This is a genomic window from Paramesorhizobium endophyticum, from assembly GCF_014640615.1.
Taxonomy (GTDB): Bacteria; Pseudomonadota; Alphaproteobacteria; order Rhizobiales; family Rhizobiaceae; genus Paramesorhizobium; species Paramesorhizobium endophyticum.
On the sequence record NZ_BMHH01000009.1, the window covers coordinates 57,672 to 168,400 of the forward strand.

The following is a 110,729-nucleotide window of genomic DNA, read 5'->3' on the forward strand; positions in this document are numbered from 1 at the left end:
CGAAGGATGAGGGTGAAGGGCGTCGGCGCTCAGTAGCCCTCATGGTGAGGTGCGAATGGAGCGCAGCGGAATTCGCCTCGAACCACGAGGGCGCTTGGCGCTGATTCCATCAAAACATGAACGGCTCTAAAGCGTGTTGCATTTTATCGCATTCATGGAACACGCTTTAAGTTTTTGTTTTTGCGCATGTCTTTACCCCAAAACCGGTTCCCACTTTTGGGAGACATGCTTTAATGCCATTCACGAACGTTTGCGATTGGCGGGATTCTCCCCTTGTGGGAGAAGATAGGTACGCGAAGCGTGGTCGGATGAGGGGGTCCCTCAAGTCCTCGTATCCGTCAACTCATCCGTAATCTCGCCGGCTTCCTTCTGCGCGTCACGCAGCATGGGATAGACGGCCAAGGCGCGTTCGTAGGCGCGCAGGGCGAGTTCCTTGCGGCCTGTCTCCCTGAGGATCGAGCCCATGCCCATCAGCGCCGCGAAATGGCGCGGCTCCAGCCGTAGGGCGCGGTCGATGTCGCGCATGGCGCTGGTATAATCATTCATCAGGAAGAAGAGCGTGGCGCGGCGGTTCCAGCCCTCGGCATAGTCGGGCTTGAGCGTGACGATCTCGTTCAGAAAATCGATCGCGACGGGATATTTCTTCTCGGCGATGGCGTCGCTCGCCCATCCCATCATCAGATCGATGGTGGCGCTGCCGGACTGGTTCCACAGCCCGTAAATCTCACTCGCAATGCGCTTCGCCTTGGCTTCGTCGCGCTCCTTGCGCAATTCGCCGAACAGCCGGTCGAGCCTGGCGCTGCGCTTCTGCGCTTCGGTCGCTCCTGCAGGGTTGGCAGCAGCGGCAGGCTCAGGAGGCGCAGCCGCATTCGCCGCCGAGACGGACGCGGCGGGGAAGAAGATGAGAGCTAAAATGGCAAAAACGTTCCGCATACGCATGAGGTTACTCATGCGCAGCGAAACGTCAAATGCGAATTTCAGGATAAGGCCTTCCGTGAAGCGGAATAGCCTCATCATCGCGTGATCAGCCCTGACGTGCCTTGTAGCGCGGGGCGGTCTTGTTGATGATGTAGATGCGGCCCTTGCGGCGAACCATGCGGTTGTCGCGATGACGGCCCTTGAGCGCTTTGAGCGAGTTCTTGATCTTCATGTCAGTCACCGGTCTGGTTGGCCCGTCGCCGGGCATCAATGAAGGCGCGTTGGGCGCGCCCAGATGAGGTTGGGGCGAAATAGCCAAGGATTGTGGCTGATGTCAACTCCCACCGTGGCAAAAGATCGGCCCAACCGATTCTATTTTTTGGCATATTTAATGCCGCATGGTCTTAACCGAAAAGTCTCCAACTTTTCGGGACCATGCTTTATGCGCGTGACATGCCCCATCTTGCGGCCCGGGCGGGCTTCCGCCTTGCCGTAGAGGTTGAGCACGGCCTGCGGCTCTCCAAGAATATCAGGCACGCGCGCCACATCGTCGCCGATGAGATTCTCCATCACGCAATCGCTATGCCTGATAGTGTCGCCCAGCGGTAGGTCAGCGATGGCGCGGATATGCTGCTCGAACTGAGAAATGGCGCAGGCGGCTTCCGTCCAATGGCCGGAATTGTGAACGCGCGGCGCGAACTCATTGGCAAGCAGCGTGCCGTCCTTCAGGACGAAGAACTCAAGGCCCATGACGCCGACATAATCGAGCGCGTGCATGAGCTTTTCCGCCGCCTCGCGCGCCCTCGCCGCCGTTGTGGGCGTAATGCTGGCCGGCACTGTTGAGGTGGCGAGAATGCCGCTGGCATGGACGTTCTCGGCGATATCATAGGTGCGGGAATTGCCGGCGCGGTCGCGGGCGGCGATGACCGAGACTTCGCGCTCGAACGGCACGAAACCTTCCAGAATAGCGGGCGCATGGCCGATAGCGTCGAGGGCGGCGTCCAGATCGTCGCTGCCGTCGCCCCTGAGCCGCACCTGGCCCTTGCCGTCATAGCCGAGGCGCCGCGTCTTCAGGATGGCGGGGCCGCCGATGGCGAAGAGGCCGGCGGCAAGGCTTTGCGTGTCGCTGACCAGATGCCAGGGGGCGGTTTCGATGCCGGAATCGTTGAGGAAGGCCTTTTCGCGGAAACGGTCCTGCGAAACCTCGAGCGCGATGGGGGGCGGGAAGACGAGCTTCTCCGCCGCGAGCCTCTGTGCTGCCTCGACGGGGACGTTCTCGAACTCATAGGTGATGACGTCGCAGGCTTCCGCCAGTTCCGCCAGCGCCGCCTTATCATCATAAGCCGCGACGATCTGCCGGTTCGCGACCTGCGCGGCGGGGCAATCGGCTTGCGGCTCCAGAATGACGGTGTGGAAGCCGAGGCGCGCCGCCGCTTGCGCCAGCATCCGGCCGAGCTGGCCGCCGCCGATAATGCCGATGGTCGATCCGGGCTTCAACATGGTCACGCCTCGTCCTTCGGGCGTTCGGCCACGTCGGCGCTCTGTTTCTCGCGCCAGGCGTCGAGCCGCTTGGCGAGCGCTTCATCGGAAAGCGCCAGCACGGCGGCGGCGAGAAGCGCGGCGTTGACCGCGCCGGACCGGCCGATGGCGAGCGTGCCGACGGGAATGCCGGCGGGCATCTGGACGATGGAGAGAAGCGAATCCTGCCCGGATAGTGCTTTTGACTCCACCGGGACGCCCAAAACGGGCAGGGGCGTCATCGAAGCGGCCATGCCCGGCAGATGCGCCGCGCCGCCGGCCCCGGCGATGATCACCTTGAAGCCTTCCGCCTTCGCGCCCTTGGCGAAGGCGACGAGGCGGTCCGGCGTGCGATGGGCGGAAACGATGCGGGCGTCGTAGGAGATATCAAGCGCGGCGAGCGTCTCGGCGGCGTGGCGCATTGTCGGCCAATCGGACTGGCTGCCCATGATGATCGCCACATCGGCCCGTGTCTCAGCCATCGCCACTTTCCTTTTGTCGTTGGATGAAAGGCACTTAACCGAAAAGCCCCGGTCTCGCAAGGCGAGGGCTGGGTGGAGCGGGTTTTGTTTGATGGAATTGGCGCCGAGCGCCCTCGCGGTTCGAGGCGAATTCCGCTGCGCTCCATTCGCACCTCACCATGAGGGCTACTGGAGCGCCGACACCCCTTCACCCTCATCCTGAGGTGCGACCCGTAGCTTGCGAAGGGGAGCCTCGAAGGGCGAGGGTGAAGGGGATCGCCATGGCACCTGCTTTCCATCAAACGGTAAGCTGCTCTGATGTCACCCCTACTAGGCAATTCTGATGTCACCCCTACTAGGCAATAATGTCCGGAATGATCTGGTCTTCCAGTTCCTGAAGCTTGTCCTTGATGGCGAGCTTCTTCTTCTTCATGCGCTGGATGCGAAGCTGGTCGCAGCCCACGGCGATCATCGCATTGATGGCGGCGTCGAAATCCGCATGCTCCTGCTTCAGACGTGCCACGGCCAGTCTGATATCTGCCTGTTCCTGGTCGGACATCCGGTTTGTCCCGTTCTGATTATCTATTTTTCAGGATATCTAGCCCCGGCGCAGCCCATATCACATTTCGCCAGAATAGAAAATGCTACTAATCCGAAATCGACTTCCTCGCAAAGTCGTGGCAGACTGTCATCGCTCTGTCACGAAGTCTTCAGGCAGGGGCAGTTTCCGGTTCCCGTTTAGTTGAGGGGAGAAGTTCGGAAACGGCGGAAAATTGCCTGATTAGCTTCTGAGCATGCATTGGTGCGGCGGCCTTCCAAAGGCTGCTTCATGACCCGGTCGAGCTTATCCGGCCGGTTCAGTGAGTCCTCTTGACGACAACCAACCCAAAGGAGATCCAATCATGGCCATTGAGACCCATCTTGCAACGCTGGAGAAAAAGCATGGCGCCCTGGACAGGGAGATCGCCGAGGCGATGGCCTGCCCGGCGATGGACGATCTCCATATCGCCGATCTCAAGCGCAGGAAACTGCTGCTCAAGGACCAGATTGAAAAGCTCAGGGTGCGGGCGACGCGCCACTGAGAGATAACTAACCAGGGGTTTATACGCCGGCGGGACAGCGCCCCCCTCTGCCCTGCCGGGCATCTCCCCCGCAAGGGGGGAGATTGGCCTACATCAAGGGCGGCGCTTATTCTGCTATGTCTGCGATTGGCGAAAGCGGAAATGATAGCTTAATCTCCCCCCTCGCGGGGGGAGATGCCCGGCAGGGCAGAGGGGCGCGCTGTCCCGCTGACATTTCAATGTGAACTATCTCACCCCTGCTCCCCCTCCGCACGCGGGATGAGCTTCAGCCCTTCCGGCGTGGCGGCGCGTTCGGGGAGGCTCTGGAAGTTTTCCTTCTCCTCACGCGAAGGGGCCGCGCGCTGTCGCGAGCGGACGATGGCGTAGGCGGTGATTGAAATATGCGCCAGCGCGGTGACGGCGAAGAGCGCCGCGGGCCAGAGATATTCCATCGCGAAGGCGGCGACGAGCGGCCCGATCATGGTGCCGAAGCCATAGAGCAGCAGCAGGCCGCCTGAAATCTTTACATAATTCTCCGATGCCGCGAAGTCGTTGGCGTGAGCCACCGCCACCGGATAAAGCGCATAGGCGAGGCCGCCATAGATGGCGGTGAGGATCAGGATCGTTATGGTATTGGTGGGTGCGATCAGGAAGATGGCGACGCCGATCAGCGACGATGCGCCCGCCACGCCCGCCAGCACAAAGCGCCGGTCCATCATGTCGGAGAGGCGACCGACCGGGATCTGCGAGAGCGCGCCCGCAAGGATGGTGAAGCTTACCATCAGCGCGATCATGGTGGTGTCGATGCCGGAATCGGCTCCATAGACCGCGCCGAGCGTGCCCCAGGCGCCATTGGCAATGCCGATGAGAATGCACCCGACCGAGGCGACGGGCGAGTTGCGGTAGAGCGCCTTCAGATCGAGTTGCACTTCGCTCAGGGGTTTGGGGCTGATGGCGGTGGAGATGGCGGTGGGGATGAGCGCGAGGCAGAACAGGATGCCCGCCATCATGAAAAGGCCGTCTCCCCGGATATTGCCGCCGGCCACCATCATCTGGCCGCTCATGACGGCGCCGTAGTTCACCATCATGTAGAGGCCGAAGATGCGACCGCGGGTTTCGTTGGTGGCGCGTTCGTTGAGCCAGCTTTCGATGACCATGAACGCCCCCGCCATGGCGAAGCCGGTGAAGACACGCAGCCCGATCCAGATGACGGAATCGACGAAAAGCCCGGACATGAGCGCGATGATGGCGGCGGATGAGGCGAAGAAACCGAAGGCGCGGACATGGCCCACCCGGCGCACCAGCCTTGGCGCCAGCAGACAGCCGGTGATGAACCCGCCCGCCCAGGCGGTGCCGAGAAGGCCCAGCGAACTGATGGCAAAGCCTTCTGCCCCGCCGCGCAGGGGGAGCAAAAGGCCGTGAAGCCCGGAGCCGGCTAAAAGAAACGCGGTGCCGCACAGCAGCGCGAAAACCTGGATGAATGAATTGAACAAAATGCTCCCCCGAATCCTTTTTTATTGAGGGAAGGGAACCCCCATGGCCGAATAATGGCGGAAGATGAAAATGGTTGCGCGGGGCATTGGCGCGCACCCTCCTTCCCCCTTGTGGGGAAGGTGGCCCGAAGGGCCGGATGGGGGTGGTGACGTGCGCGCTTCTGTTTTCAGCAAAGGCACATCCGTCACCACCCCCATCCGCCCGCTAACGCGGGCACCTTCCCCGCAAGGGGGAAGGAGGGCGCTTGGCGAGTAACCCTACCGAAACAACGCCTCCGCCGCCGCCTTGCTCGCTCCCTTCCGGTCGCGGTCGGCTTCCAGCCGCTCGATCTCGGCGCGCAGGGCGGCGATGCGTTCCTCCAGTTCCGCCACCGACAACAGGGAGAGATCCTGCCCGATCTCGTGAATGGTCTTTCTCACCGGCAGTTCGTCATCGAAAAGCGCCATGTCGTTCTCCTCTCGCTTTCCTGCGCCCGGCCCATTGCCAAACATGGGTGAAACAATACATTTCAAGCGGGTTTAAATGCAAATCATTCGAAAAGGAGCGCCTTATGGCTCTCAAACCAGCTTCCCAGATGATCGCAATCGGAATTGCCGAGCCCGGCGGGGCGCATGTGCTGAAACCGATGAAACGCGCGGTGCCGAAGCCGGGGCCGGGCGAGATCCTGGTGCGGGTGCGGGCGGCGGGCGTCAACCGTCCCGATATATTGCAGCGGCAGGGGCATTATGCGCCTCCATCGGGTGCGTCCGACATTCCGGGGCTGGAAATCGCGGGCGAGGTGGCCGAGACGGGCGAGGAGGTCAAGCGCTTCAAGGTGGGAGACCAGGTGCTGGCGCTGCTTGCCGGCGGCGGCTATGCGGAGTTCGCTGTGGTGGACGAAAGCAATGCCCTGCCGCTGCCTTCCGGCTTCGGCTATGTGGAATCGGCGGCCATCGCGGAAACCTTTTTTACCGTCTGGCATAATGTCTTCGAGCGCGGTGGCCTCAAGGCGGGGGAAACCTTGCTGGTGCATGGCGGCTCGTCGGGCATCGGCACGGCGGCGATCCAGCTTGCCAGCGCCTTCGGCTCCTATGTCATCGCGACGGCGGGATCGACGGACAAATGCGAGGCGTGCCTGAAGATCGGGGCCGACCGGGCGATCAATTACCGCGAGGAGGATTTCGTCAAGATTGTCGCGGAGGCGACGAACGGCAAGGGCGCGGATGTCATTCTAGACATGGTGGGCGGCGATTACGTCACCCGCAATTACGACGCAGCGGCAATGGACGGACGCATCGTTCAGATCGCCTTTCTCGAGGGGGCGAAGGCGACGGTCGATCTAACCAAGCTGATGACCAAGCGCCTGACCCATACCGGCTCGACGCTACGCCCGCGTTCGGTCGAGTTCAAGGCCGGGATCGCTCGGGAACTGGAAGCCAAGGTCTGGCCGCTGCTGGAGGAACGCCGCGTCGCGCCTGTCATGGACATGATTTTCCCGCTGCGGGACGCCTGGCGCGCGCATGAGCGCATGGAGGATGGGCGGCACATCGGCAAGATCGTGCTGGATGTGGCGTAGGGTGGGCCTTGTTTGTGACAGGTGGCACCAGACACACCCCCCTCTGTCCTCCTGAGCTTGTCGAAGGGCGACATCTCCCCCACAAGGGGGGAGATCGGCTGTCATAATCGCTTTCGCTAATCGCCGACGTTGACGATTATGCGCCGTCATCGATGAAGGCCAATCTCCCCCCTTGTGGGGGAGATGTCGCCCTTCGACAAGCTCAGGAGGGCAGAGGGGGGTGTGCCTGGCGCTTCCCTCAATCCGGAAATTGTATCGAAACAAAAGGCCGCGCTCACCTGAGCGCGGCCTTTCCGCTTGGGAGGAGCGGAGTGTTACTTCTGGACCTTGCCGATTGTCCAGAACAGCGTCTCACCAGCCGAATCGTCCACGCCGTCATTGTCGGTCACGGCGTAGCCATTGCCGTCCTTGTCGATGGCGAAGCCTTCCAGCTTGTCCATGACGTAGCCATTGGCCTTTTTGAGGTCGGGCAGGAAGTCGCGCACCAGCGTCTTTTCCACCACCGGCAGCTCGCCGCCGATCTTGGCGGGCTTGAGGCTGTCGAGGGAGACGCGGTAGAGCTTTTTCAGCGCGGCCTTGTCGCCGATGAGATTGTCGCGCTCGACGATGTAGAGCTCACCGTCATGGGCGGTGATTTCGGAGAGGCCCACCCAGCCGGACTCGGTCTTGTCGAGCGGGTAGCGCACCGCGGCCCATTCCTTGGCTTTGGGCTTATAGGCGAGGAGCTTGACGGTACCCTTCGGATCGTCAGCCCATTCGCGCTGCACGGCCATCCAGAGCGTGGTGTCGTCGCCTTCGCCCACGCGGGTGATGCCTTCGAGGCCGAAGCGGGTCTGACCAGCTAGGATTCCCTCGGGCAGCGAGATTTCCTGCTTGATTTCGCCCTTGCCGTTCACCTGGAAGATCGCATGGGGCACGAGCTTCTTGGCGTCGCCCTCATTGGCGAGCCAGAAGCCGCCATCGCCATCGGTGGTGATGCCTTCAAGATCGAGCTTCTGCGCCGGATGGCCGCCACGGGTGACGACAAGCGCCTTGGTGATCTCAGCCGGCTGTTTGGTCGCGTCGATGGTGAAGATCGTCGGCGAGGACGAATAGAAGGAGTCGGAGACGGCATAGAGCTTGCCCGGCACTTTTTCATCCGCGACGAGGCCGGAAAGCGCGCCCCAGCCGAGCGGCGAGCCGTCCTCCTTATTGGTCGAGACGATGGTCGGATAAGCGGGTTTGCCTTCGCCGAGCTTGTAGATCATCACATGCGAGCGCGCGCCGCCATCTTCCACGAGATCGTTTTCATTGGCGGTGACGAGCAGGTCGCGACCGGGGATGGCGACGAGGCCTTCCGGACCGATGCCGGAGGGCAGCAGCTGGAGGAATTCCGGCTCGCCGCCCGTGTCCTTGTAAACGCCGACGACCGAGCCGCGCTCCGAGGCGACGAAGATGTATTTGGTGCCATTGAAGGTGGCGACTTCGACGCCTTCCGGCTCGATACCCTTCTTACCGGAACGCTTTTCCGGATAATGGCCGATCGCCGCGATCTTGTGTTCCAGTGACGGGCCGGATTCATAAAGCACCTTGCCGTCGCGATTGAAGATGGTGAAGCCGCGCGAGCCGCCCTTGTAGTCGCCCTCATTGGCGGTGACGAGGCGGTTGTCGTCGAGCCATTTCACGGCGTCCGGCTCGCGCAGCGCGCCCTTGATGGAACCGGTGAAGGAGAGCGTGCCGTCGGACTTCACGTCGACGCCGTCGAGATCGACGCTGCCGGCGGAGAAATGCGAAACCACCTTGCCGCTCGCCGCATCGACGATAGCGATGTGGTTGTTCTCCTGCAGGGTCACGGCGACTTCGTTCTTGCTGTTGAAGGCGACGAATTCCGGCTCCGGATCTTCCGGCGCGACTTCGGAAAGGCCTGTCAGGGCAACGGTCTTCATCCCTGCGCAATCAGGCGCGCCGTCCTTGAGCGGCACGATTTTCAGATCGCCGCCTGGAAGCTGCGGCAGCTCGCCGTCGTTCAGATCCTCGTCGCGCTCATTCTCGATTGCGATGGCGAGGAAGGCCTTGTCGGGCGACACGGCGACCGAATCGGGCTGGCCCCCGAGATCGCAGCTTGCCTCGACCTTGCGGCTGGCGATGTCGATGACGTCGAGACGGCCGGAGGGCTTCGTCTTGCTTTCCGAAGTGTTGACGCCAGCGAGCACCTTGCCCTCAACCACGGTTACGGATGTCGGCTCGCCTTCCATCTTGACGAGGCCGCCCGCCTTGGGCGCCGCCGGGTCGGTGATATCGACAAAGCCGACCGCGCCATAGGGGCTGTCGGAATAGACCAGCGTCTTGCCATCCGGCGAGGCAGCGATGATCTCGGACGAGGTCTCCGCCTTCTTGTCGGCGTCGGCGGGCAGGTTCTTCGCGACGGGGAAGGTGGCGATGCGGTTGAAGACCGGCTCGGCCAGCGCCGGGAAGGCGGCGGAAGCGCCAAGCGCGGTCAAAATGGCAAGGTGGATGGAACGGCGTTGCATGAGTGAGGCTCCCTCTGATTTCCGCCCACTCCTCATGCAGCTTCATTTCAATGGGATGACAGTTTAATGACAGTTTGATGAAACTGGAAACGTGGGCGCAATTGCCCCTCACCCTTACCCTCTCCCCGTAAAGGACGGGGGGAGGGGGACAATGCACGTTTCCGCCTTTTCTTCTGCCAGGTGCAGGGGGAGAAGGAGGAGGCGACGACGCTCGACGCCCCCCTCTCCCCGTAATTCACGGGGAGAGGGTAAGGGTGAGGGGCTATCCACCCGTATGCAAGATGCTCTTCCAACTTTCTTGCCCCATGGAAAAAACGTCGCTATATAAGCAATGATTTCCCGGAAATTTGTGGTTTACCCCACGGCCCGCGCCCCCGGAGCGGACGAACGAGAGGACTATATCTAATGGCCACCCAGCTTCTTATGCCGAAGGCGACGGCCGTCTGGCTTGTCGATAATACCGCACTGTCCTTCGACCAGATCGCCAATTTCTGCAAGCTGCATCCGCTCGAAGTCAAGGCGATCGCCGATGGCGAAGCCGCGCAGGGAATCAAGGGCCTCGACCCCGTCATCACCGGCCAGCTGACGCGTGAGGAAATCGCGCGCGCCGAGAAAGATCCCAATCACAAGCTGAAGCTTTCCGAGCCAAAGGTGCGCGTGCCGGAAGCCAAGCGCAAGGGCCCGCGCTATACGCCGCTATCGAAGCGCCAGGACCGCCCGAACGCCATTCTCTGGCTGGTGCGCAACCATCCGGAACTGAAAGACGCGCAGATTTCGCGCCTCATCGGCACGACGAAATCCACCATCGAGCAGATCCGCAACCGCACGCACTGGAACTCCGCCAGCCTGCAGCCGATGGACCCGGTGACGCTGGGCCTCTGCTCGCAGATCGACCTCGACCTCGAAGTCGAACGCGCCTCGAAGAACCGCCCGGCGGTGGTCGATACCGGCGACACGCTGCTTCCGGCCTCGGCGACGGAGAATTTCGACTATCGCGACGAATTCTCGCCTCGCGAAGAGGAAGAGCTCGACGCCGACAAGGTGTTCGCGAAGCTGTCCTCGCTCAAGGGCTCGCGCAGCGAGGATGAGGACGAGGAGTAGTGGCTCGGCTCCCTCCCTCCCCCTTGCGGGGAAGGTGCCCGCGTTAGCGGGCGGATGGGGGTGGTGACGCTTGCGCTTTTCCTGGAGACAATGGCGCAAACGTCACCACCCCCACCCGACCCTTCGGGCCTCCCTCCCCGCAAGGGGGAGGGAGGGGATCAATACTGATCCCGATACGCATTAAACTCCCGCATTTCCATCTGCCGGTAAAAATCCGCCAGCGTCTTTCCCCGTTCGGGGCGGAAGCGGCGGCCGGAGTCGGCGGCGAGCGAGATGCGGTCGGTGCGGAAGGTTCGAAACGCGGTGCGCAATTCGCACCAGCCGATGACCGTCCAGACCTTTCCCCAGAACCAGAGCCCGAGCGGGCGGATGTCGCGGCCGCTCTCGCGTCCCTCGAGGTCGCGGTACTGGATCGTCAGCACATTGCCGCCATCGACAGCTCGCTCGACGAGGTCGATGATGCGGCGCTCATGCTCGCTCAAGTAAGCGGCGGGAGCGTGGATCTGGGTGTTGGCGATACGTGAGCGGTCTTCCTTCGGCAGCACGGATTCGATCTTGATAAGCGCCTCTTCCGCGCCGCGTGCCATGGATGCGCCGCCCCAGGCGCGGACCAGCCGCGCGCCCACCACAAGGGCGACGATCTCGTCACGTGTGAACATCAGCGGCGGCAGGTCGAAACCTTCGCGCAGGATGTATCCGACGCCAGCCTCGCCATCGATGGGAACGCCTGTCGATTGCAAATCGGCAATGTCGCGATAGATAGTGCGCTCGGAGACTTCCAGCCGCTCGGCCAGTTGCCGCGCGGTCACCAGCCTGCCGCCCCGCAGGCGCTGCACGATCTGGAACAGACGGTCGGCACGCCGCATGGGTTATACCCGCCCATATTCGCGGGACAGCATCCCGGTAAGGTCTTCGGTCTTCGCGGTCTCATCAGGATAGAGCGCTTCGAGGAAGGCGGAGGCGAAGGTTCCGGGCGCCGTACCGGGAGCGGTGACGACACGGCCATGGCTGACGGCATGAGGCACGTCGTGATAGTGCTCCGCGCCTTTATAAGCGCCGATCTTGCCTTCAATCCAGCCGGTCCCATTGCTGGCGTGGGGTGTCGCTGAAAACAGGTCGGCGTGGGCGAGCGGAAGGGTGCCGGCGCAGATGCCGCCGATGACCCCGCCGCGGGCGCGGACCGAAAGGAGCAAGCGCGCAATGTCAGGAGGGGTGTCGCCGAACCAGCCCTCCGAGCCGATGATTGCGACGGCGTCGAGATCGGTATTCTCCTCAGCCGAAACGCCCCGTTCCGTCGTCAGCTTCAGCCCGCCGATCGACGTCACCGGCATCGCCTCGGGCGAAAGCGCAATGATGCGCGCGGCGAAAATCTCCACGGCGGAACCGGAGAGAAAGCCGAATTCCCAATCGGCGTAACCTTCGATGAAAACGAGGCCAATCGTCTTGTTTTCCGTCATTTCCGCGCTTTCCTATTGGTTTTCCGGCCTATTCTACCGCTTTTGCCTGCGCTGCGACAGCTGCCAGTTGCCCGGCTGCCATTCCTCGCAACTGCCCGTCCAGCCGATGTCCCTCTGGACATAGCCCGGCAGATTGTCGATCAGGCGGCGGGTACGCGCGCGGTCACGCCGCTCCTTCATCTTGCGCTGGAAGTGCAGGATTGCACTCATGATGGGGGGTATGACGATGCCCATGTCTCTTCTCCTCGATCTCTGATGAAGGCATCATCGCATACCCCTCCTGACAGCTGTCTGTCAGGAGAAAAGGCGGTTAAATGAAAAAGCCCGGATCGGGCGATCCGGGCTTTTCTTTTAAGCGGCACATGATTTGGCGGAGTCGCTAGGCACCCCCCCTCTGTCCTGCCGGACATCTCCCCCGCAAGGAGGGAGATTAAGCTTCCATCGGCGCTGGCATCAATCACCAGCGTTGCAAGATGAGCGAGGCGAGCCGTATCGGCCGATCTCCCCCCTCGCGGGGGAGATGCCCGGCAGGGCAGAGGGGGGCGCTGTCCCGCCGACGCTTTCCGGATTCACTTCCCTTACGCTGCCTTCTCCAGCTCCGGCTGCCAGCCGCCGGTGGCGGCGAGGGAATTCATCCGGGCGCGGTGGGTGAAGGCGCGCTGGCCGGCGGCGACGTTCTCCGGCTTGCCGCCCCACGCCTTCAACGCCGCCGCCTGCAGGGCGCGGCCATAGGAGAAGGTGAGCTTCCATGGCATGTCGAAGGCGGCGTTCATGGCAGAGAGGTGGGCGGTCGCTTCCTCGTCAGTCTGGCCACCGGAAAGGAAGGCGATGCCCGGCACGGCGGCGGGAACGGTGGATTTAAAGCAGCGCACGGTCTTTTCAGCCACTTCCTCGACCGAAGCCTTGCGGGCATTCTGGCCATCGATAATCATGTTCGGCTTCAGGATCATGCCTTCCAGCACGACGCGTGCGTCATAAAGCTCGGTGAAGACCGTCTTCAGCACCCATTCGGTGACCTCGTAGCAGCGGTCGATGGAATGGTCACCCGGCTTGCCATCCATCAGCACTTCGGGCTCCACCATCGGTACGATGCCGGCTTCCTGGCAGAGTGCGGCATAGCGGGCGAGGGCCTGCGCGTTCTGCTTGACAGCGCCCCAGGTCGGCAGGCCATCGGAGATGGAGATCACGCTGCGCCATTTGGCGAAGCGCGCGCCGAGGGCATAATATTCGGCGAGACGCTCGCGCAAGCCGTCGAGACCTTCGGTGATGGTTTCGCCCGGGAAGCCCGCCAACGGCTTTGCGCCCGCGTCCACCTTGATGCCGGGGATGCTGCCCGCCTGCTTGATGAGTTCGGGGAGCGGCGTGCCGTCGACTGCGTTCTGGCGGATCGTCTCGTCATAGAGAATCACGCCGGAGATGTAATTCTTCATCGCATCCTGGGAACGGAACAGCATTTCGCGATAGTCGCGGCGGCTCACTTCCGTGGAGGCGAGGCCTATCGAATCGAACCGCTTCCTGATGGTGGCCGAGCTTTCATCGGCGGCAAGAATACCCTTGCCGTCGGCGACCATGGCAATAGCGATATCCTGAAGACGTTCGGTCATAGATCGGAGCTCCACTCGTTAGGTTAGGCTGAAAATGGCCATAACAAAAGAGTGGGGCAAGCGAAACGTAACGGCAAGTTATTGAAACGATTGAATTTATTTCAAACGATTTAGGCTGATCACTTTTTTCGACGCAGGGTTAAAGAGCCGAGAAATATGAAATGTCGGCGGGACAGCGCCCCCCTCTGTCCCGCCAGCGGTCAAATCAAAATATCCAAGCGAAAAACTTAGTCCCGCCGCAGCACATCCACACCCGGAAGCGGCATGCCTTCCATCCATTCGAGGAAAGCGCCGCCGGCCGTGGAGACATAGCTGAAATCGTCGGCCACGCCCGCATGGTTCAGCGCCGCGACGGTATCGCCGCCGCCGGCAACGGAGACGAGCTTGCCCTCCTTCGTGCGGGCGGCAACGTGGCGGGCGGCGGCGACGGTGGCCTTGTCGAAGGGCCGCAGTTCGAAGGCGCCGAGCGGGCCGTTCCAGACCAGCGTCGCCGCATCGTCGATCGCGCCCTGGACGCGCTCGATGGATTGGGGGCCGACATCGAGAATCATTCCATCAGCGGGAATCGCATCGATGCCGAAGGCATGGTTGGGCGCGTCGGCCTGGAAATGCCAGGCGACGATGGCATCGACGGGCAGGATGATCGCGCATTTGGCGGCTTCCGCCTTGGCCATGATCTGGCGGGCGGTGTCGGCAAGATCATGCTCGCACAGCGATTTCCCAACTCCGATGCCTTGCGCGGCGAGGAACGTATTGGCCATGCCACCGCCGATGACGAGCGCATCGACCTTTTCGACGAGATTGTTGAGGAGATCGATCTTGGAGGAAACCTTCGCGCCGCCGACAATCGCCACCACCGGGCGGCTGGGCTTGCCGAGGCCCTTTTCCAGCGCTTCCAGCTCCGCCTGCATGGTGCGTCCGGCATAGGCGGGAAGCACATGGGCGAGGCCTTCCGTCGAGGCATGGGCGCGGTGGGCCGCCGAGAAGGCGTCGTTGACATAGATATCGCCATTGGCGGCCAGCGCCTTGACGAATTCGGGGTCGTTCTTCTCCTCGCCCTTGTGGAAGCGGGTGTTTTCGAGGAGCAGAATATCACCGTCCTTCATGGCGCTGACGGCAGTGGCGGCCTTCTCGCTGATGCAATCCTCGGCGAAGCGCACGGGCTTGTGAAGTTTCCCTTCCAGCGCCTTCACCACCTGCCGCAGCGAGAATTCCGCCGATGGCTCGCCCTTGGGACGGCCGAAATGGGCAAGCAGGATGACCTTGGCGCCCTTGTCGGAGAGCTCCGTGATCGTGCGCGCGACGCGCTCGATGCGGGTGGCGTCCGTCACTTCGCCATTGGCTACGGGAACATTCAGGTCGACGCGGAGAAGAACGCGCTTGGAGGCGAGATCGGCATCATCAAGGGTACGGAAGGTCATCGGTTTTTCTCCGGTTAGCATGTCATATTGGGGCGGAGAGGCTGGCGCTCTACGATACCCCCCTCTGCCCGGCAGGGCAGAGGGGGGTATTTCGCGTTCCCATCAGAACGCAAGCCTCTCAAACAGGCCGGGATAATCCAAAACGAGGCCATCCTCATCGACGGGCAGGTCGGCGGTGAAGTTGCGGTCTTCGGCTTCGTAGCGGTAGAGCCGGCCCTGCTCCAAGCAGGTGTAGTGCTGCCCGTCGCGGAATGGTTCGAAACTGTCGAACGGCACGTAGAGCATGGTGAGCTTTGCTGTGCCCGCCTGCGGGGTCAGGCTCAGGCGTCTTATCGGCAATGTGTTGGTGAAGGGCGTGCCCGAGAGGTCGATGTCGATGCAGCCGTCGAATTGCGGCTGTGCCTCGCCTGCCGGGGTGCGCCAATGGCCTGCGCCATCGGACATGAGGGCGAGATGCTGGCCGGCCATCGACTCGATGGTGAAGGCGCGGACGGCCCAGTTTGGATCGCAATAGATGCGGTAGCGGACGCCGTAGGGGAGACCGCCCCGGTTGCCGATCACCACGCTGTCGGCGTGGATGCCGCCGCCCTGCGGCGTCAGCACGAGGTGTTCAAGGCCCTCCCCCTCGGTGGAACGCCAGCGCACCGTTTTCGGGGGGAGGGCTCTGAACATGGCTTAGATCACCTTGGAAAGCGCCACTGCCGTATCGGCCATGCGGTTGGAGAAGCCCCACTCATTGTCGTACCAGGTGAGGATGCGCACGAAATTGCCTTCCATGACCTTGGTCTGGTCGATCGCGAAGATCGAGGAGTGCGGGTCGTGGTTGAAATCGCGCGACACCAGCTGCTCCTCGGTGTAGGCCAGCACGCCCTTGAGCGGGCCGTTGGTGGCGGCGGCCTTGATGGCGTCGTTGATTTCCTCGACCGTGGTGTTCCGCTTGGCGACGAATTTGAAGTCCACGACCGAGACGTTCGGGGTCGGCACGCGCACCGAAGTGCCGTCGAGCTTGCCCTTGAGGTGCGGCAGCACGAGGCCCACGGCCTTGGCGGCGCCGGTAGACGTCGGGATCATCGACAGCGCCGCGGCGCGGGCACGGTAGAGATCCTTGTGCATCTGGTCGAGCGAGGGCTGGTCGTTGGTGTAGGAGTGGATCGTGGTCATGAAGCCGTGGTCGATGCCGACAGCGTCATCCAGAACCTTGACGACAGGCACGAGGCAGTTGGTCGTGCAGGAGGCGTTGGAGATGACCAGATGATCCTTGGTCAGCTTGTCGTCATTGACGCCGTAGACGACCGTCAGGTCGGCGCCGTCAGCCGGGGCGGAGACGATGACGCGCTTGGCGCCGGCTTCCAGATGCGCCGCCGCCTTGTCGCGGGTGGTGAAGATGCCGGTGCATTCCAGCGCGATATCGACGCCCAATTCCCTATGCGGCAGCTCAGCCGGGTTCTTGATCGCCGTCACCTTGATCGGCTTGTAGCCCTCGACGACGATGGAATCGCCCTCGACCGTGACCTTGGCCGGGAAGCGGCCATGGACCGAATCATAGCGCAGCAGGTGAGCGTTGGTCTCCACGGGGCCAAGATCGTTGATCGCGACCACCTCGATGTCGGTGCGGCCGGATTCCACGATGGCTCGAAGGATATTGCGCCCGATGCGGCCAAACCCGTTGATTGCGACGCGAACTGCCATTTCCATTCTCTCCTACTTGAGCGTAGATACTTGATTTGATGTTGAAGGTCAGGCTTTCAGCTTCGTTTCGGCAGCCTCGACGACAGCTTCCGCCGTGATGCCGAAATGCTTGTAGAGGTCCTCGATGGGGCCGCTGGCGCCAAAGCCCTTCATGCCGATGAAGACGCCGTTTTCGCCGATGAAGCGTTCCCAGCCGAGCGAAATCGCCGCCTCGACGGCAATCCTGACCGGGGCATTGCCGAGGGTCGCCTGCTGATACGCCTCAGGCTGCCGGTCGAACAGCTCGAAGCAGGGGACGGAGACGACGCGCGTCGGAATGCCCTTTTCCTCGAGCTTGGCGCGGGCGTTGAGCGCGATTTCCACTTCCGAGCCGGTGGCGAAGATGGTCACCTTGGCCTCGCCGCTGGCCTTCGCCAGTTCATAGGCGCCACGGGCGGATAGGTTCTCCTCGGTGTGCTCGGTGCGGACCGTCGGCAGGTTCTGGCGGGTGAGGGCGAGCGTCGAAGGGGTCTTCGTCGATTTCAGCGCGATTTCCCAGCATTCGGCGGTTTCCACCACGTCGGCGGGGCGGAACACCATATTGTTGGGGATGGCGCGCAACGCGGCCAGTTGCTCGACCGGCTGGTGCGTCGGGCCGTCCTCGCCGAGGCCGATGGAATCATGCGTCATCACATAGACGACGCGGATGCCCATCAGCGAGGAGAGGCGCATGGCCGGGCGGCAATAATCCGAGAAAGTCAGGAACGTGCCGCCATAAGGAATGATGCCGCCATGCAGCGTCAGGCCGTTCATGGCCGCGGCCATGCCATGCTCGCGGATGCCGTAATGGACATAGCGCCCGCTATAATCACCCGGCACGATCGGCTTGGTCTGGCTGGTCCTGGTGTTGTTGGAGCCGGTCAGATCGGCGGAGCCGCCGATGGTCTCGGGGACAACGCCATTGATGACCTCAAGCGCCATCTCGGACGCCTTGCGGGTCGCGACCTTGGGCTTCTCGGCGGAGAGCTTCTTCTTGTATTCGGCAATCGCCTGCTCGAAGTCTTTCGGTAGGTCGCCGCGCATGCGGCGCTCGAATTCGGCGCGGGTCTCGGCATCGGCGGCAGCCAGACGCTTCTCCCACGCTTCGCGCTCAGTCGCACCGGCGCTGCCGGCGGCGCGCCAGGCTTCGATGACATCGGCAGGAACGGTGAAGGCTTCCGACGACCAGCCGAGCGCCTTGCGCGTGGCGGCGATTTCCTCCGCGCCGAGCGGCGAGCCATGGACCTTGTTGGTGCCGGCCTTGTTGGGCGCGCCGAAGCCGATGGTCGTTTTGCAGGCGATCAGGGTCGGCTTGTCGGAGGCGCGGGCCGTTTCGATGGCCTGGGCAATGGCTTCCTGATCATGACCGTCGACGCGCAGCGTGTTCCAGCCCGAGGCGGCGAAGCGCGCGCACTGGTCGGTGTTGTCGGACTGCGAGACCGGGCCGTCGATGGTAATGTTGTTGTCGTCCCAGAAGACGATGAGCTTGTTGAGCTTCAGATGCCCGGCAAGCGTGAGGGCTTCCTGGCTGATGCCTTCCATCAGGCAGCCGTCGCCCGCCAGCGCATAGGTGTAGTGATCGACGAGATCGTCGCCGAAATGCGCATTCAGGATGCGCTCGCCGAGCGCCATTCCGACAGCATTGGCGAAGCCCTGTCCGAGTGGGCCGGTGGTCGTCTCGATCCCGCTGGCATGGCCATATTCCGGATGACCGGCGGTCTTCGATCCCAACTGGCGGAAATTCTTGATGTCATCGATGCTCATGTCCTCATAGCCGGTGAGGTAGAGGAGCGAATAGAGCAGCATCGAGCCATGGCCGGCCGACAGGACGAAACGGTCGCGGTCGGGCCAGTGCGGGTTCTTGGAATCAAACTTCAGAAACCGGGTGTAGAGCACCGTGGCGATATCGGCCGCGCCCATCGGCAGGCCGGGATGGCCGGAATTGGCCTTCTCCACCGCATCCATCGATAGGAAGCGGATTGCGTTTGCCATCTGGTTTTGATTTTCGGAATTCGTCATGGGTCTGGCCTCGTTTGATAAGGCTTGGGGGCGCCGGTTTCGGCAATATGGGAAAGCACGCGACACATAGCAGGTAGGGAGGTGGAGTCAACAAAACCATGCCCTCAAGGTTCCCTTTTGCGGGCGGCTTCGCGGCGCATCCGGGCGGGCCTGTACGTTGCCAGCAAAAAGTCATAATGAAGCCATAAGCAGTGTATGACTTTTTCATGGCGGCCATGATTTGTTGCGCATAATCAAAGCACGCACTAATATTTGTAAAGAGCCGTTTTCAAGCAATAGGTTTGCGCTGAAAATTGAGATAAAGGGTTAGGGGATAAAAGCAGGCATGGCAGCGGAAACGACCCTCAGGCAAGTTATGGACAGGCTGGACAGGGCGCTGGGCGCGCTGGAGGAGGCCGTCGATCTCCGGCTCGAGAAAGAGGTCGATTATGCGGAGGCGGAGGAGGAAGTGCAGCGCATGAATACCGACCGCAGCCGTCTTGCGCAGGAGCTCGATATTTCCGAGGGTCGCGCCGAGCGGCTGGAAGCGGCAAACCGCGAAGTGTCGCGGCGTCTTGTCACAGCGATGGAGACGATCCGCGCCGTGCTGGATCGATAGGGCAGGCCTTGGAAAAGTGGGAACTGATTTCGCGCGGGCTTGCGAAGTGGAAAGGTTAAAGGGGATTGGATGGCGACGGTCACGGTGACGATCGATGGCAAGGCCTACCGCATGGCCTGCGACGAAGGGCAGGAGGCGCACCTCACCGGCCTTGCCGAGCGTTTTGATCGCTACGTCACGCATCTGAAATCCTCCTTCGGCGAAATTGGCGACCAGCGCGTGACCGTGATGGCCGGCATCATGGTGATGGACGAGCTCACCGAATTGCAGAAGCGCCTGAAAGGGCTGGAGAGCGAAGCCGAAACACTGCGCCGCTCGCGCGACGAGGCGCTGAACCGCGCCGACAACAATGAAGCCGTGCTGGCCGGCGCGCTTTCCGATGTTGCGAGCCGCATCGAGGCGCTGGCAGCGAGACTCGCGCCGAAGCCGGGAGGCATTGGCTAGCTACGCTGCTACGCCGGCAAAAAAGAAGCCGACATCTTCTTCATTTCGAATGAATGCACTGGCGTGCCGGAACACGCCATCCTATATTGGGCATCGGCGTACTGCGCTTCGCGACAGGAGTAACTTATTCCCCGGGGCCTTATTGATCTCAAGGGAGCTGTCCCTGGAAAGGCCCGTGGGCTTTTTCATACGGCGCCCACCTACTATGTAGGTTCCCGGGATCAATCTCTCCATCGGTTGTCGTGGTCGCCACTTACCCCAGCCATCGTCATTCTCGGGCTTGTCCCGAGAATCTGCAACGTAACGTTCAAGCGGGACGGTAGTCGCCTTTCGTCTTCTTATGGTAGATTCTCGGGACAAGCCCGAGAATGACGGCATGGGGGGAGCGTGGACAACAAAGAACAGAAAGCCCAACTCCGGCGTGAGGCGCTGGCGCGGCGCGATGCGCTCGATGCCGGTTATCGCGAGAGAGCGTCGTGCATGGCGGCGGGGCATGACACGGGAATTCCATTCACACCCGGCGCTGTTATTTCCGGCTTCTGGCCGATCCGCTCCGAGATCGATCCGCGGCCGCTGCTGTCCGTGCTTCACGAACGTGGCGCGCGGCTTTGCCTGCCCGTGGTGCTGGACCGGGAAACCATCGTCTTTCGCGAATATGTGCCGGGTGCGCCGATGATCGAGACGGGATTCGGTACGCGGGGACCCGGCCTGGACGCGGCGCTTATCGATCCCGACATCATGCTCGTGCCGCTCGCCGCCTTTGACGCGCATGGCGGGCGCATCGGCTATGGCGCGGGGCATTATGACCGGGCAATTGCGCGGATGGCGGAACGGAACATTGTTCCGGTTCTGATCGGCCTTGCCTTCGATGCGCAGGAGGTGGCGCAGGTGCCGCAGGAGCCGCATGATATCAAGCTTTCACAGATCCTCACCGAGAGCGGCTTGCGCGCGGTCGGCTCCGCCTGATAAAGGCAGGCAATGAGGTTTCTTTTTCTTGGCGATATGGTGGGCCGGTCGGGGCGCACGGCAGTGTTTGAAAAGCTGCCGGGGCTGATCAACGATTTGAAGCTCGATTTCGTGGTGGTGAATGGCGAAAACGCCGCGGGCGGGTTCGGCATTACCGAGGAGATTTTTCGCCATACGCTTGAGGCCGGCGCGGATGTGGTGACCACCGGCAACCATGTCTGGGACCAGCGCGAGGCGCTGGAATTCGCCAGGCGCGAGGAGCGCTTTCTGCGCCCCGCCAATTTCCCCAAGGGCACCGCAGGCAAGGGCTCGGGCGTCTATCTCGCCCGCAATGGCGCGCGGGTGCTCGTCTCAAACATCATGGGCCGGGTGTTCATGCACCCTGATCTCGACGATCCGTTCCAGGCGGCGGAGGACATTCTTGCGGCCTGTCCGCTGGGCGAGCAGGCCGATGCGGTCATCTTCGATTTCCACGCCGAGGCGACCAGCGAGAAGCAGTGCTTCGGGCATTTCCTCGATGGCCGCGCGAGCCTTGTCGTCGGCACGCATACCCATGTGCCGACCGCCGACTGGCAGATATTGAATGGCGGCACGGCCTATATGTCCGATGCCGGCATGTGCGGCGATTACGATTCCTCGCTCGGCATGGACAAGGAGGAGCCGCTCAACCGCTTCCTTTCCAAGGTGCCGAAGGGACGTTTCGAGGCGGCGAGCGGTCCGGCGACCATCTCCGGCGTTTGCGTGGAGATATCCGACCGCACCGGGCTTGCCGAAAAGATCGCGCCCTTGCGCATCGGGCCGCGCTTGCAGGAAGCGATGCCGGATTTCTGGAACTGATCCTGCTGGAGTCCCTTCACCCCCGTGGTTCGAGGCTCCCCTTCGACAGGCTCAGGGTCGCACCTCACCATGAGGGTGAAGGGTGCCGGCGCTTCATGATCCGGTATCTGGAAGGCGGAGCGTCTCCTTAGCCCCTCATCCTGAGGTGCTCGCGAAGCGAGCCTCGAAGGGCGAGGGGCGCCTGGCGATGATCCATTGACGGCGGACCGTACGATCCCTACTTAACCGCGGACTGAAGCGTTTTCGTGGGGACGAGCATGGATATGATTGCCGAGCATTTGTCGTTTCTTTCGGAGCCTGCGGGGTGGGCAGCGCTCGCCACGCTGGTGGTCATGGAAGTCGTGCTTGGCATCGACAACCTCATCTTCATCTCGATCCTCACCAACAAGCTGCCACCTGAGCAGCAATCCCGCGCCCGGCGGCTCGGCATCGGCGCGGCGCTCATCCTGCGGCTGGCGCTGCTCTTCACCATCTCCATCATCGTGCAACTGACCCAGCCGGTTTTCGAGCTGTTCGGTCATGGCTTCTCCTGGCGCGACCTGATCCTGATCGCGGGCGGCTTGTTCCTGGTCTGGAAGGCGACGAAGGAAATCCATCATTCGGTCGATCCGGAAGACCATAAGGAGACCATGGTCGGCGGTGCGGTGAAACTCACGCTCGGCGCGGCGATAAGCCAGATCCTGCTTCTCGACCTTGTCTTCTCCATCGATTCGATCATCACGGCCGTCGGCATGACCGATGAAATCGCCATCATGGTGATTGCGGTGATTGCCGCCGTGACCGTCATGCTGGTTGCCGCCGACCCGCTGTCGCGCTTCCTTGCCGACAATCCGACCATCGTCATGCTGGCGCTGGGCTTCCTCCTGATGATCGGCATGACGCTGATCGCAGACGGCTTCGGCTTCCACGTGCCGAAGGGCTATATCTACGCCGCGATGGGCTTCTCGGCGCTGGTCGAGGGGCTCAACATGCTGGCGCGGCGGAAGAGGAAGGCAGGGAAGTGATATCTTTATAGCCGCATGATCTTATCCAGAAAGTCTGCAACTTTCTGGGATCATGCGGGCGCGACCCGCACCCCGGCATAGCCGCCTTCCGCCACGCTTGAGCAAAGCGCGAACCATTCGCAATCCCGGCAGGCCTCACGGGTCTGCCCGGTGGCGAAAGCGCCGCGCATCGTGGCGAGCATGGGGGCGTCGAGCCTGATATGGCTGCCGGGCGCGAGGGATTGGCCCAGAAGCGCCGACACCGCCTGGAGCGCCTTAGCATCACGCGCGGTGACGCTTTCGTTGAAGCAATGGCAGCCGTTTGTACCGAGCAGCGGGGCGCAGACATCGTCCGGCCCCGCCACCAGTAAAATATCCTCTCCGCTGGCCAGCCGCCCCGCTATTTCATCGTAATTGGCGGTGAAAGCGGGGCTGTAGCCTTTGCCGACATAGGTCAGCATGCAGAGAAGATGATGCGCGCGAAGCTTGACCGTCACTGACGAACAGACGCCTTGAGGATCGCCGCGCCCAGCGCCGACTTGATGAGCGCGCCGATGAGGAAGGGCGTAACACCTACAGCGATGGCCTGGTCAAAGCCGATGAGCGTGGAGAGCCATGCCGCGCCGATACCAAGGCAGAGCGCATTGGCGATGAGGAAAGAGGCGAAGGCGAGCAGCACGTTGCGCCCGTTCCAGCCGCGCTCGGCGAGCCAGCCGATGGCAGCCGCAATGATCGGGAACGAGGCGAGATAGCCTGATGTCGGGTGGCCGACGAAATAGGGCAGGCCGCCCGCGCCGCCGGCGAGGACCGGCAGGCCCATGGCCGCTTCCGCCAGCCATGCCAGAACCGTGAGCGTGCCCAGCCGCCAGCCATAGAGCGCGCCGATCAGCGGCACGATCAGCGTCTGCAGCGTGATCGGAACGGGGAGCATCGGCACCTCGATCTGCGAGGTGGCGGCGAGAACGAGCGTACCGGCCAGTACGGCGATGATCTTCGTGGCCGTGGAACGGCTGTCGAGCCGCAAGGGGCTGAAAGCGGGCCGGATTGCCGGGGAGGTCGTATCACGCATGGAAAGTCTCCTTATTGCGAATAATCGACAGACCTCTATACGATCCGCCGGGGGCGATGAAGGCCAAAGTTCGTGTGGTCCGGGTCTCTGGACGCGGGCGGCCATTTTTTCTATAAGGCCGGGATTCTTTTGTTTAGCCGCATTTATGCTAAGCTGGGTGTCCAATCCGGCTGCGAAATGCACGAAATAACGCAGGGGTGCCATGGCTGGCCATTCACAGTTTAAAAACATCATGCACCGCAAGGGCCGGCAGGATGCCGTGCGGTCGAAAATCTTTTCCAAGCTTTCGCGCGAGATCACGGTTGCCGCCAAGCAGGGGCTGCCCGATCCGGCGATGAACCCGCGCCTGCGTCTGGCGATCCAGAACGCCAAGGCGGAATCCATGCCGAAGGACAATATCGAGCGCGCCATCAAGAAGGCCTCGGGCAATGACGGCGAGAACTATGACGAAGTGCGCTATGAGGGTCGCGGCCCCGGCGGCGTGTCTGTCATCGTCGAGGCGCTGACGGACAATCGCAACCGCACCGCCTCCAATGTGCGCGCCGCCTTCACCAAGGCCGGCGGGTCGCTGGGTGAAACCGGCTCGGTCTCCTTCATGTTCGACCGCGTGGGCGAGATCGTCTACAAGCCGGGAGTGGCCGACGCCGACAAGGTGATGGAAGCGGCCATCGAAGCCGGGGCCGACGATGTGCAGTCGGACGAAAACGGTCATGTCGTCACCTGCGCCTTCGAGAATATCGGTGAAGTGTCGAAGTCGCTGGAAGCGGCGCTGGGCGAGGCGGAGTCGATCAAGACGATCTGGAAGCCGCAGACCCATACCGAACTCGACGAGGAAAAGGCCCGCTCGCTGCTGAAGCTGCTTAACGTGCTTGAAGACGATGACGACGTGCAGAACGTCTACACCAATTTCGAAGTCAGCGACGAAGTGATGGAAAAGCTGAGCGCCTGATTTTTCAAACATACATGATTGTATGAAAAACTCCCGGGTGGACGGCCCAGGAGTTTTTTGTTGGGTTGAACAGTTCGTTTTCAGAGCTGTTTATGTTTTGATGGAATCGCGTGAATTCTGGTTGGGAACCTTGTTGTCATGAAGATGGAGAGGAATGGATCCCAGTGACAAGCACTGGGATGACGGGTTGCTTTGCTGTTGGCAATCAAATCTTCAACCTCTCCGCTCGGCAGAGACATATCCAGTAGTGCGGGAAACATCTTCACCCCGTCATCCCAGTGCTTGTCACTGGGATCCATTCCTCTCCGGTGGTGTGCCGCGACGATAAGAAATGAGCCAGCCGTTTCCGATCTATACCTCTAATCAAGCGTTCGCCCTCTCCACCAGCATATCGAAAAGCCTTTCCACCGCGCCAGCATCGGCGGTGTCCACAATTGTCATGCTATGTTTCTCCGCCGATGCCCGCATCTCGCTATTATCGCGGACGGATCGCTCGGTGAATTTGTCGATCAGTACCCGTTGGTACGCATTAGCCTCCACATATCTGGCCTCGCGGCGAATCCGCTCGCGCAGGAAATCCTCATCGGCCCACAAGCACACTGCAATCCCACCCAACGCGGCGATGTATTCCGGGCGCAGCGCCGAGCCTTCCATGATGAAAGGCCTCCTGGCCCGCGTCTTGGCTTCGATCTTCTGCCGGATCAACGGCCACATATTTTCGTGATGCACCCGCAGGAACCAGTAGATGGTTTCAGGCGACAGGCTTGCGTAATATTCGGCAACGGCGGGAGGAATATCCGGCCATGGGCGACCGGGATGGCGGGCGAGTTTGTCCGTGGAGATGAGGTTCCAGCTCAGCCTATCGGCCAGCCGGGCCGCCAGCGTCGTTTTGCCGACATGCGAGCTTCCGGTGATGAATATGGCCGGCACGGATTGCTGCAATGGCTCGTCATGATGACGCGCGAGATCGAGCCCGGCGTGGCGCAGAGGCGAGTTCATCAGAAACTGTACCATCGTTGCATTTTTTGCGGTCTTCTTCCCCTGTCTTTCTGCTGGCATGACGAAAGGCCTCTCCTCATCGTGTCTATGATGACACTACCCCTGCTGCCTGTTCCAGGGCCATGGACACTTCCACCCAACAAAAAACCCCGCCGAAGCGGGGTTTCGATCTTCACGCCTGCAACCCGGCTTAGATGCCGAGATTGCCGAAGCGGTTCTTGAAGCGGGAGACGCGGCCGCCGCGGTCGACGAGGCTCCCCGTGCCGCCCGTCCAAGCCGGATGGGTGGTCGGGTCGATGTCGAGGTTCATCGTGTCGCCTTCCTTGCCCCAGGTCGAGCGGGTCAGGTACTCGGTGCCATCGGTCATCACGACCTTGATGGTGTGGTAATCGGGATGGATATTGGCTTTCATCGTTCACATTCCTGAAGAATACTGGCGAGAACCATGCTTCGATGATATCGAAATCGCGGCACTTCCGCCCACTGGCAAACTTGATGCCGCAGACTTGAGTATCCACGGCTTCCAAAAGGGTTGGCGAGCCTATACATCAGCCCGACGGCAATAACAATCCCAAACATCAGGAAACAATGGCCGATACATTTTCCCAGAAGCCGGAGCGGACCGAGGACAAGCCAGCCGAGCGGGACCCGCGCAAGGTGGCGCCGCTCAAACGGCTCGCGCCCTATCTCGCCCGCTACAAGGCTACGGTCGCCGGGGCGCTCGTGGCGCTCGTGCTTGCCGCTGCGGCGACGCTTGTGCTGCCCATCGCGGTGCGGCGCATGGTTGACCATGGCTTCACCGCCGCCAACAGCCATTTCATCAACGATTACTTCGGCATGCTGGTGGCGCTGGCGGCGGTTCTCGCGGTGGCGTCCGCCGCGCGCTATTATTTCGTCATCACGCTTGGCGAGCGGGTGGTGGCGGCGCTGCGCCGCGACGTGTTTTCCCACGTGGCGACCCTGTCGCCCGATTTCTTCGACCGCACCCTGTCGGGAGAGATCGTCTCGCGGCTTGCCGCCGACACGACGCAGATCAAGTCCGCCGTGGGCGCGACGGCTTCGATGGCGCTGCGCAACCTGATCCTTGGGCTCGGCGCGGTGGCGATGATGGTCGTCACCAGCCCGAAGCTTTCGGCGCTGGTCATCGCCGCCATTCCGTTCATCGTGCTGCCGCTCATCGCCTTCGGACGCTCGGTGCGGCGGCGGTCCCGCGCGGCGCAGGACATGCTGGCGCAGGCCACGGCCTATGCGGGCGAGCAGATCTCCGCCGTGCGCACGCTGCAGGCCTTCACCAACGAGGCGCTGGTGACGAAGCAATTTTCCAATGCTGTGGACAATGCGTTCGTGGCGGCGCGCGCGTCGATCCTGGCGCGCTCGTTCCTGACGGCGGTAGCCATCTTCATGGTGTTTTCCAGCGTCGTGGCGGTGTTGTGGTTCGGCTCGCGCGACGTGCTTTCGGGCGTGATGACGCCGGGCACGCTCGGGCAATTCCTGCTTTATGCGGTGCTGGCTGCGAGCGCTCTCGGGGCATTGTCGGAAGTGTGGGGCGACCTGGCGCAGGCGGCGGGGGCGACGGAACGGCTGACGGAGCTTCTTGCCGAGCAGCCGGCGATTGCCGCGCCCGCCCATCCGGTGGCGCTGTCCAGGCCGGCGCAGGGCGCGCTCGCCTTCGATCATGTGCGCTTCGCCTATCCGGGGCGGCCCGATGCGCCGTCCCTAAACGACATCAGCTTTGCCGTGAAGCCCGGCGAGACCATCGCCATCGTCGGGCCATCAGGCGCGGGCAAGAGCACGCTGTTCTCGCTGATCCTGCGCTTCTATGATCCGCAATCGGGCCTGATAAGGATGGATGGTGTGGATCTGCGCGATGCGGACCCGCTCGATTTGCGCGGGCGCATTGCCATGGTGCCGCAGGATGTGGCGATCTTCGCCGCGTCGATACGCGAGAATATCGCCTTCGGCAGGCCCGGTGCCGACGACGCGGAAATCGAGGCGGCGGCGAAGGCGGCGCTGGCGCATGATTTCATCCTGGCGCTGGAGAATGGCTATGACACGCAAGTGGGCGAGCGCGGCGTGACGCTTTCGGGCGGCCAGCGCCAACGCATCGCCATCGCCCGCGCCATATTGCGCGATGCGCCGGTGCTGCTGCTCGACGAGGCGACCTCCGCGCTCGATGCCTCCAGCGAGATGCTGGTGCAAAAGGCGCTGGAGCATCTGATGGAGGGGCGCACGACCCTCATCATCGCGCACCGGCTTGCCACCGTGCTCAAGGCCGACCGCATCCTTGTCCTCGATGAGGGACGGATCGTCGAGGAAGGCACGCATGCCAGTCTCGTCGGGCAAGACGGTATCTATGCCCGGCTTGCCCGGTTGCAGTTCGAGGCGGGCGCGGATGCGTTCCGCGCGGCGGAATAAGCGCCGCCGGAGAACATTATCCGCCTTGCGTCCTGATCCTGCCCGTCTATCCTGAGAATGTTGCCTTATTCTTGGGAGGAGAAGACCATGGCATTTTCAACAATGACCCGCCGTGCGCTTGTCGCGCTCGGCGCAGGCGTGCTGGCTTCCTTGGCGCTCGGCGCGCCGGCAAGTGCGCAGCAATTTCCCACAAGGCCCGTCACGCTCGTCGTGCCGTTCTCGGCCGGCGGCTCGACGGATGTGGTTGCGCGTATCATCGCGGAGAAAATGGCGGATGGGCTCGGCCAGCAGGTGGTCGTCGAAAATGTCGGCGGCGCGGGCGGCAGCCTTGGCGCGGACCGCGTGGCGCGGGCGGAACCGGACGGCTATACGATCCTGATGGGAACGGTTGCCACCCATGCGCTGAACCCGCTCATCTTCAAGACCAAGCCCTATGATGCGGAGAAGGATTTCGCGCCGGTCTCGCTGCTGGTCCTCGTGCCGAATGTTCTGGTGGTGAACCCGAAGCTGCCGGTAAAGGATGTGAAGGAGCTACTGGCGCTGCTGAAGGCCGACCCCGAGGGCTACGCCTATGCCTCGTCAGGCAATGGCACGCCGCTGCATCTCTCAGGCGAATTGTTCAAGAGCATGGCCGGCGTTGGCATGCAGCATGTGCCCTACAAGGGGGCCGGCCCGGCGCTCAACGACGTGATCGGCAACCAGGTGCCCATCATGTTCGACAATCTGCCGTCTTCGTCCGGGCATATCAAGGCCGGTACGCTGCGCGCGCTGGCGGTGACCACGAAGGAACGCGCCGCGTCGTTCCCGGATGTGCCGACGGTCGCCGAATCCGGGATTCCCGGTTATGAGACCTACACCTGGAATGCGCTGTTCGCGCCAGCGGGCACGCCGCCTGAGGCCGTCGCCAAATTGAATGAAGCCGCGAACAAGGCGCTGAAAGATCCGGCTGTTATCGCGCGGATGAAAGATTTCAGCGCGACGGTTGTGGGCTCGACGCCGGAGGAACTGGGCAAGCATGTGACGGCGGAACTGGCGAAGTGGAAGCCGGTGGTGGAGAACGCGAAGATACAGATGGATTGAGGGGCGTTAGAAATTGATCGGATATGTCGGCGGGACAGAAGGGGCGCTGTCCAGCCAGCATTTCCCATCCGGGATTCAGCGCCAAGCGTCCTCGTGGTTCGAGGCGAATTCCGCGGCGCTTCATTCGCACCTCACCATGAGGGCTATTGAAGCGCCGCGCTTCTCAATCTTATTCTGAGGCGCCCACGCTCCCTCACCTTAATCCTGAAGCGCCGGGGCGTCCCTTCACCCTCATCCTGAGGTGCTCGCGAAGCGAGCCTCGAAGGGCGAGGGTGAAGGGATTCCATGGTGCTGTTTGTGTCAAAGCGTGAAGCGCTTGAAGGCTACCCCTACGCCTTCGCCGCCGCCCGGCCCGCTATCCGCCCGGAAAATATGCACCCGCCCAGAAACGTCCCCTCCAGCGCGTTGTATCCATGATACCCGCCGCCGCCGAAGCCCGCCGCTTCCCCCACCGCGTAAAGGCCCGGAACGGGCACACCGGAACCATCAAGCACTTGCGCTTGCAGATTGGTGTGAAGACCGCCAAGCGTCTTGCGGGTCAGGATATGGAGGCGGACGGCGATGAGGGGCCCCGCTTCGGGGTCGAGGATGCGGTGCGGTTTAGCCGTTCGCACCAGGCGGTCGCCGAGATAGTTGCGTGCGCCGCGAATGGCGGTCACTTGCGCGTCCTTGGAATATTTGTTGGCGATTTCGCGGTCACGCGCCTCGATCTGAGTGCGCAGATGCTCGAGATCGATGCGCTTTTCGCCTGACAGCCGGTTCATGCCCTCGACCAGTTCGGGCAAGGTTCTGGCGACGATGAAATCCTCACCGTGGCTCTTGAACGCCTCCACCGGCGGCGGCGCGCCCTTGCCGAGGCGGCTTTTCAACAGCAGCTTCCAGTCCTTGCCGGTCAGGTCGGGGTTCTGCTCGGAGCCTGACAGCGCGAATTCCTTCTCGATGATTTTCTGCGTCAGCACGAACCAGGAATAATCATGGCCGGTCGAGAGAATGTGCTTCAGTGTGGCGAGCGTGTCGAAGCCCGGCAGGCAGGGGGAGGGGAGGCGATTGCCCTTCGCGTCGAACCAGAGCGAGGATGGGCCGGGCAGAATGCGGATGCCGTGATTGGGCCAGATCGGCGACCAGTTCTTCAGCCCCTCCGTATAATGCCACATGCGGTCGGTGTTGATGGTCGCGCCGCCCGCCTCGACGGCGATGCCGATCATCCGGCCATCGACATGATCAGGGACGCCGGCGACCATATGCGCAGGCGGCTCGCCCAGCCGGTCGCGCGGCCAGTTCTTGCGCACCAGATCGAAATTGCCGCCAATGCCGCCCGAGGCGACGATGACCGCGCCGGCGGAGAATTCGAACGATCCGGTGATGTCGCGGTTCGATTTTTCGCCGCGTTTGGTGGTCGAGGGCGCGAGGATTTCACCCGACACGCCGGTGACAGCGCCGTTCGTCATGAGAATATGGCTGACGCGGTGACGGCATTTGATGGCGATGCGGCCCTTGTTTATCGCCTCGCGCACCCGACGCTCGAACGGATCGACCACGCCGGGGCCGGTGCCCCAGGTAATGTGAAAGCGCGGCACGGAATTGCCATGGCCGGTGGCAAGGCTGCCGCCGCGCTCGGCCCAGCCGACTACTGGGAACCAGCGCAGCCCGAGCGAATGGAGCCATGCGCGCTTTTCGCCTGCTGCAAATTGCAGGTAGGCTTCGGCCCATTGTTTCGGCCAGTGATCCTCGGGACGATCGAATCCGGCTGAGCCGAACCAGTCCTGCCGCGCAAGGTCGAAACTGTCCTTGATGCCCATGCGCCGCTGCTCGGGCGTATCGATCATGAACAGCCCGCCCAGCGACCAGAATGCCTGCCCGCCGATGGAGTTCTCGCCTTCCTGCTCGACGATGATCACCCGCTTGCCGGCGTCCGCCAACTCCGCCGCGGCAACAAGCCCGGCCAATCCCGCGCCTACGACGATGACGTCTGCGTTGGTTGTCATTTTCCCCTCCCGTTACGTCGTGAAGGGGGCTTTAAGCGTTGGCTCCAAGACACCCCCCTCTGGCCTCCCGGCCATCTCCCCCACAAGGGGGGAGATTAGCTGGGACTGCTGGTTTCGCCAATCGCCAAGATTGCAGAATGATGCACCGTCATCAATGACAGCCAATCTCCCCCCTTGTGGGGGAGATGGCCGGCAGGCCAGAGGGGGGTGTCTGGCGCGGTGCCATCAAAATTCGCCTCACCGCTCAGTCAGCTTCAACTCGATGCGGCGGTTGCGGCTTCTCGCTTCAGGCGTATCTGCAGGGTCGAGCGGCTGGTATTCGCCGAAGCCGGCGGCGACGAGGCGGTTGGCGGGGACGCCGTTGGCGATGAGAAACTTGACCACGGAGACGGCGCGCGCGGAGGAGAGTTCCCAATTATCGCGGAAGCGGCCGGTGCCGGCGAGGGGAACATTGTCTGTGTGGCCGTCGACGCGCAGCACCCAGTTGATGTCGTCAGGGATTTCCTTGTTGAGCTGGATCAGCGCCGTCGCGAGCTTCTTCATTTCCTCCTGTCCGGCGGGGCTGATATCGGCCGAGCCGCTGGGGAAGAGCACTTCCGACTGGAAGACGAAGCGGTCGCCGACGATGCGGATGTTCTCGCGGTCGGAGAGGATTTCGCGCAGGCGTCCGAAGAAATCGGAGCGATAGCGGTTGAGTTCCTGGACGCGCTGGGCGAGGGCGACGTTGAGCCGCTTGCCGAGATCGGCGATCTTGGCGTTCGACTCCTTGTCGCGCGCCTCGGAGGCATTGAGCGCTTCCTCGAGCGCGGCGATCTGGCGGCGCAACGCGCCGATCTGCTGGTTGAGCAATTCCACCTGCGACAGCGCGCGGGCGCTCACTTCCTTCTCGGCTGCGAGGTTGGTCGAGAGTTCGCCGATGCGGGCATCCGCCGCCGCGCCAGCGCCGGCCCCGGCGCTCAGAAGCGACTGCAGGCGGGAGCGCTCGCTTTCGGCGGCGCTGAGCGAGGCCTGCAAATCGGCGATGTTATCCTGCAGATCCTGCTTGCTGCTGCGCTCCAGCGAGAGAAGCTGCGTCAACTCGTTGATCTGGCTGTTGAGGCGGTTCAGCACCTCGTCCTTGTCCGTTACCTCCCGGGAGAGCAGGAACTGCGCAAGCACGAAAACCGAGAGCAGGAACATGATGGCGAGAAGCAGCGTCGACAGGGCATCGACGAAACCCGGCCAGTAATCGACATGGCGCTGCTGGCGGCGTCCCCGGGCGAGCGCCATGTCACTTCCCCTCGCGCTGGGCGATGGTGGCGCTGAGCTTTTCGAGCGTGGCGCGCATTGCCTTCTGCTCCCCGGCCTGGGCTTCCACCCAGTCGCGCATCATCTGCTGCTCACTGCGCATGTTCTTGACCAGGCCCTGAATACCTTCCGCCAGATTGGCGAGCGCAGCGGTGGTGCGCTGGGCAGGTGCCCCGGCGGTCTGCATGGATTGCAGGCGCTCGGCGAGGACGCGCAATTCCTCGGTCGTTCCGGAAGCGCCTTCCTGGCCGATGATGTCGGAGCCGAGGTCTGTCACCGAGGAAAGCCAGTTTTCCAGTTCCGTGTAGAAGCGGTTCTGGGCGCGACCGGCCTGAAGATCGAGGAAGCCGAGGATCAGCGATCCGGAGAGGCCGAAGAGCGATGAGGAAAAGGCGGTGCCCATGCCGCGCAGCGGGCTTTGCAGGCCGGTCTTCAGCGCGTCCAGCATGTCGCTGGCGTCGCCGCCCTTGGGATCCAGCGACTGGATGGTCTGGCTGATGGAGCCGATGGTTTCGAGCAGGCCCCAGAAGGTGCCGAGCAGACCGAGGAATACCAGAAGCCCGATGAGATAGCGCGAGATATCGCGGCTTTCATCGAGGCGGGTGGCGATGGAATCGAGGATCGAGCGCATCGAGCTGGTGGATAGCGCCATCGACTGGCGACGGCCGATCAGCGCCCGCATCGGTGCAAGCAGCACCGGCTCGCGGCTGCCGCGTTCCTCGAAGCCGCCGCGGAACGAATTGACCCAGCGGATTTCGGGGAACAGGCGCACCACCTGCCCGAAGGCGAGGATAATGCCGACGAGGAGAACGCCGAGGATGAGCCCGTTCAGCCCCGGATTGGTGAAGAAGAAGGTCTGGATCTGGCGTATGAGGACGGCAGCGAGGAAAGCCACGATGATGAGGAAGATCACCATCGACAGAACGACTATACGCGGACTCGACAGCCTGTAAGGATCGAAATCCGATCCAATGTCCAAATCCGCTCTCGATGCTTTTGCCTTCGCCATTCCACACCCCGATTACCCGGTTTTGTCGGTGCGGAGCCTAACCGAAATTATGGCAGCCGTCACGCAGGTTAAACCGGCTTTTTCAGCACCTGCAACAGGGCGGAGTGGATGGCTTCGTTGCCGGCGACGATGGATTTCGTCTCGAACATGTTCTGGCCGCCCTGCTTGTCGGAGAGGAAACCGCCCGCCTCGCGTATCATGAGGATGCCCGCGCCGATATCCCAGGGGGAAAGCGCTTCTTCCCAGAAGCCGTCGAGACGTCCGGCGGCGACATAGGCAAGATCGAGCGCGGCGGCGCCCAAGCGGCGGATGCCCGCCGTCTCACCCATGACATTGCGCAGTTCCAGCAAATAGTTGCCATGGTGGCCGCGGCCCAGATGCGGCACGCCGGTGCCGATGACGGCATCCTGCAGCTTGGAACGGGCGGCAACGCGCAGGCGGCGATCGTTGAGGAATGCGCCGCCGCCGCGCTCGGCGGTGTAAAGCTCGTCCATGGCGGGGTTGTAGATAACGCCGGCGACGATCTGGCCCTGGCGCTCCAGCGCGATGGACACGGCAAATATGGGAATGCCGTGCAGGAAATTGGTGGTGCCGTCGAGCGGATCGACCAGCCAGCGGTGCTGGCTGTCGCTGCCTTCGATCTCGCCGGACTCTTCCATAAGGAAGCTGTAGTCAGGCCGCGCCCGCTTCAACTCGGCATAGACGATATCCTCGGCGCGCTTGTCCGCCTGGCTGACATAGTCGCCGGGGCCCTTGAGCGACACCTGGAGGTTCTGCACTTCGCCGAAATCGCGCGCCAGGGAACGCCCTGCCTTCATCGCGGCCTGGACCATGACATTGAGGATCGCCGAACGCGCCATTTTGGTTGTTCCTTTTAATTGCTGTGTCGGTTCTAGACACCCCCCTCTGTCCTGCCGGACATCTCCCCCTCAAGGGGGGAGATTGGCTGACACGGCTCGCAGCCCTCACTTGGCAACATTGGCGATTGGTGCTGCACGTATATGAGAGCTAATCTCCCCCCTTGAGGGGGAGATGTCCGGCAGGACAGAGGGGGGTACTGTCCCGCCGACGGTTTTGTTGATGGCTGCTTTTAATCCGCCCGGCGGATATAGGTCAGCTCGTTCGTATCAACGATCACGCGCTCGCCCGATTCGATGAAGGGCGGCACGAGGATGCGGATGCCGTTTTCCAGCATCGCCGGCTTGTAGGACGAGGCGGCCGTCTGGCCCTTCACGACCGGGTCGGCCTCGGTGATCGCCAGCGTCACCTGATCTGGCAGGCGGATGCCGATGGGACGCTCCTCGTGAAGCTCGACCGTGACCATCATGCCGTCCTGCAGGAAGGCGGCGCGGTCGCCGACGAAATCCTTTTGGAGCTCGAGCTGCTCATAGGTTTCCGTGTCCATGAAAATCAGCGCTTCGCCCTGCTCGTAGAGGAAGGAGAAATCCTTCTGCTCCAGGCGGATGCGCTCGACCGTTTCGGCGGAGCGGAAGCGCTCGTTGAGCTTGGTGCCGTCGATGAGGTTCTTCAGTTCGACCTGATTGTACGCGCCGCCCTTGCCGGGCTTCACCGCGTTGGTCTTCACCGCGACCCACAGGCCGCCATTGTGCTCAATGACGTTGCCGGGGCGGATTTCGTTTCCGTTGATCTTCATGGGTTGTTCCGGATCGTTTGAATAAGGGGCGCGCTTGAGCCTATGATGGCGCAAACCGCGGCAATCGGGCTTCCAAGACCATAAATCGGCGATTTACGCAAGACGCGGCGGCAAAAGGTGGTGGTCTTATCTCACCGAAGCCTGCCGGCGCGGGCGATGGCTTCCTTGATCTGGTTGTCATCAAGGCCGTCCATGAAGGAATCGAGATCATGGGCCGAGAGCCCGGCGCGGCGCGCGACGATATACCAGGCGGCGGCCTCGATGGAGTTGCCTTCGGTGCCGATGCCGTCGCGGTAGAGCCGGGCGAGGCGGGCCTGGGCCGCGACATTGCCGGTGACTGCCGCGCGATGCATCCAGCGGAAGCCGGCTTCGTAATTGCGCGGGCCGCCGCGCCCTTCGATATACCAGGTGGCGAGATCGAGCTGCGCCGTGTCGTAGTTCTGCCGCGCCGCCCGTTCGAGATATTCGCGCGCCTTCTTGTCGTCGCGCGGGATTTTCAGCGTGCCGTTGGCATAGATCTGGCTGACGGCATATTCGCCATCGGCAAGCCGCGCCTCCGCAGCTTGTCTGAACCAGGGAAGCGCCTTGTCGAGCCCGGTTTCGCCGGGGTGATTGGCCATCATCAGCTGGCCGTAATTGAACTGCGCCATCGGGTTGCCGGCTTCCGCCGCCGCCAGCATCAGCTTTTCCGCCCTGGCCTTGTCGCGCGGGATGTCCTTGCCCGAAAGCAGCATTGCGCCATAGCGGAACTGCGCCTCGGTGACGCCCTGGTCCGCGGCCTTTTCATACCACCGCGCCGCCTCGACCGGGTTGACCGGGACGCCGAGCCCGCGCGAATAGATCTCCGCCGCGAGCACCTGCGCCGCCGGATCGCCTTGCTGCGCGCGCGGCAGGGCGAGGTTGAGCGCGGTCAGGTACAGTCCGCGCTGGAATGCGCCGAACGCCTCGTCCGCCGGTTTTTCGCCGAAACGGTTGGGATCGAAAGCCGGCAGGGAATCGGTCGAAGCCGGTTGCCGCAGCATCACCGGGTTGTCGTCCTTTTTCGCAGGCTGTGCCGCCTCAGCCAATGCGCCGGGCAGCGTGGCGGACAGGGCAAGGGCTATGATCGGCAGTTGCTTCATCGCTCAATTCTCGAAACGCGACGCGGTTCCATCGAGCAGCCGGTTGGCTTCACGCATGGCCGCAGCCGGATCATCGCTCGCGAATATGGCAGCGCCAAGGGCGACGAATTCCGCGCCCGTCGCCACCGCCTGTTCGATGCTGGCGAGCGTGTTTCCGGCCTGCACGATGCAGGGGATTTCGACCATGGCGGCCCACCATTCGGCAAGGCCGATATTGCGCGAATGCGGCTCGGGCTTCTTGTCCGCTCCTACCTTGCCGAAGAGGATATAGTCCGGCTGCATCTCTCCAACCTGAAGCGCGCCATGCCGGTCGCGCAGATTGCCCATGCCGACGATCAGCTTCGGCGCGTGGCGCTCGATGGCCTCGGCCAGATCGGCAATGCTGCTCTCGATATGGACGCCATCGGCGCCGATGCGCCCGGCGATGCGGGTGTCGTTGAAGATCAGGGCCGCCGCGCCCGCCTGCTGGATGACGGGAACGGCCTTTTGCGCCGCCGCCTGATAGGCCGCCTCGTCGAGGCCGGTGGAATCGAGAATGACGCTCGCCGCGTCACCTGCGGACAGCGTCTTGCGCAGGAGGCCGGCGAGTTCGTCGCCATCCGCCAGCGGCGGGGCGATGAGGACGATGCGGCAGCGGTCGGCTTGGTTCGGCGCGGTCATGGGATAAAGCCTAAAACGAAAGATAATGATGGAATTCGGGCATAGATCATGGCTTGCCGATTGAACAGCCCCTTCGATGGAAGTGGAGGGCAAGTTTCATCTCGCCATCCGCGCTCAAGGGCGATATGAAACGCAAATTCCCCGCAAGGCTTCTTCATGCCCGAACTTCTCGCCAATCCCTGGTTCTACGCAACGGCCATCCCGGCGGTCATCCTTGTCGGCCTTTCGAAAGGTGGGCTCGGCGGCGCCATGGGGCAGCTCGGCGTGCCGCTGATGACGCTCATCATGCCGCCGGTACAGGCAGCGGCGATCATGCTGCCGATCCTGCTGGTGATGGATGTGGCGAGCCTGTGGAGCTGGCGCGGCTATCGCGACGTGAAAACGCTGAAATATATGCTGCCGGGCGGGATCATCGGCATCGCCATCGGCTGGCTGATGGCGGCGGTGGTGACCAGCGATATGGTCAAGCTCATCGTCGGCGCGGTCGCGGTGCTGTTCGTGCTGCGCTATGTTCTCGCGGGGGCTGCGGGGAGGGCAACGCCAAGGCCGCAAAATTTCATCGCCGCGACCTTCTGGTCGGCAGTGGCGGGCTTCACAAGCTTCGTCGCCCATGCCGGCGGGCCGCCCTATCAGATCTATGCGCTGCCGCTCAGGCAGGACCCGAAGGTCTACAACGGCACCAGCGTCATCTTCTTCGCCATCATGAACGCGGTGAAGGTCATCCCCTATTTCGCGCTTGGCCAGTTCGACGCAACCAATCTTTCGGCTTCCGCCGTTCTCGCCCCGCTCGCTTTCGCCGCGCCCTTCGCCGGAGCATGGATCGTGCGGCGCATGAAGCCGGAAATATTCTATCCCTTTATCTACGCCATGGTTTTCCTCACCGGCGTGAAGCTCGTTTATGACGGCGTTGTCGCTATGTTTTGAAGGGACAAGAAAGTTGATTCCGGATCGTGCTGAATTCGGTCCTTTTTCGGGGGAACATGTGGTTGCCGGCTTCGTTTCGTCCCTTGTACGGATTATGTAGGTTCCGATCCCCGTGTGTCGGTTTCACTCCACCTGAACTTGGCGTCCCCAAGTTCTTCTTAAATTTGCAGAGATAAGAATGCAGGCTCAATTCAAGCGGGATACCCGCATCGATGTATTCAGGGCGCTGGCGCTGCTGACGATCTTCGTCAACCATGTTCCCGGTACGATCTATGAGCATCTGACGCACCGCAATCTGGGGTTCTCGGATGCCGCCGAAGCCTTTGTGCTTATCTCGGGGATCGCGGTCGGTCTTGCCTACGGGGCGAAGTTCCAGCCCGGCAGCCGTTTGTTGACGGGGCTGAAGATGTGGCGGCGGGCGGGCGTGCTTTACACCACGCACATCATGACCACCATGGCGACGCTCGCCATCTTCTGCGGCACGGCGATCTTCCTCAAGCGGCCGGAGTTCCTCTCGCAGATCAATATCAAGCCGGTGATGGATCATCCGGTGGAGGCGCTGTTCGGCATCGTCACGCTGGGCCATCAGCTGGGCTACAACAATATACTGTCGATGTATGCGGTGCTGCTTCTCATGGCGCCGGTGTTCCTGATGCTGGCGCGCATCAGCCTTGGGCTGATGGTGGGGGTTTCAGGTGTGCTGTGGCTGCTTTCCGGCCTCTATCACATCGCGCCGCCCAATTATCCGACGGCCGGCGTCTGGTTCCTCAATCCGCTCTCCTGGCAGTTTCTGTTTGTCATCGGCATTGCCGGCACGATGCATATCCGCAATGGCGGACGCATTCCGGCAAATCCGTGGCTCGTCGGCGCGTCGGTGGCATACCTCCTGCTGGCGCTCGCCTGGGTGCGTCTGCCATTATGGGGTATCAATGTCTCGATGGGGCTACCCGCCGTTCTCACAGGCTTCGACAAGTCGTTCCTCTCCACTCCGCGCCTCCTGCATGTGCTGGCGGCGAACTATCTCATCGTGGCGATCCCGGCGATTTCGAATCTTGCCCGCACCGCGCCGGACCATCCGCTGGCCATTCTCGGCAAGCACTCGCTGCCGGTGTTCATCGCGGGCACGCTGCTTGCCATGGCGGCGCAGGTCATGAAGCTCGTCAATCCCGGCGGTCTTCCCTATGACACGCTGCTGATCGCCACGGGCATCGTGGTGCAGTTCGCGCTGGCCTATTATCTCGAATGGCTGCCGCGGATTGGCTGGGGCGGCAAGGCGGCGAAGGCCGCGCCAGTGCAGCCGGCAGCCACGCATTCCTCCGGCGCCATTGCAAAACCGGTGCTTCAACCGGCCTGAAATGGCGCAGCATTAACCATCCATTAACGCTAAGCGTGTTAAATGGTTGATATCCAGTTTTTCTGGATACTTACCGAGTGGTTTCGCCACTCTGTTTGACGCCTCCCTGTTAAACTCCTGAGAGCCGCTTTCGCGGCTCTTTTTTTTGTTCACAACTTTATGGGATTGGCGGTTGCGTTAACCCTTTCTTAAACATAATCTTGCGCCACGGTGTATTGCGATGCAGTTTGCAGTGGAATTCATGACAAGGCCTGTTTCGTCTCCCGCCGGTTCGTGATCGAACCCCGCGATGGACCTTTCTTGGGCCGACTCAGATTGAAGGATGGCTGCCGGGATGGCGGCAGCGTGGGGTTGCGAAGACTGACATGATCGAACACGAGTACCGGAACAATACGATAAGGCTGGCCGAACGCGTCGTTTTCTCCGATTCGTTCAAGCCGCTTTATAAGGAGGGGATGAGCCTGGTCGAGGAAGCGGCCGCTTATCTCGACGGTCCGGGCCGTGACGAATCGAAGGCGCTGCCACGTTCGGCGGCGACGTTCTACGCCGCCGAGTCGATGCGGCTGACGACGCGCCTTATGCAGATCGCATCCTGGCTTCTTCTGCAGCGCGCCGCCCGCAATGGCGAATTGACTCGCGAGCAGGTGGCGATGGAAAAGTCCAAGGTTCGCCTCGACACTTCCTCAGCGGCTGAAGCCTTACCGGGCTGGGCGCAGATGCCTGCGGATTTCATCGACATCGTCGAGCGCTCCCTGCGCCTGCAGGAACGCGTGCGGCGCATGGATGACGAGATCTACGGCGCGCCGGTTTTCGCTGCCAACAGCAATCCTGTATCGGATCAGCTGGTGCTGCTACAAACCGCGTTTGGTGGCCGGTAAGATGGAATAGCGATGGGGGTGAGTAGAAGGATTTCTGCTCGCTTTTCTCCTTTTGAGATCGATATAGCGTTGCCTTGAAATTGCGGACTGTCGTGGTAATATCCTGAAAAGGAGGTGAGGCGCTTTTTGATCAGGAGGACCGGGCCGAAGCCCGATCCCTTTAAGTTAGGAGTTGTAGGTAAGTTCGATTTCGATTTGCAGACCGAAGAACTTAACCTTCCTGATTTTCACACGCCTCACCTCCTTTCATCTGCCGGATTGGTGTCCGGCGAAGTGATCATATCCAAATAGTTTCCAAAGCAAATAGAGCTGGTTGTGGTGGATGGAAAATTTCTATCCACTGCTTGGGACATGCGGGCTGATAGTCACCTTGAAAACGGTCGGAGCCGTGGTAATATCTAAAGAAGGAGGTGAGACGACGCTATTTAACCGGCGGAGACCGGGCCGAAGCCCGATCCCCTTTTCGCTTACTTAGTTTTGCTGATCGTCAGCGTGATCCGCCAAGACCAAACTCTGACAACCAGCGTAAGCCCGGTTTTCAATCGTCTCACCTCCTTTCAGTTTGCCGGAGTGTTGTCCGGCCAAAGTGATCATATCCAAACCTTCATCAAAGCAAATAGACCCGGTTGCACTGGAAGAGAAATTTCTACTCTCGTGCTGCGAGCGGTGTTTCTCTTTTGTTCACATTTCTGCTGTCAAGTGCGGCTTGCAAACGGTAAGGTCGGCACATGAAAGAAGCGATTCGAATTATCGGGATTGACCCGGGGCTACGGCGCACGGGCTGGGGCGTGGTGGAGACGCTGGGCAATTCTCTGCGTTTCATCGCCGCCGGCACGGTCAAGTCCGACGAGAAAATGGATCTGGCGTCGCGGCTCTGCCAGTTGCATGAAGGGCTTGCGGCGGTGCTGCACCATTATATGCCGCATGAGGCGGCGGTGGAGCATACATTCGTCAACAAGGACGCATCGGCAACCTTGAAGCTGGGGCAGGCGCGAGGCATCGCCATGCTGGCGCCGGCGCAGGCCGGGTTGCGCGTGGCGGAATATGCGCCCAATGCGGTGAAAAAGGCCGTCATCGGCGTTGGGCATGGCGAGAAACAGCAAATTCATATGATGGTGAAGGTGCTGATGCCGAAGGCCGATTTCGATTCAAGCGATGCGGCGGATGCGCTGGCCATCGCGATATGCCATGCTCACAACCGGCAAAGCATCAGCGGGAGGCTCGCGGCAATCGCATGATCGGCAAGCTCAAGGGAACGGTCGACGAGATCGACGAGGATCACGCAATCATCGATGTGCATGGCGTCGGCTATGTCGCCTATTGCTCGGCGCGGACGCTGGGCAACCTGCCCCGGCCGGGCGAAGCGACGGTGCTGTTCATCGAGACCTATGTGCGCGAGGATATGATCCGGCTTTACGGTTTCGCCTCGCCGCTGGAGCGCGAGTGGTTTCGCCTGCTGCAGAATGTGCAGGGGGTCGGAGCCAAGGTGGCGCTGGCGGTTCTGAGCACGCTGACGCCTTCGGAACTCGCCAATGCCATTGCGCTGCGCGACATCGCCATGGTGAGCCGCGCGCCCGGCGTCGGCAAGAAGGTGGCGGAGCGTATCGTTACCGAGTTGAAGAACAAGGCTCCGGCCTTCGCTGGAGACACTTCCGGTACCATCGGGCTCAAGCAGGAACTGGGCGAGGGGGTGGCCGCCGCGCCCGTTGCCGATGCGGTATCGGCGCTGAGCAATCTTGGCTATTCGCGCGACCAGGCGGCCAATGCCGTCGCCGCCGCGCTGAAGCAGGCGGGCGAAGACGCGGACTCAGCGAAGCTGATCCGGCTGGGGCTGAAGGAATTGTCGCGGTGACGAGTTTGAGGAAAGCGGCATGAGTGATGCCCAGCGCCTGATTTCGCCCGACAAGCGGGGTGAGGATATCGACAATACGCTGCGCCCGCAGACGCTCGATGATTTCGTCGGGCAGGCGGCAGCGCGCGCCAATCTGAAAGTGTTCATCGAGGCGGCGAAGACGCGCGGCGAAGCGCTGGATCATGTGCTTTTCGTCGGGCCGCCCGGGCTGGGCAAGACGACACTCGCCCAGATCATGGCGAAGGAGCTTGGCGTTAATTTCCGCTCGACGTCAGGGCCTGTTATCGCCAAGGCGGGCGACCTTGCGGCGCTGCTCACCAATCTCGAAGATCGCGACGTGCTGTTCATCGATGAAATCCATCGTTTGAATCCGGCGGTGGAGGAAATCCTCTATCCGGCGATGGAGGATTTTCAGCTCGACCTCATCATCGGCGAGGGCCCCGCGGCGCGTTCGGTCAAGATCGACCTTGCGAAGTTCACGCTTGTCGCCGCGACGACGCGGCTGGGTCTCCTGACCACCCCGCTACGCGACCGCTTCGGCATTCCCGTGCGGCTTAATTTCTACACCGTCGAGGAATTGGAATATATCGTGCGGCGTGGCGCGCGCATCATGGGCCTTCCCATCTCAGACGACGGTGCGGTGGAGATTGCGCGGCGCGCGCGCGGCACCCCGCGCATTGCGGGACGGCTGCTCCGGCGAGTGCGCGATTTCGCGCTCGTTGCACGGGCCGATACCGTGGACAGACGGATCGCCGACGAGGCGCTGCTGCGGCTGGAGGTGGACAGCCTCGGCCTCGACCAGCTCGACCGGCGCTATCTCGACATGATCGCGCGAAATTTCGGCGGCGGGCCGGTCGGCATCGAGACCATCGCCGCCGGTCTTTCCGAGCCGCGCGATGCGATCGAGGATATTATCGAGCCCTATCTGATCCAGCAGGGCTTCATCCAGCGCACGCCGCGTGGACGGGTTCTGACCGTCAATGCGTGGCGGCATCTCGGCCTGACCGCGCCTTCGGATATTGCTCAGACGCAGATCGGATTGTTTCAGGATGATGATTAGAGTCGCTCATGATGGAATCATTTAGATACAATCTGGCACCGTTGGTGTAGTGGAGCGGGAGAGGCATGGATTCCTGTGACAAGCACAGGAATGACGGGGTGGAGATTTTTCTGCGTCACCGCCAACCGTTCTTGCCAGGCGGAAGGTTGGAAATTGGCCGTCAACGCAAAAGCAACCGTCATTCCTGTGCTCGTCACAGGAATCCATGCCTCAACAGCTGTGCTGCCTCGACGAGGAAGAATACGCGATCAATTCCATCAAAAGTGAAATGCTTTAGAAAAGCCTCAGGTTACTTAAAGTACACCATCAGTATGTTCATGGTATTAATTAATTATCTTGGTTAATATCATGATAAACATAGATCTTTATACGCTTTGATTTAATTTACTTTAAGTAAATCTCGCCCGCAAGAAGCACAAGGCTCTGAATAACTGCGTTTCATTCTGTTGGTTTGAGGCCCATTGCCTTCAGGAGCACGGGATCTAGCGTATGGCCCGTATCGTCTGTCGTGATACCGAATGTCGCGCCCCCCAGACACCATACTGCCCAAGCGTAACCATAGCGCTCGGACAGCGCGGTGATGTCGTGCAGGTAGGCGGCGCGCCAGGCGGTGGGCATGCGGTATGGATTCTGGTATTCCTGCCGGATCATGCCGAACTCGCCGAGGAAGATATCTTCCGCCGGGACATTGTGTTTTTTCGCCCAGGCATCGATGGCCTTGAAGGGGGCTTCGATGACTTTGGCAAGTTTTTCCGGCGTGTCTGTCTCCGCATATTGCTCGTCGAGATAGGCGAGCATTCCGGGGCGGCGCCAGAGCGGCGCGTTGTCCCTGATGCGCTGACGTATTTCCTCGAGGACTTTCTCTTGCTCGGCGGGCGGGACGCTATAGGGAGGATAGGCTATGCCGGTGACATACCGCATGAAATCGCCGGCCCAGCGCGCGCCCTGATGGGTGAGCAGAAACGGCTCGTAACTGTGGAAGCTCCAGATGATGTTGTCGTCGGGAATCTCCCGGGGATCGATCCGCGCCAGCGTGTCTGCCTTGCCCCAGCATGCGCCCGAGAGCACCAGTGTGAGCTTGGGAGCAGAGGACCGCGCGGCGTCAAAAAGCTGCTTCAGCATTTTCGGCCAGCGAGGGGAGGATGTCGCCTCGCAATCGGTGACCGGCTCGTTCATCAGTTCGAAGGCGACCTGGTCCGGCGCCTGCCCAGAAAGCAAACGGCCCATGGTCCGCACCATCTCCAGATAGCGCTCGAAAAGGGCGGGATCGGACATGACATTGGTCATGCTGACGCTGCGCTCGGTGGGAAAAAGATGGAGGTCCACCACGGCCTTCAGCCCGGCTTTATTCACGAGGCGGACGGAGTCGAGAATGCTGCCGTAAAGCTTGTCGCGAAAAGCGGCGGTCTTTTCGGAGAGGAGCGGCGCTGGATCGATGGGGATTCGGACGAAATCGAAACCGGCCTGTCTTACCGCGACCAGATCCTGTTCGCTCATGCTCTTGCGCCATTCCGGGTAGGGCAGGAGAACGCCCTCATCGCTCCAGCGGCTTTCGTCCGGCCAGGTGGTCCAGATTTCCATATTGACGCCGCGCTTCATTTTGAAGGTCGCCGCAGCGGCGGGGCAGGAAAGCGATAGGGCGAGCATCACCCCCAGCAACAGCGGCAGGGTGAGCATCTTCATGGAAAGGATCGGCTTGAATATGCAGGCCAAGAGTGCCATCCCGTCGTCAGCATGAGTGGTTCAAAGGATCAAGCGGGGATGGACAAAGCAAACCAGTTTACCGCAGACAAGGCAAGGGCAGGGGGCGAGACACCGCTTTCCGGCTTGGTGACGGAGCGCGTTCATCGGCTTCTCGCGCGGGTCTATCATGCGGATACGGATTTCTCCGGCGTGGTCTATCATGGCCGCTATGTCGAGTTCCTGGAACGGGGGCGCACCGATTATCTGCGCCTCATCGGCATCCACCATTCCGCGCTTGCCGAGGGCTTGCATGGCGAGGAACTGCTCTGGATCGTGCGGCGCATGGAGCTCGACTTCTGCGCCCCGGCGCGCATCGACGACATACTGACCATCGAAACCGCCATCGAAAATATCTCGGGCGCGCGCATTCATATGCGGCAGCGGATCATGCGGGATGATACGCTGCTGATCGAAGCCAAGGTCGAGGCGGCGCTCATAAACATGGATGGCCGCCCACGCCGCTTTCCAAAAGAATGGAAAGATATTCTCCAGCCAATCGCTAAAATTCTAACTCATCCTTAACCATAACATTCCATGAATGCGCGGGAATGAAAGAAGGTGTTGGCGTGTTCTGCTCGCAGCGCCTTCCTTTCACCAAATTTAGCCGCAAGAAGCCGGATTAAGGGACCTTTAACCTCTTTACAAATGCGGCAATTGCGACGACGAATGCGACCCTTGCCGCCCGGTCCCCATGCCGGGCGTTTGGATTCGAGGATGGTGGACTTATGGAAAACGTAGCGCTTGCGGCGCCTGCAGCCGATGTTACCCTCTGGGGCCTGTTCATGCAGGCGAACTGGGTGGTCAAGCTCGTCATGCTCGGACTTCTCGGCGCGTCGGTCTGGACGTGGGCGATCATCGTCGACAAGACGTTGGGCTATGGCCGGGCGCGCCGCGCAATCGACCGCTTCGAGCAGGTGTTCTGGTCCGGCCAGTCGCTGGAGGAGCTCTACCGAAACCTGAGCGACCGCCGCACCACCGGCATAAGCGCCATCTTCATGGCTGCCATGCGCGAGTGGAAGAAATCCTTCGAGAAGGGCGCCCGCTCGCCCATCGCGCTGCAGATGCGCATCGACAAGGCCATGGACGTGGCGCTGGCGCGTGAGAACGACAAGCTCGAATCCCGTCTCGGCTTCCTTGCGACCATCGGTTCCGCGGCTCCGTTCATCGGTCTTTTCGGCACGGTCGTCGGTATCATGACCTCGTTCCAGGCCATCGCCTCGTCGAAATCGACCAATCTGGCGGTGGTGGCGCCTGGTATCGCCGAGGCGCTTCTGGCCACGGCGATCGGCCTGCTCGCCGCTATCCCGGCGGTTATCGCCTATAACAAGCTTTCGAGCGACGCGGGAAAGATCAGCGCGCGCATGGAAGGCTTCGCCGATGAGTTTTCCGCCATACTCTCGCGGCAAATCGATGAGAAGCTCGCGCCGCGTGGTTAGGGTCGCCGCATGATCTGTCTGGAAAAGTCTCAATTTTCGGGATCGTGCTCCGAGCGTAGAAGAGAGGGAAAGACAAGCCATGGGCATGTCGGTGGGAAATCAGGGGCAGTCGGGCGGCCGCCGTGGCCGTCGCGGGCGCAAGAAAGCCTTGATGAGTGAAATCAACGTCACGCCCTTCGTGGACGTGATGCTGGTGCTGCTCATCATCTTCATGGTCGCCGCGCCAATGCTGACGGTGGGCGTGCCCATCGACCTGCCGGAGACGCAGGCCAAGGAGATGAACGCGCAGACGCAGCCGATCACCGTCTCGGTCAACGACAAGGGCCAGATCTACATTCAGGAAACCGAGATCGGCATCGACGAAGTGGTGCCGAAGCTCGAAGCCATCTCCAAGACCGGCTATGAGGAGCGCATTTTCGTGCGCGGCGACAAGTCGGCGGATTATGGCACCGTCATGAAGGTGATGGCGCGGATTTCGGCGGCCGGTTTCAAGAATATCGGCCTTGTGACCCTCCAGGAGCAGAATAGCTGACGCCATCATGAAGGCCGGCCTCACATCCTCCGCGATCCTGCACGCCGTCATCATCGGATGGGGGCTGTTTACGTTTTCGTCGCCGAAGCCTTTCGAGATTTCGGATGCCGAAGCGTTGCCGGTGGATATCGTGCCGATCGAATCCATCACGCAGATTCAGCAGGGCGACAAGAAGGCGCCGATGAAGGAAAAGTCTGCGCCCAAGCCCACCACCAAGCCGAAGCCGCCGGTTGAAAATGCCGAGAATGCCGGCGACAACGACATCGACATGAAAACGCCGCCCACGCCGGACGCGAAGCCGAAGCCTGTGGAGACGGCGCAGGAGGCGAAGCCGCAGCCGAAGCCGGTTGAGAAGCCCGATCCTGTGCCGGTGGAAAAGCCCGAGCCCAAGCCTGCGCCCAAGCCGACACCGGTTCCGGCGACGGAGGTGCAGCCCAAGCCCGAGCCGAAGCAGGAAGTGAAGCCGGACGCAGTGGCCGAGGCGATCGAGAAGCAGACCGAAAGCCCCGACGCGGAAGCGATGAAGCTTCCCGACAAGGTGCCCGCGCCAGACGCCAAGCCGAAGCCGCCGCAGGCGCAGACGGCCAAGACGCCGGACCGCAAGCAAACGGAAGATACGCAGAAGACCGCGTCGGCAGCCAAGAACACGTCCGAAGACAAGAACGCCATCGCTGACGAGGTGCGGGCGTTACTCAACCGCGAGAAGGCTTCAGGCGGCGGCGCGAAGCGCTCGACGGAGCAGGCTTCGCTCGGCGGTCAGAGGAACACCGGCGGCTCGAAGCTGAGCCAGAGCGAAATGGACGCGTTGCGCGGGCAGATTTCGAAGTGCTGGAACGTGCCCGCTGGCGTCGCGGACGCGCAAGGCCTGCGCGTGACGGTGAAGATGCGGCTCACCGAGACGGGCGAGATCGAGGGCGCGCCGGAGGTCACCTCCACCGGCGGCGGCGATTCGTCGGTCACCCGGGCGGCGGCTGAAAGCGCGCGGCGCGCGGTCATGCGCTGCGCGCCATACAACCTGCCGCGCGACAAATATGATTCGTGGTCGGAAGTCATTGCGAACTTTGACCCCAGTGAAATGTTTTAATGCTTGAACCTGCTTGCCAATCGAATGGCCGGACAAATGAGGTCCCCGAAATTATGAAGAGAGTGATCCGGACGTTTTTCTCAGCCCTCGCCATGTTCGTTGCGGCGAATACGGCGGGTATCGGCCCTGCCGAGGCCGTCGTGGAGATTGATATCAATAAGGGCAATGTCGAGCCGCTGCCGATCGCGATTACCGATTTCCTGTCGGCTGACCAGATGGGCGCGAAAGTCTCCTCCATCATCGCAGCCGACCTGGAGCGCTCCGGCCTGTTCGCGCCGATCAACAAGGGCGCGTTCATCGAGAAGATTTCCAACCCCGACGCCGCGCCGCGCTTCGAGGACTGGAAGGTGATCAACGCGCAGGCTCTGATCACGGGCCGCGTCACCAAGGAGGCGGACGGGCGGCTCAAGGCCGAGTTTCGCCTGTGGGACACCTTTGCTGGGCAGCAACTCGCCGGGCAGCAATTCTATACCGCGCCCGAGAACTGGCGGCGCATCGCCCATATCATCGCCGACGCCATCTATGAGCGTCTGACTGGCGAGAAGGGCTATTTCGACACGCGCATCGTGTTCATCGATGAGTCGGGTTCGGCGCAGCAGCGCGTCAAGCGCCTCGCCATCATGGACCAGGACGGCGCGAACACGATCTATCTCTCCGACGGGCGCGACCTGGTGCTGACTCCGCGCTTCTCGCCCAACCGGCAGGAGATCACCTATATGTCGTTCGCGGGCGGCCGGCCGCGCGTCTATCTGCTGCAGCTCGATACCGGGCAGCGCGAGGTCGTCGGCAATTTCCCCGGCATGACCATCGCGCCGCGCTTCTCGCCCGATGGGCAGAAGGTGATCATGAGCCTGCTGCAGGATGATGGCAGCGCCAATGTCTACACCATGGACCTGCGCAGCCGCACGACGACGCGTCTCACCAGCTCGACGGCCATCGACACCGGCGCCTCCTATTCGCCGGATGGGTCGCAGATCGTCTTCACATCGGACCGCGGCGGGCGTCCGCAGATCTATGTGATGGGCGCGGATGGTTCCAATCCGCGCCGCATCTCGTTCGGCGACGGCAGCTATTCGACGCCGGTCTGGTCGCCGCGCGGTGACCTGATCGCCTTCACCAAGCAGTCGGGCGGGCAGTTCTCCATCGGCGTGATGAAGACCGACGGCTCGGGCGAGCGCCTGCTCACCACCGGCTTCCACAATGAGGGGCCGACCTGGGCGCCGAACGGCCGTGTGCTGATGTTCTTCCGCAAGAACGCTGGCTCCGGCGGTCCGAAGCTCTTCACCATCGACGTCACGGGGCGCAACGAGCGGCAGATCCAGACGCCGAACTTCGCCTCGGATCCGGCTTGGTCGCCCCTGCTCGATTGAGCTAAAGAAGGAAGGGATGCGACAATCTGGCGGGACGATGGCGATTTGAGGCCGTCATTCCGCCGCATTGTCACTTAAATGTGCGAGCAAACAGCCCTCGGGGACGGGGCAACGCGCAAGAAAATATTAACCATAATTCTTGAGCGCGCCTTAACCTCGATATGGTTACTCATTGTTCACTGCAACAGTTCAAATTACCTAAGGAGCCCCGGCCCATGCGCCGTATCCAGTCGATTGCACGCAGCCCGATTGCTGTCGCCCTTTTCATGTCGCTTGCCGTTGCCGGATGCGCCTCCAAGAAGAACCTGCCCAACAATGCCGGTGATCTTGGGCTGGGTGCGGGGGCGGGAGCAAACGGAGCGGTTCCGGGTTCGTCGCAGGACTTCACGGTCAATGTTGGCGACCGTATCTTCTTCGACCTCGACTCTTCGCTGATCCGCGCCGACGCGCAGCAGACGCTCGCCAAGCAGGCGCAGTGGCTGCAGCGTTATCCGCAATATTCGATCACCATCGAAGGCCATGCGGACGAACGCGGCACGCGCGAATACAACCTCGCGCTCGGCCAGCGTCGCGCCGCCGCCACCCGCGACTTCCTCGCCTCGCGCGGCATTCCGGCCAGCCGGATGCGCACGATCTCCTACGGCAACGAACGCCCGGTCGCGGTCTGCGACGCCGACTCGTGCTGGTCGCAGAACCGCCGCGCGGTCACTGTCCTCAACGGCGCCGGCAGCTAAGATTGCGTTTGCGCGTGAAGCGCGATTGCAAAAACGCCACACGGAATGAAGGAAAAGCGGCCAGGCGGCCGCTTTTTCGTTTTAAACAAATTTTGGCCGAACTTGCTTGCCTCCTGTAGGGTACGGATTGATAAAGAGCCGGGCCTGCGAGGCTGTGTTTTAGCCGCATGATCTTGTCCTGATCTGTGCAATGTTCGGGATCATGCTTAGGGATAGGGGTACCGAAGGGGCAAAGTGGAATGAATGGATCGCTGAAAAAACTGATACTGGGCATGGCGCTTCTGCCGCTGCTTGCCGGGCAGGTGTTCGCGCAGGTGGCTGACCCGCGCGTGAGCCAGCTCGAGGAGCAGGTGCGCAACCTCACCGGCAAGATCGAGGAGCTGAACTTCCAGATCCTCCAGATGCAGGAGCAGATGCGCAAGGGGCAGGAAGACAATGAGTTCCGCTTCCAGGAACTCGAAAAGAACAAGCGCTCGGATGCGGGCGGTCGCCAGGACAGGGCGGTCGCGTCCGCTTCCCACGCGGCGAAGGGTGGGGCATCGGGAGATGCCTCTTCCACCGCTCTTGCTTCTCCATCCGCTTCGGGTGCTGCCGCTTCCGGTGTCGCCGATTCCATTGCCATTGATCCGCAAGGCGCATCGGACGGCCGGGGTGTTCCGCCCCGCGCGCTCGGCACGATCCGCTTCGACGCCAATGGCAATGTAATCGGCGAGACGCTGGATGAGGCGGCGACGAAAGGCAGCGGCCCGGCTCCCTCGGTGCCGGCGGGCGGCAACACGATCGCCTCGCTGCCGGAAACGGACAATCCGAACGAGCTTTATAAATTCGCCTACCAGAACATCCTGTCGGGCGACTACCGCGCGGCGGAAAAAGGATTCCGGGAGCATATCAAGCGCTATCCCGCCGACCCGATGACAGCGGATGCGCGGTTCTGGCTGGGCGAATCGCTCTACGGGCAGGAGCGCTATCCGGAAGCCGCGACCGTGTTCATCGATACGCAGCGCGATTATCCGCAGTCCAAGCGCGGCGCGGAAAACCTCTTGAAGCTCGGCATGACGCTGGTGAAGATGAAGGACCATGAGGTCGCCTGCGCCACCTTCGCCGAAGTGCCGGTGCGCTATCCGGGGGCGTCGCAGGCGGTGTTGAACCGGGTGACGGAAGAGCGTGCCAAGAACCGCTGCTGACCTCGATCCATCTGCTATCTTCTCGCGGTTCGATTTCGGTGGCGAGCAGGCGGTCGTGGCGGCGGTATCTGGCGGCGGGGATTCGCTGGCGCTGCTCATTCTCCTCAGGGATTATTTTTCGACGCGCGAGGTCGCGCCGAGGCTGATCGCGGTGACTGTCGATCACGGCCTCAGGCCCGAATCGGCTGATGAGGCGAGGGCGGTCGCGCGGCTATGCCGGGAGCATGGCATCGAGCATCGAATTATGCGGTGGGAAGGCGAGAAGCCCGGCACCGGCATTCCGGCTGCTGCCCGCGAGGCGCGCTACCGGCTTCTGACCGAAGCGGCAGGGGAGGCAGGTGCGCGGATCATCTTCACGGGGCATACGCGGGACGACCAGATCGAGACGTTTCTCATGCGCGAAGTGCGGGGGGAGGGGCGCGGGCTCGCCGGGATGGCCAGCGTTACGTTGCTCGGTGGGCAGTTCTGGCTGGTGCGGCCTTTGCTGAATGTGGGCAGGCAGGATTTGCGTGATTTTCTGAACAAGCGGCAAATCGAGTGGTTCGACGATCCGACCAATGAGAATCCGGCATTCGAGCGCCCAAGGGTTCGGGCGGCTAGAGGGGCCAATCCCTCCCTTCACGCTCGCCCTTCGAGGCTCGCTGCGCGAGCACCTCAGAGTAAGGGCGCTAGGCACGAAGAAAATGAGGCGCTTCTGAACAAGATCGCTTCAATGGCAGCAACGCGGCAGGCGGAAGGCAAGGCGGTTGCCGGTTTTCTCGCTGGAAGCGTCTCCATCGAGGCGGGCGACGTGGCGAGTATCGAAGCGGAGGCGTTGGCGGGGGCGGGACAAGATGTCGCTGCGCTGGCGCTGAGTGTTATCGTAGCAGCTATCGGCGGGCGCAGCTTCCTGTCTGGCGTGGCGGAGCGGGAGCGTCTTCACCTGCATCTCAAAGGCCAAGGACCGGCCAGACTGGCGCTCAGCCGCACCGTCATCCAGCGTGGCGCGCGGCGGCATCTGATCTGGCGCGAGGCGCGCGGGTTGCCGGGACTGGACCTCAAGCCGGGAGAGCGCGGCATTTGGGACGGACGGTTTGAGGTAGCCAATCATCTGCCCGACGGCGAAATCTTACGGATCGCGCCGCCATCCGCCGCCGAGTATGAGCAATTCAGCCGGGAGAAAGGTATCGAGCGGGAAAAATTTCGTCGTGCCGCTGTTTTGGCGGGCCCTGCTGTCTATATGAGGGGCAGGCTTATGGATATTCCGGCCCTCAGCGGTGGACGCTTCCTGCCCGAGGGGGTTGCGTTGAAGCGTCGCATCGCCCTCTACGACCATTTTTTGCCGGGGCACGATATCATGCTCGCCAATGCGGTCCGGCGCCTGTTCGGATTGGCGGATTATCCTGCGCCTCCGCTATTTTAGCCGCATTTGTGCGATGCCAAGGTCGGCCCGGCTGGAAAATGCTCCCCTGCGCACCGCGTTTGTAAACCAGTGCTATAAGATTTGATGCTACGCTTCATGCTTGCCTTGGCAAGGCCTCGCTTCGAACCTATGTTAGTTCAAAATCGCCGTTCCCGGGTTTGGGGCGGAAGTGTTGACCGATTGGACCCGTTATGAATCCCAACTATCGCAACTTCGCCCTGTGGGCGATTATTGCCCTACTCCTGATCGCGCTGTTCAACCTGTTCCAGAGTCCGACGCAGCGCACGGCGTCGCGCGAGATTCCCTATTCGCAGTTCATCAGCGATGTTTCGGGCGGCCGGGTCAAATCGGTCACGATCACGGGTGAGCGGATCACGGGCACCTATTCGGACAGCGGCTCGTCCTTCCAGACCTACTCTCCGGGCGATAACGAGCTTGTCTCTCGTCTTGAAGCCAAGGGCGTGGCGATCTCCGCTCGGCCTGAGACCGATGGCTCCAGTTCCCTTGTCGGTATCCTGCTTTCCTGGCTGCCGATGATCCTGATTCTCGGCGTGTGGATTTTCTTCATGCGCCAGATGCAGGGCGGCTCGCGCGGGGCGATGGGCTTTGGCAAGTCGAAGGCCAAGCTTTTGACCGAAGCGCATGGCCGCGTCACCTTCCAGGATGTGGCGGGCGTGGACGAGGCCAAGGAAGATCTCGAGGAGATCGTCGAATTCCTCCGCGATCCGCAGAAGTTCCAGCGCCTGGGCGGTCGGATTCCGCGCGGCGTGCTGCTCGTCGGCCCTCCGGGAACAGGTAAGACGCTGCTGGCGCGCGCCATTGCCGGCGAAGCGAATGTGCCGTTCTTCACCATCTCGGGTTCGGATTTCGTGGAAATGTTCGTCGGTGTCGGCGCGAGCCGTGTCCGCGATATGTTCGAGCAAGCCAAGAAGAACGCGCCCTGCATCATCTTCATCGATGAAATCGACGCGGTGGGCCGTCATCGCGGCGCCGGTCTGGGCGGCGGCAATGACGAGCGCGAGCAGACGCTGAACCAGCTGCTGGTCGAAATGGACGGCTTCGAGGCCAATGAAGGCATCATCTTGATCGCCGCGACCAACCGCCCTGATGTGCTCGACCCGGCGCTGCTGCGTCCCGGCCGTTTCGACCGTCAGGTTGTCGTGCCCAATCCGGATGTGGCGGGCCGCGAGAAGATCCTGAAGGTGCATGTGCGCAATGTGCCGCTGGCCCCCAATGTGGACCTTAAGGTGCTGGCGCGCGGTACGCCCGGCTTCTCCGGCGCTGACCTGATGAACCTCGTCAACGAGGCGGCGCTGATGGCGGCGCGGCGCAACAAGCGCCTCGTCACCATGCTCGAATTCGAGGACGCCAAGGACAAGGTGATGATGGGTGCGGAGCGCCGCTCCAGCGCCATGACGCAGGAAGAAAAGGCACTGACCGCCTATCACGAGGCCGGCCATGCGGTCGTCGCCATGAACGTGGCGATGGCCGACCCGGTGCACAAGGCGACCATTATTCCGCGTGGCCGTGCGCTCGGCATGGTGATGCAGCTGCCGGAAGGCGACAAATATTCGATGAGTTACAAGTGGATGGTGTCCCGGCTCGCGATCATGATGGGCGGCCGTGTTGCCGAGGAATTGAAGTTCGGCAAGGAGAACATCACCTCTGGCGCTTCGTCCGATATCGAACAGGCGACCAAGCTCGCCCGCGCCATGGTGACGCGCTGGGGCTTCTCCGACAAGCTGGGCCAGGTGGCCTATGGCGAGAATCAGGAGGAAGTCTTCCTGGGCCATTCCGTCGCCCGCCAGCAGAATGTTTCGGAGGAAACCGCGCAGCTGATCGACGCGGAAGTGCGGCAGCTGATTGACAATGCTTACACCGAGGCCCGCTCGATCCTGACCAAGAAGAAAAAGGACTGGATCGCCATCGCCGAGGGGCTGCTCGAATATGAGACGCTGTCGGGCGAAGAACTGAAGGCGATCTGCGCCGGGCAGAAGCCGGCCCGTGACCTCGGCGACGACACGCCGCCGTCGCGCGGGTCGAGCGTGCCGAAGGCTGGCGGCACCACGCGCAAGCGCAAGACCCCGGGCAACGAGCCTGACACGGGCATGGAGCCGCAGCCGCAATCCTGACGCGCGATATTTCAGACCATCAAAAACAGCCGGGCAATGCCCGGCTGTTTCATTTGTATATGCAAAGTGAGTGAGAAAATCGCGCCATGTCTTCGTTTGCCTCTTTTTCACCCCTCGACGTTATTATGTGCCTACCCGTGTGAGTGGAATTGCGTGATCCCGCTGTTTTTGCGATAAAAGGAAAATAGTCGGGGTCCGTTTAGATAAGGCGTGGTTATGAATCGGAAATACTTCGGAACGGACGGTATTCGCGGAAGAGCCAATAGCTTTCCCATGACGCCTGACATCGCCATGAAGGTCGGCATGGCCGTCGGTCTCCTCTTTCGCGAGACAGGCCAGGGCAAGCGCGTGGTGATCGGCAAAGATACCCGTCGTTCTGGCTATATGCTGGAGAATGCGCTGGTCGCAGGCTTTACGGCGACCGGCATGGACGTGTTCCTGCTCGGCCCCATTCCCACGCCGGCGGTGGCGATGCTCTGCCGCTCGCTTCGCGCCGATATCGGCGTGATGATCTCCGCCTCGCACAATCCTTATTACGACAACGGCATCAAGCTGTTCGGGCCCGACGGCTTCAAGCTTTCCGATGAGCTGGAACTCCAGATCGAGAAGCTGATCGAGGAGGATATGTACGCCAAGCTCGCCGGCAATGGCGATATCGGGCGGGCGAAGCGCGTCGAGGGCGATATTTACCGCTATACCGAGTTTGCCAAGCGTACGCTGCCGCGCAATCTTTCGCTCGCGGGTCTGCGCATCGTCGTCGATTGCGCCAATGGCGCGGCTTACAAGGTGGCCCCTTCAGCGCTTTGGGAACTTGGCGCGGAAGTGGTGACGATCAACAACGAGCCGAACGGCGTCAACATCAACGAGGATTGCGGCTCGACGCATCCTATCGGCCTTATCAAGAAGGTGCATGAAGTCCGGGCCGATCTGGGCATTGCGCTCGACGGCGACGCCGACCGCGTGCTGATGGTGGACGAGGGCGGCAATGTCATCGATGGCGACCAGTTGATGGCGGTCATCGCCGAAACCTGGGCGAAAACAAACCGGCTGACCGGTAACGGCATCGTCGCCACCGTCATGTCCAATCTGGGCCTTGAACGTTTCCTTGCGGACATGGGCCTGTCGCTGGCGCGCACCAAGGTGGGCGACCGCTATGTGGTCGAGCATATGCGCGAGCATGGCTTCAATGTCGGCGGCGAGCAGTCCGGCCATATCGTGCTTTCCGATTTCTCGACCACCGGCGACGGGCTCGTTTCGGCCTTGCAGATTCTCGCCGTCATGCAGGACCAGCAGAAGCCGCTGAGCGAGGTTTGCCGCAAATTCGAACCGGTGCCGCAACTTCTGAAGAATGTGCGCACCAAGGGTGGCAAGCCGCTGGAAGACATCACCGTGAAAAGCGCCATCGAGGACGCGCGCGACCGCCTGGGTAATGGAGGCCGTCTGGTCATCCGTCCCTCGGGCACCGAGCCCCTTATCCGCGTCATGGCGGAAGGCGACGACCGCATACTGGTCGAGACGGTGGTGAACGACATCGTCAATGTGATATCGGGCATACGCACTGCTGCCTGAAATATAAGGGGGTAGGGGAATATGTCTTGCTTTGCCTATGGTTTGTCCATTGGCTTACTCCCTTAAGCAAAATGGTGAAGAAACAGGGTTAAGCACGGCTTAACCTTTCCCGTCTATTTTTCCCGATCGAAGTCAGTGGGAATCCGGCGCGAGAACCCAAGCGCCGGCACGTCGGGATGGGAAAAGCCACCATGCAGCATCATTTCAAAAACATCATCGCCGGTGCGGTTATGCTCGCCGCCGCCGGCGTCACGCATTCCGCGCTTGCGGCGGATCTGTCGCCGCCGATGGAGGCGCCATCCGTTCCGGAAGTGGTGCCGCCCGCGGTCGGCGGCTGGTATCTGCGCGGCGATATCGGTTACTCCTGGTCCAAGTTCCGCGAGACGACCTATGACGTTCCCAACAATAATGGTTGCGGCACGTGCGGCTCATTCATCGAGAAATCGCTCGACGGCGACCTGAAGGGCTCGTTCCTTGCCGGTGCGGGTATCGGCTATCAGATAACGGATTATTTCCGCACCGATCTGACCGCCGATTATATGTTTCGGTCGAAATTCGAGGGCGGTTCGTGCTCTCCCGCTGGATGTTCCGACGATCGCACGAAGATGAGCGCGCTGTCGATTCTCGCCAATGCCTATGTGGATCTGGGGAACTTCAACGGCTTCACGCCCTATGTCGGCGCGGGTATCGGCGGCACGCGCGTGAAATGGGATGATCTGGTGGATCACAAGAACGGAACCACGCAGGAAGGCGCAGCGAACTGGCGCTTCACCTATGCGCTCATGGCGGGTGTCGCGTTCGACCTGACGCACAATCTGAAGCTCGATGCCGGATACCGCTACCGCCATGTCAATGGCGGCAAGATGTTCGACGGCGGCCAATGGATCGGCGATGGACATGATGACGGCATGAACATCCATGATGTCCGTGTCGGCCTGCGCTATCAGTTCGGCGCCCCGTCTGTCGCTTATGCGCCGGAGCCGCTGCCCGTTTACAAGTAAGCCTGGCTCACTGCCTCGAGAAGCCCGGTTTTGGCCGGGCTTTTTCGCGGGTGCGCATGCTTAACGGCTGCTTAAGAATTTTGGTTAATGATCGAGAAACGTAACGGCGGAACCATATCTGCCGCTTCCCTTGGGGGATTCGCATGAAACGCATCAAGCGCATTTTCATAGCTGCCTTATCCAGTCCCGTTCTGGTCATCCCGGCACTTGCCGCGGATCTGGGCCCCGCTCCCGTGGAGGCTCCGATTGCAGCCGGGCCGGTCGCAGCCGCTTCTGGCTGGTACCTGCGCGGCGATGTCGGGCACAGTTTCGACGCCAAGGGTGACGGGCGATATGGCGTTTGGGACGAGGCCAGCCATAGCAAGACCGAGTTCGACTATGACGAGATAAAACTGCGCGGTAACACGGATTTCGGCATCGGTGTCGGCTATCGCTTCAACCAGTATCTGCGCGCGGATGCGACGCTTGCCTACTGGAAGCGGGATGTGTTCGGCTCGAGCGAGGCGTTCGGCGGTGCGGTCTCCTTCGACGACACCTCGAAAGTCACCGCCTGGGAGATGATGGCGAATGCCTATGTCGATCTCATCACCTGGGGCAAGGTCACGCCCTATATCGGCGGCGGTGTGGGCTTCACGCGCCTCAAATACGGCACGATGAAGAACCGGTCCTGGTGCCATGATCCTTCCGTCTGCGGTGACAGCTATTGGGCCGACCATGGCGGTTTTTCTTCGACGCGCTTCACCTGGGCGCTGATGGCCGGCATGACGGTCGATATCACCTCCAGGACCAAGCTCGATTTCGGCTACCGCTACTCGCACATCAAGGGCGGCAAGGCTTTCGGATGGGATGCGTCCGACATCGCCGCGGGCGCGACCGGCGTGCAGGGCTACGACAAGGGCTTCGACGTGCATCAGGTTCGTGTCGGCCTGCGCTACGAGTTCGGCGGCCCGGAGGCAGCTTATCAGCCTGAGCCGCTTCCGACCTATAGCGAGCCGGCACCGGTTTATAAGAACTGAGTCGCGGAGTCTCACCTCTGGTGGTCGCTTGAAAATTCCAGGGGAGTGAAGTATATATTCGAAGTAGCCTGACAGGGCCGAAGCCCTGCCAGGCGTTTACCTTACTTTACGAATTGGACCCGCACAGCGACTTGCCAGGTCGTGCGGGTCTTTCGTATTGTAAGGGTGATATAAAGTGGCGGCGTAAACCAATACCACATCGTATCGACTCCTCTCGCAGGCAAGGCTGTGTCCTGCCTCAGTCCGGACGCCTATTCGCCGGATTGCGCGCCCTGATTTCAGTCACTACGCGCTGCTGCTTCTGTCTGCGATAAGTCGAATTAAACTTTAACCATCGGTAGAAATCAATCGGCGTTTCACCTGTGCGAAAGCTGTCGCGGCCGAACAAATTTCTTGACTGCATGCGACGTTTCTCATACCTCCATCAGCGGGCCACTTCTCCCCACCGAGAAGCGTGCTATCTGAGAGGATAGGATAAACATGACTGCTATCGCGAAGCCGGACCAGCGTCCGGCCAATCCTAATTTTTCATCTGGTCCCTGCGCAAAACGTCCCGGCTGGTCGCTGCAAGCACTCGCCGATGCGCCCCTTGGCCGTTCGCACCGCGCGAAAATCGGCAAGACCAAGCTGAAGGACGCCATCGACCTTACCCGCGAAGTTCTGCAGGTGCCCGCCGATTATCGCATCGGGATCGTGCCTGCTTCCGATACCGGCGCCGTGGAAATGGCGCTCTGGTCGCTGCTCGGTGAGCGCGGCGTCGATATGGTCGCCTGGGAGAGCTTCGGCGCGGGCTGGGTGACTGACGTGGTCAAGCAGTTGAAGCTCGCCGATGCGCGCACTTTCGAAGCGCCCTATGGCGAGATCGTCGATTTCAACAGGATCGATTTCGACCGCGATGTGGTCTTCACCTGGAACGGCACCACTTCGGGAGTCCGCGTGCCGAACGCGGATTTCATTCCCGCGGACCGCAAGGGTCTCACCATTTGCGACGCAACGTCTGCCGCTTTCGCGCAGCGCCTCGATTTCTCCAAGCTCGATGTCGTCACCTTCTCCTGGCAGAAAGTGCTGGGCGGGGAGGGCGCGCATGGCATCCTCATCCTGTCGCCCCGCGCCGTCGAGCGACTGGAAACCTACAAGCCCGCCTGGCCGCTGCCGAAGATCTTCCGCCTCACCAAGGGCGGCAAACTGATCGAGGGTATCTTCGTCGGCGAGACGATCAACACACCGTCCATGCTCTGCGTCGAGGATTATCTCGATGCGCTCAACTGGGCGAAGTCGATCGGCGGGCTCGATGCGCTGCTTGCCCGCGCGGACAAGAACTTTGCTGTTCTCGACGCATGGGTCGAGCGGACGCCTTGGATCGCCAATCTGGCGGTGAAGCCGGAAACGCGCTCCAACACCTCCGTCTGCCTCAGCATCGTCGATCCCGATGTGACCGCGCTCGATGCGGATGCGCAAGCCGCCTTCGCCAAGGGCATCGTTTCGGCGCTCGACAAGGAAGGCGTCGCCTATGACATCGGCGCCTATCGCGACGCGCCTTCGGGCCTGCGCATCTGGGCCGGCGCGACGGTCGAGGCTTCCGACCTCGAAGCGCTCACCCAATGGCTCGACTGGGCCTTCGCCAATCAGAAGGCCGCGCTGAAACAAGCGGCCTGATTGCGCACTCCTTGAGCGGCTGCGTATGCAGCCGCCTCTTCCCATTTCCTATTTATATTGATGGAGGCCATCATGGCGCCCCGCGTTCTCGTATCGGACAAACTCTCCACCACCGCCGTGCAAATCTTCAAAGACCGCGGCGTCGAGGTCGATTATTTGCCTGACCTCGGCAAGGATAAGGAAAAGCTGCTCGAAATCATCGATCAGTATGACGGCCTGGCCATCCGCTCGGCCACCAAGGTCACGGAAAAGCTCATCGCCGCGGCCAAGAATCTCAAGGTGATCGGCCGCGCCGGCATCGGCGTCGACAATGTCGATATCCCGGCGGCGTCGCGTCGCGGCATCATCGTCATGAACACGCCGTTCGGCAATTCCATCACCACCGCCGAACACGCCATCGCGCTGATGTTCGCCGTGGCGCGCCAGTTGCCGGAGGCGGATGTATCGACCCGCGCCGGCAAGTGGGAGAAAAACCGCTTCATGGGCGTCGAGATCACCGGCAAGACGCTGGGCGTCATCGGCTGCGGCAATATCGGTTCGATCGTCGCGACACGCGGCGTCGGCCTCAAGATGCATGTCGTCGCCTTCGATCCGTTCCTCTCGGAAGCCCGCGCGCAGGAACTGGGCGTGGAGAAGGTGGAGCTGGACGATCTCTTCGCCCGCGCCGATTTCATCACGCTCCACACGCCGCTCACCGACAAGACCCGCAACATCATCAATGCGGATGCAATAAACAAGATGAAGAAGGGCGTGCGCATCATCAACTGCGCGCGCGGCGGACTGATCGTTGAGAAGGATCTGGTCGAGGGGCTGAAGTCCGGCAAGGTCGCCGGGGCTGGCATCGACGTGTTCGAGGTGGAGCCGGCGACGGAGAACGAGCTGTTCCATCTGCCGAATGTCGTCTGCACGCCGCATCTGGGCGCGTCGACCAGTGAAGCGCAGGAGAACGTCGCGTTGCAGGTGGCCGAGCAGATGTCGGACTATCTGATCAAAGGAGCCGTCTCCAACGCCATCAACATGCCCTCGATTACGGCGGAAGAAGCGCCAAGGCTGAAGCCCTTCGTCAAGCTTGCCGAAGTGCTGGGCGCGTTTGTCGGCCAGGTGACGGACGAGCCGATCCAGGAAGTAGAAGTGCTGTTCGACGGCATCACCGCGACGATGAACACGCGTGCGCTCGTCTCGGCGGCGCTGGCCGGGCTCATCCGCCCGCAGGTGGCCGATGTCAATATGGTCTCGGCGCCTATCATGGTGAAGGAGCGTGGCATTATCGTCTCCGAGGTCAAGCGCGACAAGTCGGGCGTGTTCGACGGCTATATCAAGCTGACGGTCAAGACCACGCAGCGCACCCGCTCCATCGCCGGCACCTGCTTCTCCGACGGCAAGCCGCGCTTCATCCAGATCAAGGGCATCAATCTCGACGCCGAAGTCGGCCAGCACATGCTCTATACCACCAATGACGATACGCCGGGCATGATCGGCCTGCTCGGCACGGTGTGCGGCAAGCATGGCGTCAACATCGCCAATTTCTCGCTCGGCCGTGACCGTCCGGGCGGCGACGCCATCGCGCTGCTCTATCTGGACGAGCGCATTCCGGACCATGTGCTGGAAGACCTTCGCGCCAACACGGCGATCAACTCCGCCCGCCCGCTGGAGTTCAACGTGGGCGAGGCCTGATATGACGGATGGGCTGCAATGGCGTGCGATGCGCGGGGAGGATATTCCCGCCGTCAGCGCCATTGCGGCCGCCGTTCATACGGATTTCTTCGAGGACGATGCAGTCTTTGCCGAGCGGCTCGCGCTTTATCCCGCGGGCTGCTTCGTCCTTGAAAAGGCAGGGGGACTTGCCGGCTACGGCATCAGCCACCCCTGGGTCAAATACCGCATACCGGCGCTGAACACGCTGCTCGGGCGTTTGCCTGATGATGCGGACATCTATTATCTTCACGACATCGCTCTTATGCCTGAAGCCCGCTCCGGCGGCTTTGCCTCCCGCGTCGTCCAGATGATGGCTCGACAGGCCGAGCGGGATGGTTTCGCTACCATGGCGCTCGTTGCGGTCAATGGGTCACCGGGCTACTGGCAGAAACAGGGCTTCGCCATTGCCGACGTGCCAGAGCTGACGGCCAAGCTTCTCAGCTATTCCGTCGATGCGCGGTATATGGTGCGGGTGCATTGATTAAAACGTTGGCGGGACAGCGCCCCCCTCTGTCCTGCCGGACATCTCCCCCGCGAGGGGGGAGATTACGCTCTCACTTCCGCTTTCGCCAATGATGTAGAATAAGCTCCGCCATCGATGGAAGCCAATCTCCCCCCTTGCGGGGGAGATGCCCGGCAGGGCAGAGGGGGGCGCCTCGCGATTCCGTAAAAACACGATTTGCTTTAAGAAAAGAAGGGTCGCGCTTTGCGGAATGAGCCTGTATAGAAGCTCACGTTTGTCATTTCATGGCGGGCGGTTCTCCGCCCGGAGCGGAGAGTTTCTTTATGGCCAATGTGGTTGTCGTCGGGTCGCAGTGGGGCGACGAGGGCAAGGGTAAGATCGTCGACTGGCTGTCGGAGCGCGCCGATGTGATCGTGCGCTATCAGGGCGGCCACAATGCCGGCCATACGCTCGTCATCGACGGTGTCAGCTACAAGCTCTCGCTGCTGCCTTCCGGCCTCGTGCGCGGCAAGCTCAGCGTTATCGGCAATGGCGTGGTGGTCGATCCGCATCATTTCGTCGCCGAAGTGGCGAAGCTGCGCGCGCAGGGCGTCGAGATTTCGCCCGATGTGCTGCGCATCGCCGAAAACGCGCCGCTGATCCTGTCGCTGCACCGCGATCTCGATGCGATGCGCGAGGGTTCCAATTCCGGCCTCAAGATCGGCACGACCAAGCGGGGCATCGGCCCGGCCTATGAGGATAAGGTTGGCCGTCGCGCCATCCGCGTCATCGATCTTGCAGAGCCCGATACGCTGGAGCCGAAGGTCGAGCGCCTGCTTGCGCACCACAATGCGCTGCGGCGCGGCATGGGGCTGGAGGAAATCGAGGTCGGTGCGATCATGCGCGAGCTCACCTCGGTCGCCGATGAGATCCTGCCCTATATCGATCAGGTCTGGCGCGTGCTTGATGAACGCCGCAAGGCGGGCGACCGCATCCTTTTCGAGGGTGCGCAGGGCGCGCTGCTCGACAACGACCATGGCACCTATCCGTTCGTGACGTCGTCCAACACCGTGGCCGGGCAGGCCGCCGCCGGCTCGGGCCTTGGGCCCACGGCAATCGGCTATGTGCTGGGCATCACCAAGGCGTACACGACGCGCGTGGGCGAGGGGCCTTTTCCGACCGAGCTTCATGACGAAATCGGCAATTTCCTCGGCACCCGCGGCCATGAGTTCGGCGTGGTGACGGGGCGCAAGCGCCGCTGCGGCTGGTTCGATGCGGTCATCGTGCGCCAGACCGTGCGCACTTCCGGCATCAACGGCATCGCGCTCACCAAGCTCGACGTGCTTGACGGGCTCGAAGAGATCAAGATCTGCGTCGCCTATGAACTTGACGGCAAGCGGATTGATTATCTGCCCGCCTCCATGGGCGCGCAGGCGCGCGTCAAGCCGATCTATGAGACGCTGTCCGGCTGGTCAGAGACGACAGCGGGTGCGCGTTCGTGGAACGAGCTTCCGGCGCAGGCGGTCAAATATGTCCGCTATATCGAGGAACTGATCGGCGCGCCGGTGGCAATGCTCTCGACGAGTCCCGAGCGGGAGGATACCATATTGGTGACGGATCCCTTCCAGGATTGAGTGTCCCAAAGTTATTCCCATCAAAAGCATAATCTCGACGCGATTTTGCTTTTGATGGTTTATTGTGATTATTAGGGTGATGGTAGTAAAACCTCACAGAGCATGAGCATCACGGCATGGCGGACTTTGCAGCGGTACTGAAGAAGACGATCGACGCGCAGGCGAACCCGACGCCCGAGTTGCGGCAGCGCGTCTACGACAAGGCCCGCGCGACGATTGAACAGAAGCTCGCCGCCGCCAATGCGCCGGCCGCCGTCGCCGCCAAGCAGCGCAAGGCGCTGGAAGACGCCATCGCTGAAATCGAGGCGGAGTATGCGCATGCTCCGCAAGCAGCTGCCGCAAGCCGGCAGCAACCTGCGAGAGCGCCCGAGCCCAAGCCTGCGCCACGGCCCGTCGCGCCACCGGCGCCCGCCGTGCCGCCGAAAGCCGCGCCAAGGCCGTCTGCGCCCGCACCGAGGCCCGCGCGTGTGGAACCCCGTGTCGAGCCGGCCATGCCGGACCCGGAACCGCGCGCGGCGCGACGCGCTCCGGCCAGGGCGCCGGAGCCGGGTCCCGATCCGCTCGATGATTTCCTGAAGGGCGCCCAGCCACGCACTGCTGCACCCGCCCAAGCGGCACCGGACTTTACCCAGTCCCGGACGTCCGGCGGACGCAAGAAGCCTTCCCGCAGGGCCGAGTTGGAACTGGACGAGGAAGAGCGGGACGAATGGCGGCAGGATGGCGAGGAGGAAGGAAACTTCGCGCGCGACGAGGACTATGGTGGCGAACGCCGGCGTGGCGTGGGCAAGGGGCTGGTGTTCGGCCTTGTCGCGCTGCTGCTGCTCGGCGGCGCGGGCTATGCCGCCTGGAGCAACCAGGACCAGTTGCAGACCTATCTGGCCAACCTGATGGCGCAGTTCGAGGGCGAGAAGGACGCTGCGGTACAGCCTGCCGCGACGACACCACCTGCTCAGAAGCCCACCCCGGCGGCGACCAATGCTGCGCCCAGCAATAACCAGCCGCAAGCCCCGAAGCTGACACAGCGGCTCTTGCCTGACGGTACGGAGATCGATCCGGGTCCCGCCGGAGATACGCCCGGCGTGGGTGAGGGAACCTCCGTCGCCGAAGCGAGCGGCCAGGCTGCGCAGCCGTCTGCCGAGCAGGCGCCCCAAGCGGCCATTCCGGTCGGGCAGCAGGCCTTTTTCTATGAAGAGCGTAGCGGCCAGGAGGCGGGGTCGGCGAAGAAGGGTTCGGTGGTCTGGTCGGAAGTGCAGGATTCTCCTGGTGATGGCGAGCCGGCGGAACCGGCGATCCGCGCGGATGTCACCATCCCCGAGAACAATATCAAATTGCGCCTGACCATCCGCCGCAATACCGACAAATCGCTGCCCGCGAGCCATTTGATCGAGATGATCTTCTCCGTGCCGCAGGATTTTCCTGGCGGGGCGATCGATAATGTGCAGCGCGTGACCTTCAAGGACACGGAGCAATCGGCGGGCAGCCCGCTGATCGCCATTCCGAACAAGATCGCGGACAATCTCTTCATCGTGGCGCTGAATGACGCGCGCACGGCGATCGACACCAACATGACGCTCATGCGCCGCCAGCAGTGGATCGATATTCCGATCACCTACCGCACGGGCCGCCGCGCGCTGATCACGGTGGAGAAGGGCGTGCCTGGTGAGAAGGTGTTCAACGACGTGCTGAAGGCTTGGGGTGTTGGCGGGTAGGGGCGTATTGCGCGCCTTACGCGCCATCGAGGCGGCTTACCAGGGCTAATGGTAGGTAGATTTCTGTCGGTGCGACTGCATAGGCGATCCCTTCACCGTCGCCCTTCGAGGCTCGCTACGCGAGCACCTCAGGATGAGGGTGAAGGGCGTTGGCGTTTCAGGGTGAGCGTGAGCAGCAGCGCTTGAGTAGCCCTCATGGTGAGGTGCGAATGGAGCGCAGCGGAATGAGCCTCGAACCACGAGGGCGCTTGGCGCTGTTTCATCAAAACAAGAGTTGCTGTAATTCTCTTTCAACGATGGCGTACGAGATGGCGCCGCACACAAAAAAGCCCCGCCGAAACCGGCGGAGCTCTTGAAAAATCAACCGAAAACGATCACGCCCCGGCTTGCGCCAATGCCTTCTGCTGGCTGATGGCTGCGGCTTTTACCGAATCCTGCACCTTCTCGAAGGCGCGCACTTCGATCTGGCGCACGCGCTCGCGGCTGATGCCGAACTCGGCGGAAAGATCCTCCAGCGTCACCGGGTCATCAGCCAGGCGGCGCGCCTCGAAGATGCGGCGTTCGCGGTCGTTGAGCGAAGCCATGGCACCTGTCAGCATGGAGCGGCGGTTTTCCAGCTCGTCCTGCTCGATCAGGATCTGCTCCTGGCTGGAGCTGTCATCGACGAGCCAGTCCTGCCATTCGCCCGATTCGCCCTCCGTTGCGCGGATCGGCGCGTTGAGCGAGGCATCGCCGGATAGACGCCGGTTCATCGAGATCACCTCTTCCTCGCTGACATTCAGCCGGGTGGCGATTTCGCTGACCTGTTCGGGGTTGAGATCGCCCTCGTCCAGCGCCTGAATCTTGCTCTTCACCTTGCGCAGGTTGAAGAACAGGCGCTTCTGGTTGGCGGTGGTGCCCATTTTGACGAGGCTCCACGAGCGCAGGATATATTCCTGGATCGAGGCCTTGATCCACCACATGGCATAGGTTGCCAAGCGGAAGCCGCGCTCCGGCTCGAAGCGCTTGACCGCCTGCATCAGGCCGACATTGCCCTCGGAAATGACTTCGCCGATGGGCAGGCCGTAGCCGCGGTAGCCCATGGCGATCTTCGCCACCAGGCGCAGATGGCTCGTCACAAGCTTGTGGGCGGCCTGCGGGTCGCCATGTTCTAGATATCGCTTGGCCAGCATGTATTCTTCCTGCGGCTCAAGCATGGGAAAACGCCTGATTTCCTCCAGATAGCGCGTAAGACCACCATCGCCGGAAACAAGGCTTGGAAGACTGGTCTGGGCCATATAGCACCCTCCTCTTTGGAACAGCGGGCCCCCCACCATGGGCAGACCCGATACGCCCCGCTTGCCCTTCGCAACGCGGGGCATAACGACACCATATAACCACCATTTTGGCGAAAACACGATGCCTTAAGATAGGAAACAATCCGTCACACTTAAGTGAACGGAAATATCATGTCAGAGGTTTCACTTTTTTCGCGAAAAAGAAATTCAAATCCGAACAAGCAACATAAAGATGAAAGCCTTATACACCGTTATGCGTGCGCGCGAAAGGCTTCGACCAACTCCGCCATATCCTGCGGCATGGAAGCTTCGAAGGTCATGAGTTCCTCACTCACCGGGTGGATGAAGGACAGAAGCTGTGCATGCAGCGCCTGGCGGGGGAATTCCATAACGATCTGCTTCAGCGGCTCCACCAGCTTGTTGGCCTTGGTCTTGAAGGCGCTGCCATATTCCATGTCGCCCACCAAGGGATGACCGATATGGGCCATGTGGACGCGAATCTGGTGCGTTCTGCCGGTTTCAAGGCGGCACTCGATGAGCGAGGCGAGCGCGGTGGCGTCTTCCTTGGCGCCGAACTTCTCTACCACCGAATAATGCGTCACCGCATGGCGGGCGTCGTCGCGGGCCTCGCTCACCACCGCTTGCCGCGTGCGGTCTTTATGCGAGCGGCCAAGATGGGCATCGACCGTGCCATGGGTGCGGTCCGTGGTGCCCCAGACGAGGGCCAGATAGGCGCGTTCGAGATCGCCGGTGCGGCCATGGTCGGCAAACTGGGCGGAGAGGTGGCGATGGGCGCGGTCGTTCTTCGCAACGACCATGACGCCGGTCGTCTCCTTGTCGAGGCGGTGGACGATGCCGGGCCGCTTGACGCCGCCGATGCCCGAGAGCGTGTCGCCGCAATGATGGATCAGCGCGTTGACGAGCGTGCCTGTCCAATTGCCGTTTCCGGGATGGACCACCAGCCCTGCCGGCTTGTTGATGACGATGACGTCATCATCTTCGTAGAGGATATCGAGCGGGATATCCTCGCCCTGCGGCTCGGCTGGCTCCGGCTCCGGCATCTGGAGGCCTATCACCATGCCCTCGCGCAGCTTGGCCTTCGGCTCCAGCACTGGCTTGCCATCCACCGTAACCTGGCCGTCCGCGATCAGCGACTGGATGCGGCTGCGCGACAAATCCGGGCCAAGCTCACCCGCCAGCCACTGGTCGAGGCGCTTTCCCGCGGCGGCGGCATCGGCAATTAGCTCTTTCAATCGTAACTTCCCTTCGTTATCACGCGGCCTGCCGCATATTTATCCACATGATCCCTCATTTCGAGGATCATGCGCGAACCGGAGACCATATTCGATGCAGGATCGATATCATCAGGACTATCCTGATCACCAGACCTATCCGGACCATCAGAGCCAAGCCTACCAGACTCATCAGGGGCAGGCCTATCCGGGCGCTTATCCGGCGGAGCCTCCGCTCGACCCTGCCATGGAAAAGGTTCGCCGCAAGATGATGCGGCTGCTGGCGGTTTCGATCGGCATCATGCTTGTCGGTCTTATGGCCGTGCTGGCGGCCGTTGTCTACAAGATCAACCAGCCCAGCGAGCCGGAAGCACCAGAGGCGCGGACCGATATACCCGGCCAGCAGGCCGTGGTGCCGGAGACGCCGCCTGCCGTCATCGAAAGCCAAGTGCCGCTTGCGCCGGGCACTCGCCTGCTGTCGCAAAGCATTTCCGGCGATCTCGTCTCTCTCGAAACGCTGTTGCCCGATGGCGGCACGGAAATCGTCGTCTACGACTACAAAAAATCCCGGATCGTCGCCCGGATGCGCCTCGGTCCCATAGAGTGAAATTATTTTGCCGATTAGCCGTTGCGCTTTCATTCGCGCTTGGCTATATCGGCGCTGCTGCGCGCCCATCGTCTAGCGGTCCAGGACGCCGCCCTCTCACGGCGGAAACAGGGGTTCGATTCCCCTTGGGCGTGCCATTTATTTCTCCCACATCCAGATCTGATTATTCTGGCTAGGAAGCCTGGAGAATCGGAGCGATGCCAATCTCCCGGCGTCCCTCATCATGCGCCTCGGTAAGGACGGCCGCAAATTTTGCAAAACCTTGTCAACTGGCGCATAATCCGCTCTATGGGCAGGATGAATCAGAAGCCAGATTATGAGAAGGAATTGCGCGCGGCGGGGGTGCGGATCACCCGGCCAAGGCGGGTCATTCTCGACATATTGTCTGCTACCGAAGACCATCCCGACGCGATGGAGATTTTCCGCCGCGCGGTGGCGGTGGACAAGAGCATCTCTCTTTCAACCGTCTATCGCACGATGAAGCTTCTGGAAGAGCGCGGCGCGATTCACCGCCATGCCTTTGCCGGCGGGCCGTCGCGGTTCGAGCAGGCAAGCTCCCATCATGACCATTTGATCGATATCGAAACCGGCGACGTCATCGAATTTCATTCCGACAGCATCGAAAAACTGCAGGAAGAGATCGCCCGCTCGCTTGGCTATGACATCGTGCATCACAGGCTGGAGCTTTATGGACGCAAGAGGAAGGTCGGCAAGTAGGGGAGACGGTGTCCTTACTCGCCTGTCTCCTTGCCCGATTCCATGGGCTGATACTTCCACAGATAAGCCCACGCGCCGTAAAGCGTCACGCCGAGGGTCAGCGTTCCCCAGAAGGAATCGCCTCGCGTCCACTCAACAATACTCCAGATCGCGCAGAAGGCGATGAGGAGGACGCGCCGCCAGAGCGGATCGAGAAAGGGGTGGGAAGCGGAATTGCGGTTCAAGGCTGCCTCTTTCATTGGGTATTGCGGGCAGCCGTTTCTAGCCCAATAAGTCGCCGATTGCGAGCTTATCCGGATTCGCTTCGCGCGGTCTCCGCCTGGTCTTCGTGCTCCTCAAGTATCGTGACCTGCAATTCGTCGTTCTTGTCGATTTCCCAGTAGATGGCGGGGTCGCGGTCCATGAGCTCGGGGTCGACCTCCACGCATTTGCCGTAGGCCCTTGTGGCTTCCGCCGCGAGATTGTCGAGCGCCGGCTTCAGCTCGGTCCTGCATGTGGCGATCGTCTCATAGGACACGGTCGGCGCGGGCTGGACATTGCACACGTCCATATCGTTCGAGCACGTTACCAAGAGCATGATGGCAGCCAGATGTTGCATGGCTTGAACTCCTTTGACGAAGTTAACGGATAACGCATGTATGCAGTTCCGTTTTCATCGAAGGCTCTCCGTGAGAGACCATGCCTGGCATGTGTGTAGATGATGCTGACGGGATTGGAAAAAATTGAGAAAAATCTTCCTCCCTTCGGGAACTTCCCGTGCGCTTGCCCGTTATTGGACTATCGATGCCTGACACACCCCGCCCCCCTCACGAAAGTTGTCAGGCATCGGGCTGCAAGCGCCCCCCTAACCCTTGCAGCCGTTTACGCCGGGATGCACACCGTCCCAGAGCGTGAAATCGGATCGCCACGGGCTTCAGCACAGCTGGCCTGTGGCGATCTTTTTGTGCGCTCGTTTTTGAGAGAAAATCGAGACGATCAGAAATCGAAATGCGTACGGGGCACGTCGAGCGAATAGGTCACGCCATCGGGCTCGATGCGGTAGCTCGAGGTGCCATCCACCGAAATCGGCACGATGCGCTCCAGAACGGCGCTGCCGAAGCGGGCATTGGGGTCGGAGCCTTTGAGCGCGCTGGGAACTTTCTCATCCCACCGGATCGAAAGCGACATATAATCCGTGCCGGCGTTTTCGAAACGTCCGGACACTGCGACCCGGCCATCACTATTCGAGAGCGCGCCATAGGCAGCGGAGTTGACGATCAACTCATGCAGGGCGAGACCGATGTGGAGGGCCGCACCGGGAAAGATATAGGGATCGGCGCCCGATAAGCTGAAGCGCGGATCGGAGATGTCGACATATTTCTGCATCTGCGAGCGGACAAGCTCGTGAAACCGTGCGCCGCGCCAGTTGGAATCCGTCACCAGGTCCTGCGAATAGGAGAGCGACTGCACGCGCCCCCGGAAGCGCGAGAGGAAATCGTCGATCGTCTCGGTAAAGCGCGCCGTCTGCATGGCGATGCTCTGGATGATGGCGAGCAGATTCTTCGAGCGGTGGCTGACCTCGCGCAGCAGTGTCTTCAGCACCTGCTCGCGCCGCTTGAGCTCGGTTATGTCCACGCCTGTCGTCACGATGCCGATGAGCGCGCCGGTATCGTCGCGATCAGCGTCGATGGAAAGCTCGAACCAGCGAATCTCGGCGCCATGGGAGAGGCAGATTTCCACCCGCTGCAGCTCGCCGGTTTCCAGCACCGCCTGCTTGGCAGCGGCGAGCCTTGCCGTCATGGCCTCCTGCACCAGTTCCTCGTCCTGGACGCCTTCACGCCACAGATCGGTCCATACATCCGGCAGGTTTTCAGCCCAGACATAGGCGAGATCAGGGGATTGATAGAGCACGAAGACATTGCTGTTGCGGATCGCCTGGACCAGCGAGCGCAATCGCACTGTATCCTTGTCTTCGGCTTTTGTGAAAGGCAGGGTAGCGGCCATCATTTCTATAGCCCGGCGCGGATTACGCCGTCCATGTGGTCATCCATTTTTGCAGGGCGCGCTTTTTCCAATCGCATGGCAACTCCCCGGTGACCACCGGTGCTCCTCTTCGTCATCTGAAGGTCCAGAACGCGAAAAGGTAAGATAAGTTCCTTCATCACAAGGCAGTAGGGCAATAAGGCAGCCGGGTAATGTTTTCCGCAAAAAAGGAAACAAGACGTAAACGTGCTGCTTTATTGCCCCATTGCCTTGTCGGTCAGGCTGCCAGCTTGGATTTTTCCTCGAAGAAAAGCGCTTGGCTGATCAGCGCCTTCACCATTTCAGGGTTGAACGGCTTGGTGACGAGGAAGGTCGGCTCCGGCCGTTCTCCCGTCAGCAGCCGCTCGGGGAAAGCGGTGATGAAAATGACGGGAATGGTGCTCGTCTGGAGGATTTCGTTGATGGCGTCGAGGCCGGAGCTGCCATCGGCAAGCTGGATGTCGGCAAGCACCATGCGGGGCTTGGCGGAATGGTAGCACTCGAGCGCTTCCTTGTGCGTACGGGCTATGCCGACGACCTCATGACCGAGGCTCTGCACCATCTGCTCGATATCCATGGCGATCAGAGGTTCGTCCTCGATGATCAGAATCTTTGTCGCCACCTGCCGCGAAATTTCCTGCGATGCTTCGCCCAGAAGGGCCATAAGCTCCTCTTCGCTGATGCCGAGGATTTCGGCGGCTTCCTTTTCATTGAAGGCCTCCACGGAGACGAGGAGGAAAGCCTGCCGCGCCTTGGGCGCCACCCCGCCCAGATTTGCCGCAGTCCGCGCTTCCCAGTTCAGATCCGACGTCGCCTCGGGAACCCGGATGGCTGTCGTTTCGAACATGCTGGAGAAGAGCTTGTAAAGGCCTATCTTGTCGGAAGAACATTCGGGAAAGATTGAAATATCGGCGATGAGCGCTTCCAATGTGGCGGCCACATAGGCATCCCCGGAGGTTTGGGAGCCGGTCACGGCACGGGAAAAGCGGCGAAGATAGGGAAGATGCGGCGCGATGCGCGTCGATAAAGTCATGCTTGAGCTCCCTTCAAGTCCGTAGAAGTCACGGTACAGCCGTTCATAAACGTATCCGAGGGAAAAAAGTTCCCATGTATACGGAACTTTTTGCGATGCCCCGCATTATAAGGGGGAAATGCGGCATAAACATGCGGCCTGTTATCGGGCTTGGAAAGAATGGCTGGGACAAAATGAGCGAAAAATCCAATCTTCGTCCGCGTGCAGAAACCCCGGACGGAAAGGCCGCCCACGGGCGGGACGAGCTGGGCCCCAATAGCGAGATCGGCTCGAAGCTGAAGGCCCTGTACACCTCCATCCAGGAAGAGACCATCCCCGAGCGCTTCCTCGATCTTCTCGAAAAACTCGATCAGGCGGAGCGTGGCCAATCGGTGAGCCAACCCGCCGAGGACGCCCAAATCAACGTTCCGGTCATGGAGTGATGGACATGGAAACCCGCACTACGTTCAAGAAGGATCTGTTGCGGGCGCTTCCCAGCCTGCGCGCCTTCGCCGTCTCGCTGGTCGGCCAGCAGGACAAGGCCGACGATCTCGTCCAGGACACCATCATGAAGGCTTGGGCCAAACAGGAGTCCTTCGAGATCGGGACCAATATCAAGGCCTGGCTCTTCACCATCCTGCGCAATGAGTTCTACAGCCAGATGCGCAAGCGCGGTCGCGAGGTGCAGGACAGCGAGGGCACGTTCACGAGCCAGCTCGCCGTGCATCCCTCGCAATATGGCGCGCTGGATTTGCAGGATTTCCGCAAGGCGCTCGACCAACTGCCCGCCGACCAGCGCGAGGCGATCATCCTCATCGGCGCGTCCGGATTTGCCTATGAGGAAGCGGCGGAGATCTGCGGTTGCGCCGTCGGCACCATCAAGAGCCGAGTCAGCCGGGCACGCACGCGGCTTCAGGAGCTGCTTGGCGTCAATGGCGAATCGGATTACGGCCCCGATGCGCTTTCCGCACCGGTGACGACCCGTTCCTTCGCATGAGGTGATTTCAGCCGCAATGGTGCTGTCCGGAAGTGTGCTATTTCCCGCTACGGCGACCTTCGGTCCGGGGGTGGGGCCGGCCAAAAATGTGGGATTTCGCTTTTCTTGCAGAGAAGCGTATGATCTGGCTCGTAAAGGCTGCAACTCCTTCTAGCGGGTCAGATGAACGATACTTCGGGACAAGTGCCGGAACCTCGGATGCGGGCGGGCTATTGGCGGCAGCTTGCGGTCATGATTTCATTGGCCCTGGTGATGCTGACGGCCGCCTCCACCGTCTTTCTCACGCGCGGCATCAACCACCAGATCGCCGACGTTTCCAATACCTACCAGCTTCTCCATCAGGCGAACAAAACGCTTCTGCTCGTCACCAATATGGAAACGAGCCAGCGCGGCTATCTCCTGACGCTGGACCGCTCCTATCTCGACCTCTATCACGCGGCTTCGCTCTCCATCGACGAATCCATCGGCCGGCTCGCCGGGATGGCGCGCAGCAATTCGGAGCAGGAGGCGCGTGTGCAGGAGATCGCCGGGCTCACCGCGCAGATCCAGACCTGGGTGAGGCAAACAGTCGAACTGGCGATCGAGGGGCGTTTCGGAAAAGCCCTGGAGGAAGTCCACAGCGACAAAGGCAAGATGCTGATGGACGATTTGCGCAAGGCGATCCGCACCTTCATGGACGAGGAGGACCGGCGGCTCATCCAGCGCAATGAAATCGTGACCCGCACCCGCGACTGGCTGACGGTCACCTCGCTGGCGGCGCTCGGCAGCGCGGTGATGCTTGCCTATTTCCTGTTCAGCCGGGTGCAGCGCTATGCCCGGCAATTGCGCGAGGGGCAGAGCGCGCTGCTTTCCGAAAATGTGCTTCTGGAGCAGGCCGTCAAGGAGCGCACGGTGGAACTGGAACATGCGCGCGCCGTCGCCGAGCGGGAACGGGAGCGTGTCGAAGTGCTGCTGCAGGACAGCAACCACCGCATCGGCAACTCGCTTGCGACAGTTGCCTCGCTTCTCAGCCTGCAATTGGGGCAGGCGACCAATGAGGATACGCGGAAGGTTCTGATCGCCGCGCGCGACCGCGTACAGACGATCTCAACAGCGCATCGCCGCCTGCGGCTCGGTGAGGATCTGGAATCCATCCGTGCGGACGAGTTCCTGCAAGCGGTTATCGAAGACCTTACGCTGGCGCTCACTTCGGGCGAGCGGATCAAGTTCAAGACCGATTTCGCTTCGGTCAACCTCAACGCGCGCGATGCCACGACGATTGGCGTCATCCTGGGCGAGCTCGTCACCAATGCCGTCAAGCATGCCTTTCCCGACGATGCGCACGGCACCGTTTCGGTGAGCTTCGGACCCGACGAGAATGGCACCCTTGCCCTGACGGTGGCCGATGACGGCGTCGGCTACGGCAAGGGCAAGACCCCGCATCGCCGGGGCAAGCGCCAAGGCCTGGGAATGCTCGTCATCGAACAGCTCAGCCTGCAATTCGGAGACTCGCCGCATTTCGCCAGCAACAGCCCCAGCGGCACGAAGGCCGTCATCCGCTTTCCCTCACTGGAAGTGGGCAAGTGATCGGCGTGTTTATGAATTTCCCCGGCTTCGGTGCCTGCCTTTGGCCTCGGCGCCATCGGACACCAGCCCATAAGCAGCCAGCGCAATGATGGGCAGGGCAGCGGCGAGGAGAGGCCGTTTCGTCAGGCTGGGAAGAGCGGCGAGGGCCATCGCCACAAGCATGCTCGATCCTTCCGCTTCCCTGCGTTCGCGCATGCGGCGCCGGCGCCGGGCTTCCGATGCCTTGATCGCGAAAAGGCCGATAACGGCAATGGCGAAGCAGCCGAGAGCGACGATCAGCGCGGCGTAGACGCTGCCCAAGGCGACCGCGAGCGCCAGATAGGCCGTCGCCAACAGGAAGATCACGCCGACCAGCGTAAAGAAGGCGATGACGGCCATCCAGGCGCCCTTATATTTCCATTCGCGGATTGCCATGGCCGCCTCCTGTCCCAGCAATGGGAGAAGAAGCCGCAGCATCAGCGACGAGCCATCAGCGCCAGAAGGAAACCGATGCCTGCCGCCGCCGCTATGGTCGTCAAAGGGCGTTCGCGCGCGGAAGCGGCGAGCTGGTCGTGAAGCTGGTTGACGGTGTTTTCGCCGGTCTGGCGCGCGCTGTTATAGGTTTTTGCCGCGCCGCGCCGGGCTTCGCGCACCTTCTCCGACCCCAGATCGGTGATCGCTGAGGCAAGCCCGGCAATGTCGTCCTTCAGCCGCGCTATCTGAGCCTGCAGATCGGCCGTATCCTCATCGCCATTGGATCTGTCCGTGGGGATGTCCTTGGCCTGACGGAGTGTGGTCGATGCTTGAGCCATGTTTTCTCTCCTTGGATGATAAAGGCCGGATATCATCGGAGTAACGGCCCATCGCCGGTTCGGTTCCAATTCCCGCGCCGATTTACTATGGATGGCCTATTAAATCGGAGGAGCATCATGACCGTTATCGACCCGAAGAGCTTTTTGACATCCTTGTTCCACGCAGCGGTGAGCGCCGCCGATCCGGAGCAGGCCATCGCCGCCTGCCTGCCGCGGAAGCCCAAGGGGCGCACCATCGTCATCGGCGCGGGCAAGGGCTCGGCACAGATGGCGCGCGCGTTCGAAAAGGCATGGGAGGAAGCGGGCAACGGGCCGGTCGAGGGCGTTGTGGTGACGCGCTATCGCTATGGCGCCGAATGCCGGCAGGTCGAGATCATCGAGGCGGCGCACCCGGTGCCTGATGAGGCCGGGCTTGCCGCCGCGAAACGGCTGTTCGAGGCGGTATCGGGCCTCACCGAGGACGATCTGGTGGTGGCGCTCATCTCGGGCGGCGGTTCGGCGCTGCTGCCGTCTCCGCCCGATGGCATGACGTTGGAGGACGAAATCGCCGTCAACCGGGCGCTGCTCGCCTCCGGAGCGCCGATTGCGGCAATGAATGCCGTGCGCAAGCATCTTTCCACCATCAAGGGCGGCAGGCTCGCAGCGGCGGCTTATCCGGCGAAACTCGTGTCGCTCATCGTCTCGGACATTCCCGGCGACAACCCGGCCTTCGTTGCCTCGGGGCCGACCGTGCCGGACAGGACTTCACGCGAGGATGCGCTGAAAATTGTCGAGCGCTACCGCCTGCCTTTGCCTGAAGCGGCGTTGCGGCATCTCCAGAGCGAAGCGGCGGATGCGCCGAAGCCTGATGATCCGCGCTTTTCCGGCCATGAAGTGCGGGTGATCGCCTCCGCCGCCCTGTCCTTGGAAATGGCAGCCGAAGAAGCGCGGCGGCAGGGCGTCGAGGCGGTGATCCTCTCCGACGCCATCCAGGGCGAGGCGCGCGAAGTGGCGCATGTCCATGCGGCGCTCGCGCGGGAGGTGCTGTTGAAAGACAGGCCGTTCCGCAAACCCGTGGTGCTGCTTTCCGGCGGCGAGACCACGGTGACCTTGCGCGGAAAAGGCAGGGGCGGGCGCAATACGGAGTTCCTGCTGTCCTTCGCGCTCGACATCGATGGTCTCGACGGCATCACGGCGCTTGCCGCCGATACTGATGGTATCGATGGCTCAGAGGATAATGCAGGGGCCTTTGCCGATGGCACGACCGTCGCGCGGCTGCTGGCCCTTGGGCGCGACGGCGCGGCGCTGCTGGCTGACAATGATGCGTGGAGTGCGTTTGAGGCGATAGGCGATCTGTTCGTGACCGGTCCCACGGGGACGAATGTCAACGATTTGCGGGCGGTGCTGGTGGCGAGCTAGCCGCCTCGATGGCGGCGAAGCGAGCACATCACCCAAACACCACCGTCTTGTGCCCGTTCAGCATCACCCGGCTTTCCAGATGCAGCTTGACGGCGCGGGCGAGGACGCGGGCTTCGATGTCGCGGCCGGTGGCGACGAAATCGTCCGCCGTCATCGCATGGGTGACGCGCTCCGTCTCCTGCTCGATGATCGGCCCCTCGTCGAGGTCGGGCGTCACGTAATGGGCGGTCGCGCCGATGAGCTTCACGCCGCGCTCATGGGCCTGATGATAGGGCTTCGCGCCCTTGAAGGACGGCAGGAAGGAGTGGTGGATATTGATCACCTTGCCGTAGAGCCGCTTCGACAGATTGTCCGACAGCACCTGCATGTAGCGGGCGAGGATGACGAGGTCGGCTCCCGTTTCCTTGACGAGCGCCAGCACCTTCTCCTCCTGCTCGGCCTTGTTCTCGCGATTGACAGGCCAATAATGATAGGGAATGCCCTCCAGCTCGGCGGTGCGGCGCGAGTCCTCATGGTTGGAAACGATGGCCGCCACTTGCGCATCGAGCCAGCCGACGCGAATCTGGTAGAGAAGATGCAGCATGGCGTGGTCGAATTTCGACACCATGACGATGATCTTCGGACGCCGCGCCTGGTCGACGATCGCGGTCTTCATCGAGAACCGCTCGACGGCGGGCTTGATGCCGCGCTCGATATCGTCCTTCGAGACATTCGCGGGCGCGGTGAAGGCGATGCGCATGAAGAAGCGGTTGGTCTGGCGGTCCCAGAACTGGTTCGATTCCGCGATATTCGCGCCGATGCCCGCCAGTTCCGTCGTGACCGCCGCGACAATCCCCGGCTGATCCTCGCAAACGAGAGTCAGGATGTAAGAATGATCGGCCATGGGGTCCTCCGGGTACTCGAGCTGTTATCCGCGCAACGATAGTCGGCGCGGGGCAGGGGCGTTGCCGCAAAAGCGAAGCGCAACGGTCGTTTTTGGGCGTCGATATAGGGGAACGCAGAAGGCTGCAAGCTTCAGCCGCCCGCGAGCAGGTGTGAAAAATGCGGATGTGATAGACGAAACGCAAAACATGACTTGCGCCATCATGTTATGAGTGGTTAAGAGTTTCGGGAAATCCGGACTTAGGTTTTAGCCGCGTGATCCTGTCCGAGAAGACAGCAGGTTTTGGGATCATGCTCTAAAGAGGGCGCAGGACGTGTTCAAGGCAAGATTCAGTGCGGTGGCATTCGGTTGCCTCGCGGTCATCCTCATTCCGGCATCGGTCCAGGCGCAGGTGGAACCGGCGGCTCCCCAGCCCGCCGCGACCGCGCCTGCCGCGCCATCTGCGCCGATGGCTGCTCCCGCATCGCCGGGTGACCAGGCGGCTCCCCAGCTCGTGCAGGAGCCGGTGGCGGCGGCGGGCGATGAGCCGGTGAAGCTCGAACTGCCGCATGATCTTTCGCCCTGGGGCATGTTCATGGCCGCCGACTGGGTGGTCAAGGGTGTTATGTCCGGCCTCGCCCTTGCCTCGCTCATCACCTGGACGGTGTGGCTCGCCAAGTCGCTGGAGCTCGCGGGCGCGCGGGTGATGGCCAAGCGGGCGCTGAAAGAGATCACCGAGGCACGCAGCTTGCAAGACGCCTTCCGCGCGCTGCATGCCAAAAAAGGCACGGGCGCGCTGATGGTGCGCGCGGCGGAAGAGGAAGTGCGGCTTTCCGCAGGTAGCGTCAAGGGCCATGGCGAGGGCCTCAAGGAGCGTGTCGCCTCGCGCCTGTCCCGCATCGAGGCGGCAGCCGGGCGGCGCATGTCTAAGGGCACCGGCGTCCTCGCGACCATCGGTTCCACGGCCCCCTTCGTCGGCCTGTTCGGCACGGTCTGGGGCATCATGAACTCCTTCATCGGCATCTCGGAAGCGCAGACGACCAATCTTGCCGTCGTCGCGCCCGGTATCGCGGAGGCGCTGCTCGCCACCGCCATCGGTCTCGTCGCGGCCATTCCGGCGGTGGTGATCTACAACGTCTTCGCCCGGTCAATCACGGGCTACCGGCAACTTCTGGCGGATGCCTCGGCAGGCATCGAGCGTCTGGTGAGCCGCGACATCGATTTCCGCGCGGCGGGCATCCATTCGGTGCCGGCGCATGAGGCGAGAGCGGCGGCGGAGTAAGAATCATGGCTGCAAGAATACGCGAAGGCGGCGGTGACGAGCTCGAGGAAAGCCACGAGATCAACGTGACGCCCTTCATCGACGTCATGCTGGTGCTGCTGATCATCTTCATGGTCGCGGCGCCGCTTGCGACCGTCGATATCAATGTGGATTTGCCGGCTTCCGCCGCGACGCCGCAGCCAAGGCCGGACAAGCCGCTCTACGTGACGCTGAAGCAGGATCTGTCGCTCAATGTCGGCAATGATCCGGCGACGCGCGAAACCTTGGGCGCGACGCTTGACCGTCTGTCGCAGACCAACAAGGACACGCGCATTTTCCTGCGCGCGGACAAGGCGGTCGGCTATGGCGATCTGATGACTGTGATGAACACGCTGCGCCAGGCGGGCTATCTCAAGATTGCGCTGGTGGGGCTTGAAACGGTGCCGAGCGCGCCGGCAGGAGCGCCCGCGCAATGACCCGTTCCTCCCACCCCGACCTGCCGGAAGGCCATCCCCCCGTTCCGCCATATGCCAGCGATCCGCAACGCACCGGCTGGCGCGATGTGGCGCTGTGGGGCGGGGCAGGGCTTGTCATGCTGATGGCGCATGCCGCCGGAGCCTATGCACTCAGCGAGCTTCAACCCGCACAGCCGGAGACCGAGGGATCGGCTCCCCCGGCGATCATGATGGAGCTTGCGCCGGAGCCGATGGCGCCCGTGGTTGAACAGGCCGCGCTGGCGCCTGTTGCCGAGGCGGAGGAGGCGACGGAAGAGCCAGTTGAGCCGGAACAGGCTGAGGCTGCCGAGCCGGTAGAGGAAGTGCAGCCGGAAACGCCGCCGGAAGAAGTTGCCCAGGCGGAACCGGAGCCGGCGGAGGAAATCGAGCAGCCGGAAGAAGAGCCGGTACCCGACGTGGTGGAGGCGGAGAAGCCGGAAGTTATCGCGCCGAAGCCGGTGGAAAAGCCGAAGGTCGCCGAAAAGCCGAGACCGAAGCCGGAAAAGCCAAAGAAGGTCGAGAAGCCCAAGCCTAAGAAGCAGGTGGCGGCAGCGCCTCAGGTGGACGTGAAAGAGGGCCGGAAGGTCGCGGCCAATCGCAACAGCGATACCGCCGGTGATGTGGGGAAGGATACCCGGAAATGGGAGACTAAGGTTCGTACGGCTGTGAACCGCCAGAATCGTTATTTGCAGCGACGTTCCGGAGGCGCAAAGGGTAGGGTTGCCGTGACCTTCACTTTCGATTCCCTTGGGAATGTGCTTTCGGTAAGGGCATCGTCCGGGGACCCGGTTCTTAGAAGTTTGGCCGAGGAAGCGGTACGCCGTGCATCTCCTATTCCGGCCCCGCCTCCCGCGGTTTCGCGGAGAGCAATCAGCCTTCCGTTCGAGTTCAAGTAAAGGCAGGAACTTACTCGGGCGACAGCACCACCGCCGGTTGGAAGCGGGAGGCTTCGAGGGGGGAACTGAAGATCAGCCCGTGGCGAATATGATCCGCCATGCATGTTTATGGCGGATCACGAAGAATCCTACAAATCCCTTGACCATCACGGATACTCCAAGATGGGCAAATCAGCCAGGTGGCGGGCTGGCTCTCAGGCGGTCCCGGTGGAGCCGAACCCGCCTGCGCCGCGTGTGGTCTCGCCGGCGCTCGCCTTTTCCTCGACAATCGCTTGCGCCACCGGAGCGATGACGGCCTGGGCGATGCGCATGCCGCGCTCGATGCGGAAATCATCGTCGCCCAAATTGATGAGCAGCACCTTGATCTCCCCCCGGTAATCGGAATCGATGGTGCCCGGTGTATTGAGGCAGGTGATGCCATGCTTGAAGGCGAGGCCGGAGCGCGGGCGAATCTGGGCCTCATAGCCTTCGGGAAGCTCGAAGATGAGCCCGGTCGGCACCAGCGCGCGGCGGCCGGGCAGAAGCACGATCTGGCGGTCTTCCGGCACGGCGGCGCGCAGGTCGAGACCCGCGGAGCCGGCGGTTTCATAGGAGGGAAGCTCAAGGCCCTCGCTATGCGGAAGACGGATAATGCCAAGGCGCGGAGCGGAAGAGGGGGAGATGGTAGACATGGGAGGGGCCTCCGGTACGAAATCGTCAACCGCAATAAAGGATCGCAGGCGGATTTCCAATGGCGCGACGATCATTTCTCCCATCTCCCGCTCTGGAACCCTTCAATTCCAGGGGAGTTTTATCCGGAAGGAGAAATTCCCATGAAAAGTCTCGATCTGGTTCGCGAAAGCCGTCCCGCCGCTCTTCCGAATGATGACGGCGATGGCATCAGGATCACGCCGCTCCTGAAATCCAATAAAACGATAACCGGCCAGTCGGTCGCCTTGCCGCAAGGAGATGTCGAGGTCGTGCTCTACGAATATGAGATGGCGCCGGGCACGGCGTTGCCCGTGCATAAGCATCCCTATCCGCATTACGCCTACATTCTCTCAGGCACGCTGCGTATTTTCAACGAGGATACCGGGCAAAGCCGGACGTTCAAACCGGGCGACTTTATCATCGAAGCCTTCAATCAATGGCATACCGGCATGAATGTCGGGCAGGATCCCGTCAGGATGATCGTCATCGACCAGGTTCCGAAGGGCGAGGACAACATAATCGAGAAGGAATGATCGGTCACGCATTGCCGATGAGTACGCCAGCGGCGAAGACCAACGCGCCGCCCAGCACCACCTGAAAGGCGGCGCGCAGGAAGGGCGTTTCCATATAGCGGTTCTGGATATAGGCGATCGCCCATAGCTCCACGAAAACCACGGCGATGGCAATGCCGGTGGCGAGCCAGAAATGCGGGATCAGATAGGGGAGGGTATGACCGAGGCCGCCCAGTGTCGTCATCACGCCATTGGCGATGCCGCGCTTCAGAGGCGAGCCGCGCCCGGATAGCTTGCCATCGTCATGCGCTGCCTCGGTGAAGCCCATGGAAATGCCCGCGCCGACAGAAGCTGACAAGCCGACCAGAAAGGTGGACCAGGTGTTCTGCGTGGCGAACGCGGCGGCGAAGATGGGCGCGAGGGTCGAGACGGAACCGTCCATCAACCCGGCGAGCCCCGGCTGGACATAGGTCAGCAACCATTGCCGCCGCTCCGTCTCGCGCTCTTCCTCCTGCACATTCGCGGGCGTGAGCGTGCGTTCCAAGCGACTCGCGAGCGATTCATGCTGTTTTTCCTCAAGAGCGAGGTCGCCCAGGAGCTTGCGGGTCGAGGCGTCGGTCACGCGCTTGGCGGCTTCGGTGTAAAAACGGTAGGCTTGGTCTTCCATTTCCTCGGCGGTGCGCCGCACCTTGTCGATGCCCAGCGGACGGACCAGCCAGTCCGGCTTGCGCTCATAATAGCCGCTGACATGCTCGCGCCGGATCAGCGGAATGCGCTCGCCGAAGCGCTTGCGGTAGATCTCGATCAACCGCTCGCGGTGCGTGTTTTCCTCCGCCGCCATTTCCTCGAAAATCTTCGCCGTCTGGGGAAATTCATCCTTCAGCCCATCGGCATAGGAAAGATAAATGCGCCCGTCATCCTCCTCCGAGGAAATGGCAAGGGCGAGGATTTCCTGCTCCGAAAGCGATGAAAACGGACGGCGGCCGGTGCGGAAAAAGCGGCTGAGCATGGCGGGGATGATCCATAGATTAGAATGATTCTAAGATATATGCGCAATGCAGAATGTCAATGGGAGGAGCCTTTTCCATGTGTCCGCTCCGTATCCTTGACGAAGCAACGCCGCCCGACCCATACATAGACAACCGGAGTAGGGGTGGCGCCAAGGCACCAGGAGGCGGGATGCGCCGCAAGAGATCATGCAAAAAATATAAACCATACGCCGAGCTGCCGTTACGCCGGCAACGGGATGCATTTGTGCGGTTGCGCTGGCGGATTCTGTGCGACACGCCTGTTTATGGCGGGCTGTTTACCAGCGATCAGGTGCTTGAGGACCCCGGACGACCCAAGCTGTTCGATCAATGGTTCGATTTCCTGTTTCTCGGGCGAGACGGGCGTATGATCTGGAATGCCGAGATTATTACCGCGCGCCGAGCCTTCTGGGATGCCGTCAGCGACATTGCGTGGGAGCGAGCTATGGCGCTGATGAGTGAGGAGGAGAGAGCGGAGGAATTCCGCACGGAATTCGAGCCGGTCTATCATCGCGGACAGAAATATTACCAAGTGAAGCCGCGCGAACCCCGCCGCTATGAGCAGTTCGACGGGCTCACCTTCCGGGAATATGAGGAACGACTCCGGGAACAGATTATCAAGACCGAGCCGCCGTCGGTCCGGGAAAGCTACCGGCTGGACCGGGACTATCGCTACGGGATTGGATTATACATCGTCGCTGATGCAGAGGTGATTGATCGGGCTGTGGTGGAGGGTGCAATCACACGCTTCCAGAAGTTGGGCGAAACCGCGTGGGAGAATGAACAGCCCGTGGCGCGCGACCGATTGCCATTCGAGACCGAAGATATGGCGCTGGCGGCTTTGAAGGCGAACGGCCTGGTGGAGTAATGGCGTATTAATTCTTGCGAGTACTTCGCAGTGTTGGTGGAACAGCGCCCATGGGATCCCTTCACCCTCGCCCTTCGAGGCTCGCTACGCGAGCACCTCAGGATGAGGGCGAAGGGTGCCGGCGCTCTCAGGATGAGGTGAAGAGCGTCGGCGCTTCAGCAAGAGCGCTGACGTCTCAGAATGAGGTGGAGGAGCGCGGCGCTCAAATAGCCCTCATGGTGAGGTGCGAATGGAGCACAGCGGAATTCGCCTCGAACCACGAGGGCGCTTGGCGCTGAACTCCATCAACAAGAACCGTCCTAACACTGCAACAGATCGGACCGCCCTGATAGACTTTACCCTCTCGCCTTCAGCTCCAGCCTCCGCGCATGCAGCACCGGTTCCGTATATCCGTTGGGCTGTTCGCGGCCCTTGAAGACGAGGTCGCAGGCGGCGGCGAAGGCGATGGAGTTGTCGAAATCCGGGGCCATGGAGCGGTAGTTGGGGTCGCCGGCGTTCTGCTTGTCGACGATAGCGGCCATGCGCTTCATCGTCTCCATCACCTGCTCCTCCGTCACCACGCCGTGGTGCAGCCAGTTGGCGATGTGCTGTGAGGAGATGCGCAGCGTGGCGCGGTCTTCCATGAGGCCGATATTGTTGATGTCGGGCACCTTGGAGCAGCCGACGCCCTGGTCGATCCAGCGCACGACATAGCCGAGAATCCCTTGCGCATTATTGTCGAGCTCATGCTGGATGTCTTGCGGAGTCCAGTTGGGGCGGGTTGCGACGGGGACGGAGAGGATGTCGTCCAGCTTCGCGCGCGGGCGGCTCTGCAGCTTGGCCTGCACATCCGCCACATCGATCTTGTGATAATGCGTGGCGTGGAGCGTCGCCGCCGTGGGGGAGGGCACCCAGGCGGTGTTGGCGCCGGCCTTGGGATGAGCGATCTTCTGCTCCAGCATCGCCGCCATCAGGTCCGGCATGGCCCACATGCCCTTGCCGATCTGCGCATGGCCGGATAGCCCGCATTCAAGGCCGATATCGACGTTCCATTGCTCATAGGCGCCGATCCAGGCGGCCTGCTTCATGTCGCCCTTGCGGATCATCGGGCCCGCTTCCATCGCGGTGTGGATTTCATCGCCCGTGCGGTCGAGGAAGCCGGTGTTGATGAAGACGACGCGCTCCTTTGCCGCGCGGATCGCCTCCTTGAGGTTAACAGTGGTGCGACGCTCCTCGTCCATGATGCCCATTTTCAGCGTGTTGGGCTTCATGCCGATGAGCTTTTCGACGCGGGCGAAGAGTTCCGAGGCGAAGGCGACCTCTTCCGGCCCGTGCATCTTCGGCTTGACGATATAGACGGAGCCGGCGCGGGAGTTCTTGCGGCGTCCATTCGGCCCGACATCGTGGAGCGCGATGAGCGCAGTGAAAGCCGCATCCATGACGCCTTCGGGGGTTTCATCGCCATTGGCGTCGAGAATTGCCGGATTGGTCATGAGGTGACCGACATTGCGCACCAGCATCAGCGAGCGGCCCGGCAGGGTGAGGGAAGCGCCGTTGGGGGCGGTATATTCGCGGTCCGGGTTGAGGCGCCGGGTAACCTGCTTGCCGCCTTTCTCGAAAGTGTCCTCCAGGTCGCCCCTCATCAGGCCGAGCCAGTTGCGATAGACGGCGACCTTGTCCGCGCTATCCACGGCGGCAACCGAATCCTCGCAATCCTGGATGGTTGTCAGCGCGGACTCCAGCACGACATCAGCGATATATGCCGGGTCCGTCTTGCCGATCGGATGGGCGGCGTCGATGACGATCTCGACATGGAGGCCGTTCTTGACCAGCAGGATGGCCGAGGGAGAAGCAGGCTCGCCTAGATAACCGGCGAACTGGCCGATATCTTTCAGCCCCGTGGCCGCGCCATCGGCAAGTTTCACGGCAAGCGCACCGTCTTCGATGGCAACGCCGGTAACGTCTTCCCACTTGCCTGATGCCAGCGGCGCGCTCTCATCGAGAAACGCCTTGGCCCAGGCTATGACCTTTTCGCCGCGTTTCTGGTTGTAGCCCTTGCCGCGCTCAGCGCCTTCCGTTTCGGGAATCGCGTCGGTGCCGTAGAGCGCATCATAGAGCGAACCCCAGCGGGCATTGGCGGCGTTGAGGGCATAGCGCGCATTCATGACCGGCACGACGAGCTGCGGGCCGGCAAGAGCGGCGATTTCGGGGTCCACATCGGCGGTGGAGACGGTGAAGGGCTCGCCTTCAGGCAGGAGATAGCCGATTTCCTTGAGGAAGCTCTGATATTCCTCCTGTGTGTAGCCCGTGTCGCGCTTGGCCCTGTACCAGTCATCGATCTTCGCCTGAAATTCGTCGCGCCTGGCGAGCAGGGTGCGATTCTTCGGCGCGAGATCGCGCACGATTTCCGCGAAGCCGGACCAGAAGGATGCGGGCTCCACACCAGTGCCGGGCATCGCTTCCTCGTTGATGAAATCGTAGAGTTCCTTGGCGACCTTCAGGCCGTCGGTCTCGATGCGCTCGCTCATGGCAGGTGCTCCTTCGCGGGGATTGTCTTTATGCTCCAGACGGTTGAAACCCATGCGACGAGTTTCGTCAATCCGTCAAAGATGAACATCATTTTCAATGGCAGGGCAAAAATCGCTTTGCATTATAACCCTATCATCCGCCTTATGTCCTCCGGCTGCATTCCCGCCTCGCGAAGACTGGCCAGCGCGGTGTCGCCGCGGCTCTTGGAGAGCTTGCGGCCATCGTCGCCCAGGATCAAATCGTGATGGTGGTAGAGCGGCACGGGAAGGCCGAGGATTTCCTGCAAAAGCCGATGCACGGCGGTGGCATGGAAAAGGTCGCGACCGCGCACCACATGAGTGACGCCCTGCAAGGCGTCGTCCACCACCACGGAGAGATGATAGCTGGTCGGCGTTTCCTTGCGCGCGATGATGACATCGCCCCAACGGGCGGGATGCGCGGGGATGCGGCCCGTCTCGCCTTCGGGCCCCGCGCCGGTTTCATCCCAGGAGAGATTCCGGCCATAGGGCGCCATCGCCTTATCTAGGTCGAGCCGCCACGCAAAGGGCTCGCCAGCGGCGATGCGGCGGCGGCGCTCTGCTTCCGGCATGGTGCGCTCGTCGGTGGGGTAGTGCGGCGCGCCGTCCGGGTCACGCGGCCATTCGCGCCCGTCGCGGGTCCACTCTTCAATGCGGGCGCGCACCTCGCCCCGGCTCATGAAGGCGGGGTAGACGAGGCCGGCCTCAACGAGCGTATCGAGCGCTTGGCGGTAATCCTCGAAATGTTCCGACTGGCGGCGCACCGGCTCTTCCCAGCATATCCCCAGCCAGCGGAGATCGCTCGTCAACTGATGCTCCAGCTCGGGTGTGCAGCGCGTTGTGTCGATATCCTCTATGCGCAGCAGAAAGCGTCCGCCATTTGCCTCCGCCATACGCGCGTTCAGCAAGGCGGAATAGGCGTGGCCGAGGTGCAGAAGGCCGTTGGGGCTGGGTGCGAAGCGGAAAACGGGTTTCATATTGGTGTTTCACTATCCAGCCGTCATTCTCGGGCTTGTTCCGAGAATCTGCTACAAGAAAAAGAAAAGCAATTACCGTCCCGCGGATCGTATCTCGGTAGATTCTCGGGACAAGCCCGAGAATGACGGCTGAGATTGAGAGGAAACAAATGCGGCGCATCGATACGCTTGACGATATCGAAGAGGGCGTTCGGGCGCTGCTGGCTGCGGATGAAAGGCTGGTGCGCATCCGCGCGATGGTTCAGGGCATACCGTTGCGCCGTTCCGCGCCGGGGTTCGAGAGCCTGGCCTCGATCATCGTTGCGCAGCAGGTTTCGACTGCGAGCGCAGCGGCGATCTGGGCAAGGCTGAAGATGCATGTCGATCCGCTGACGCCCGCGAATTATCTGCGGCAGGGAGAGGAGGCATGGCGGCTTGCCGGGCTGTCACGGCCCAAGCAGGCGGCGCTCGTCCATGTCTCGCAGGCGGTGCTGGACGGAAAGCTTGATCTCCTCGGCCTTTGCGACCATCCGGCTGACGAGGCGATTGCGACGATGACCCAGATCAAAGGCATTGGTCCATGGACGGCGGAGGTTTACCTGCTCTTTTCGGCGGGGCATCCGGATGTGTTTCCGGCGGGCGATGTGGCCTTGCAGGCTGCGGTGAGCCATGCCTTCGGGCATGAAGTGCGTCCCGATGTCAAAACCTTGCGGGGCCTTGCCGAGATCTGGTCGCCCTGGCGCGGGGTGGCGGCGCGTCTGTTCTGGGCTTATTACGCGGTCATTCGCGGGCGAGAGGCCGCTCCTCTCCTGTAGTCAAACGCGGATTTGATAGGCCTGAGGGCCTCGTTCTCGATTTATGCTTCACATTAGTGTCACCTCAGGCTTACATTATTAGCGTCGGCTGGTTGGATTCTTTTTACGCAAGTTCCGGAAAACCGCTTCGCACTTTTTCCGGACTTCGCTCCAAAGGAGGGTGATTCCGTGACGGTAGCCGTCTCGCCCGGGGCGTTGCCTGCCCTGGTATTAAATGCGGATTATCGTCCGCTGAGCTATTATCCCTTGTCGCTCTGGTCCTGGCAGGACGCGATCAAGGCGGTCTTCCTTGACCGCGTGAATATCGTGGCCGAATACGATCACGAGGTGTCGTCGCCGTCCTTTGCCATGCGCGTGCCGAGCGTGGTGTGCCTGAAAAGCTATGTGCGGCCCTCGCGCAACCCGGCCTTCACACGGTTCAACGTCTTCCTGCGCGACCGCTTCGAATGCCAGTATTGCGGCACGCATGAGGACCTGACCTTCGACCACGTCATCCCGCGCCGGCATGGCGGCGAGACGACATGGGAAAATGTCGTGGCCGCCTGCTCGCCGTGTAATCTGCGCAAGGGCGGCATGATGCCGGCGGAGGCGAAGATGTGGCCGCGCCAGACACCCTTCGCGCCGACCGTGCACGATCTGCATAATAATGGCCGGCTTTTCCCGCCGAATTTCCTGCATGAAAGCTGGCTGGATTATCTTTACTGGGATGTGGAACTGGAGCCGTAGAGTTTGGGTGCCGAGCGCCCTCGTGGTTCGAGGCTCATTCCCCCTTCGGGGCTCGCTGCGCTCACTCCTCAGGGTCCAATCGCACCTCACCATGAGGGACTACTGAAGCGTCGCCACTGCTCACTCTCATTATGAAGCGCCGACGCCCCTTTACCCTCATCCTGAGGTGCTCGCGAAGCGAGCCTCGAAGGGCGAGGGTGAAGGGCTCAAGCGGTTACCTGCGATTCCCCGCCCGTGCGAAGGCCGCATAAAACCCAACCGCCAGCAAAATCAGGCTCGCCGCCGCGTTCCATCCGGCGAAGGAAAGCCCCAGGAACCGTCCTGCCGCCTGGTCGCAGGCGGGGGGGCGGACTGAATTGATGTCGCTCAGCAGATTTCCGGCATTGGTGGTGATCGACATCGACGCCGCCGAGCAATCGGTCGGGCCCGGCCAGAACTTCCACTCCACGCCGGAGTGATAGATCGCGAGCGCGAGGCCGTAGCTCATCAGCAATGCGCCGATGAGGAGAAGGCCGCGGGTGAGCCATCCGGGCCATTTCAGGGTGCCGGAGAGCGCTGCAACGAGCATCAGCGGCGCGCCGATATAATAGGGTGTGCGCTCCTCCAGGCAGAGCTTGCATGGCATGTAGCCGCCCCAATGCTCGAAGCCGAGCGCGCCGCCGACGGTGACGGCCATGGCGACCGCCAGGAAGGCGGCTGCGAGGGTTTGGGTGCGTCCGGCGGGGGCTAGAAGCGAGAACATGGTGGCATTTCCTAATGCAAATATTTGATCGCGACAAACAGCAGGATCAGGGCAACCGATACCGCGCCGGCAATAAGACCCAGACGCTTCTCGATGAATTCGCGGATCGGCTCGCCATAGCGCCGCAGCAGCCAGGCGAGGAGGAAGAAGCGCGCGCCACGGGCGACAATGGCGGAGACGATGAACAGCCAGATATTAATGCCGGCCGCGCCGGAGAGGATCGTCACTACCTTGATCGGCGGCAGATGGGCGAAGCCGGAGGTGATCAGCATCAACAGGATGGCATCGGCGCTGGTGGTGCCGCGCAATTGCTCGAACGTGTCGAGCTTGCCATACATTTCCAGTACCGGCTTTGCCACCGTCTCATAAGCATGGTAGCCCAGATACCAGCCGGCGATGCCGCCCAGGACGGAGGCGACGGTGGCGACGAGCGCATAGCGATAGGCGCGCTCAGGCTTCGCCAAGGCCATGGGCAGGAACAGCACATCCGCCGGCACGAGGAAGACGGAGCTTTCGATAAAGGCGATGAAGGCGAGCCACCATTCGGCGGATTTTCTGGCAGCGAGCGAGAGGGTCCAGTCGTAAAGCCTGCGCAGCATCGGCGGTCCTGATGTTCGGGTTCGGTCCAGTTTGTCTAGAGCTTAACGCCGCGTCAGGCAATTGCCACCCGCGAAACATTCATGCGGCTTATTGCGATCTCCTGTTGACGGGAAGGCACTTCTAATTATAGTCCGGCGCATCCGACGCTATTCGCGTCCGGGCCCCTGTGGCGGAATTGGTAGACGCGCTCGACTCAAAATCGAGTTCCGCAAGGAGTGCTGGTTCGATCCCGGCCAGGGGCACCATTTTTCCTTCACCTCTCGCGTCATTCTCGGGCTTGTCCCGAGAATCTACCGTGGCCTAATCTGTCAGAACGGCGGCAATCGCTTATCTTTTTCTTATGGCAGATTCTCGGGACAAGCCCGAGAATGACGGCAGGACGACGCGCCTTTTCTTATCAGCACCCGGCCCGCGTGGCAGGCCGGGTGAGAAATGGCTTCGACTACTCGATGTCGAATGACACGCCTTGCGCCAGGGGCAGGGCGGTGGAGTAATTCACCGTGTTGGTGGCACGGCGCATATAGGCTTTCCAGGCGTCGGAGCCGGATTCGCGGCCGCCGCCGGTTTCCTTCTCGCCGCCGAATGCGCCGCCGATTTCCGCGCCCGAGGTGCCGATATTGACGTTGGCGATGCCGCAGTCCGAGCCATCGGCGCTGAGGAAGCGTTCGGCTTCGCGCAGGTTCAGCGTAAAGATCGAGGAGGAGAGGCCCGCGCCCACCGCATTGTGCTCGCGCAGCGCTTCGTCGAAATCGCTGTATTTCATGACATAGAGGATCGGCGCGAAGGTTTCTTCCAGCACGGGGCCGACTTGCTTCGGCATCTCCACCAAGGCAGGCTTCACATAGTAGGCGTTGGCGTGGCCTGTATCGACGCGCTCACCGCCGGTGATGCTGCCGCCATGGTGAGTTGCTTCTTTCAAGGCGTGTCTCATATTGTCGAAGGCCGCCTTGTCGATCAGCGGGCCGACCAGCGCGGAGGTTTCGAGCGGGCTTCCGACCGAGACGCTAGCATAGGCCTTCTTCAGGCGTGGGACCAGCGCGTCATAGACGCTCTCATGCACGAAGAGGCGGCGCAGCGTGGTGCAGCGCTGGCCTGCCGTGCCCATGGCGCCGAAGGCGATGGCGCGCAAGGCCATGTCGAGGTCGGCGGAGGGGCAGACGATGCCGGCATTGTTGCCGCCGAGTTCCAGGATCGAGCGGGCGAAACGTTTCGCCAGGCGCGGCCCGACCTCGCGGCCCATGCGGGTGGAGCCGGTGGCGGAGACGAGCGGCACCTTGGGATGATCCACCAGAACCTCGCCGATGGCGCGGTCGCCGAGGAGAAGCTGCGAGAGGCCTTCCGGCGCGTCGCCGAAACGCTTCATAGCGCGGGCGAAGAGCGCATCGCAGGCAAGCGCCGTCAACGGCGTTTTTTCCGAGGGCTTCCAGACCACCGCGTCACCGCAGACGAGCGCCAGCGCGGCGTTCCACGACCAGACGGCAACGGGGAAATTAAAGGCGGAGATGATTCCGACCACGCCCAGCGGATGCCAGGTTTCCATCATGCGATGGCCGGGGCGCTCGGTGGCGATGGTGAGGCCGTAAAGCTGACGCGACAGGCCGACTGCGAAATCGCAGATGTCGATCATCTCCTGCACTTCGCCCAGCCCCTCGGACGGGATCTTGCCCGCCTCGATGGAAACGAGCCGGCCGAGCTCGCTCTTGAACTGGCGCAGTTCCTCGCCGAACAGGCGTACCAGCTCGCCGCGCTTCGGCGCGGGGATGAGACGCCATTGGCGGAAGGCTTCATCGGCCTTGTCGATGATCTCCTGCGCGTCAGCTGCAGAATGGGTTTTGACGCTTGCGATCTGCTCGCCGGTGACCGGCGTGAAGGAGGCGAGGGTTCCGCCGGTATAGGCGGCGGGGTTTACGCCGAGCTTCTCCAGCAGCGCCGCCGTCTCACGCTTTACGTCGGTTTTAGGGGTGGGGGTGTCCATGGGCTGTTCCTTCGGATTTTTGCTTCTGATGTTTTTACTTTTGCGCCGACACCCCCCTCTGGCCTGCCGGCCATCTCCCCCACAAGGGGGGAGATTGGATGTCAGTTCCGCTTTCGCCAATCGCCAACGTTGCAGGTAACGCACCGTCACCGGTGCAGGCCAATCTCCCCCTTGGGGGGGGATGCCCGGCAGGGCAGAGGGGGGTGATACCGCGCTGTCCAAACCTACTCCGCCGTCTCGACCGCCTTCAACGCTCTTAGCGCCGCCTCGATGGAGTCGCGCTCGATGCGGGCATAGTGCTCGAATTCGTTGAGCACGCTTGCGCCCAGGTCGCTTTCGAACCGCTTCTGGTTGGGGCTTTCGACGAATTCCTTGACTTCATCGTCACCGAGATTGGACTGGAATATACCGGCGGCGCTGACGGGGAGGAAGTCCTCATAGGTGATCGGATCGAAGCAGACCGCGCCCGCAGCGATAAGGGCTTCGAGATCGTCCGTCCCGGGCAGTGATTTCTTTGCCGCGTCGGAGGCAACCGAATAGGCGAAATAGCCGAGGCCTTGAGCGCGGATTTCCGCCCAATCATCGGGGAAGGCGCGGAAGACTTCGCCAAGCGCCTTTTCATATTCAACGGCGTTGGAACCATCGGGCGCGGGACGGATTCGGGCGCGGGTTTCGTCCAGCAATTGGTCGTAGAGCGCGCGGCCCTTCGGCGTCAATGCGATGCCGCGCTGCTCGATCTCGCCGAAGCGGGCGGTATGCGAGCCTGGCTTCCACGTGCCGTCCTCACTGATGAAGGAGACCTGCTCCTCCAGCGCCTTGAATGAGGTTTGGCGCAGCAGGATCGGGCACGCGCGTGTAGGAGGCCCTTCGACAACCGCTTTCGGCGCGATGCCACGCTCCGGCATCAGCCGCTGCACGGCGTCGATGTCCAGGGTGCGCGGGGTGAGATGGTTGATGTGTGGCCCTTTGAACGACACCACATCGGCGATGAGGCGGTGGGCGTCGTGCAGACGGCGATAAAGCTCGGCGCTGACATTGGCCTTGTCATGCCAGCGGAAGGTTTCGAGCACTTCAGCTACGAATTCGTCGGCATCCTTCCGGTCAAGCCCGCCCTCAGCCTCGGCCTTCTCCACCAGCTCCACCGCGCGGGGCGTGAAGATGTGGCGCTGGGCGAGGATGTGCTCGGCCTCGCTGCGCAAGTATTCATCGGCGATGAGATCCAGCCGCAGGAGCGAGGTGAAGACGCGGAAGGGATTGCGCTTCAGCGCCGCGTCGCCGATGGGGCGGAAGGCGGTGGAGTGCACGGGAACACCGGCGGAGCTCAAATCATAATAGCCGACCGGGAACATGCCCATCACGGCGAAGACGCGGCGCATAATGCCAAGCTCTTCCGCCGTGCCGAGGCGGATGGCGCCATGGCGCTCCTCGGAAATACGGTCGAGCGAATCCGTCAGTTCCAGCCGCTCGCGCAGATGCGGCTCGGCGTCGAGTGTCGCCTTGTTGACCTCCGCCACCAGATCGAGCAGCGTGCCATAGGCGGGCACTTCCTTGCGGTACATGGCCGACATGGCCGCGGAGAAGGCTGAGCGGATATCGTCTGCTGAAACGAAACTCTCTTCTTTCATCGTCGAACGCCTCGCATTATGCATGTTATGTTATGCAGAAAGCGGATCATATCCGGGTTTTTTGAGGCAGGATGGCGATGGATTCGACTATGTTGATGCGAGGCGGGAATGAAACTTAGCCGCAGGCTCATCCCTGACATCGCGACGCTGCAGGCCTTCGAATGCGCGGCGCGGCATGGGAGCTTCACGCAGGCGGCGCATGAGCTGAACCTGACACAGAGCGCGGTGAGCCGCCAGATCAAGGATCTCGAAGGCCAGCTGGGCGTGCTCCTGTTCGAGCGCGTGCGCCAGCGCATATTGCTCTCCGACGCCGGGCGCAAATTCCTGCCGGAGGTGCGGCGGCTGCTGACCCAGACCGAGGACACGATGCTACGCGCCATGGCGTCGGCGGAATCCACCTCGTCGCTCTCCATCGCCACCCTGCCGACCTTCGGCAGCCGCTGGCTGATGCCGCGCCTGCCGGATTTCGTCGATGCTCATCCCGGCGTGGCGCTCAATGTCGCCTCGCGCTCGGCGCCCTTCGATTTCGAGGAGCAGCCCTTCGACCTCGCCATCCACTATGGCCAGCCGGTATGGGCGCACGCCACCTGCCGTTATCTGTGCAGCGAGGTGATCGCGCCGGTGGCAAGCCCGGACCTGCTCGCGCGCCATCCGGTCGAAGGGGCGCAATCGCTGGAGAGCGAGCCGCTGCTTCATCTCGCCACCCGGCCCAAGATCTGGGCGCAATGGTTCGAGAGCTGCGGCGTCGAGGCGCGGTCGGCCTATCGCGGCCATCGCTTCGACCAGTTCTCCATGGTGATCGAGGCGGCGCTGGCAGGGCTGGGCTTCGCGCTGCTGCCGCTTTATCTCATCGAGCAGGAACTGCGTGAGAAACGCCTTGCCATCGTGTTCGACCAGCCCCTCAGGACGGAAAACGATTATTACCTCGTCGTGCCGGAGGGGAAGCACGAAAACCCACTGACCCAGACCTTCTGCGACTGGATATCGGGGCAGGTGGGCAAGAGCGATTACAGCGCGCTGGTTCATTCCAGCCAAGCATAATCTCCTGCGCAAATAGCGTTTCTTCCCTCGCGCCATCCCGGTAAGACAACAGGACGTACCTGCGTTACTGAAAGCGAACCCAATGCTCAACGATCCCCGCTCTCATGGTCTCTGGGAAAAGACAGCGCCCGCCGCGCCGCAGACGGAAACCCTGAAAGGCGAGCTTGCGGCGGATGTGGTCATCGTCGGCGGCGGGTTCACGGGACTGTCGGCGGCGCTGCATCTGGCCGAGAGGGGCGTGACGGTGGCGGTGCTCGAGGCGGTCGAAATCGGCTTCGGCGGCTCGGGGCGCAATGTCGGCCTCGTCAATGCAGGCATGTGGGTGATGCCTGACGATCTGCCCGGCGTGCTGGGCGCGGAGTATGGCGGGCGGCTGCTCCAGCTTCTGGGCAATGCGCCTGATCTCGTCTTCGAGCTGATCGCGAAACACGGCATTGAATGCGAGGCCGTACGCGCCGGTACGCTTCATTGCGGCGTGGGCGCGGCGGGGGTTAAGGAACTCGAACAGCGGGCCGGGCAATGGGCGAAACGCGGCGCGCCGGTGCGGCTGCTGGATGCCGGCGAGACGGCGCGGAAGGTCGGCTCCAGCGCCTATGCCGCCTCGCTGCTCGACTTGCGCGCCGGGACCATTCAGCCGCTCGCCTATGTGCGGGGCCTCGCCCGGGCGGCCATCGCTGCGGGGGCGCGGGTCTTTACTGGCAGCCCGGTTGTCTCCGCCGGGGAGCAGGGGACGCGCTGGCGGGTGACGACGCCCCAGGGCGCGGTAACGGCGGATTGGATCGTGGTCGCCAGCAATGCCTACACCAAGGCGCCATGGAGCCAGGTGAGGGCGGAACTGGTGCATCTACCCTACTTCAACTTCGCCACCAGGCCGTTGTCTGAAAACGTTCGCGCGACCATCCTGCCGGAGCGACAGGGGGCGTGGGACACGAAGGAGGTACTTTCCTCCTTCCGCTTCGATGCGCAAGGCCGGCTGGTGGTGGGCAGTGTAGGCGCGCTGCGCGGCACGGGGAAAGCGGTGCACCGCGCCTGGGCGAAGCGGGCGGTGAAGCGCATCTTCCCGCAGATTGGCGAGGTGGAGTTCGAGGCGGAGTGGTATGGCAAGATCGGCATGACCGCCGACTCCCTGCCGAAATTCCATCGCCTCGCGCGCAGCGTCATCGGCTTCAGCGGCTATAATGGCCGCGGCATCGCGCCGGGCACGGTGTTCGGACAGGTGCTGGCGCGGCATATCAGCGGCGAGCTCCACGAAGCTGACTTGCCGCTGCCGATCACCGACCCGCAGGAGCAGAGTTTCCGCGGCTTGCGCGAAGCCTATTACGAGGCGGGCTCCCAGATCGCGCATTTGTTCTGATCATGCGAGCGGCGGAGATGTTGAGCTGAACTGTCATATATCTGAAGCGCATTGCGCTTAAGCGGTCTTCCGATCATATGTGCTTCAGAGGTGACAAATGAAAATGAAGGCCACTCTCAAGGGAATGTTCGCCGGTTCCCTCATCCTCGCCGCGTCGCTTGGCTTCGCCCACGCCGATACGCTGACGCTCTATACCTCGCAGCCCGAAGCCGATGCCGCGAAGACTGTCGAGGCGTTCCGCAAGGCCAATCCGGGCACCGAGGTCCAGATCTACCGCTCCGGCACGAGCGACATCCTGAGCAAGCTTGCCGCCGAGTTTGCGGCGGGCGCGCCGCAGCCGGACGTGCTGCTCATCGCCGACGCGGTGTCGATGGAAGCGCTGAAGAAAGACAAGCGCCTGCGCGCCTATGAAAAGGCCGATGTGACCGGCTTTCCTGCCGACGCCTATGATCCGGACAAGACCTATTTCGGCTCGAAGCTGATCACGACGGGCATTGCCTATAATTCCGCCGCCAAGGAAAAGCCGCAGCATTGGGCAGACCTGGCGAAGCCGGAATATAAGGGCCAGATCGTGATGCCGAGCCCGCTTTATTCAGGCGCGGCGGCTTATCTCCTTTCGGGCTTCGTGCTCAATCCCGACCTTGGCTGGGATTATTTCGAGAAGCTGAAGGCAAATGAGCTCGTCAGCGTGCGCGGCAATGGCGCGGTGCTGAAATCGGTCGCGAGCGGCGAGAAGCCCTATGGCGTTCTCGTCGATTTCATGGCGCTCAACGCCAAGGCCAAGGGCTCGCCGGTCGAGTTCGTATTCCCGTCCGAGGGCGTCCCCGCCGTGACCGAACCGGTGGCGATCATGGCGACGGCGAAGAATGTGGCCGGCGCGGAGAAGTTCGTCGATTTCATCCTCTCCGACGAGGGCCAGAAACTGGCGCTAGAGCAGGGCTATCTCCCCGCCAAGGCCTCCGTAGGCCGCCCCGCCTGGCTGCCTGAGGGCGTGAATGTGAAGATCATGCCGATCGATGTGCAGAAAGTGCTCGGGGAGACGGACGCGGATAAGAAGCGGTTTTCGGAGATGTTTGGGGGGTAATTACTTAAACCGAATCGCGTTTCAGGCACCCCCCTCTGCCCTGCCGGGCATCTCCCCCACAAGGGGGGAGATTAGCCTGCATCGATGACGGCACTTTATTCTGCAACGTTGGCGATTGGCGAAAGCCGATCTGATAGCCGATCTCCCCCCTTGTGGGGGAGATGCCCGGCAGGGCAGAGGGGGGTATTGATCGCAACATGAATTTTTCCAGCACCAACACCTCCACCCGCCACCCCGATGCCGCCCTGATCGCTACGGTCGCCGTAATCGTCGCGGCGCTGTCGATCCTGCCGATGATGCGGCTTGGCGTGGAGATCATCGCCCCGCAAGGACGGCTTTCCACCGCGGCGCTGCAATCGGCATTGTCCAGCTCCGCCACATGGACCGCGACGTGGCATTCGTTGCAGGTGGGCGTGGGCGGCACACTTCTGGCGGTTGTGCTGGGTACGGCGGTGGCGCTTGTCGTCAGTCTTACCGATATCCGTTTTCGCGGGGTGTTCATCCTGCTCTTCGTCGCGCCATTGCTCATCGCGCCGCAGGTGACCGCGCTGGCGTGGCTGCAATTGTTCGGTCCGGCGAGCCCCCTTTTGAAAATCATCGGGCTTGCGCCGCCGCTCGGCAGCCGCAACCCGCTCTATTCGACCGGCGGCATCATCCTGTTGCTCGGCGTGCAATATGCGCCGCTGGTATTCCTGATCGTGCGAGCGGGCCTTCGCAAATTGCCGCGCGAACTGATCGAGGCGGCCTTAAGCAGCGGCGCGGGCAAATGGACGGTGCTTCGCACGATCATCCTGCCGCTGATGACGCCTTCGATCATCGGGGCGACGGCGCTCGCCTTCGTCTCCTGCGTCGGCAATTTTGGTATTCCCGCCTTTCTTGGCATCCCCGCGAATTATCTCGTCCTGCCGACGCTGATCTATCAGCGGCTTGCCGGGGCGGGGCCTTCCGTATTGTCGGAAGTGGCGGTGCTCTCCATGCTCATCGGCATCATTGCAATGGGCGGTATCGTGGCGCAGGATTACGCCGCGCGCCGCCGCGATTATCGCATCGTCTCCACGTCACTCCCGGCGCAGCCCTTTTCGCTCGGGCGTTGGCGGATCGCAGTTGAAGCAGGACTGGCGCTGCTCATTCTTTTGGTCCTGGTCCTGCCGCTTCTCGGGCTTTTGCTGACCGCGCTGGTGCCGGCCTATGGCGTGCCGCTCAGCTTGAAGACCGCGACGCTGGCCAATTTCCGTTTCGTGCTTTTCGAGCATGGGGCGGCGGCCCGCGCCTTTGCCAACAGCTTCGGCCTGTCGCTGGCCGCCGCGCTCTTCGCGGTGGTGCTTGCGGTGCCGCTCGGCTATCTCATCACCTGGCGGGAGCGCTGGTGGACGAAGCTGCTCAACCTTGCGGCGGAACTGCCTTATGCGCTGCCGGGCGTGGTGCTCGCGATCGCGGCGCTGCTTCTGTTCCTGAAGCCGGTGCCGGTGATTGGCCTGCACATCTACAACACCGTGTGGATTATCCTCTACGCCTATCTCGCGCGCTTCCTGGTGCTGGCGCTCAGGCCCACCGTCAGCGGGCTGCATCAGATCGACCGGGCGCTGGAGGAGGCGGCGCAAGTGGCGGGCGCGGGGCTGCTGCGGCGGATGCGCACCATCATCTTCCCGCTCGTCGCGCCTGCGACGCTTGCGGGCGGCGTGCTCATCTTCATGACGGCGTTTTCGGAACTCACCGTTTCGGCGCTGCTCTGGGCCTCGGGGTCGGAAACCATTGGCGTGGTGATCTTCTCCTTCGAGCAGGGCGGGGATTCTTCCTATGCGGCGGCCATCTCGGTGCTGGTCGTCGCCATTACCTTTATCCTGATGCTCGCGACCAATCTGTTCGCGCGGCATCTTCCCAGCGGAGTTCTGCCATGGCGGGATTGAAGATCGGCGGCATCACCAAGCGCTTCAACGATTTCACCGCCTTGCGCGATGTCTCCCTCGATGTTGTCGATGGCGAGTTCGTCGCGGTGCTGGGGCCTTCGGGCTGCGGCAAGACCACGCTGCTGCGCATGGTGGCGGGTTTCGAGCAGCCGGACGAAGGCAAGATAATCATCGGCGGCAAGGTGATGGCGGGCGGCGGCGTCAACGTGCCGCCCGAGAAACGCAAGGTGGGCATCGTTTTCCAGAACTACGCGCTGTGGCCGCATATGACGGTCGCGGAGAATGTCGGCTACAGCCTGCGGGTGGCGAAGGTTGACAGGGCGACGCGGGAGCGGCGGGTCGCGGAGGCGCTGGCGCTCGTCAATCTCACTGGCTTCGGCGACCGCCGCCCGGCCAATCTTTCGGGGGGGCAGAGGCAGCGCGTGGCGCTGGCCCGTTGCCTCGTCGCCGCGCCGTCGCTGGTGCTGTTCGACGAGCCGCTCGCCAATCTCGACGTGCATTTGCGCGCGGCGATGGAGGACGAGTTCGCGGCGTTCCACAAGCGCACGGGAACCACCATCGTCTACATCACGCACGACCAGGCGGAGGCGATGGCGCTGGCCGACCGGATCGCCGTGCTCGACCATGGCAAGCTCATGCAGTTCGCCACGCCGCGCGCTCTCTATGAGGAACCGGCAAATGAAATGGTCGCCGCCTTCATCGCGCAGGGCATGGTGCTGCCCGCAGACGTTCTGACAGAAGCGCGGGATGGAGCCTGCCGGGCGCGGGTGCTGGGGCAGGAGGTGGTGCTGCGCTGCGGGGCAGACGAGATGCCGCGCGAGGCGGCGAAAGTGTGCGTCCGCGCGGACGATCTGGAAATCGTCGAGGCCGACGGCATCGCCATCCGCGTCAAGCGCGCGATCTATCGCGGTGGCGGTTCGCGCATCGAGGCTTTCCCGCTGGAGCGGCGGGATATAGACCTGCATTTCGACCTGCCCGATCCGGCGCGGCTGGAGGAAGGGGCGCAAGCGCGGCTCGCCATCCGGGGCGGCTGGGTGATTCCGGGTTAGAAGAGAAAGAGACAGATATGCGCATTCTTGTCTGCAACGATGACGGTATCGACACGCCGGGGCTGGCGATGCTCGAAGCGGTGGCGCGGCAATTGTCTGACGACGTGTGGGTCGTCGCGCCCGAGGGAAAGCGCACTGCGGCGGGCGGTTCGATCACCATCGGCAGGCCACTGACCATGCAGCATCTGGGACAGAACCGCTATTCCTGTTCCGGCACGCCTGCCGATTGCGTGGTAACGGCGATGACCTGGCTTTTTGCCGAGGGGCCGAGGCCTGATCTCGTCCTCTCCGGCATCAATGACGGGCGCAATGTGGCGGAGGACCTTGCCTATTCCGGTACCCTCGGCATCGCTCGCGAGGCGACATTCTGGGGCATTCCGGCCATCGGGTTTTCAAGAGTAAAGAGCCCGGATGTGGAGCCGGAGGATGCGGATTATCTCGCCGCGTTCATCCGCAGGCTTTGGGAGGCGCGGGAGGCTTGGGTGGCGGAGGGGCATTGGCTCAGCGTCAACCTTCCAGCCACATTGCCCGCGCCGATCGCCCAGCCCCGGATCGGGCGGGACAAGATCGGCACGACGGCGCAGGTGGTCTCGGAGGAAGAGGGCAGGACCGTGCTGATCGTCCCGCGCGGGCGGGCGCATGCGACGGTGCCTGGCGATGAGAATGAGTGGATCGACCGGGGGTATGTTTGTGTCAACCGGCTGAACTGGTTTGGAGAGGCACGGGTGGGGGAGGAGTGGTTGGAGGGGTTGGCGTAGCAATTGATCCAAATTGGGTGGGTTCTAGTTTTGATGGAGTCGCCAAGCGCCCTCGCCCTTCGAGGCTTCGTTCCGCTGCGCTTCACTACGCACCTCAGGATGAGGGCTACTGCGGCGTTGCAACCCTTCACCTCATGGTGAGGTGCGAGCGTAGCGAGCCTCGAACCACGGGGGTGAAGGGCGCACAGTTGGCTCCGTGTAAATGTGAAATGCTCTCAGAAATGCTGGCGGGACAGCGTGTCCCTTCTGTCCCGCGACATTACCAAGTGATGTTAACGCCTACTTCCTCTTCATCGCCTCCGCCAGCGCCGCTCCGAATCCTCCCATCGCCGGCTTCTCCTGCGGTTTCTGCATGAAGCTCTTGCCTCCCTTCGGCTGATGCGTGCCGCGATCATTGCCGCGCGGGGCGGGGGTTTCTGCGTCCTTGCGCATGGTGAGGCTGATGCGCTTGCGGGGCACGTCCACTTCCAGCACGCGGACCTTCACCACGTCGCCGGCCTTCACCACCTCGTGCGGGTCCTTGACGAACTTATCGGCGAGCTGCGAAACGTGGACGAGCCCGTCCTGATGCACGCCGATATCCACAAAAGCGCCGAAGGCGGCGACGTTGGTAACCGTGCCTTCCAGAAGCATGCCGGGCTTCAGATCCTTGATGTCGTCGACGCCATCGGCAAAGGTCGCGGTGCGGAATTCCGGGCGCGGGTCGCGGCCCGGCTTTTCCAATTCGGCGATGATGTCCTTGATAGTAGGCAGGCCGAAGCGCTCATCGACGAACACGCGCGGGTCGAGCTGCTTCAACGCCGCGCTGTCGCCCATCAGCGAGCGCACGTCGCGCCCGCAGGCGGCGACGATCTTCTTCGCCACGCCATAGGCTTCCGGATGAACCGATGAGGCGTCGAGCGGCTCGGTGCCGTTGGGGATGCGCAGGAAGCCCGCGCATTGCTCGAAGGTGCGGTTGCCGAGGCGTGCGACTTTCAAAAGCTCCTTGCGGCTCTTGAAGGGGCCGGTCTCGTTGCGGTGGGCGATGATGGCTTCCGCAAGCGAAGCGCCGAGGCCCGAGACGCGGGCGAGCAGCGAGGCAGAGGCGGTATTCAAATCGACACCGACCGCGTTCACCGCATCCTCGACGACTGCGTCGAGCGCGCGGGCAAGGCGCGATTGGTCCACATCGTGCTGGTATTGCCCGACGCCGATGGATTTCGGCTCGATCTTGACCAGTTCCGCCAGCGGATCCTGCAGGCGGCGGGCGATGGAGACGGCGCCGCGCAAGGACACGTCGAGATCCGGGAACTCGTTCGCCGCCGTCTGCGAGGCGGAATAGACGGACGCACCGGCCTCCGAGACGATCACCTTCAGCGGCTTCGGCGCGGGCATGTCGGCCAGCATGTCGGCGACGACGCGCTCCGTCTCGCGGCTCGCCGTGCCATTGCCGATGGCGATGAGCTCGACCTTGTGCTTGCGGATGAGGCTGGCAAGCTCGGCCTGCGCGCCGCGCAGATCGTTCCGGGGTGGGAAGGGGTAGACCGTCGAGGTGGCAAGCACCTTGCCCGTGCCGTCGACCACGGCAACCTTTACGCCGGTGCGGATGCCGGGGTCGAGACCCATGGTGGCGCGTCCGCCGGCGGGGGCGGCGAGGAGCAGGTCTTTCAAATTACGGGCGAAGACATGGATCGCCTCTTCCTCCGCCCGCTCGCGCAATTCGCGCATCAGGTCGAGCGAGAGGTGCAGCGACAGCTTCACGCGCCATGTCCAGCCCGCCACTTCCATCAGCCAGCGGTCGCCGGGCAGGGTCGCGCCGATGGAATAGGCGGCGGCGATCATCCGCTCCACGGGCTTCACCGGGGAGGTATCGTCGGCGTCCACCTCGATTTCGAGCGAGAGAATGTCCTCATTGCGGCCGCGCAGCATGGCGAGGGCGCGGTGGCCGGCGACGGTGGCCCAGCGCTCGGCATGGTCGAAATAATCGGAGAATTTCGCGCCTGCCTCCTGTTTGCCTTCGACGACGCGCGAGCGCAGGACGGCGCGGTCCTTCATATGGTTGCGCAGGCGGCCAAGGAGATCGGCATTCTCGGCCATGCCCTCGGCGATGATGTCGCGCGCGCCTTCGAGCGCCGTCTTCACATCGGGCACGTCCTCGGTAATGTAGGCTTGCGCCAGTTCGGCGGGGACGAACTTGCGGTCGTTGAGGATGGCTTCGGCCAGCGGCCCCAGCCCGCGCTCGCGCGCGATTTCGGCGCGGGTGCGGCGCTTCGGTTTATAGGGCAGGTAGATGTCTTCCAGCTCCGCCTTGGTGACGACAGCGGCGATCTTGCCTTCCAGCTCCGGCGTCAGCTTGCCTTGCGAGCGGATCGAATCGAGGATCGTCGTGCGCCGGGCTTCCAGCTCGCGCAAATAGACAAGGCGCTCGGAAAGCAGGCGCAGCTGCGTATCGTCAAGGCCGCCCGTCGCCTCTTTGCGGTAGCGGGCGACGAAGGGAACGGTCGCGCCCTCATCGAGAAGCGTAATCGCCGCGGCGGCCTGGTCGGGGCGCGCATTGATTTCGGCTGCGATAAGCGGGGCGAGGCGACGGATATCTTCTGCCATGTCAATCTCGTGCTGATAAAGGAAGGGCAACCATAGTCGGACGGTGGAAGGGCGCAAAGAAGGCAGGGCGTGTTCCACAGGAAAGACGTCGGCGCAGTTCCCCCTCACTGGCCGCGTAGCGGACCGTGAGGGGGTATCCAGTTCGCACGGCCTTCGCAGTATTATTCACGGAGACGTGAACACCCTTCACCATACATATCACCAAAACACGATCTATATATCACCTTAGCCCGATATACAGAGGGGATTATGAACCGCGACGAAATCCTGAAAGCGCTGGCGCATCCGACCCGGATCGACATGCTGAACTGGCTGAAGGAGCCGGAGAAGCATTTCACCCAGGAGCACCCGTTCGAGATGGGCGTGTGCGCCAGCGGGTTCGAGCGCAATTGCGGCCTGTCGCAATCGGCGGTGTCGGCGCATCTGGCGACGCTTTCGCGAGCGGAACTCGTGACTTCGCGGCGTGTCGGGCAATGGATTTTCTACAAGCGCAATGAGGAAACCATCGCGGATTTCCTCAAGTCGCTTTCCGATCTTTAGCAGCCGCATGATCTTATCCGAAAAGTCTGCAACTTTTCGGGATCATGCTCCTAACCTCCCCAAACGAAGGAATAGCAATGACGACCCTTTTTGACCCCATCAAGGCCGGCGATCTCGAACTTGCCAACCGCATCGCCATGGCGCCGCTCACGCGCAACCGTTCGCCCAATGCGACGCCGACCGAGCTCGCCATCACCTATTACACGCAGCGCGCCACGGCTGGGTTGCTCATCTCCGAGGGAACGGCCATCACCCAGCAGGGGCAGGGCTATGCGGACGTGCCGGGCCTCTACGGGGCGGAACAGCTTGCCGCGTGGCGCAAGGTGACCGACGCAGTGCATGCGCATGGCGGCAAGATCGTCGCGCAGATCTGGCATGTGGGGCGCGTGTCGCACACTTCGCTGCAGCCGGGCGGAGCCGCACCGGTCGCGCCTTCGGCGATCCGGGCAAAGACCAAGACCTATATCATCAATGCGGATGGCAGCGGCGGGTTTGTGGAAACCTCGGAGCCGCGCGCGCTGGAAGCGAGTGAGCTGCCGGGCATCATTGAGGATTACCGCCGCGCCGCGCGGGCGGCGGTGGATGAGGCCGGTTTCGACGGCGTCGAAATCCATGCCGCCAATGGCTATCTGCTCGACCAGTTCATGCGTTCAGGCACCAACACCCGCACCGACGACTATGGCGGCTCGATCGAGAACCGGGCGCGGCTCCTTCTGCAAGTGGTGGATGCGGTGACCAAGGAAATCGGCGGCGGGCGCGTGGGTATCCGCCTTTCGCCGGTGACGCCGGCCAATGACATTTCCGACCCCGAGCCGCAGCCGCTGTTCGATTATGTGGCGGGCAAGCTGGGCGCTTACGGCCTCGCCTTCGTGCACGTCATCGAGGGCGCGACCGGTGGTGAGCGCGATTACCAACAGGGCGACAAGCCGTTCGACTACGCAGCCTTCAAGGCGGCCTATCGCAATGCCGGCGGCACGGGCGCGTGGATCGTCAACAATGGCTATACGCGGGAGATGGCGGAAGAGGCCGTGGCAGACGACCGCGCCGATCTCGTCGCCTTCGGCAAGCCGTTCATCGCCAATCCGGATCTGGTGCGCCGGTTCAAGGAGAAGGCGGAGCTGAACGCGCCTGATAATGCCACCTTCTATGGCGGCGGGGCGAAGGGGTATATCGATTATCCGGAGCTGGTATAAGTAGATTAAAGCGGCTTAGGCTGGCGGGACAGCGCCCCCCTCTGTCCTGCCGGACATCTCCCCCGCAAGGGGGGAGATTAGCCTTCATTGAGGTCAGGCGCCCCAGTCGTAGAAGTTGCAGAATAAGCGCCGTCACCGGTGCCAGCCAATCTCCCCCCTTGCGGGGGAGATGCCCGCCCTTCGACAAGCTCTGGAGGGCAGAGGGGGGCGCTGTCCCGCCAACGTTTGAAATTGCCTCGGGTGCTAGGCCGAAATATCCACCAAGCCGCAATCTCCACTCTGCGACCCGAACACCAGACGCCGCCCGGTGTCGTCCCAGTCCATCGAGGTAACGGCGCCCTTGCCGGGACGGCGCAGCAGCACTTCCTTCTGGTCGGTGAAGCGGACGACGAGGATCATGCCGTCGGAATAGCCGATGGCGGCGATGTCTTCGATGGGGTGGCAGGCGACGGCGCTGACCATGACGTCGCCGCGGAAGCCCAGTTCCAGCGGGGCCTTGCCCATCGGGCCATCCTTGCCGGAGAACGGCCAGATGACGGCGGCGGGCGCGCCCGATGTCGCGAGCCATTTGCCCTTGACGCTCCAGGACCAGTCCTTGACCTTCGACGGATAGCCGGTCATGCGCATGTGCTTGTTGTCATCCAGCCGCCAGCCATGCAGCGCGTTTTCCTGCATTGACGTAACGAGGAAACGGCCATCGGGCGAGAAGGCCACGCCGATATGCGCGCCCTTCCATTCCAGCTCCACCGGCTTTCCCTCGGTCGCGGCCCAGTGCAGCGTCACGCCATTATAGCGGGAGACGGCGAGGCGCATTCCCTTGGGGGCGAAGGCGACACCCTCAACGCTGCGGGGGGATTGGAATTCCTTCACCTTGCCATTCGCCTCGCGCATCCAGGCGCTGCGGCCGGACGCGAAGGCCACGGTTCCTTGCGGGCCGGATGCGACCGATGTCATCCATTTGCGCGGGAACGAGGCCAGTTCTTCCGGGTCGCCATTGGCGTTCGTGCGGCAGATGCGGCCATCTTCGCCGCCTGTCAGCAGCGATTTTCCATCCAGCGAACGGGTGGCGGAGAGAAGCCCATCATGGGTTTCCGCCACCTTGTGGCCGTTGTCGAGGCGGTGGATTGTGCCATCCGCAAGCGCGAAGAAGGGGATGCCGGAAACAAAGCGCGCGAGAACGCAATGGCCGGTCAGGTCAAGCGGTGCAATTGTCGGCATTGGTTACTTGCAGCTCTCGAAACCGGCTTTAAGCGCATCGCGGTCAAGTTCGCGCCCGATGAAGACGAGGCGGCTCTCGCGCGCTTCGCCATCCTTCCAGGCGCGCTGATGGTCACCCTCGATGATCATGTGAACGCCCTGCACCACATAGCGGTCCGGATCGTTCTTGAGGGCGATAATGCCCTTGAGACGCAGAATGTTTGGCCCCTGCTCCTGCGTGACCTTCTGCACCCAGGCGAAGAACTTCGCCGGATCAACCTCCCCGGTGCGCAGCGATACGGAAGTGACCGTCACGTCATGGATCGGCGAGGCATGGCCGTGATCATGATGATGGTGGTCGTGATCATGGTCATGGTGGTGATGATCGTGATCGTGATCGTGGTGATGATGGTGGTGATCGTGGTCGCAATCCGGGCCGCAGACATGATCGGGGTGGTCATGATCGAGGAAATGCGGATCGTTCTCCAGCGCGCGCTTCAGGTCGAAGGCGCCGCGGTCGAGCACCTTGTCGAGCGGGATGGCGGCGCGCTCGGTGCGGTGGATCGTAGCGTAAGGATTTATGGCGCGGATGGTGGCTTCCACCTTGTCGGCTTCTTCAGGCGTCACCAGATCGGTCTTGTTCAATAGCACCACATCGGCGAAGGCGATCTGGTCTTCCGCCTCGCGGCTGTCCTTCAGGCGCAGCGGCAGATGCTTGGCATCGACCAGCGCGACGACGGCGTCGAGCGAGGTCTTGGCGCGGACATCGTCATCCATGAAGAAGGTCTGGGCGACGGGCACGGGATCGGCAAGGCCGGTCGTCTCCACGATGATGGCGTCGAAACGGCCCGGGCGGCGCATCAGGCCTTCGACCACGCGAATCAGGTCGCCGCGCACCGTGCAGCAGATGCAGCCATTGTTCATTTCGTAGATTTCTTCGTCCGACTCGACGATGAGATCGTTGTCGATGCCGATCTCGCCGAACTCGTTGACGATGACCGCATAGCGCTTGCCGTGGTTCTCGGTGAGAATACGGTTCAAAAGCGTCGTCTTGCCGGAGCCGAGATAGCCGGTCAGCACGGTGACGGGGATGTGGGCGGCGGCCTCGGGGGCGGTGGCGGATTCGGTGGCTTGGGCTTGGCTCATTCTCATGCCTCTTTCGCGTTACGACGCTCAGCTAGCGGGAGATTCTGGATTGGAAAATTCATATAAGGGAAGGGCAGGGCGAATGCCATACGCAATGCTATAATATTACATGCGGGGCGTATCACGTTCGCGCCATGGCGCTATTTATGTTTGACGTCGGGGCTCACCCCCCTCTGCCCTGCCGGGCATCTCCCCCACAAGGGGGGAGATTGGCCTTCATCTATGACGGCACTTAATCCTGCAACGCTGGCGATTAGCGAAAGCAGTCCTGACAGCCAATCTCCCCCTCACGGGGGAGATGTCAGGCAGGACAGAGGGGGGCGCTGTCCCGCCAGCGTTCGTCAGAAGCCGCTCTGAAAAAACTCCATATCGAACCGGTCGACATCTTGCAGAAGCTCGATGAAACCCTTGACCGCGTGGGCAATCATCTTCTCCCCCGCTTCGGCGCTGGCGCGGGCGGCGTTGCCGGCGACGCCTTCGGTGTTGAGGTCCTGCATTTTCCAACCGAAGGCGTGGGGGCCGTAGGCGCGCAGGTGCTTGAATTTTTCCGCAAAGGCGGATTGCGCGTTGGGGAAGTTGCGGGCTTTGGCCATATCCACCAGATCGGGGCGCAGCGCCAGCATGACGCTGGTTTCGATGAAGCCGCCATGGATGTCGAGCGCCTTTTCCTCCGGTGTCAGCAACCCCTCGGGCAGGCCGAAGCGCGGCCAGCTGGTCGTCACTGCGAGCATGCTAGAGCGGACACGCAGTTCCGTTGCGACGATGGTGATGAGCGGCGAGTTGCCGCCATGGGCGTTGAGCAGCACCAGCTTTCGGATGCCTTCCGCATGGAGCTTTTCGCCGATGCCGATCCAGCGCCTCACCGCTTCATCGAAGGCGAGGGTCTTCGTGCCGGATACGTCCATGTGCTCGATGGAGTAGCCGACTGCCTCGGCGGGCAGGAAGCGTACGTCTAATTCGGGGGGAATGGCGGCGGCGGCGCGGGCGGCGAGGCCTTCGGCGATGATCGTATCGGTCTCGAAGGGCAAATGCGGCCCGTGCTGCTCATGGGCTCCGAGCGGCAGGACGGCGATGGTTCTTGCCTCATTCATCCCGCCGGAAGCGCCCATGTTATTCTCCTGTCATGTTTGTAAGCCAGCGTAACGCAAGCGGGCGAATGACGGCAAGCATAAGACGAAGTGCCGATGTTGAATCGTTTGCCCGATTGGCAAAGCCGGCTTATGATTGTCCGGACAAGACGAGGGGGAGCTAGGCCAGCATGACGAAAGAACGCAAACCGGTCATCCTGTATCGGCTGCAATCTGCTGCGAGGCTGGGGCGCACGTCGCTGGCGACGCGGCTCCTGGAGCATGGGCTTTATGCCGGGCAGGACGCCATCATGCTGCAATTGGCGGCGGAGGACGGCTTGCCGCCCGGCGTGCTGGCGCAGCGGCTGGGCGTGCGTCCGCCCACGGTGACGAAGACCATCGCCCGGCTGCAATCGCAGGGTTTCGTCACCAAGCAGGCTTCCGAGCGGGATCAGCGGCAGTCACATGTCTTCCTTACCGAGAGTGGGCGCGATGTCATCCGGGTTATCGAAAAGTCGATCCGCAAGACGGAGAAGGACGCCTTGCGCGGCCTCGACAAGAGAGAACGCAAGACGCTGCTGAAACTGTTGAGCCGGCTGGAGATCAACCTTTCCGCGCGGGAGCCCGGCGAGGCGGATGAAGCGCATGAGGTGCCCGAAGAGGAATTTGTCGATTAGGCCCTTCAGGCTGTGGCATGAAACAGTTCTTCCTTGGCCGTCATTCTCGGGACAAGCCCGAGAATGACGGCAGGATTACTCGCCTTCTCCGATCAGTGTTTCGGTTGAGTTCTGATAGACTCTAGCGATCTTGACTACGTCGATGCGCATGCTGAGGAAGGGCATTCGACCGTGGCCTTCCCGAGCGCATTGCTGTGACAGTGCGCTCGGCGCGGGAATTCCCTGCAGGTGGGAACTGGCCGGATCAGCTCAATCCCTCTTCCGCAAGCGCCTGTATCACCGAAGGCCTTGCCTTCATGCGTTCTAGGCAGTCCCGCAGAGTGTCCGGCAAGTCAACGCCGCTCCTTGGCGCGACCATCAGAATCCAGAACAGATAGCAATCCGCGATCGTCATCTCGTTGCTTATCAAGAACGCCTTGTTGCCCATCTGACCGGCAAGGATGGCGAAGGCCTTGTTGATCTTGTCCCGTGCCCGCATCTTTTCCGGTTCCGGGAAATCCCTGAAGAACGGGCCATAGGCTCCATGAATTTCGGATGACATGAAGGCGAGAACCTCGAATGTTCGCCACCTGAGAATGTGATCGTCTGGCAGGAGCTTACCACTCTGGTCTGCAATATAAGCTAGAATGACCTGGTTTTCCGTGAGGACCGTTCCGTCGTCCATCTCGAGGGCCGGGACATAACCTTTGGGGTTAATCGCCAGAAAGTCACGACCATCCTCGGTTTTCTTATCCCGGTCGATGCTGAGGAGCTTGTACGGGAGCCCGCTCTCGATGAGCGCTATGTGGTCGGCCAGGCTGCAGGCAGCCGGATAATAAATCAGGTTCATCGTGGATTTCCTTAATAGGTCGTTTCGAGCATCGCATATCGGAGCTCGGTCTATAATGTTGACCACAGCCATTTATGGGACCAATAAAGAGACGTCAAAAGCATATTTTTAGGAGCAAGTCGGATGGATGTGACTGACAAGCCGACTGGGAGCGACTGCCGCGCTGTGAGCGAAATTCTCAGCCGCATCGGTGACAAATGGACAATCCAGGTGGTCGTCGCACTTCGCTTGGGCCCAAAGCGTTTCAATGGAATCAAACGCCTTGTGGGCGGGATTTCACAACAAATGCTGACAAGGACACTCAAAACGCTGGAACGGGACGGTATGTTAGAGCGCGCCGTTCGCCACACTACACCACCGCAAGTCGAGTACACCCTGACGCCGCTCGGCCACTCCCTATCTGAAACCGCGAGACATCTCGCCGACTGGGCCGCAGTCCATCAAGAGGTAATTGCAGGCAACCGCCTTCAATACGACGCCCGCCAGCTTTGATTATCTGCCGTCTGGATATTTGCCGCCGTCTGACCAGCGGCGTCGAAAGCACGTTTTGGGTCCGGGAGCGGTCAAGGCTTGACTGTCAGGATAAGTTGTCGAGTAGGGCGCGTCGCTTTACCGTTCCGACCGAAAAACCTTCCAATTCCCCGGGCCCGGTGGCATAAACTCCTGCACTGTTTCAGGCGCGTGATCTTACTTGGAAGTCTGCGACTTTCGGGATCATGCTTTATCGACGCAAAATATGCCGGAGGCGCGTTGGCCCAGAAGATCAAGCTTTCGACCATAGCGGATGCGCTGGGGGTTTCGACCGCGACGGTTTCGCTTGCCTTGCGTGACAGTCCGCTGGT

At 62.0% G+C, this 110,729-nt stretch carries 108 protein-coding genes, 2 tRNA genes, 1 other RNA gene and 1 pseudogene (1 of these 112 only partly in view); 61 read left to right on the top strand and 51 right to left on the bottom strand.

Annotated elements, in window-relative coordinates; translation table 11 throughout:
* Positions 1 to 321: 321 nt before the first annotated feature.
* The 5 genes from IEX53_RS12490 to IEX53_RS12510 all read right to left on the bottom strand — a co-directional run bounded on the left by IEX53_RS12490 (position 322) and on the right by IEX53_RS12510 (position 3,456).
* Positions 322 to 951: a tetratricopeptide repeat protein gene (locus IEX53_RS12490; RefSeq protein ID WP_188824612.1), complete on the bottom strand. Its 630-nt coding sequence runs from the start codon at positions 949 to 951 to the stop codon at positions 322 to 324.
* A gap of 73 nt (positions 952 to 1,024) precedes the next feature.
* Complete coding sequence (ykgO, locus tag IEX53_RS12495; RefSeq protein WP_188824503.1) at positions 1,025 to 1,150, bottom strand: type B 50S ribosomal protein L36; 126 nt, start codon at positions 1,148 to 1,150, stop codon at positions 1,025 to 1,027.
* Between the two features lie 140 nt (positions 1,151 to 1,290).
* Entirely contained in the window at positions 1,291 to 2,418 is a 1,128-nt protein-coding gene (locus tag IEX53_RS12500) for a 5-(carboxyamino)imidazole ribonucleotide synthase (protein ID WP_188824613.1), read from the bottom strand.
* Positions 2,419 to 2,420: 2 nt separating this feature from the next.
* Positions 2,421 to 2,918: a 5-(carboxyamino)imidazole ribonucleotide mutase gene (gene purE, locus IEX53_RS12505; RefSeq protein ID WP_188824504.1), complete on the bottom strand. Its 498-nt coding sequence runs from the start codon at positions 2,916 to 2,918 to the stop codon at positions 2,421 to 2,423.
* Positions 2,919 to 3,252: 334 nt separating this feature from the next.
* Positions 3,253 to 3,456 (bottom strand): YdcH family protein, encoded by a 204-nt coding sequence (locus IEX53_RS12510; RefSeq protein ID WP_188824505.1) that lies wholly within the window; start codon positions 3,454 to 3,456, stop codon positions 3,253 to 3,255.
* Between the two features lie 340 nt (positions 3,457 to 3,796).
* Between IEX53_RS12510 and IEX53_RS12515 the strand changes: the two genes are divergently transcribed.
* A complete protein-coding gene (locus IEX53_RS12515; RefSeq protein ID WP_188824614.1) occupies positions 3,797 to 3,979 on the top strand; it encodes a YdcH family protein in 183 nt (60 codons plus the stop codon).
* A 230-nt stretch (positions 3,980 to 4,209) separates the two neighbouring features.
* Here the strand turns inward: IEX53_RS12515 and IEX53_RS12520 are convergent, their stop codons facing one another.
* On the bottom strand, positions 4,210 to 5,451 hold the full coding sequence (locus IEX53_RS12520; protein WP_188824506.1) for an MFS transporter: 1,242 nt from the start codon (positions 5,449 to 5,451) through the stop codon (positions 4,210 to 4,212).
* Positions 5,452 to 5,709: 258 nt separating this feature from the next.
* The gene (locus tag IEX53_RS12525) at positions 5,710 to 5,898 is read right to left on the bottom strand and encodes a DUF1192 domain-containing protein (protein WP_188824507.1); all 189 of its coding nucleotides are present in this window, start codon (positions 5,896 to 5,898) and stop codon (positions 5,710 to 5,712) included.
* Between the two features lie 104 nt (positions 5,899 to 6,002).
* On the opposite strand from IEX53_RS12525, the gene IEX53_RS12530 reads away from it, so the two are divergent.
* Complete coding sequence (locus IEX53_RS12530; RefSeq protein WP_188824508.1) at positions 6,003 to 7,007, top strand: NAD(P)H-quinone oxidoreductase; 1,005 nt, start codon at positions 6,003 to 6,005, stop codon at positions 7,005 to 7,007.
* A 314-nt stretch (positions 7,008 to 7,321) separates the two neighbouring features.
* On the opposite strand, the gene IEX53_RS12535 is transcribed toward IEX53_RS12530, so the two are convergent.
* Entirely contained in the window at positions 7,322 to 9,517 is a 2,196-nt protein-coding gene (locus IEX53_RS12535; protein ID WP_188824509.1) for an esterase-like activity of phytase family protein, read from the bottom strand.
* Between the two features lie 405 nt (positions 9,518 to 9,922).
* Between IEX53_RS12535 and IEX53_RS12540 the strand changes: the two genes are divergently transcribed.
* A complete protein-coding gene (locus tag IEX53_RS12540; protein ID WP_188824510.1) occupies positions 9,923 to 10,618 on the top strand; it encodes a DUF1013 domain-containing protein in 696 nt (231 codons plus the stop codon).
* 158 nt (positions 10,619 to 10,776) lie between these two features.
* On the opposite strand, the gene IEX53_RS12545 is transcribed toward IEX53_RS12540, so the two are convergent.
* From IEX53_RS12545 to tkt, 8 genes are all read right to left on the bottom strand, one after another.
* On the bottom strand, positions 10,777 to 11,484 hold the full coding sequence (locus IEX53_RS12545) for a helix-turn-helix transcriptional regulator (protein ID WP_188824511.1): 708 nt from the start codon (positions 11,482 to 11,484) through the stop codon (positions 10,777 to 10,779).
* A 3-nt stretch (positions 11,485 to 11,487) separates the two neighbouring features.
* A complete protein-coding gene (locus tag IEX53_RS12550; protein WP_188824512.1) occupies positions 11,488 to 12,075 on the bottom strand; it encodes a DJ-1/PfpI family protein in 588 nt (195 codons plus the stop codon).
* Between the two features lie 33 nt (positions 12,076 to 12,108).
* Positions 12,109 to 12,309, bottom strand: a complete 201-nt coding sequence (locus IEX53_RS12555) for a hypothetical protein (RefSeq protein ID WP_188824513.1) — start codon at positions 12,307 to 12,309, stop codon at positions 12,109 to 12,111.
* A 344-nt stretch (positions 12,310 to 12,653) separates the two neighbouring features.
* A complete protein-coding gene (locus IEX53_RS12560; RefSeq protein ID WP_188824514.1) occupies positions 12,654 to 13,679 on the bottom strand; it encodes a class I fructose-bisphosphate aldolase in 1,026 nt (341 codons plus the stop codon).
* Between the two features lie 227 nt (positions 13,680 to 13,906).
* On the bottom strand, positions 13,907 to 15,100 hold the full coding sequence (locus tag IEX53_RS12565) for a phosphoglycerate kinase (RefSeq protein ID WP_188824515.1): 1,194 nt from the start codon (positions 15,098 to 15,100) through the stop codon (positions 13,907 to 13,909).
* 102 nt (positions 15,101 to 15,202) lie between these two features.
* Entirely contained in the window at positions 15,203 to 15,772 is a 570-nt protein-coding gene (locus IEX53_RS12570; RefSeq protein WP_188824516.1) for a putative glycolipid-binding domain-containing protein, read from the bottom strand.
* 3 nt (positions 15,773 to 15,775) lie between these two features.
* Complete coding sequence (gene gap, locus IEX53_RS12575) at positions 15,776 to 16,789, bottom strand: type I glyceraldehyde-3-phosphate dehydrogenase (protein ID WP_188824517.1); 1,014 nt, start codon at positions 16,787 to 16,789, stop codon at positions 15,776 to 15,778.
* Between the two features lie 48 nt (positions 16,790 to 16,837).
* Positions 16,838 to 18,826: a transketolase gene (gene tkt, locus IEX53_RS12580; protein ID WP_188824518.1), complete on the bottom strand. Its 1,989-nt coding sequence runs from the start codon at positions 18,824 to 18,826 to the stop codon at positions 16,838 to 16,840.
* Positions 18,827 to 19,151: 325 nt separating this feature from the next.
* On the opposite strand from tkt, the gene IEX53_RS12585 reads away from it, so the two are divergent.
* The 6 genes from IEX53_RS12585 (at position 19,152) to IEX53_RS12610 (ending at position 22,675) form a co-directional block, all read left to right on the top strand.
* Positions 19,152 to 19,424 carry a DUF4164 domain-containing protein gene (locus tag IEX53_RS12585; protein ID WP_188824519.1) on the top strand — a complete coding sequence of 91 codons (273 nt, stop codon included), beginning with the start codon at positions 19,152 to 19,154 and terminating at the stop codon, positions 19,422 to 19,424.
* 69 nt (positions 19,425 to 19,493) lie between these two features.
* On the top strand, positions 19,494 to 19,868 hold the full coding sequence (locus tag IEX53_RS12590; RefSeq protein WP_188824520.1) for a cell division protein ZapA: 375 nt from the start codon (positions 19,494 to 19,496) through the stop codon (positions 19,866 to 19,868).
* A gap of 95 nt (positions 19,869 to 19,963) precedes the next feature.
* Positions 19,964 to 20,120: non-coding RNA, 6S RNA (gene ssrS, locus IEX53_RS12595), on the top strand.
* 135 nt (positions 20,121 to 20,255) lie between these two features.
* Complete coding sequence (locus IEX53_RS12600; RefSeq protein WP_188824521.1) at positions 20,256 to 20,834, top strand: 5-formyltetrahydrofolate cyclo-ligase; 579 nt, start codon at positions 20,256 to 20,258, stop codon at positions 20,832 to 20,834.
* Positions 20,835 to 20,846: 12 nt separating this feature from the next.
* A complete protein-coding gene (locus IEX53_RS12605) occupies positions 20,847 to 21,671 on the top strand; it encodes a TIGR00282 family metallophosphoesterase (RefSeq protein WP_188824522.1) in 825 nt (274 codons plus the stop codon).
* Positions 21,672 to 21,928: 257 nt separating this feature from the next.
* Positions 21,929 to 22,675 (top strand): TerC family protein, encoded by a 747-nt coding sequence (locus tag IEX53_RS12610; protein WP_188824523.1) that lies wholly within the window; start codon positions 21,929 to 21,931, stop codon positions 22,673 to 22,675.
* A 50-nt stretch (positions 22,676 to 22,725) separates the two neighbouring features.
* On the opposite strand, the gene IEX53_RS12615 is transcribed toward IEX53_RS12610, so the two are convergent.
* On the bottom strand, positions 22,726 to 23,151 hold the full coding sequence (locus IEX53_RS12615; protein ID WP_188824524.1) for a DUF1284 domain-containing protein: 426 nt from the start codon (positions 23,149 to 23,151) through the stop codon (positions 22,726 to 22,728).
* Positions 23,148 to 23,723, bottom strand: coding sequence for a biotin transporter BioY (locus IEX53_RS12620; protein WP_188824525.1), 576 nt, complete (start codon positions 23,721 to 23,723; stop codon positions 23,148 to 23,150). Before IEX53_RS12620 ends, IEX53_RS12615 begins: the two co-directional genes overlap by 4 nt.
* Before the next feature lie 202 nt (positions 23,724 to 23,925).
* Here IEX53_RS12620 and IEX53_RS12625 point away from each other — a divergent pair, with 202 nt between their 5' ends.
* On the top strand, positions 23,926 to 24,672 hold the full coding sequence (locus IEX53_RS12625; protein ID WP_188824526.1) for a YebC/PmpR family DNA-binding transcriptional regulator: 747 nt from the start codon (positions 23,926 to 23,928) through the stop codon (positions 24,670 to 24,672).
* Between the two features lie 80 nt (positions 24,673 to 24,752).
* Here IEX53_RS12625 and IEX53_RS12630 read toward each other — a convergent pair whose 3' ends face one another.
* The 3 genes from IEX53_RS12630 to rpmE all read right to left on the bottom strand — a co-directional run bounded on the left by IEX53_RS12630 (position 24,753) and on the right by rpmE (position 26,083).
* Positions 24,753 to 24,971: a hypothetical protein gene (locus IEX53_RS12630; protein WP_188824527.1), complete on the bottom strand. Its 219-nt coding sequence runs from the start codon at positions 24,969 to 24,971 to the stop codon at positions 24,753 to 24,755.
* A 64-nt stretch (positions 24,972 to 25,035) separates the two neighbouring features.
* Positions 25,036 to 25,614 carry an AAA family ATPase gene (locus IEX53_RS12635; protein WP_188824615.1) on the bottom strand — a complete coding sequence of 193 codons (579 nt, stop codon included), beginning with the start codon at positions 25,612 to 25,614 and terminating at the stop codon, positions 25,036 to 25,038.
* A gap of 247 nt (positions 25,615 to 25,861) precedes the next feature.
* A complete protein-coding gene (gene rpmE / locus IEX53_RS12640) occupies positions 25,862 to 26,083 on the bottom strand; it encodes a 50S ribosomal protein L31 (protein WP_188824528.1) in 222 nt (73 codons plus the stop codon).
* A 176-nt stretch (positions 26,084 to 26,259) separates the two neighbouring features.
* Here rpmE and IEX53_RS12645 point away from each other — a divergent pair, with 176 nt between their 5' ends.
* Together IEX53_RS12645 and IEX53_RS12650 are read left to right on the top strand one after the other, a co-directional pair.
* Positions 26,260 to 28,086 carry an ABC transporter transmembrane domain-containing protein gene (locus IEX53_RS12645; RefSeq protein ID WP_188824529.1) on the top strand — a complete coding sequence of 609 codons (1,827 nt, stop codon included), beginning with the start codon at positions 26,260 to 26,262 and terminating at the stop codon, positions 28,084 to 28,086.
* Positions 28,087 to 28,173: 87 nt separating this feature from the next.
* Entirely contained in the window at positions 28,174 to 29,166 is a 993-nt protein-coding gene (locus tag IEX53_RS12650) for a Bug family tripartite tricarboxylate transporter substrate binding protein (RefSeq protein ID WP_188824530.1), read from the top strand.
* A gap of 329 nt (positions 29,167 to 29,495) precedes the next feature.
* Here IEX53_RS12650 and IEX53_RS12655 read toward each other — a convergent pair whose 3' ends face one another.
* From IEX53_RS12655 to IEX53_RS12685, 7 genes are all read right to left on the bottom strand, one after another.
* Positions 29,496 to 31,151 (bottom strand): FAD-binding dehydrogenase, encoded by a 1,656-nt coding sequence (locus IEX53_RS12655; RefSeq protein WP_188824531.1) that lies wholly within the window; start codon positions 31,149 to 31,151, stop codon positions 29,496 to 29,498.
* Positions 31,152 to 31,388: 237 nt separating this feature from the next.
* Positions 31,389 to 32,420, bottom strand: a complete 1,032-nt coding sequence (locus IEX53_RS12660; RefSeq protein ID WP_188824532.1) for a peptidoglycan -binding protein — start codon at positions 32,418 to 32,420, stop codon at positions 31,389 to 31,391.
* Position 32,421: 1 nt separating this feature from the next.
* Entirely contained in the window at positions 32,422 to 33,447 is a 1,026-nt protein-coding gene (locus IEX53_RS12665) for a MotA/TolQ/ExbB proton channel family protein (RefSeq protein ID WP_188824533.1), read from the bottom strand.
* 68 nt (positions 33,448 to 33,515) lie between these two features.
* On the bottom strand, positions 33,516 to 34,307 hold the full coding sequence (locus IEX53_RS12670; RefSeq protein ID WP_188824534.1) for an inositol monophosphatase family protein: 792 nt from the start codon (positions 34,305 to 34,307) through the stop codon (positions 33,516 to 33,518).
* A 230-nt stretch (positions 34,308 to 34,537) separates the two neighbouring features.
* Entirely contained in the window at positions 34,538 to 35,101 is a 564-nt protein-coding gene (efp, locus tag IEX53_RS12675; protein ID WP_188824535.1) for an elongation factor P, read from the bottom strand.
* 131 nt (positions 35,102 to 35,232) lie between these two features.
* Entirely contained in the window at positions 35,233 to 36,222 is a 990-nt protein-coding gene (locus IEX53_RS12680) for a tetratricopeptide repeat protein (protein ID WP_188824536.1), read from the bottom strand.
* A gap of 3 nt (positions 36,223 to 36,225) precedes the next feature.
* Positions 36,226 to 36,882 carry a thiamine phosphate synthase gene (locus tag IEX53_RS12685; RefSeq protein WP_188824537.1) on the bottom strand — a complete coding sequence of 219 codons (657 nt, stop codon included), beginning with the start codon at positions 36,880 to 36,882 and terminating at the stop codon, positions 36,226 to 36,228.
* 156 nt (positions 36,883 to 37,038) lie between these two features.
* Here IEX53_RS12685 and IEX53_RS12690 point away from each other — a divergent pair, with 156 nt between their 5' ends.
* The 6 genes from IEX53_RS12690 to ruvB all read left to right on the top strand — a co-directional run bounded on the left by IEX53_RS12690 (position 37,039) and on the right by ruvB (position 42,950).
* Positions 37,039 to 37,806, top strand: coding sequence for a sulfite exporter TauE/SafE family protein (locus tag IEX53_RS12690; RefSeq protein WP_188824538.1), 768 nt, complete (start codon positions 37,039 to 37,041; stop codon positions 37,804 to 37,806).
* Between the two features lie 178 nt (positions 37,807 to 37,984).
* A complete protein-coding gene (locus IEX53_RS12695) occupies positions 37,985 to 39,160 on the top strand; it encodes an OpgC family protein (protein ID WP_188824539.1) in 1,176 nt (391 codons plus the stop codon).
* Positions 39,161 to 39,525: 365 nt separating this feature from the next.
* Complete coding sequence (gene rcdA, locus IEX53_RS12700) at positions 39,526 to 40,038, top strand: protease adaptor protein RcdA (protein ID WP_188824540.1); 513 nt, start codon at positions 39,526 to 39,528, stop codon at positions 40,036 to 40,038.
* Positions 40,039 to 40,766: 728 nt separating this feature from the next.
* Positions 40,767 to 41,276, top strand: coding sequence for a crossover junction endodeoxyribonuclease RuvC (gene ruvC / locus IEX53_RS12705; protein WP_188824541.1), 510 nt, complete (start codon positions 40,767 to 40,769; stop codon positions 41,274 to 41,276).
* Positions 41,273 to 41,890 (top strand): Holliday junction branch migration protein RuvA, encoded by a 618-nt coding sequence (gene ruvA / locus IEX53_RS12710; RefSeq protein WP_188824542.1) that lies wholly within the window; start codon positions 41,273 to 41,275, stop codon positions 41,888 to 41,890. Before ruvC ends, ruvA begins: the two co-directional genes overlap by 4 nt.
* A 19-nt stretch (positions 41,891 to 41,909) precedes the next feature.
* Complete coding sequence (ruvB, locus tag IEX53_RS12715; RefSeq protein ID WP_188824543.1) at positions 41,910 to 42,950, top strand: Holliday junction branch migration DNA helicase RuvB; 1,041 nt, start codon at positions 41,910 to 41,912, stop codon at positions 42,948 to 42,950.
* Positions 42,951 to 43,388: 438 nt separating this feature from the next.
* On the opposite strand, the gene IEX53_RS12720 is transcribed toward ruvB, so the two are convergent.
* Entirely contained in the window at positions 43,389 to 44,663 is a 1,275-nt protein-coding gene (locus tag IEX53_RS12720; protein ID WP_236016179.1) for a glycoside hydrolase family 5 protein, read from the bottom strand.
* A gap of 48 nt (positions 44,664 to 44,711) precedes the next feature.
* Between IEX53_RS12720 and ybgC the strand changes: the two genes are divergently transcribed.
* The 17 genes and pseudogenes from ybgC (at position 44,712) to IEX53_RS12805 (ending at position 65,289) form a co-directional block, all read left to right on the top strand.
* Complete coding sequence (ybgC, locus tag IEX53_RS12725; RefSeq protein WP_188824544.1) at positions 44,712 to 45,215, top strand: tol-pal system-associated acyl-CoA thioesterase; 504 nt, start codon at positions 44,712 to 44,714, stop codon at positions 45,213 to 45,215.
* 203 nt (positions 45,216 to 45,418) lie between these two features.
* On the top strand, positions 45,419 to 46,129 hold the full coding sequence (gene tolQ, locus IEX53_RS12730; protein WP_188824545.1) for a protein TolQ: 711 nt from the start codon (positions 45,419 to 45,421) through the stop codon (positions 46,127 to 46,129).
* A gap of 79 nt (positions 46,130 to 46,208) precedes the next feature.
* A complete protein-coding gene (gene tolR / locus IEX53_RS12735; protein WP_188824546.1) occupies positions 46,209 to 46,661 on the top strand; it encodes a protein TolR in 453 nt (150 codons plus the stop codon).
* Between the two features lie 7 nt (positions 46,662 to 46,668).
* Positions 46,669 to 47,745, top strand: a complete 1,077-nt coding sequence (gene tolA / locus IEX53_RS12740; RefSeq protein WP_188824547.1) for a cell envelope integrity protein TolA — start codon at positions 46,669 to 46,671, stop codon at positions 47,743 to 47,745.
* A 92-nt stretch (positions 47,746 to 47,837) separates the two neighbouring features.
* Positions 47,838 to 49,115: a Tol-Pal system beta propeller repeat protein TolB gene (tolB, locus tag IEX53_RS12745; protein ID WP_505815384.1), complete on the top strand. Its 1,278-nt coding sequence runs from the start codon at positions 47,838 to 47,840 to the stop codon at positions 49,113 to 49,115.
* Between the two features lie 215 nt (positions 49,116 to 49,330).
* A complete protein-coding gene (gene pal, locus IEX53_RS12750; protein WP_188824549.1) occupies positions 49,331 to 49,849 on the top strand; it encodes a peptidoglycan-associated lipoprotein Pal in 519 nt (172 codons plus the stop codon).
* 359 nt (positions 49,850 to 50,208) lie between these two features.
* Positions 50,209 to 51,033 (top strand): annotated as a pseudogene (ybgF, locus tag IEX53_RS12755) (tol-pal system protein YbgF); the annotation flags it as partial.
* Entirely contained in the window at positions 51,014 to 52,435 is a 1,422-nt protein-coding gene (gene tilS / locus IEX53_RS12760; RefSeq protein ID WP_188824551.1) for a tRNA lysidine(34) synthetase TilS, read from the top strand. The pseudogene ybgF and the gene tilS, both read left to right, overlap by 20 nt.
* A 191-nt stretch (positions 52,436 to 52,626) precedes the next feature.
* Positions 52,627 to 54,567, top strand: coding sequence for an ATP-dependent zinc metalloprotease FtsH (ftsH, locus tag IEX53_RS12765; protein WP_188824552.1), 1,941 nt, complete (start codon positions 52,627 to 52,629; stop codon positions 54,565 to 54,567).
* A 216-nt stretch (positions 54,568 to 54,783) separates the two neighbouring features.
* Complete coding sequence (glmM, locus tag IEX53_RS12770; RefSeq protein ID WP_188824553.1) at positions 54,784 to 56,136, top strand: phosphoglucosamine mutase; 1,353 nt, start codon at positions 54,784 to 54,786, stop codon at positions 56,134 to 56,136.
* Positions 56,137 to 56,327: 191 nt separating this feature from the next.
* Entirely contained in the window at positions 56,328 to 57,137 is an 810-nt protein-coding gene (locus IEX53_RS12775) for an outer membrane protein (protein ID WP_188824554.1), read from the top strand.
* A gap of 143 nt (positions 57,138 to 57,280) precedes the next feature.
* Positions 57,281 to 58,153, top strand: coding sequence for an outer membrane protein (locus tag IEX53_RS12780; protein ID WP_188824555.1), 873 nt, complete (start codon positions 57,281 to 57,283; stop codon positions 58,151 to 58,153).
* 480 nt (positions 58,154 to 58,633) lie between these two features.
* Positions 58,634 to 59,809, top strand: a complete 1,176-nt coding sequence (locus IEX53_RS12785; RefSeq protein WP_188824556.1) for a phosphoserine transaminase — start codon at positions 58,634 to 58,636, stop codon at positions 59,807 to 59,809.
* A 72-nt stretch (positions 59,810 to 59,881) separates the two neighbouring features.
* On the top strand, positions 59,882 to 61,483 hold the full coding sequence (gene serA / locus IEX53_RS12790; protein WP_188824557.1) for a phosphoglycerate dehydrogenase: 1,602 nt from the start codon (positions 59,882 to 59,884) through the stop codon (positions 61,481 to 61,483).
* 1 nt (position 61,484) lies between these two features.
* Entirely contained in the window at positions 61,485 to 61,985 is a 501-nt protein-coding gene (locus IEX53_RS12795; protein ID WP_188824558.1) for a GNAT family N-acetyltransferase, read from the top strand.
* Between the two features lie 305 nt (positions 61,986 to 62,290).
* Positions 62,291 to 63,580, top strand: coding sequence for an adenylosuccinate synthase (locus IEX53_RS12800; RefSeq protein WP_188824559.1), 1,290 nt, complete (start codon positions 62,291 to 62,293; stop codon positions 63,578 to 63,580).
* A gap of 116 nt (positions 63,581 to 63,696) precedes the next feature.
* On the top strand, positions 63,697 to 65,289 hold the full coding sequence (locus tag IEX53_RS12805) for a transcriptional regulator (protein ID WP_188824560.1): 1,593 nt from the start codon (positions 63,697 to 63,699) through the stop codon (positions 65,287 to 65,289).
* 374 nt (positions 65,290 to 65,663) lie between these two features.
* On the opposite strand, the gene rpoH is transcribed toward IEX53_RS12805, so the two are convergent.
* Together rpoH and IEX53_RS12815 are read right to left on the bottom strand one after the other, a co-directional pair.
* Complete coding sequence (gene rpoH / locus IEX53_RS12810) at positions 65,664 to 66,566, bottom strand: RNA polymerase sigma factor RpoH (protein ID WP_188824561.1); 903 nt, start codon at positions 66,564 to 66,566, stop codon at positions 65,664 to 65,666.
* A gap of 251 nt (positions 66,567 to 66,817) precedes the next feature.
* Positions 66,818 to 67,819, bottom strand: coding sequence for an RluA family pseudouridine synthase (locus tag IEX53_RS12815; RefSeq protein ID WP_373288640.1), 1,002 nt, complete (start codon positions 67,817 to 67,819; stop codon positions 66,818 to 66,820).
* Between the two features lie 94 nt (positions 67,820 to 67,913).
* Between IEX53_RS12815 and IEX53_RS12820 the strand changes: the two genes are divergently transcribed.
* The 3 genes from IEX53_RS12820 to IEX53_RS12830 all read left to right on the top strand — a co-directional run bounded on the left by IEX53_RS12820 (position 67,914) and on the right by IEX53_RS12830 (position 69,122).
* Positions 67,914 to 68,405 carry a hypothetical protein gene (locus IEX53_RS12820; protein ID WP_188824562.1) on the top strand — a complete coding sequence of 164 codons (492 nt, stop codon included), beginning with the start codon at positions 67,914 to 67,916 and terminating at the stop codon, positions 68,403 to 68,405.
* A 61-nt stretch (positions 68,406 to 68,466) separates the two neighbouring features.
* Positions 68,467 to 68,542 (top strand) — tRNA-Glu (locus IEX53_RS12825).
* A gap of 151 nt (positions 68,543 to 68,693) precedes the next feature.
* Complete coding sequence (locus tag IEX53_RS12830; protein ID WP_188824563.1) at positions 68,694 to 69,122, top strand: Fur family transcriptional regulator; 429 nt, start codon at positions 68,694 to 68,696, stop codon at positions 69,120 to 69,122.
* Positions 69,123 to 69,136: 14 nt separating this feature from the next.
* Here IEX53_RS12830 and IEX53_RS12835 read toward each other — a convergent pair whose 3' ends face one another.
* The 4 genes from IEX53_RS12835 to IEX53_RS12850 form a co-directional block, all read right to left on the bottom strand.
* A complete protein-coding gene (locus IEX53_RS12835) occupies positions 69,137 to 69,346 on the bottom strand; it encodes a DUF3329 domain-containing protein (RefSeq protein ID WP_236016180.1) in 210 nt (69 codons plus the stop codon).
* 65 nt (positions 69,347 to 69,411) lie between these two features.
* Positions 69,412 to 69,720 (bottom strand): hypothetical protein, encoded by a 309-nt coding sequence (locus tag IEX53_RS12840; RefSeq protein WP_188824565.1) that lies wholly within the window; start codon positions 69,718 to 69,720, stop codon positions 69,412 to 69,414.
* Positions 69,721 to 70,097: 377 nt separating this feature from the next.
* On the bottom strand, positions 70,098 to 71,105 hold the full coding sequence (locus IEX53_RS12845; protein ID WP_188824618.1) for a sensor histidine kinase: 1,008 nt from the start codon (positions 71,103 to 71,105) through the stop codon (positions 70,098 to 70,100).
* Between the two features lie 256 nt (positions 71,106 to 71,361).
* A complete protein-coding gene (locus IEX53_RS12850) occupies positions 71,362 to 72,156 on the bottom strand; it encodes a response regulator (protein ID WP_188824566.1) in 795 nt (264 codons plus the stop codon).
* A gap of 173 nt (positions 72,157 to 72,329) precedes the next feature.
* Between IEX53_RS12850 and IEX53_RS12855 the strand changes: the two genes are divergently transcribed.
* From IEX53_RS12855 to IEX53_RS12865, 3 genes are all read left to right on the top strand, one after another.
* Positions 72,330 to 72,578, top strand: a complete 249-nt coding sequence (locus IEX53_RS12855) for a NepR family anti-sigma factor (RefSeq protein ID WP_188824567.1) — start codon at positions 72,330 to 72,332, stop codon at positions 72,576 to 72,578.
* Between the two features lie 5 nt (positions 72,579 to 72,583).
* Entirely contained in the window at positions 72,584 to 73,132 is a 549-nt protein-coding gene (locus tag IEX53_RS12860; protein ID WP_373288641.1) for an RNA polymerase sigma factor, read from the top strand.
* A gap of 162 nt (positions 73,133 to 73,294) precedes the next feature.
* A complete protein-coding gene (locus IEX53_RS12865; protein WP_236016181.1) occupies positions 73,295 to 74,698 on the top strand; it encodes a sensor histidine kinase in 1,404 nt (467 codons plus the stop codon).
* Between the two features lie 9 nt (positions 74,699 to 74,707).
* On the opposite strand, the gene IEX53_RS12870 is transcribed toward IEX53_RS12865, so the two are convergent.
* Together IEX53_RS12870 and IEX53_RS12875 are read right to left on the bottom strand one after the other, a co-directional pair.
* Entirely contained in the window at positions 74,708 to 75,112 is a 405-nt protein-coding gene (locus IEX53_RS12870) for a hypothetical protein (protein ID WP_188824569.1), read from the bottom strand.
* A gap of 41 nt (positions 75,113 to 75,153) precedes the next feature.
* The gene (locus tag IEX53_RS12875) at positions 75,154 to 75,489 is read right to left on the bottom strand and encodes an ElaB/YgaM/YqjD family protein (RefSeq protein ID WP_188824570.1); all 336 of its coding nucleotides are present in this window, start codon (positions 75,487 to 75,489) and stop codon (positions 75,154 to 75,156) included.
* A gap of 117 nt (positions 75,490 to 75,606) precedes the next feature.
* Here IEX53_RS12875 and IEX53_RS12880 point away from each other — a divergent pair, with 117 nt between their 5' ends.
* Positions 75,607 to 76,887 carry a glycerate kinase type-2 family protein gene (locus tag IEX53_RS12880; protein ID WP_373288642.1) on the top strand — a complete coding sequence of 427 codons (1,281 nt, stop codon included), beginning with the start codon at positions 75,607 to 75,609 and terminating at the stop codon, positions 76,885 to 76,887.
* Positions 76,888 to 76,915: 28 nt separating this feature from the next.
* Here IEX53_RS12880 and purU read toward each other — a convergent pair whose 3' ends face one another.
* On the bottom strand, positions 76,916 to 77,770 hold the full coding sequence (gene purU, locus IEX53_RS12885; RefSeq protein ID WP_188824571.1) for a formyltetrahydrofolate deformylase: 855 nt from the start codon (positions 77,768 to 77,770) through the stop codon (positions 76,916 to 76,918).
* A 313-nt stretch (positions 77,771 to 78,083) separates the two neighbouring features.
* Between purU and exbB the strand changes: the two genes are divergently transcribed.
* Genes exbB through IEX53_RS12900 form a run of 3 tightly spaced genes read left to right on the top strand, consistent with a single transcriptional unit; the run spans position 78,084 to position 80,400 of the window.
* The gene (gene exbB, locus IEX53_RS12890; RefSeq protein ID WP_373288643.1) at positions 78,084 to 79,031 is read left to right on the top strand and encodes a tonB-system energizer ExbB; all 948 of its coding nucleotides are present in this window, start codon (positions 78,084 to 78,086) and stop codon (positions 79,029 to 79,031) included.
* Positions 79,032 to 79,036: 5 nt separating this feature from the next.
* Positions 79,037 to 79,486, top strand: coding sequence for a TonB system transport protein ExbD (exbD, locus tag IEX53_RS12895; protein ID WP_188824572.1), 450 nt, complete (start codon positions 79,037 to 79,039; stop codon positions 79,484 to 79,486).
* The gene (locus tag IEX53_RS12900; RefSeq protein ID WP_188824573.1) at positions 79,483 to 80,400 is read left to right on the top strand and encodes an energy transducer TonB family protein; all 918 of its coding nucleotides are present in this window, start codon (positions 79,483 to 79,485) and stop codon (positions 80,398 to 80,400) included. Before exbD ends, IEX53_RS12900 begins: the two co-directional genes overlap by 4 nt.
* A 194-nt stretch (positions 80,401 to 80,594) precedes the next feature.
* Here IEX53_RS12900 and dut read toward each other — a convergent pair whose 3' ends face one another.
* Positions 80,595 to 81,071 (bottom strand): dUTP diphosphatase, encoded by a 477-nt coding sequence (dut, locus tag IEX53_RS12905; protein WP_188824574.1) that lies wholly within the window; start codon positions 81,069 to 81,071, stop codon positions 80,595 to 80,597.
* A gap of 141 nt (positions 81,072 to 81,212) precedes the next feature.
* On the opposite strand from dut, the gene IEX53_RS12910 reads away from it, so the two are divergent.
* Positions 81,213 to 81,623 carry a cupin domain-containing protein gene (locus IEX53_RS12910; protein ID WP_188824575.1) on the top strand — a complete coding sequence of 137 codons (411 nt, stop codon included), beginning with the start codon at positions 81,213 to 81,215 and terminating at the stop codon, positions 81,621 to 81,623.
* Between the two features lie 4 nt (positions 81,624 to 81,627).
* On the opposite strand, the gene mbfA is transcribed toward IEX53_RS12910, so the two are convergent.
* Positions 81,628 to 82,611 carry an iron exporter MbfA gene (mbfA, locus tag IEX53_RS12915; protein WP_188824576.1) on the bottom strand — a complete coding sequence of 328 codons (984 nt, stop codon included), beginning with the start codon at positions 82,609 to 82,611 and terminating at the stop codon, positions 81,628 to 81,630.
* 245 nt (positions 82,612 to 82,856) lie between these two features.
* On the opposite strand from mbfA, the gene IEX53_RS12920 reads away from it, so the two are divergent.
* On the top strand, positions 82,857 to 83,498 hold the full coding sequence (locus tag IEX53_RS12920) for a hypothetical protein (RefSeq protein WP_210311648.1): 642 nt from the start codon (positions 82,857 to 82,859) through the stop codon (positions 83,496 to 83,498).
* Positions 83,499 to 83,833: 335 nt separating this feature from the next.
* Here IEX53_RS12920 and IEX53_RS12925 read toward each other — a convergent pair whose 3' ends face one another.
* A complete protein-coding gene (locus IEX53_RS12925) occupies positions 83,834 to 86,005 on the bottom strand; it encodes a malate synthase G (RefSeq protein ID WP_188824577.1) in 2,172 nt (723 codons plus the stop codon).
* Positions 86,006 to 86,127: 122 nt separating this feature from the next.
* The gene (gluQRS, locus tag IEX53_RS12930; RefSeq protein ID WP_188824578.1) at positions 86,128 to 87,000 is read right to left on the bottom strand and encodes a tRNA glutamyl-Q(34) synthetase GluQRS; all 873 of its coding nucleotides are present in this window, start codon (positions 86,998 to 87,000) and stop codon (positions 86,128 to 86,130) included.
* A gap of 149 nt (positions 87,001 to 87,149) precedes the next feature.
* Between gluQRS and IEX53_RS12935 the strand changes: the two genes are divergently transcribed.
* Positions 87,150 to 87,794, top strand: a complete 645-nt coding sequence (locus IEX53_RS12935; protein WP_188824623.1) for a DNA-3-methyladenine glycosylase family protein — start codon at positions 87,150 to 87,152, stop codon at positions 87,792 to 87,794.
* A gap of 168 nt (positions 87,795 to 87,962) precedes the next feature.
* On the top strand, positions 87,963 to 88,520 hold the full coding sequence (locus tag IEX53_RS12940; protein ID WP_188824579.1) for an HNH endonuclease: 558 nt from the start codon (positions 87,963 to 87,965) through the stop codon (positions 88,518 to 88,520).
* A gap of 214 nt (positions 88,521 to 88,734) precedes the next feature.
* Here the strand turns inward: IEX53_RS12940 and IEX53_RS12945 are convergent, their stop codons facing one another.
* Together IEX53_RS12945 and IEX53_RS12950 are read right to left on the bottom strand one after the other, a co-directional pair.
* On the bottom strand, positions 88,735 to 89,262 hold the full coding sequence (locus IEX53_RS12945) for a disulfide bond formation protein B (protein ID WP_188824580.1): 528 nt from the start codon (positions 89,260 to 89,262) through the stop codon (positions 88,735 to 88,737).
* Between the two features lie 11 nt (positions 89,263 to 89,273).
* Positions 89,274 to 89,861: a YqaA family protein gene (locus IEX53_RS12950; RefSeq protein ID WP_188824581.1), complete on the bottom strand. Its 588-nt coding sequence runs from the start codon at positions 89,859 to 89,861 to the stop codon at positions 89,274 to 89,276.
* 161 nt (positions 89,862 to 90,022) lie between these two features.
* Here IEX53_RS12950 and IEX53_RS12955 point away from each other — a divergent pair.
* Positions 90,023 to 90,107: transfer RNA gene (locus IEX53_RS12955), tRNA-Leu, on the top strand.
* A 197-nt stretch (positions 90,108 to 90,304) separates the two neighbouring features.
* Here IEX53_RS12955 and amaB read toward each other — a convergent pair.
* Positions 90,305 to 91,837: an L-piperidine-6-carboxylate dehydrogenase gene (gene amaB / locus IEX53_RS12960; protein WP_188824582.1), complete on the bottom strand. Its 1,533-nt coding sequence runs from the start codon at positions 91,835 to 91,837 to the stop codon at positions 90,305 to 90,307.
* Between the two features lie 224 nt (positions 91,838 to 92,061).
* Positions 92,062 to 93,462: a 2-oxoadipate dioxygenase/decarboxylase HglS gene (hglS, locus tag IEX53_RS12965; RefSeq protein WP_188824583.1), complete on the bottom strand. Its 1,401-nt coding sequence runs from the start codon at positions 93,460 to 93,462 to the stop codon at positions 92,062 to 92,064.
* A gap of 108 nt (positions 93,463 to 93,570) precedes the next feature.
* Here hglS and IEX53_RS12970 point away from each other — a divergent pair, with 108 nt between their 5' ends.
* From IEX53_RS12970 to surE, 6 genes are all read left to right on the top strand, one after another.
* On the top strand, positions 93,571 to 94,503 hold the full coding sequence (locus tag IEX53_RS12970) for a LysR family transcriptional regulator (protein WP_188824584.1): 933 nt from the start codon (positions 93,571 to 93,573) through the stop codon (positions 94,501 to 94,503).
* 82 nt (positions 94,504 to 94,585) lie between these two features.
* Positions 94,586 to 95,857, top strand: a complete 1,272-nt coding sequence (locus IEX53_RS12975; protein WP_188824585.1) for an NAD(P)/FAD-dependent oxidoreductase — start codon at positions 94,586 to 94,588, stop codon at positions 95,855 to 95,857.
* 103 nt (positions 95,858 to 95,960) lie between these two features.
* Complete coding sequence (locus IEX53_RS12980) at positions 95,961 to 96,941, top strand: ABC transporter substrate-binding protein (RefSeq protein ID WP_188824586.1); 981 nt, start codon at positions 95,961 to 95,963, stop codon at positions 96,939 to 96,941.
* Between the two features lie 197 nt (positions 96,942 to 97,138).
* A complete protein-coding gene (locus IEX53_RS12985) occupies positions 97,139 to 98,848 on the top strand; it encodes an ABC transporter permease (protein WP_188824587.1) in 1,710 nt (569 codons plus the stop codon).
* On the top strand, positions 98,836 to 99,897 hold the full coding sequence (locus tag IEX53_RS12990) for an ABC transporter ATP-binding protein (protein WP_188824588.1): 1,062 nt from the start codon (positions 98,836 to 98,838) through the stop codon (positions 99,895 to 99,897). The genes IEX53_RS12985 and IEX53_RS12990 overlap by 13 nt, the downstream gene beginning before the upstream one ends.
* Before the next feature lie 17 nt (positions 99,898 to 99,914).
* The gene (gene surE / locus IEX53_RS12995) at positions 99,915 to 100,655 is read left to right on the top strand and encodes a 5'/3'-nucleotidase SurE (protein WP_188824589.1); all 741 of its coding nucleotides are present in this window, start codon (positions 99,915 to 99,917) and stop codon (positions 100,653 to 100,655) included.
* 279 nt (positions 100,656 to 100,934) lie between these two features.
* Here the strand turns inward: surE and IEX53_RS13000 are convergent, their stop codons facing one another.
* The gene (locus IEX53_RS13000; RefSeq protein WP_188824590.1) at positions 100,935 to 103,238 is read right to left on the bottom strand and encodes a Tex family protein; all 2,304 of its coding nucleotides are present in this window, start codon (positions 103,236 to 103,238) and stop codon (positions 100,935 to 100,937) included.
* Positions 103,239 to 103,487: 249 nt separating this feature from the next.
* Here IEX53_RS13000 and IEX53_RS13005 point away from each other — a divergent pair, with 249 nt between their 5' ends.
* Together IEX53_RS13005 and IEX53_RS13010 are read left to right on the top strand one after the other, a co-directional pair.
* Positions 103,488 to 103,778, top strand: coding sequence for an ArsR/SmtB family transcription factor (locus IEX53_RS13005; RefSeq protein ID WP_188824591.1), 291 nt, complete (start codon positions 103,488 to 103,490; stop codon positions 103,776 to 103,778).
* A gap of 77 nt (positions 103,779 to 103,855) precedes the next feature.
* Positions 103,856 to 104,971, top strand: coding sequence for an alkene reductase (locus IEX53_RS13010; RefSeq protein WP_188824592.1), 1,116 nt, complete (start codon positions 103,856 to 103,858; stop codon positions 104,969 to 104,971).
* A 243-nt stretch (positions 104,972 to 105,214) separates the two neighbouring features.
* On the opposite strand, the gene IEX53_RS13015 is transcribed toward IEX53_RS13010, so the two are convergent.
* The 3 genes from IEX53_RS13015 to IEX53_RS13025 all read right to left on the bottom strand — a co-directional run bounded on the left by IEX53_RS13015 (position 105,215) and on the right by IEX53_RS13025 (position 108,423).
* Positions 105,215 to 106,189 carry a WD40 repeat domain-containing protein gene (locus tag IEX53_RS13015; protein WP_188824593.1) on the bottom strand — a complete coding sequence of 325 codons (975 nt, stop codon included), beginning with the start codon at positions 106,187 to 106,189 and terminating at the stop codon, positions 105,215 to 105,217.
* 3 nt (positions 106,190 to 106,192) lie between these two features.
* Positions 106,193 to 107,314, bottom strand: a complete 1,122-nt coding sequence (locus IEX53_RS13020; protein WP_188824594.1) for a CobW family GTP-binding protein — start codon at positions 107,312 to 107,314, stop codon at positions 106,193 to 106,195.
* 341 nt (positions 107,315 to 107,655) lie between these two features.
* Positions 107,656 to 108,423: a creatininase family protein gene (locus IEX53_RS13025; RefSeq protein WP_236016182.1), complete on the bottom strand. Its 768-nt coding sequence runs from the start codon at positions 108,421 to 108,423 to the stop codon at positions 107,656 to 107,658.
* Between the two features lie 149 nt (positions 108,424 to 108,572).
* On the opposite strand from IEX53_RS13025, the gene IEX53_RS13030 reads away from it, so the two are divergent.
* Positions 108,573 to 109,058 (top strand): MarR family winged helix-turn-helix transcriptional regulator, encoded by a 486-nt coding sequence (locus IEX53_RS13030; RefSeq protein ID WP_188824595.1) that lies wholly within the window; start codon positions 108,573 to 108,575, stop codon positions 109,056 to 109,058.
* 244 nt (positions 109,059 to 109,302) lie between these two features.
* On the opposite strand, the gene IEX53_RS13035 is transcribed toward IEX53_RS13030, so the two are convergent.
* Positions 109,303 to 109,887, bottom strand: coding sequence for a glutathione S-transferase N-terminal domain-containing protein (locus tag IEX53_RS13035; protein ID WP_188824596.1), 585 nt, complete (start codon positions 109,885 to 109,887; stop codon positions 109,303 to 109,305).
* Between the two features lie 123 nt (positions 109,888 to 110,010).
* Here IEX53_RS13035 and IEX53_RS13040 point away from each other — a divergent pair, with 123 nt between their 5' ends.
* Together IEX53_RS13040 and IEX53_RS13045 are read left to right on the top strand one after the other, a co-directional pair.
* On the top strand, positions 110,011 to 110,379 hold the full coding sequence (locus tag IEX53_RS13040; RefSeq protein WP_188824597.1) for a winged helix-turn-helix transcriptional regulator: 369 nt from the start codon (positions 110,011 to 110,013) through the stop codon (positions 110,377 to 110,379).
* Between the two features lie 258 nt (positions 110,380 to 110,637).
* Positions 110,638 to 110,729, top strand: partial view of a LacI family DNA-binding transcriptional regulator gene (locus IEX53_RS13045; protein ID WP_188824598.1) — the 5' portion only. 928 nt of this gene lie beyond the right edge of the window; 92 of the gene's 1,020 nt are visible here — the first part of the coding sequence; its start codon is at positions 110,638 to 110,640; the stop codon falls past the right edge of the window.

What these genes read in the sequence shown, in the direction of transcription:
- IEX53_RS12490 (WP_188824612.1), bottom strand. Translation starts at nt 951, where the DNA reads ATGAGTAACCTCATGCGTATGCGGAACGTTTTTGCCATTTTAGCTCTC.
- ykgO (WP_188824503.1), bottom strand. Translation starts at nt 1,150, where the DNA reads ATGAAGATCAAGAACTCGCTCAAAGCGCTCAAGGGCCGTCATCGCGAC.
- IEX53_RS12500 (WP_188824613.1), bottom strand. Translation starts at nt 2,418, where the DNA reads ATGTTGAAGCCCGGATCGACCATCGGCATTATCGGCGGCGGCCAGCTC.
- purE (WP_188824504.1), bottom strand. Translation starts at nt 2,918, where the DNA reads ATGGCTGAGACACGGGCCGATGTGGCGATCATCATGGGCAGCCAGTCC.
- IEX53_RS12510 (WP_188824505.1), bottom strand. Translation starts at nt 3,456, where the DNA reads ATGTCCGACCAGGAACAGGCAGATATCAGACTGGCCGTGGCACGTCTG.
- IEX53_RS12525 (WP_188824507.1), bottom strand. Translation starts at nt 5,898, where the DNA reads ATGGCGCTTTTCGATGACGAACTGCCGGTGAGAAAGACCATTCACGAG.
- IEX53_RS12530 (WP_188824508.1), top strand. Translation starts at nt 6,003, where the DNA reads ATGGCTCTCAAACCAGCTTCCCAGATGATCGCAATCGGAATTGCCGAG.
- IEX53_RS12535 (WP_188824509.1), bottom strand. Translation starts at nt 9,517, where the DNA reads ATGCAACGCCGTTCCATCCACCTTGCCATTTTGACCGCGCTTGGCGCT.
- IEX53_RS12540 (WP_188824510.1), top strand. Translation starts at nt 9,923, where the DNA reads ATGGCCACCCAGCTTCTTATGCCGAAGGCGACGGCCGTCTGGCTTGTC.
- IEX53_RS12545 (WP_188824511.1), bottom strand. Translation starts at nt 11,484, where the DNA reads ATGCGGCGTGCCGACCGTCTGTTCCAGATCGTGCAGCGCCTGCGGGGC.
- IEX53_RS12550 (WP_188824512.1), bottom strand. Translation starts at nt 12,075, where the DNA reads ATGACGGAAAACAAGACGATTGGCCTCGTTTTCATCGAAGGTTACGCC.
- IEX53_RS12555 (WP_188824513.1), bottom strand. Translation starts at nt 12,309, where the DNA reads ATGGGCATCGTCATACCCCCCATCATGAGTGCAATCCTGCACTTCCAG.
- IEX53_RS12560 (WP_188824514.1), bottom strand. Translation starts at nt 13,679, where the DNA reads ATGACCGAACGTCTTCAGGATATCGCTATTGCCATGGTCGCCGACGGC.
- IEX53_RS12565 (WP_188824515.1), bottom strand. Translation starts at nt 15,100, where the DNA reads ATGACCTTCCGTACCCTTGATGATGCCGATCTCGCCTCCAAGCGCGTT.
- IEX53_RS12570 (WP_188824516.1), bottom strand. Translation starts at nt 15,772, where the DNA reads ATGTTCAGAGCCCTCCCCCCGAAAACGGTGCGCTGGCGTTCCACCGAG.
- gap (WP_188824517.1), bottom strand. Translation starts at nt 16,789, where the DNA reads ATGGCAGTTCGCGTCGCAATCAACGGGTTTGGCCGCATCGGGCGCAAT.
- tkt (WP_188824518.1), bottom strand. Translation starts at nt 18,826, where the DNA reads ATGACGAATTCCGAAAATCAAAACCAGATGGCAAACGCAATCCGCTTC.
- IEX53_RS12585 (WP_188824519.1), top strand. Translation starts at nt 19,152, where the DNA reads ATGGCAGCGGAAACGACCCTCAGGCAAGTTATGGACAGGCTGGACAGG.
- IEX53_RS12590 (WP_188824520.1), top strand. Translation starts at nt 19,494, where the DNA reads ATGGCGACGGTCACGGTGACGATCGATGGCAAGGCCTACCGCATGGCC.
- IEX53_RS12605 (WP_188824522.1), top strand. Translation starts at nt 20,847, where the DNA reads ATGAGGTTTCTTTTTCTTGGCGATATGGTGGGCCGGTCGGGGCGCACG.
- IEX53_RS12610 (WP_188824523.1), top strand. Translation starts at nt 21,929, where the DNA reads ATGGATATGATTGCCGAGCATTTGTCGTTTCTTTCGGAGCCTGCGGGG.
- IEX53_RS12620 (WP_188824525.1), bottom strand. Translation starts at nt 23,723, where the DNA reads ATGCGTGATACGACCTCCCCGGCAATCCGGCCCGCTTTCAGCCCCTTG.
- IEX53_RS12625 (WP_188824526.1), top strand. Translation starts at nt 23,926, where the DNA reads ATGGCTGGCCATTCACAGTTTAAAAACATCATGCACCGCAAGGGCCGG.
- IEX53_RS12630 (WP_188824527.1), bottom strand. Translation starts at nt 24,971, where the DNA reads ATGGATCCCAGTGACAAGCACTGGGATGACGGGGTGAAGATGTTTCCC.
- rpmE (WP_188824528.1), bottom strand. Translation starts at nt 26,083, where the DNA reads ATGAAAGCCAATATCCATCCCGATTACCACACCATCAAGGTCGTGATG.
- IEX53_RS12645 (WP_188824529.1), top strand. Translation starts at nt 26,260, where the DNA reads ATGGCCGATACATTTTCCCAGAAGCCGGAGCGGACCGAGGACAAGCCA.
- IEX53_RS12650 (WP_188824530.1), top strand. Translation starts at nt 28,174, where the DNA reads ATGGCATTTTCAACAATGACCCGCCGTGCGCTTGTCGCGCTCGGCGCA.
- IEX53_RS12655 (WP_188824531.1), bottom strand. Translation starts at nt 31,151, where the DNA reads ATGACAACCAACGCAGACGTCATCGTCGTAGGCGCGGGATTGGCCGGG.
- IEX53_RS12660 (WP_188824532.1), bottom strand. Translation starts at nt 32,420, where the DNA reads ATGGCGCTCGCCCGGGGACGCCGCCAGCAGCGCCATGTCGATTACTGG.
- IEX53_RS12665 (WP_188824533.1), bottom strand. Translation starts at nt 33,447, where the DNA reads ATGGCGAAGGCAAAAGCATCGAGAGCGGATTTGGACATTGGATCGGAT.
- IEX53_RS12670 (WP_188824534.1), bottom strand. Translation starts at nt 34,307, where the DNA reads ATGGCGCGTTCGGCGATCCTCAATGTCATGGTCCAGGCCGCGATGAAG.
- efp (WP_188824535.1), bottom strand. Translation starts at nt 35,101, where the DNA reads ATGAAGATCAACGGAAACGAAATCCGCCCCGGCAACGTCATTGAGCAC.
- IEX53_RS12680 (WP_188824536.1), bottom strand. Translation starts at nt 36,222, where the DNA reads ATGAAGCAACTGCCGATCATAGCCCTTGCCCTGTCCGCCACGCTGCCC.
- IEX53_RS12685 (WP_188824537.1), bottom strand. Translation starts at nt 36,882, where the DNA reads ATGACCGCGCCGAACCAAGCCGACCGCTGCCGCATCGTCCTCATCGCC.
- IEX53_RS12690 (WP_188824538.1), top strand. Translation starts at nt 37,039, where the DNA reads ATGCCCGAACTTCTCGCCAATCCCTGGTTCTACGCAACGGCCATCCCG.
- IEX53_RS12695 (WP_188824539.1), top strand. Translation starts at nt 37,985, where the DNA reads ATGCAGGCTCAATTCAAGCGGGATACCCGCATCGATGTATTCAGGGCG.
- rcdA (WP_188824540.1), top strand. Translation starts at nt 39,526, where the DNA reads ATGATCGAACACGAGTACCGGAACAATACGATAAGGCTGGCCGAACGC.
- ruvC (WP_188824541.1), top strand. Translation starts at nt 40,767, where the DNA reads ATGAAAGAAGCGATTCGAATTATCGGGATTGACCCGGGGCTACGGCGC.
- ruvA (WP_188824542.1), top strand. Translation starts at nt 41,273, where the DNA reads ATGATCGGCAAGCTCAAGGGAACGGTCGACGAGATCGACGAGGATCAC.
- ruvB (WP_188824543.1), top strand. Translation starts at nt 41,910, where the DNA reads ATGAGTGATGCCCAGCGCCTGATTTCGCCCGACAAGCGGGGTGAGGAT.
- ybgC (WP_188824544.1), top strand. Translation starts at nt 44,712, where the DNA reads ATGGACAAAGCAAACCAGTTTACCGCAGACAAGGCAAGGGCAGGGGGC.
- tolQ (WP_188824545.1), top strand. Translation starts at nt 45,419, where the DNA reads ATGGAAAACGTAGCGCTTGCGGCGCCTGCAGCCGATGTTACCCTCTGG.
- tolR (WP_188824546.1), top strand. Translation starts at nt 46,209, where the DNA reads ATGGGCATGTCGGTGGGAAATCAGGGGCAGTCGGGCGGCCGCCGTGGC.
- tolA (WP_188824547.1), top strand. Translation starts at nt 46,669, where the DNA reads ATGAAGGCCGGCCTCACATCCTCCGCGATCCTGCACGCCGTCATCATC.
- tolB (WP_505815384.1), top strand. Translation starts at nt 47,838, where the DNA reads ATGTTCGTTGCGGCGAATACGGCGGGTATCGGCCCTGCCGAGGCCGTC.
- pal (WP_188824549.1), top strand. Translation starts at nt 49,331, where the DNA reads ATGCGCCGTATCCAGTCGATTGCACGCAGCCCGATTGCTGTCGCCCTT.
- ftsH (WP_188824552.1), top strand. Translation starts at nt 52,627, where the DNA reads ATGAATCCCAACTATCGCAACTTCGCCCTGTGGGCGATTATTGCCCTA.
- glmM (WP_188824553.1), top strand. Translation starts at nt 54,784, where the DNA reads ATGAATCGGAAATACTTCGGAACGGACGGTATTCGCGGAAGAGCCAAT.
- IEX53_RS12775 (WP_188824554.1), top strand. Translation starts at nt 56,328, where the DNA reads ATGCAGCATCATTTCAAAAACATCATCGCCGGTGCGGTTATGCTCGCC.
- IEX53_RS12780 (WP_188824555.1), top strand. Translation starts at nt 57,281, where the DNA reads ATGAAACGCATCAAGCGCATTTTCATAGCTGCCTTATCCAGTCCCGTT.
- IEX53_RS12785 (WP_188824556.1), top strand. Translation starts at nt 58,634, where the DNA reads ATGACTGCTATCGCGAAGCCGGACCAGCGTCCGGCCAATCCTAATTTT.
- serA (WP_188824557.1), top strand. Translation starts at nt 59,882, where the DNA reads ATGGCGCCCCGCGTTCTCGTATCGGACAAACTCTCCACCACCGCCGTG.
- IEX53_RS12795 (WP_188824558.1), top strand. Translation starts at nt 61,485, where the DNA reads ATGACGGATGGGCTGCAATGGCGTGCGATGCGCGGGGAGGATATTCCC.
- IEX53_RS12800 (WP_188824559.1), top strand. Translation starts at nt 62,291, where the DNA reads ATGGCCAATGTGGTTGTCGTCGGGTCGCAGTGGGGCGACGAGGGCAAG.
- IEX53_RS12805 (WP_188824560.1), top strand. Translation starts at nt 63,697, where the DNA reads ATGGCGGACTTTGCAGCGGTACTGAAGAAGACGATCGACGCGCAGGCG.
- rpoH (WP_188824561.1), bottom strand. Translation starts at nt 66,566, where the DNA reads ATGGCCCAGACCAGTCTTCCAAGCCTTGTTTCCGGCGATGGTGGTCTT.
- IEX53_RS12820 (WP_188824562.1), top strand. Translation starts at nt 67,914, where the DNA reads ATGCAGGATCGATATCATCAGGACTATCCTGATCACCAGACCTATCCG.
- IEX53_RS12830 (WP_188824563.1), top strand. Translation starts at nt 68,694, where the DNA reads ATGGGCAGGATGAATCAGAAGCCAGATTATGAGAAGGAATTGCGCGCG.
- IEX53_RS12840 (WP_188824565.1), bottom strand. Translation starts at nt 69,720, where the DNA reads ATGCAACATCTGGCTGCCATCATGCTCTTGGTAACGTGCTCGAACGAT.
- IEX53_RS12845 (WP_188824618.1), bottom strand. Translation starts at nt 71,105, where the DNA reads ATGGCCGCTACCCTGCCTTTCACAAAAGCCGAAGACAAGGATACAGTG.
- IEX53_RS12850 (WP_188824566.1), bottom strand. Translation starts at nt 72,156, where the DNA reads ATGACTTTATCGACGCGCATCGCGCCGCATCTTCCCTATCTTCGCCGC.
- IEX53_RS12855 (WP_188824567.1), top strand. Translation starts at nt 72,330, where the DNA reads ATGAGCGAAAAATCCAATCTTCGTCCGCGTGCAGAAACCCCGGACGGA.
- IEX53_RS12860 (WP_373288641.1), top strand. Translation starts at nt 72,584, where the DNA reads ATGGAAACCCGCACTACGTTCAAGAAGGATCTGTTGCGGGCGCTTCCC.
- IEX53_RS12865 (WP_236016181.1), top strand. Translation starts at nt 73,295, where the DNA reads ATGAACGATACTTCGGGACAAGTGCCGGAACCTCGGATGCGGGCGGGC.
- IEX53_RS12870 (WP_188824569.1), bottom strand. Translation starts at nt 75,112, where the DNA reads ATGGCAATCCGCGAATGGAAATATAAGGGCGCCTGGATGGCCGTCATC.
- IEX53_RS12875 (WP_188824570.1), bottom strand. Translation starts at nt 75,489, where the DNA reads ATGGCTCAAGCATCGACCACACTCCGTCAGGCCAAGGACATCCCCACG.
- IEX53_RS12880 (WP_373288642.1), top strand. Translation starts at nt 75,607, where the DNA reads ATGACCGTTATCGACCCGAAGAGCTTTTTGACATCCTTGTTCCACGCA.
- purU (WP_188824571.1), bottom strand. Translation starts at nt 77,770, where the DNA reads ATGGCCGATCATTCTTACATCCTGACTCTCGTTTGCGAGGATCAGCCG.
- exbD (WP_188824572.1), top strand. Translation starts at nt 79,037, where the DNA reads ATGGCTGCAAGAATACGCGAAGGCGGCGGTGACGAGCTCGAGGAAAGC.
- IEX53_RS12900 (WP_188824573.1), top strand. Translation starts at nt 79,483, where the DNA reads ATGACCCGTTCCTCCCACCCCGACCTGCCGGAAGGCCATCCCCCCGTT.
- dut (WP_188824574.1), bottom strand. Translation starts at nt 81,071, where the DNA reads ATGTCTACCATCTCCCCCTCTTCCGCTCCGCGCCTTGGCATTATCCGT.
- IEX53_RS12910 (WP_188824575.1), top strand. Translation starts at nt 81,213, where the DNA reads ATGAAAAGTCTCGATCTGGTTCGCGAAAGCCGTCCCGCCGCTCTTCCG.
- mbfA (WP_188824576.1), bottom strand. Translation starts at nt 82,611, where the DNA reads ATGCTCAGCCGCTTTTTCCGCACCGGCCGCCGTCCGTTTTCATCGCTT.
- IEX53_RS12925 (WP_188824577.1), bottom strand. Translation starts at nt 86,005, where the DNA reads ATGAGCGAGCGCATCGAGACCGACGGCCTGAAGGTCGCCAAGGAACTC.
- gluQRS (WP_188824578.1), bottom strand. Translation starts at nt 87,000, where the DNA reads ATGAAACCCGTTTTCCGCTTCGCACCCAGCCCCAACGGCCTTCTGCAC.
- IEX53_RS12935 (WP_188824623.1), top strand. Translation starts at nt 87,150, where the DNA reads ATGCGGCGCATCGATACGCTTGACGATATCGAAGAGGGCGTTCGGGCG.
- IEX53_RS12945 (WP_188824580.1), bottom strand. Translation starts at nt 89,262, where the DNA reads ATGTTCTCGCTTCTAGCCCCCGCCGGACGCACCCAAACCCTCGCAGCC.
- IEX53_RS12950 (WP_188824581.1), bottom strand. Translation starts at nt 89,861, where the DNA reads ATGCTGCGCAGGCTTTACGACTGGACCCTCTCGCTCGCTGCCAGAAAA.
- amaB (WP_188824582.1), bottom strand. Translation starts at nt 91,837, where the DNA reads ATGGACACCCCCACCCCTAAAACCGACGTAAAGCGTGAGACGGCGGCG.
- hglS (WP_188824583.1), bottom strand. Translation starts at nt 93,462, where the DNA reads ATGAAAGAAGAGAGTTTCGTTTCAGCAGACGATATCCGCTCAGCCTTC.
- IEX53_RS12970 (WP_188824584.1), top strand. Translation starts at nt 93,571, where the DNA reads ATGAAACTTAGCCGCAGGCTCATCCCTGACATCGCGACGCTGCAGGCC.
- IEX53_RS12975 (WP_188824585.1), top strand. Translation starts at nt 94,586, where the DNA reads ATGCTCAACGATCCCCGCTCTCATGGTCTCTGGGAAAAGACAGCGCCC.
- IEX53_RS12980 (WP_188824586.1), top strand. Translation starts at nt 95,961, where the DNA reads ATGAAGGCCACTCTCAAGGGAATGTTCGCCGGTTCCCTCATCCTCGCC.
- IEX53_RS12985 (WP_188824587.1), top strand. Translation starts at nt 97,139, where the DNA reads ATGAATTTTTCCAGCACCAACACCTCCACCCGCCACCCCGATGCCGCC.
- IEX53_RS12990 (WP_188824588.1), top strand. Translation starts at nt 98,836, where the DNA reads ATGGCGGGATTGAAGATCGGCGGCATCACCAAGCGCTTCAACGATTTC.
- surE (WP_188824589.1), top strand. Translation starts at nt 99,915, where the DNA reads ATGCGCATTCTTGTCTGCAACGATGACGGTATCGACACGCCGGGGCTG.
- IEX53_RS13000 (WP_188824590.1), bottom strand. Translation starts at nt 103,238, where the DNA reads ATGGCAGAAGATATCCGTCGCCTCGCCCCGCTTATCGCAGCCGAAATC.
- IEX53_RS13005 (WP_188824591.1), top strand. Translation starts at nt 103,488, where the DNA reads ATGAACCGCGACGAAATCCTGAAAGCGCTGGCGCATCCGACCCGGATC.
- IEX53_RS13010 (WP_188824592.1), top strand. Translation starts at nt 103,856, where the DNA reads ATGACGACCCTTTTTGACCCCATCAAGGCCGGCGATCTCGAACTTGCC.
- IEX53_RS13015 (WP_188824593.1), bottom strand. Translation starts at nt 106,189, where the DNA reads ATGCCGACAATTGCACCGCTTGACCTGACCGGCCATTGCGTTCTCGCG.
- IEX53_RS13020 (WP_188824594.1), bottom strand. Translation starts at nt 107,314, where the DNA reads ATGAGCCAAGCCCAAGCCACCGAATCCGCCACCGCCCCCGAGGCCGCC.
- IEX53_RS13025 (WP_236016182.1), bottom strand. Translation starts at nt 108,423, where the DNA reads ATGGGCGCTTCCGGCGGGATGAATGAGGCAAGAACCATCGCCGTCCTG.
- IEX53_RS13030 (WP_188824595.1), top strand. Translation starts at nt 108,573, where the DNA reads ATGACGAAAGAACGCAAACCGGTCATCCTGTATCGGCTGCAATCTGCT.
- IEX53_RS13035 (WP_188824596.1), bottom strand. Translation starts at nt 109,887, where the DNA reads ATGAACCTGATTTATTATCCGGCTGCCTGCAGCCTGGCCGACCACATA.
- IEX53_RS13040 (WP_188824597.1), top strand. Translation starts at nt 110,011, where the DNA reads ATGGATGTGACTGACAAGCCGACTGGGAGCGACTGCCGCGCTGTGAGC.